This is a genomic window from Paenibacillus sp. FSL W8-0186 (assembly GCF_037969765.1).
GTDB classification, from domain to species: domain Bacteria; phylum Bacillota; class Bacilli; order Paenibacillales; family Paenibacillaceae; genus Fontibacillus; species Fontibacillus woosongensis.
This window is the reverse complement of sequence record NZ_CP150207.1, coordinates 519,045-634,387: the sequence shown is the minus strand read 5'-3', so window position 1 is coordinate 634,387 and position 115,343 is coordinate 519,045. Positions and strand designations below refer to the sequence as shown.

At 47.9% G+C, this 115,343-nt stretch carries 76 protein-coding genes and 3 pseudogenes (2 of these 79 cut by a window edge); 15 read left to right on the top strand and 64 right to left on the bottom strand.

From position 1 onward, the window contains the following. Together MKX50_RS02635 and MKX50_RS02630 are read left to right on the top strand one after the other, a co-directional pair. A protein-coding gene (locus MKX50_RS02635) for an LLM class flavin-dependent oxidoreductase (RefSeq protein WP_339158344.1) crosses the window boundary here: on the top strand, positions 1-916 show its 3' portion. 155 nt of this gene lie to the left of the window's left edge; only the last 916 of its 1,071 coding nucleotides appear in the window; its start codon lies off the left edge, out of view; its stop codon occupies positions 914-916. 56 nt (positions 917-972) lie between these two features. Next, positions 973-1,707, top strand: a complete 735-nt coding sequence (locus MKX50_RS02630) for a GTP cyclohydrolase II (RefSeq protein ID WP_155611724.1) — start codon at positions 973-975, stop codon at positions 1,705-1,707. A 220-nt stretch (positions 1,708-1,927) separates the two neighbouring features. On the opposite strand, the gene MKX50_RS02625 is transcribed toward MKX50_RS02630, so the two are convergent. The 3 genes from MKX50_RS02625 to MKX50_RS02615 all read right to left on the bottom strand — a co-directional run bounded on the left by MKX50_RS02625 (position 1,928) and on the right by MKX50_RS02615 (position 4,023). After that, the gene (locus MKX50_RS02625) at positions 1,928-2,974 is read right to left on the bottom strand and encodes a DUF1835 domain-containing protein (RefSeq protein WP_339158343.1); all 1,047 of its coding nucleotides are present in this window, start codon (positions 2,972-2,974) and stop codon (positions 1,928-1,930) included. Between the two features lies 1 nt (position 2,975). Continuing rightward, positions 2,976-3,524: an NUDIX hydrolase gene (locus MKX50_RS02620; RefSeq protein WP_339158342.1), complete on the bottom strand. Its 549-nt coding sequence runs from the start codon at positions 3,522-3,524 to the stop codon at positions 2,976-2,978. 118 nt (positions 3,525-3,642) lie between these two features. Beyond that, complete coding sequence (locus MKX50_RS02615; RefSeq protein WP_213590922.1) at positions 3,643-4,023, bottom strand: hypothetical protein; 381 nt, start codon at positions 4,021-4,023, stop codon at positions 3,643-3,645. Positions 4,024-4,232: 209 nt separating this feature from the next. Here MKX50_RS02615 and MKX50_RS02610 point away from each other — a divergent pair, with 209 nt between their 5' ends. Next, a complete protein-coding gene (locus MKX50_RS02610) occupies positions 4,233-5,831 on the top strand; it encodes a GMC family oxidoreductase (protein ID WP_339158341.1) in 1,599 nt (532 codons plus the stop codon). 26 nt (positions 5,832-5,857) lie between these two features. On the opposite strand, the gene MKX50_RS02605 is transcribed toward MKX50_RS02610, so the two are convergent. After that, positions 5,858-6,328, bottom strand: a complete 471-nt coding sequence (locus tag MKX50_RS02605) for a hypothetical protein (protein ID WP_339158339.1) — start codon at positions 6,326-6,328, stop codon at positions 5,858-5,860. Between the two features lie 25 nt (positions 6,329-6,353). Beyond that, positions 6,354-6,704: a DUF2628 domain-containing protein gene (locus MKX50_RS02600; protein WP_339159993.1), complete on the bottom strand. Its 351-nt coding sequence runs from the start codon at positions 6,702-6,704 to the stop codon at positions 6,354-6,356. Between MKX50_RS02600 and MKX50_RS02595 the strand changes: the two genes are divergently transcribed. Further along, positions 6,647-7,117 carry a hypothetical protein gene (locus MKX50_RS02595; protein ID WP_339160264.1) on the top strand — a complete coding sequence of 157 codons (471 nt, stop codon included), beginning with the start codon at positions 6,647-6,649 and terminating at the stop codon, positions 7,115-7,117. The genes MKX50_RS02600 and MKX50_RS02595 overlap by 58 nt on opposite strands. A 79-nt stretch (positions 7,118-7,196) precedes the next feature. Here the strand turns inward: MKX50_RS02595 and MKX50_RS02590 are convergent, their stop codons facing one another. Beyond that, positions 7,197-7,499 (bottom strand): hypothetical protein, encoded by a 303-nt coding sequence (locus tag MKX50_RS02590; RefSeq protein WP_213590918.1) that lies wholly within the window; start codon positions 7,497-7,499, stop codon positions 7,197-7,199. 16 nt (positions 7,500-7,515) lie between these two features. Further along, positions 7,516-7,641 carry a hypothetical protein gene (locus MKX50_RS02585; RefSeq protein WP_280530409.1) on the bottom strand — a complete coding sequence of 42 codons (126 nt, stop codon included), beginning with the start codon at positions 7,639-7,641 and terminating at the stop codon, positions 7,516-7,518. A 166-nt stretch (positions 7,642-7,807) separates the two neighbouring features. Between MKX50_RS02585 and MKX50_RS02580 the strand changes: the two genes are divergently transcribed. Continuing rightward, entirely contained in the window at positions 7,808-8,605 is a 798-nt protein-coding gene (locus MKX50_RS02580; protein WP_339158338.1) for a hypothetical protein, read from the top strand. 141 nt (positions 8,606-8,746) lie between these two features. Here the strand turns inward: MKX50_RS02580 and MKX50_RS02575 are convergent, their stop codons facing one another. The 8 genes from MKX50_RS02575 to MKX50_RS02540 all read right to left on the bottom strand — a co-directional run bounded on the left by MKX50_RS02575 (position 8,747) and on the right by MKX50_RS02540 (position 18,555). After that, positions 8,747-9,196 (bottom strand): hypothetical protein, encoded by a 450-nt coding sequence (locus tag MKX50_RS02575; protein ID WP_213590916.1) that lies wholly within the window; start codon positions 9,194-9,196, stop codon positions 8,747-8,749. Positions 9,197-9,225: 29 nt separating this feature from the next. Next, positions 9,226-9,816, bottom strand: coding sequence for a TetR/AcrR family transcriptional regulator (locus MKX50_RS02570; protein ID WP_339158337.1), 591 nt, complete (start codon positions 9,814-9,816; stop codon positions 9,226-9,228). Between the two features lie 821 nt (positions 9,817-10,637). Next, entirely contained in the window at positions 10,638-11,147 is a 510-nt protein-coding gene (locus tag MKX50_RS02565; RefSeq protein WP_339158336.1) for an NUDIX hydrolase, read from the bottom strand. Positions 11,148-11,188: 41 nt separating this feature from the next. Continuing rightward, positions 11,189-11,881, bottom strand: a complete 693-nt coding sequence (locus tag MKX50_RS02560) for a hypothetical protein (protein WP_339158335.1) — start codon at positions 11,879-11,881, stop codon at positions 11,189-11,191. A gap of 271 nt (positions 11,882-12,152) precedes the next feature. Next, positions 12,153-13,202 (bottom strand): hypothetical protein, encoded by a 1,050-nt coding sequence (locus MKX50_RS02555; RefSeq protein WP_339158334.1) that lies wholly within the window; start codon positions 13,200-13,202, stop codon positions 12,153-12,155. A gap of 174 nt (positions 13,203-13,376) precedes the next feature. Next, positions 13,377-13,730, bottom strand: coding sequence for a hypothetical protein (locus tag MKX50_RS02550; RefSeq protein WP_339158333.1), 354 nt, complete (start codon positions 13,728-13,730; stop codon positions 13,377-13,379). Positions 13,731-14,025: 295 nt separating this feature from the next. After that, positions 14,026-14,721 (bottom strand): hypothetical protein, encoded by a 696-nt coding sequence (locus MKX50_RS02545; RefSeq protein ID WP_339158332.1) that lies wholly within the window; start codon positions 14,719-14,721, stop codon positions 14,026-14,028. A gap of 711 nt (positions 14,722-15,432) precedes the next feature. Further along, a complete protein-coding gene (locus MKX50_RS02540) occupies positions 15,433-18,555 on the bottom strand; it encodes an Ig-like domain-containing protein (RefSeq protein WP_339158331.1) in 3,123 nt (1,040 codons plus the stop codon). Between the two features lie 256 nt (positions 18,556-18,811). On the opposite strand from MKX50_RS02540, the gene MKX50_RS02535 reads away from it, so the two are divergent. Both MKX50_RS02535 and MKX50_RS02530 read left to right on the top strand, forming a co-directional pair. Then, the gene (locus MKX50_RS02535; protein WP_339158330.1) at positions 18,812-19,723 is read left to right on the top strand and encodes a copper amine oxidase N-terminal domain-containing protein; all 912 of its coding nucleotides are present in this window, start codon (positions 18,812-18,814) and stop codon (positions 19,721-19,723) included. Positions 19,724-19,825: 102 nt separating this feature from the next. Beyond that, complete coding sequence (locus MKX50_RS02530; RefSeq protein WP_339158329.1) at positions 19,826-20,329, top strand: hypothetical protein; 504 nt, start codon at positions 19,826-19,828, stop codon at positions 20,327-20,329. A gap of 140 nt (positions 20,330-20,469) precedes the next feature. Here the strand turns inward: MKX50_RS02530 and MKX50_RS02525 are convergent, their stop codons facing one another. The 4 genes and pseudogenes from MKX50_RS02525 to MKX50_RS02510 form a co-directional block, all read right to left on the bottom strand. Next, positions 20,470-20,919: a DUF1569 domain-containing protein gene (locus MKX50_RS02525; protein WP_339158328.1), complete on the bottom strand. Its 450-nt coding sequence runs from the start codon at positions 20,917-20,919 to the stop codon at positions 20,470-20,472. Positions 20,920-21,148: 229 nt separating this feature from the next. Next, positions 21,149-21,339, bottom strand: a pseudogene (locus MKX50_RS02520) (hypothetical protein). Positions 21,340-21,475: 136 nt separating this feature from the next. Next, positions 21,476-21,958 carry a GNAT family N-acetyltransferase gene (locus MKX50_RS02515; RefSeq protein WP_339158327.1) on the bottom strand — a complete coding sequence of 161 codons (483 nt, stop codon included), beginning with the start codon at positions 21,956-21,958 and terminating at the stop codon, positions 21,476-21,478. Positions 21,959-22,289: 331 nt separating this feature from the next. Further along, complete coding sequence (locus MKX50_RS02510) at positions 22,290-22,385, bottom strand: putative holin-like toxin (RefSeq protein ID WP_019639195.1); 96 nt, start codon at positions 22,383-22,385, stop codon at positions 22,290-22,292. Positions 22,386-22,981: 596 nt separating this feature from the next. Between MKX50_RS02510 and MKX50_RS02505 the strand changes: the two are divergent. Then, positions 22,982-23,137 (top strand): annotated as a pseudogene (locus MKX50_RS02505) (transposase); the annotation flags it as partial. A gap of 60 nt (positions 23,138-23,197) precedes the next feature. Here the strand turns inward: MKX50_RS02505 and MKX50_RS02500 are convergent. Then, a complete protein-coding gene (locus MKX50_RS02500; protein ID WP_339158326.1) occupies positions 23,198-23,596 on the bottom strand; it encodes a MerR family transcriptional regulator in 399 nt (132 codons plus the stop codon). Between the two features lie 230 nt (positions 23,597-23,826). On the opposite strand from MKX50_RS02500, the gene MKX50_RS02495 reads away from it, so the two are divergent. Next, positions 23,827-24,582, top strand: coding sequence for an SDR family oxidoreductase (locus tag MKX50_RS02495; RefSeq protein ID WP_339158325.1), 756 nt, complete (start codon positions 23,827-23,829; stop codon positions 24,580-24,582). Between the two features lie 99 nt (positions 24,583-24,681). Further along, on the top strand, positions 24,682-25,110 hold the full coding sequence (locus MKX50_RS02490) for a tautomerase family protein (RefSeq protein WP_339158324.1): 429 nt from the start codon (positions 24,682-24,684) through the stop codon (positions 25,108-25,110). 705 nt (positions 25,111-25,815) lie between these two features. Here the strand turns inward: MKX50_RS02490 and MKX50_RS02485 are convergent. Together MKX50_RS02485 and MKX50_RS02480 are read right to left on the bottom strand one after the other, a co-directional pair. Further along, positions 25,816-26,361, bottom strand: coding sequence for a hypothetical protein (locus tag MKX50_RS02485; protein WP_339158323.1), 546 nt, complete (start codon positions 26,359-26,361; stop codon positions 25,816-25,818). Between the two features lie 527 nt (positions 26,362-26,888). Then, entirely contained in the window at positions 26,889-27,095 is a 207-nt protein-coding gene (locus MKX50_RS02480) for a helix-turn-helix transcriptional regulator (RefSeq protein WP_339158322.1), read from the bottom strand. 171 nt (positions 27,096-27,266) lie between these two features. Here MKX50_RS02480 and MKX50_RS02475 point away from each other — a divergent pair, with 171 nt between their 5' ends. Further along, complete coding sequence (locus MKX50_RS02475; RefSeq protein WP_339158321.1) at positions 27,267-27,554, top strand: hypothetical protein; 288 nt, start codon at positions 27,267-27,269, stop codon at positions 27,552-27,554. Positions 27,555-27,609: 55 nt separating this feature from the next. Here MKX50_RS02475 and MKX50_RS02470 read toward each other — a convergent pair whose 3' ends face one another. From MKX50_RS02470 to MKX50_RS02425, 10 genes and pseudogenes are all read right to left on the bottom strand, one after another. Further along, a complete protein-coding gene (locus MKX50_RS02470; RefSeq protein ID WP_339158320.1) occupies positions 27,610-28,074 on the bottom strand; it encodes a hypothetical protein in 465 nt (154 codons plus the stop codon). 165 nt (positions 28,075-28,239) lie between these two features. Beyond that, a pseudogene (locus tag MKX50_RS02465) lies at positions 28,240-28,746 on the bottom strand (DUF4303 domain-containing protein). A gap of 329 nt (positions 28,747-29,075) precedes the next feature. Then, complete coding sequence (locus tag MKX50_RS02460; RefSeq protein WP_339158319.1) at positions 29,076-29,489, bottom strand: hypothetical protein; 414 nt, start codon at positions 29,487-29,489, stop codon at positions 29,076-29,078. Between the two features lie 270 nt (positions 29,490-29,759). After that, complete coding sequence (locus tag MKX50_RS02455; RefSeq protein ID WP_339158318.1) at positions 29,760-30,035, bottom strand: hypothetical protein; 276 nt, start codon at positions 30,033-30,035, stop codon at positions 29,760-29,762. A gap of 416 nt (positions 30,036-30,451) precedes the next feature. After that, complete coding sequence (locus tag MKX50_RS02450; protein WP_339158317.1) at positions 30,452-31,522, bottom strand: DUF5677 domain-containing protein; 1,071 nt, start codon at positions 31,520-31,522, stop codon at positions 30,452-30,454. A gap of 255 nt (positions 31,523-31,777) precedes the next feature. Then, on the bottom strand, positions 31,778-32,614 hold the full coding sequence (locus MKX50_RS02445) for a DUF2971 domain-containing protein (RefSeq protein ID WP_339158316.1): 837 nt from the start codon (positions 32,612-32,614) through the stop codon (positions 31,778-31,780). A gap of 239 nt (positions 32,615-32,853) precedes the next feature. Beyond that, positions 32,854-33,270, bottom strand: a complete 417-nt coding sequence (locus MKX50_RS02440; protein WP_339158315.1) for a hypothetical protein — start codon at positions 33,268-33,270, stop codon at positions 32,854-32,856. A 292-nt stretch (positions 33,271-33,562) separates the two neighbouring features. Next, positions 33,563-34,288: an Abi-alpha family protein gene (locus tag MKX50_RS02435; RefSeq protein ID WP_339158314.1), complete on the bottom strand. Its 726-nt coding sequence runs from the start codon at positions 34,286-34,288 to the stop codon at positions 33,563-33,565. A 213-nt stretch (positions 34,289-34,501) separates the two neighbouring features. Next, the gene (locus MKX50_RS02430; RefSeq protein WP_339158313.1) at positions 34,502-35,056 is read right to left on the bottom strand and encodes a hypothetical protein; all 555 of its coding nucleotides are present in this window, start codon (positions 35,054-35,056) and stop codon (positions 34,502-34,504) included. A gap of 665 nt (positions 35,057-35,721) precedes the next feature. Further along, positions 35,722-35,940, bottom strand: coding sequence for a helix-turn-helix transcriptional regulator (locus MKX50_RS02425; protein WP_339159991.1), 219 nt, complete (start codon positions 35,938-35,940; stop codon positions 35,722-35,724). A gap of 150 nt (positions 35,941-36,090) precedes the next feature. Between MKX50_RS02425 and MKX50_RS02420 the strand changes: the two genes are divergently transcribed. Continuing rightward, the gene (locus MKX50_RS02420; RefSeq protein ID WP_339158312.1) at positions 36,091-36,363 is read left to right on the top strand and encodes a hypothetical protein; all 273 of its coding nucleotides are present in this window, start codon (positions 36,091-36,093) and stop codon (positions 36,361-36,363) included. A gap of 154 nt (positions 36,364-36,517) precedes the next feature. On the opposite strand, the gene MKX50_RS02415 is transcribed toward MKX50_RS02420, so the two are convergent. From MKX50_RS02415 to MKX50_RS02350, 14 genes are all read right to left on the bottom strand, one after another. Then, complete coding sequence (locus MKX50_RS02415; RefSeq protein ID WP_339158311.1) at positions 36,518-37,156, bottom strand: AAA family ATPase; 639 nt, start codon at positions 37,154-37,156, stop codon at positions 36,518-36,520. A 547-nt stretch (positions 37,157-37,703) separates the two neighbouring features. Then, positions 37,704-39,851: a hypothetical protein gene (locus MKX50_RS02410; protein WP_339158310.1), complete on the bottom strand. Its 2,148-nt coding sequence runs from the start codon at positions 39,849-39,851 to the stop codon at positions 37,704-37,706. Between the two features lie 249 nt (positions 39,852-40,100). Further along, positions 40,101-40,799: a hypothetical protein gene (locus tag MKX50_RS02405; protein WP_339158309.1), complete on the bottom strand. Its 699-nt coding sequence runs from the start codon at positions 40,797-40,799 to the stop codon at positions 40,101-40,103. Between the two features lie 274 nt (positions 40,800-41,073). Continuing rightward, positions 41,074-42,138, bottom strand: a complete 1,065-nt coding sequence (locus MKX50_RS02400; protein WP_339158308.1) for a DUF4062 domain-containing protein — start codon at positions 42,136-42,138, stop codon at positions 41,074-41,076. A 291-nt stretch (positions 42,139-42,429) separates the two neighbouring features. Next, complete coding sequence (locus MKX50_RS02395) at positions 42,430-43,458, bottom strand: ABC transporter substrate-binding protein (protein ID WP_339158307.1); 1,029 nt, start codon at positions 43,456-43,458, stop codon at positions 42,430-42,432. 54 nt (positions 43,459-43,512) lie between these two features. Next, on the bottom strand, positions 43,513-44,574 hold the full coding sequence (locus MKX50_RS02390; protein ID WP_339158306.1) for an ABC transporter ATP-binding protein: 1,062 nt from the start codon (positions 44,572-44,574) through the stop codon (positions 43,513-43,515). Between the two features lie 106 nt (positions 44,575-44,680). Next, positions 44,681-46,336 carry an iron ABC transporter permease gene (locus MKX50_RS02385; RefSeq protein ID WP_339158305.1) on the bottom strand — a complete coding sequence of 552 codons (1,656 nt, stop codon included), beginning with the start codon at positions 46,334-46,336 and terminating at the stop codon, positions 44,681-44,683. A gap of 35 nt (positions 46,337-46,371) precedes the next feature. Beyond that, on the bottom strand, positions 46,372-47,448 hold the full coding sequence (locus MKX50_RS02380; protein WP_339158304.1) for an ABC transporter substrate-binding protein: 1,077 nt from the start codon (positions 47,446-47,448) through the stop codon (positions 46,372-46,374). 169 nt (positions 47,449-47,617) lie between these two features. Next, positions 47,618-48,883: a PTS ascorbate transporter subunit IIC gene (locus MKX50_RS02375; RefSeq protein WP_339158303.1), complete on the bottom strand. Its 1,266-nt coding sequence runs from the start codon at positions 48,881-48,883 to the stop codon at positions 47,618-47,620. A 73-nt stretch (positions 48,884-48,956) separates the two neighbouring features. Continuing rightward, entirely contained in the window at positions 48,957-49,250 is a 294-nt protein-coding gene (locus tag MKX50_RS02370) for a PTS sugar transporter subunit IIB (protein ID WP_019637329.1), read from the bottom strand. After that, positions 49,247-51,346: a BglG family transcription antiterminator gene (locus MKX50_RS02365; protein ID WP_339158302.1), complete on the bottom strand. Its 2,100-nt coding sequence runs from the start codon at positions 51,344-51,346 to the stop codon at positions 49,247-49,249. The genes MKX50_RS02370 and MKX50_RS02365 overlap by 4 nt, the downstream gene beginning before the upstream one ends. Positions 51,347-51,519: 173 nt before the next feature. Further along, entirely contained in the window at positions 51,520-52,701 is a 1,182-nt protein-coding gene (locus tag MKX50_RS02360) for a hypothetical protein (RefSeq protein WP_213590891.1), read from the bottom strand. Between the two features lie 498 nt (positions 52,702-53,199). Further along, positions 53,200-53,514: a thioredoxin family protein gene (locus tag MKX50_RS02355; RefSeq protein ID WP_213590890.1), complete on the bottom strand. Its 315-nt coding sequence runs from the start codon at positions 53,512-53,514 to the stop codon at positions 53,200-53,202. A gap of 921 nt (positions 53,515-54,435) precedes the next feature. After that, a complete protein-coding gene (locus MKX50_RS02350) occupies positions 54,436-55,296 on the bottom strand; it encodes an AraC family transcriptional regulator (protein WP_339158301.1) in 861 nt (286 codons plus the stop codon). A 142-nt stretch (positions 55,297-55,438) separates the two neighbouring features. Here MKX50_RS02350 and MKX50_RS02345 point away from each other — a divergent pair, with 142 nt between their 5' ends. The 3 genes from MKX50_RS02345 to MKX50_RS02335 all read left to right on the top strand — a co-directional run bounded on the left by MKX50_RS02345 (position 55,439) and on the right by MKX50_RS02335 (position 58,476). Beyond that, positions 55,439-56,497, top strand: a complete 1,059-nt coding sequence (locus MKX50_RS02345; RefSeq protein ID WP_339159988.1) for a Gfo/Idh/MocA family oxidoreductase — start codon at positions 55,439-55,441, stop codon at positions 56,495-56,497. Positions 56,498-56,676: 179 nt separating this feature from the next. Continuing rightward, positions 56,677-57,555, top strand: coding sequence for a sugar phosphate isomerase/epimerase family protein (locus MKX50_RS02340; protein WP_339158300.1), 879 nt, complete (start codon positions 56,677-56,679; stop codon positions 57,553-57,555). 54 nt (positions 57,556-57,609) lie between these two features. Then, positions 57,610-58,476, top strand: coding sequence for a sugar phosphate isomerase/epimerase family protein (locus MKX50_RS02335; protein ID WP_339158299.1), 867 nt, complete (start codon positions 57,610-57,612; stop codon positions 58,474-58,476). Between the two features lie 177 nt (positions 58,477-58,653). On the opposite strand, the gene ectB is transcribed toward MKX50_RS02335, so the two are convergent. From ectB to MKX50_RS02245, 18 genes are all read right to left on the bottom strand, one after another. Beyond that, entirely contained in the window at positions 58,654-59,913 is a 1,260-nt protein-coding gene (gene ectB, locus MKX50_RS02330) for a diaminobutyrate--2-oxoglutarate transaminase (protein ID WP_339158298.1), read from the bottom strand. Positions 59,914-59,959: 46 nt separating this feature from the next. Continuing rightward, the gene (locus tag MKX50_RS02325) at positions 59,960-61,237 is read right to left on the bottom strand and encodes an MFS transporter (RefSeq protein WP_213590885.1); all 1,278 of its coding nucleotides are present in this window, start codon (positions 61,235-61,237) and stop codon (positions 59,960-59,962) included. Continuing rightward, the gene (locus tag MKX50_RS02320) at positions 61,234-72,441 is read right to left on the bottom strand and encodes an amino acid adenylation domain-containing protein (RefSeq protein ID WP_339158297.1); all 11,208 of its coding nucleotides are present in this window, start codon (positions 72,439-72,441) and stop codon (positions 61,234-61,236) included. Before MKX50_RS02320 ends, MKX50_RS02325 begins: the two co-directional genes overlap by 4 nt. A 26-nt stretch (positions 72,442-72,467) precedes the next feature. Then, positions 72,468-80,246, bottom strand: coding sequence for an amino acid adenylation domain-containing protein (locus tag MKX50_RS02315; RefSeq protein WP_339158296.1), 7,779 nt, complete (start codon positions 80,244-80,246; stop codon positions 72,468-72,470). Positions 80,247-80,319: 73 nt separating this feature from the next. Beyond that, on the bottom strand, positions 80,320-96,420 hold the full coding sequence (locus MKX50_RS02310) for an amino acid adenylation domain-containing protein (protein ID WP_339158295.1): 16,101 nt from the start codon (positions 96,418-96,420) through the stop codon (positions 80,320-80,322). 31 nt (positions 96,421-96,451) lie between these two features. Continuing rightward, entirely contained in the window at positions 96,452-97,675 is a 1,224-nt protein-coding gene (gene fabD, locus MKX50_RS02305) for an ACP S-malonyltransferase (RefSeq protein ID WP_213590881.1), read from the bottom strand. A 413-nt stretch (positions 97,676-98,088) separates the two neighbouring features. Continuing rightward, on the bottom strand, positions 98,089-100,500 hold the full coding sequence (locus MKX50_RS02300; protein WP_213590880.1) for an FtsX-like permease family protein: 2,412 nt from the start codon (positions 100,498-100,500) through the stop codon (positions 98,089-98,091). A gap of 3 nt (positions 100,501-100,503) precedes the next feature. Continuing rightward, positions 100,504-101,280, bottom strand: coding sequence for an ABC transporter ATP-binding protein (locus tag MKX50_RS02295; protein ID WP_213590879.1), 777 nt, complete (start codon positions 101,278-101,280; stop codon positions 100,504-100,506). Positions 101,281-101,446: 166 nt separating this feature from the next. Next, the gene (locus MKX50_RS02290; RefSeq protein WP_213590878.1) at positions 101,447-102,208 is read right to left on the bottom strand and encodes a DUF4097 family beta strand repeat-containing protein; all 762 of its coding nucleotides are present in this window, start codon (positions 102,206-102,208) and stop codon (positions 101,447-101,449) included. 6 nt (positions 102,209-102,214) lie between these two features. Continuing rightward, positions 102,215-102,757 (bottom strand): DUF1700 domain-containing protein, encoded by a 543-nt coding sequence (locus tag MKX50_RS02285; protein WP_213590877.1) that lies wholly within the window; start codon positions 102,755-102,757, stop codon positions 102,215-102,217. Beyond that, the gene (locus MKX50_RS02280) at positions 102,754-103,071 is read right to left on the bottom strand and encodes a PadR family transcriptional regulator (protein WP_213590876.1); all 318 of its coding nucleotides are present in this window, start codon (positions 103,069-103,071) and stop codon (positions 102,754-102,756) included. The genes MKX50_RS02285 and MKX50_RS02280 overlap by 4 nt, the downstream gene beginning before the upstream one ends. Before the next feature lie 211 nt (positions 103,072-103,282). After that, the gene (locus MKX50_RS02275; RefSeq protein ID WP_213590875.1) at positions 103,283-106,027 is read right to left on the bottom strand and encodes an alpha-mannosidase; all 2,745 of its coding nucleotides are present in this window, start codon (positions 106,025-106,027) and stop codon (positions 103,283-103,285) included. A gap of 23 nt (positions 106,028-106,050) precedes the next feature. Continuing rightward, entirely contained in the window at positions 106,051-107,037 is a 987-nt protein-coding gene (locus tag MKX50_RS02270; RefSeq protein WP_213590874.1) for a glycoside hydrolase family 130 protein, read from the bottom strand. A gap of 31 nt (positions 107,038-107,068) precedes the next feature. After that, positions 107,069-108,388, bottom strand: coding sequence for a glycoside hydrolase family 125 protein (locus MKX50_RS02265; protein WP_155611667.1), 1,320 nt, complete (start codon positions 108,386-108,388; stop codon positions 107,069-107,071). Between the two features lie 99 nt (positions 108,389-108,487). Continuing rightward, the gene (locus MKX50_RS02260) at positions 108,488-111,781 is read right to left on the bottom strand and encodes an alpha-mannosidase (protein WP_339158292.1); all 3,294 of its coding nucleotides are present in this window, start codon (positions 111,779-111,781) and stop codon (positions 108,488-108,490) included. A gap of 2 nt (positions 111,782-111,783) precedes the next feature. After that, positions 111,784-114,090 (bottom strand): glycoside hydrolase family 3 N-terminal domain-containing protein, encoded by a 2,307-nt coding sequence (locus tag MKX50_RS02255; RefSeq protein ID WP_213590872.1) that lies wholly within the window; start codon positions 114,088-114,090, stop codon positions 111,784-111,786. A gap of 31 nt (positions 114,091-114,121) precedes the next feature. Beyond that, positions 114,122-115,039, bottom strand: a complete 918-nt coding sequence (locus tag MKX50_RS02250; RefSeq protein ID WP_213590871.1) for a carbohydrate ABC transporter permease — start codon at positions 115,037-115,039, stop codon at positions 114,122-114,124. An 18-nt stretch (positions 115,040-115,057) separates the two neighbouring features. Next, positions 115,058-115,343, bottom strand: the 3' end of a protein-coding gene (locus tag MKX50_RS02245; protein ID WP_213591087.1) for an ABC transporter permease subunit. The gene runs 644 nt beyond the window's last position; 286 of the gene's 930 nt are visible here — the last part of the coding sequence; its start codon lies beyond the right edge, outside the window; it ends in the stop codon at positions 115,058-115,060.

Genomic DNA, 115,343 nt, shown 5'->3' with positions numbered 1-115,343 from the left:
ATTAGATATATTCGGAGTTGGCGAGCATCATCGTCTAGATTATGCGGCATCGTCCACCTCGGTTATTTTAGCGGCCATCGCACAAACTACAAAGCAAATTAAATTAACCAGCGCGACAACCGTTCTGACGACTACGGATCCGGTCCGGCTGTTCGAGGAGTATGCCACACTAGATTTATTATCGAATGGACGGGCTGAAATCATAGGTGGGCGCGGGGCTTTCCTGGAGTCTTTTCCTCTGTTCGGCTATGACCTGAATGATTATGATGAACTGTTTATGGAGAACTTCGAGCTGTTTCAGCAGTTAAACCAACAGGAGAAGGTTTCCTGGCAAGGCAAATTTCGCGCTCCCCTTCAAGAAGCGGAAATTGCACCACGCCCCATCCAGACGCAAATTCCCATGTGGATCGGTTCAGGAGGGTCGCTGGTCAGCGCGGAACGGGCTGGAAAGCTCGGAACCGGCATGGCTTTGGCGATCCTTGGCGGTGCTCCTAATCGATTTCAAGCTTTGGTGGAAGCATACCGTGCAGCTGGAAACGCAGCAGGCCATAAGCCATCCGACCTGAAGGTCGCTATTACAGGCCATGGTTACATTTCTGCTACAACGCAGCAGGCCAAAGACGAATATTATCCATACTACGCCAATTATCGGCAATATGTAGATCGTCAGCTTGGAAAAACCAGCGCAACCCTGTCGCGCGAGGAGTTCGAACAAATGACCAGTCCGGAAACGGCCTTATTTGTAGGAGATCCGCAATTAATCATCGACAAAATGATGTACCAATACGAGCTATTTGGCCACCAGCGGTTCATGTTACAGCTTGACGTCGGCGGCATTCCCTTTTCTAATGTTGCACGAAGCATAGAACTGCTGGCAACAAAGGTTGCCCCGGTCGTTCGCCAACATACAAGCTAAGCAGTTGCAGAGCCACGCACCTGACCTATAACATTATGCGATAAAGGAATGATTCGATGTCGGATACGAAGCTAGAACCTAAAGCACTGGATATTTTAAAAGATAAAATTCAATTAATCCAGACCGAGGAAGGCGGCATTTACCTCGTTGGACCGATCAAACTGCCCGTCGACCTGGACGGTGAGACCGTCATTTTCCAATGGTATTGCTGGCTCAGCCGCTGCCAAGTCACAGATAATTTTCAGGAAATCATCGACCAGCTGTCCTCCGCAAGCTTAGCGGAATACCAGCAATCAAGCGTACTCGTGTACGGCGACTTCAAAAATGCCGACGAAGCCTTGATTCGCATGCATTCGATCTGCCACACAGGCGACATCTTCGGCAGCCAAAAATGCGATTGCGGTTACCAGCTGAAGAAATCCATGAAGAACATTGTGGAGCACGGTACAGGCGCGCTGTTCTACCTGGCCAACCATGAGGGACGCGGCATTGGATTATTCAGCAAAGCGATGGCTTACGTGCTGCAAGAGAACGGATACGATACCGTTGAAGCTAATTTAAGCCTCGGCTTCGTCGACGATTCCAGAAACTACACCGATGCGCTAAGCGTGCTGCGAACTCTTCGCACCAAGCCTGTAACGCTTATGACCAACAATCCTAAGAAGCTCGAAGCCCTGCAAAAAGCCGGCCTCGCCTTATCTGGAAGAGAACCGATTTGGGGCGGCGAATCAGCCTTCAACGAGTTCTATTTGCAGACCAAGGTGCAGCGTTCGGGGCATTTGGAGGAATAGGATTTTTAACCCTATAAGCTCGGATATAACAAGGCCCGGCCTTAGATTGCTTATCTAGGATCGGGCCGTCTTTTTCACTTTGCCTCAGTTAGCACAAAAAGTTAATTTCTCTTAGAAATTCTTCTGTATCCAGCAGTGTTCTTTGATAGGGTTGATTATCATAGTTCCCATAGTTAAAAAAGCCATGCCCTAACCCATCAAATTGCCGATTTGGCATTCTTTATGGGTTAGCATGTTTGCGCCGGACGCTATAGAATCTCATTGCTGCAGGGAGGCCTTTAATTTCAAGGGTGCCGTTATAAATCAGCTCTCTCAACCGATATTCGAAATACGAGTCCCCTACATATTGCTCGCAATAACCTATCGCCTCTCCGATCAGGCGGGCTGCTTTCACAAAACCATGATCACCGGCGGGCGGCTTTAGCTTGTCCAGCAGATATGAATCATAGTAATCCGCAGGTACTCCGAGCACTGAACCTCCCCGCCAAATACGCAGGGTCGCGGTTTGCTCCGAGATTGCCTGCCATTCCTGCACTAATCGCATCAGATCAGCGTGGCTCAGTGGGCTGCATTCTTCGATGCGGCGGAGTGCTTCCTGAAGCTTGTCAGACGGGACTTCCCCCGAGTGCCTGTAATCCATTCTGGCATCTGGCCGGTTATAGAGCTCTTCACAAATTGCGCAAGCATTGCACACCGTTAACGTATTGCGTTTGTTCTGCAGCAGATGAATCACATGCCGCATTCCTGCCTGCTCGCAGGCGTTGCTGCTGGTCCAGACAATGATTTTCGCTGGTTCAGGAATACGCGTCAGCTTGTCTACAAGCATGCCGTACTCTTCTTCAACTTCCACATCGTCCTCAAAAGAGTCCGTTATATGATCCCGGAACCATTCACGGCGGGCCGCCCTGCCTTCCGGGGAGTCCAGCTCGCCCAAAGGACCAATGGCGTAATTCTCCCTCAAGGTAATTACCTTATGCGTCTCTGCCCAACCGAGCTCTTTCAGCGCGTATTTCATACTTCCCGCAAAAGAATCACCGATCACGATATGAACATGGGTGCAAGTCGGAACAGGATCCCAGAAGCCTCTTTGCTGCTGAAGCCCCATCAATCCATCATAAAGCTCAAGCAGCTTTGTGATCGAATCTTCACCAGGCTCGCCCTGATCCCGCAGCCGCTTGATTTCCACAAGTATAAAACCCAAATACGACCGCAGTTCTGCGTGTCCCAGGGAATCTATTGCCTTCTTAATAGATTGTAGATCTTCCATTTCAGTTCTCTCCCAAACCGGTTTTTATGCTATAAGCAAGCCTGTACAGATCAGCGATGTCGAATCGACCGATCGATTCGAACCTTCTAACCGCATCGTCTATACTAACCGCTTCCACGGAGACAACCATCTCACCGTCAGCCGGATTCAGCGGCTCCGAGACGATCCTTACTTCTCCCAGGCCCATTAATCTAATAAAATTGGGATGAGGGATATGCGGCCGATATGGCTCCTCTGCACTGGAATAGCAATAGAAGTGCCCAAACACTTCAAAATTGCTTATCTCCGCACCTAACTCCTCAAGCATTTCCCTTCTTAAACACTCGAAATAGCTCTCCCCAGGTTCCATCGTTCCGCCCGGCAGCTCCCATCGGCCATCATCCAATTGCATGACCACACACTTTGAGCCAATAAACGGAATCATGCTTATATTGCTCACCAAAGCCTCATCGAAATCCTTGCCAAGCTTGAATTGGCTAGACACTTGTTTCCAGTGGATAGGCTTTTTCAATGCAGGTACGTTATCCAAGTAATTAGCAATATCATTCATATCAGTGCAGGCACCTTTCACAAAATGACCCAGCCTTAGAAAGTTTATACTTTAAGCCGTGGCATTTTTCTTAATATATCCATTATTATACATCCAATACCCGAGTAGACACCCAACTTCATAGCCCTTTGAACACTTCTATAAACAAATAAATATGTAAAATTGGAAAACCAACTAAACATACTAAAATAAGCATCATAATTCTTTTTTCTATATATGATTCTATCGGTTCCATTTTTTTTAATCTCCCCCGAACTAATAACAAAACCAATAAAATTACTAAATTAACGAACACCAACAAAAAATTAAATGATCTATCAGAATTTAATACAAGGTATAAAGTAAGAAAAAAGCTTGTGGGTATTAAAGCATAAAACATCCTTATCGACCATGTAAATAACTTAAGCATGCTTCCACCAGCTAATGCACTTAAAATCGAGGCTACTACAATATAAACTAGGACGAAAATAATAGTAAGAAAAACCGCTTTGTAATCCATTTCTACCTCTCCTACTTGTGTTTTATGTAAAACTTCACCATTTGTTTCCTGTTTGGCAGATGTCGACATAGAATTAACCTGACCTGGATATTCCTATCCGGGATTGGGTCTTGCATGATCCAGATCTCAGGCATTTCCGGAATAGACTGGCACACAGCATCGAACAACGCAATACTCTACAGTAGTCTATTGTAAAAAGGAGTGCTCCGATGAAAGGGAAATCATCTTTTGATTATATCGTTATAGGTACAGGACCAGCAGGCGCAGTCATCGCCAAAACGCTTACAGATGATAAGAAAACTTCTGTACTCGTCATCGAAGCGGGCGAAAACCATGATAAAGACAAACCCATTATGGATTCAAGCTTTGCTCTGGAACTGGAGGAGAACTTTTTCCCCAATTACTTCTGGCAAGGAGAAGGCATCCCTCAAGAGAACCTGGATGATCGATCCTTTGAATGGACAACCGGCCGCCTCTCCGGCGGCGGATCTTCCATTAACGGGGAGCAGTATGTGCGTCCAACCACAGCGGTGCTTAGAGAGTGGGAACGGTTACTCGGCCCCATTTGGTCCCCGGATAAAGCCATTCGTCGATTTAAACGACTAGAAAATTATAATGGTGAAACCGATAACGTTGAGGCGCGCGGGTTTCACGGAAGAATAGACATCAGGCAAGCGCCTTCGGAGCCAACGCCCCTGGCGGATAAGCTCGTCCTCGCCATTGAGCAAGCCACCGGATTTCCTAGCATTCTTGACTACAATGATCCTGATACTCCACTCGGTCCATTCACCCGCTGGCAATTGTATCAAAAGCCAAATGGAGATCGGGAAAGCTCGTCAACCGCTTTTCTGTCCTCCGATATCGTGACATCCTCTGGCCGAGGCAAGAATGGACGTAAACTAACCGTTTACTACAAGACAACAGCCCTTCGCGTGCTTTTTGACCGCAAACGGGCTATAGGCGTAGAGTTATTAAAAGAAGGGAAGTTCATTAAAGTATTTTCGCGAAAAAAAGTGATCATTTCAGCAGGAATCAATAGTGCCCAATTGTTAATGCTATCGGGAATAGGACCAGCCAAATCGCTAAAGGCAGCGGGAATACCTGTCATTGTTCATAATCCGAACGTTGGCCAAAGACTAAAAAATCACACATTAAACTCCGCGGTATTTACAACGAACTCCGATGATGCTGCACTGCCTTCCAATGATCCGGATGCGCTATACACAGGAGGAGCCTTTTTGCCTGACCCCACTGGAACAAAACCTGACCGTAGAGCCGTACAACTGATTGGAATCGGTTCGGAGGGCATGTTAACCATCGCTATTCTATATTTGCGGCCTAAGAGCCGGGGATCGATTACCATTCAAAATAATGATCCGCTAAACATTGTTTTGGCCGATGAAGGATTTCTATCAGATCCAAGAGACATGGAAGCAGTTAAAAATATATATAAAATATATATCAAAAAAATCGCGGCCGAACTGGCAAGCATAGATCCTTCTATCCGTCTCGTAACACCGAGTTTGGATGTTATAGATGATGATTTGCAGCTAGAACAATTTATTAAGGAAAACTTCGATCATAATCATCACCAGCAGAGCTTCCTTCGGATGGCCCCAAGGCACAAGGGCGGAGTCGTTGATCCTCTAGGAAATGTACACGGGGTAAAAGATCTAATCGTCGCCGACGCCTCCCTCATTCCATTTACGGTGGACGGTAATACTTCTGCCGCTGCGTTCCTTATCGGATATACGATTGCTAATCAATTACGTAATCGTTCTAAAATTGCGGAACGGAACGAAGAGTAGTTATAAGCTAGGTATTTTGTTATACATTATTCCTTCCAAATTGAAATGACTGAAAGTTTTTCATTTGGATCAAGATCATCACATTGGCTTAATTCAATTGTAAATAACTCCTCTGTTTCATTCTTATCGATAGCTTTGCAAGTATACTTTCTTATGCCTCTTCCGTCTCCACTCATACCATCCCTAGTATTATCAATGGTCCACTTAATTTCACGGCCGTTTGAATACACATCATGGATCCAGTATCCGCCATCAACAATTGGCGGAATTAACATCAAATAATTACCTTTGCCTTCCTTGAATCTGCTTACCAAATCTTCCAGTTGTTCAAAATCATTCTCATCAAAGTTTATCAATATCGAATGGTTTCGACTAACCTCATGTTTGTCTGCATCTTTGCCCTTATCCATTGAATTTATGATTACCCAAATCATAGACACTGACATAATCAAAATCACGAGCAGCAGCAAAAAGGTGAATTTATTTATATTTCTCATAAAATCTACCTTCCATCACGAGATCCTACAATAATGCGTCCTCAATAATGAATTCAATAGCAGCCGATACAATAAAAATTACAATGGCATACACAATGCCCCATCCTGAGGTTCCACCTTTTTGGATAGCTAGATTACGACGCACTTCAGGGTCACTATGATATTGCATGATCTTATCAATCGTTTTTTTAGATTTTTTATAATACATTTGATTAGCCAAAATCGCCATCCCAATACCCATTCCTGCAAATCCACCACTCGACTCTGAACCCAGCAGCATTAAAAAAATGGACATCAGGGATAATACTCCAATATAAATTGCACATTCCGCATACATTTTTCGATAACCCAACCAAATGGGACCGAACAGGAACATGGGCCAGTTCCATTTCGATTTCCTCATCACTTTTTCAAAGTATTTATCTTTTTTTATATGTAATCGTAAAAGATGAGTCAGCTCATCCTCGCTGGATTGCTGGTATGTACCATATGGTGGCGGCGGTGGCATGTAGGATCGTGTTGATGACGGTACGGGAGGTGGCTCTGGCATTCGTGGTGCTGGCGGTGGCCCTGATGCTGGCACTCGTGGCGGCGGCGGTGGTACCTGCCCTACAGCCTGCGGAACAAGCTTCATACCACAGTGCTCACAAAATTGAGCTGATGCATTTAGCCGCCTCCCGCATGATGAACAAAATTTGTAATTCAATCCGTTCAGTCCTTTCTTTATGTATTAATGAAGATAACATCAAACCTACTATGTATATAGTAAAATCATACCAAATTGGCTGAGAGGATGGAACCGGCACAAGACAAATAAGGATGTCTGAAGCTTCTGCTTCAAGACATCCTTAAGAAGGATTATCCCGCACTAAAGCGCTTGATAAGGACGAACTACCCACACACTGGCTCTGTACGTCAATCCATTATAAGCTGCTGTGATATAGGTTATTCCTGGACTTATTCCGCGGATATTTCCAGCCTCATCCAAGGAGACGATATTGGGGTCATCCACGGTAAATACGGTTTCCTTTGTAACCAGGGAAGTTAGTCCCGATTCATCCGTAAAATAGGCGGCCACGTCAAGCTCAGTTCCTATCGACAAGGAATACTCGTCCGAATCTAGGAAAAAGTAACCGGGGCCTGGCTGCTCACCCGTCACTTCAACGGACATGCTTGCCTGCATCCCCTCATAGGCAGCCGTAATCCTTCTTCCACAGCAGCTCGCCGTCGGGACTGAACTTGGCAACAAAAGGATCATATATCGGCCTCGCGTAATCAATATCGCGAACCCCCACCGACCAGAATGCTTCCATCGAAAGCCTCCAGAACGGAAAGCCCGCTATTGCTGGCATAAAATCCTGTCTTTTCGTGAAGAAAGTTGATTTCTTCTTTCCACACTAAAATTATTTATATATATATGGTTAACTACCGATAATAATTATAAAGATATAATTACCATAATATAGAGGGAGTGTTCAAATGGCACAAATCTCAAGCCTTTCAAGCAGCTCGCAATCTGCAGCGCCTGCAAAGTCTAGAACGAACATAATGTCACCCATTGACCGGGAAATTGAGCAGCTAATGAAGCAAAAAGGAATTATTAACGAAAAAATTGCTAGTATTAGATCAGATGAAAAATTAGACTCTAAACAAAAAGATGAAAGAATCAAACTATTAAACATGGATTTGCAGCTGCTCGAATCTCAAATTATGCAGAAACGAATGGAGAAAGCTGAGAACAATAAAAACGACAAAAATGCTTCCTCCCAAAAAGAGAATTCCAGTAAAAAAAGCGAAGCAGACATAAGTAACCAAGAAATATCAGGCCCATCGATGGAAAAGCTTTTACAGGCTAGCAATCTACATGACCAATTAACCAAAATGGCAAGTGTACGCAGATCACTGAAAGTAGAAGCGGACGATCTTAGACTTGAAGTAAAAAAGAATAGAGCTATTCTTGAAACCGACAATGAAGCCGGCGACGAAGGTAAATCAGAAATGAGAAAAAATCTCGAGATCACAGTGAATAAATCAAAAAACGAACAAGCACTGGACATAGATAAGAAAATCTATGAATTGGATCGAAAAATAAGTGAAAAGATCGAAGACACTATAGAGGGTATTCAGAACGATGACAAGCAAGTGAAAGTTGTTACCGAAGAGGTGAGTGGTCAGAAGGATGCGTCTGTATCTGCCCAACCTGTCAGTGCTGCTGATACGCTAAGGCCAAATCAAGATACGGGCAAGAACAATATTGGAATTGATATTCGCGTGTAAAGAGAATCTTGCTTCAAGAATATACATATTATTTATCATAGCTCTAGAATCCGTCGGGACAAAGTTTGGCATTAATATGAATAGCACCGTCAGAACAGTTATTTTGACTGTCTCCAACGGTGCTATTTTACGGTGAACGTTTCACTGCCCGAACAACGGGGACGCCAACAGGATTGCCGTGATAAATACAATCTGAAGCAGTACTCGGACAAACAGTTTTGGAACAGGCTTGCCGCCAATCGTCAATTGTTCTCGAGCCGCATATACATTGGCAGGGAACATCGCAATTAAGAGCACAACCAAACATATTGAAGCGGCTAGTGAGAATTTGGGCAGCAAAATACCGATAGCTCCTGCGATTTCAAGCCACCCGGTTACTGAGACAATCCATTCTTTCCTTGGAAAAGCAGGAGGGACCATCCTGATCAGGTCAGGCCGCCTTTTTCCCCAGTGAGCGGAAGCCGTAAGCAGCAGCATAATAGCCACGGCTATTTTCAACGAGGCATGCCAATCGTCGAAATAGGACCAACCAAACAAGCCGATGATCCGGAACAACAAAAAAGATACAACAAGGGCAATAAATGGAGCCATAATAATCCCTCCTTAGATAATAATGAGGACTAGTTTTTCAAAGTGGCGGCCATAAATGATGATAAATCTTGAGCAGTGTAAGAAACCGGAACCTTTAGGAATGAAGAACGGACGCGTAGGCCAAACGATAACAGAACAAACATTTCAGCCGTTCTCTCCGAATCAACCGATTCTTGAATTACCCCGTGCTGCTGGCCGATTACAATCCATTGTTTCGCTAAATGAACAGACCTCTGATAAAAATGGTGGAGTACTTCCGCCACAGCAGGTTCATCTTCCCTGCCAAGCAAATACATCAGAACTTTATTGGTTACTTCATTTGCATTCTCCAATGCTGCTAGATTACTCGATATTGTCAGCATCGGTCCGTCAAATGTTTTCTCTCCTTGCTCCACTTCCTTCATGAATTGTTCGTTGATTTCTTCTAGCCGATCCTGCAATACCCAAGCAAAAATTTCATCTTTGTTCTTCACATAATGGAAAATAGCGCCCTTGGATAATTCCGATTTCTCCATAATATCCTTCATCGTAATCGTGTGGCAGTTTTTCTCCCGTAGCAACTCTTTGGTTGCATCAAGGATTTGCCGGATGGTTTGTTTTCTTCGATCCTCATTTTTCATGGTAAATCCTCCAGGTTATTTATTATCCACCTTTTACCAAAGTGCTTATTGCCATTATACAAACCGACCGTTGGTTTGTAAATATGAATTTCAAGATCATTATTGCATAAAATAAGCCCCTGCTACAGGCAAGGGCTCGTTCGTCTACAGATCGCTAGACGCCTGAGCAAGCAAAGCAGCCAAGAGGGATGAATCTACCGTATTTCCCTTTTTCAGCTTTACAGTCTTTCTTTCAAGGGGACCATCGAACATTCCATCCCCAGTATTGGACTCGACCTAGTAATTGTGGTACGACGAGAAACCCGGCATTCAAGCGGTTAGTAATACGACCGATGATCTGTCCTTCGGTCTCGGGGAACATCCTACCATCGTAGGGGACTCCGAATATAGACGGTATAGAACACTTAGTGACCAACATGTTAGCCCTCGTACGAGCGACCTGTTTGGAAGAGGCTATGCTAACGGTTGTCATTGCGCTTAATCTTCCCTAAAAAGGGGGGGTCTGTTCTAACGGTTGTATGAGCGCTTATTTGGACGAAATGGCCCCTCTGCCTAGGAAAAAACGAAAATAGGCTCGCTGGCAACCGTTACATTTTGTTAAACCCCACTTTTGCCAAAATAACGTCGCTCACAACCGTTAGAATTTGTCGCTCACAACCAACAGGATTTACGCTCACTTCCACCTACAACCTCCTGGGCAGTAACCAGCTGATTTTCCTTCATGAAAGCCCGCAGTTGCTCTTTTGACCAAAGTCCCATGTGTTCTCCCAACCTTTCTATTACTTCCACTTTAATGGGCTTAGGAGTTTACACAAACTATTTTACAGACTCTGGATTAGACCTTTAAGAATTCCTTGCAGAATTGCATAAGTTACTTCCGAATCATTAATCTTGCTATCTTTAATCATATTCAATGTCTCTTCAACACTTATTTCTAGAACCTTAATATTCTCATATTCCTCAAGTTGCTGGTCAGCGATTTCTATAATTTCATCCGTATAGAACACATGTGTCGTTACATTGCTTATCCAACTAGCCGGAGTCAGGCTGCCCAGATATTGTATCGCCCCGCATTGACCGCCAACCTCCTCCAGAAACTCCCTGCGAACCGCTGCTTCCAGATCTTCACCTGACTCGACCATCCCTCCGGGAAGTTGAATTACAAAATCATTTACTGCTCTTCTAAATTGCTGCACAAATATAAAAGAATCCGACTGTCTCGCTAACATCACAACAGCTTGGTTATTTTCGCTAAGGGTATAAATCTTTCCGAATTCATCTTCTACTATCATGTTTCCATTCTTGCGTGATAAAACAGTTAAGCCTTTCATAACTAACTCCTTTGTCACGAACTTTACTATTGGGGCCGACCCTAAAATTCATCTGTCATAGTATCCAACTTCTTTACCCATTCACTATCGTTCCAAATATCAGGGTCGTCAATTGTTAGATTTTCCCCACGCACCATGAAATCATAACTATCTTTTGCCCCCGTGTACCAATCAACAATGACTAACTTCCCGTTTACATTACGTACGAGAAACTCAGTAACTTCACCATAACCACCTACAGTCATATTAATTTGTACCGGTAAGTGTAAATAGAGATAACCTCCATCCACATCATCCCTGTACTCCACTTCCCAAGCGCCAATATCAATATTCTGCACCGGATTATCAGAAAGATTGTGCTTTACATGCACATCATATTGGGATTGAATTTTTTGTTGTGTATACTGTTTAAGGTGATCGTTTTCAATAAATGTATCCAATTCGATATCCGAGCCGTTCCAGACCGCTTTATAATAGTCAGACAGCGCCTTCACACACATTTCATAAGCCGTTTCAAAATCCTGATCAGATAGTCCACTTCTGTTTTTAGCCGCATATTCGGGTAATAGCTTCTGTTCAGTGCTGCGCGCTACTTCCGTATTTAAAGCATGATCTGCGCTGCTGTCTCCCGAGACTACAGGAGCCTCTTTTGGGTTATTCCCATTGGTTTGATCTTGACTACAACCAACCAAAACAAGTCCAATTGCGATAAACAACATCATAAATCTTGTCATAACATGACCTTCTTTCCCTAGAAGTTATGAATCAACGAGGCCTACAATTCCTTATCCAAAATCTATGCCTGAACACTACCGATTTCCGATAAAAACACCAAGCCATCGCGATGAAGAGAGATTGAATTAAACTTCCCATGACCTTAAATTACTGTACTTTTCTTAACTCCATTCTTTTACCCATGATTATAGCCCATTTGTAAAATAGAGGAAACGACAAAAAGAGATTCCATCGAAGTATCGTCTCCCCCAATAGTTCGTCAACAACTTCTTACTGGATACTAACCAGCTCAACCCCATGGTCTTTAGAAGATACTAATAGATAAAGCCGGTTACCATCGTAACCTACTGTTCTATAATTAAAGTTCTCAATAGTTCTTGGGAACTCTTTGAGCGTCTCTCCATACTGGTTTATAAGGAACATTTTATTATCCTCTGATTCCGTTAACACAAGCTTACGATTAAAATACTCGGATTTCCAATTTGAATCCCATGCGGGGAAGCTGCGAATAACCTTGTTGTTAATTTCCCCTGTCTTTAGGTCATATTTGGCGTAAATGGTATAATCAGAATCTACATTAATTCCAAGTGGATGGCCGATTTGACTTGTAGAATTTACAATCAATTCATTTCCTTCAACCGAAAAACTAGTGTTCACATTCCACTCAGCAGGGATAGTAATCGCCTTTTTGGTAGTTATATTTAATATTCGGTATAAATCCTGTGATTGAGTTGAATTATCTCCATTCAATTTAATAACTACATATGGTGTTTGCAGTTGAACGTCTTTTGTAATAGTATATTCATATTTCTTATCCTCAGCCGAACTGTAAGGAAGAGTCGTTATTGGCTTTTTCCAAGGATATTCATAAAAAAGTACCTGGTTGCCATTCACAACAGCCAGCTTTTCCTTTTCTTTATTTATTGCAGGCGCCCAGCTAATCTTTATGTTTTCCGTTAACTTTATACTAGGAAATACTTGCTCCGAAAGAATAGTTCCGTCAGCGGAAATTGTCACTTTTTTTAACTTATTATTATCTGATGTAATAACGATAATTTTTAGTGGATTGGTTAACACTTGACTGTCGTACACTATGGGGAATTTCTTGCTCCACATTATTGTTTGAGTACTCAAATTTATAACTTGAAGCTGGTTATTAACATGATCGACGAGTAAGGTTTGTGTTGAGGTTAACGCGTAAGCTTTCGTGGACTCAGCAAGCAAAGTTTCTGAATATTTAGCAGCTGCTTCCGTAGTCTGGTCCGTAGAGAGAAATGCAAAAAGAAGCATGATTAAAACCAGCAGGCTCATTTTCTTCACGGGGAGAACCTCCATTTTTAAATTGATTTACCTAATTTTAGCATAAATGAAGCCTGGATGTTATAGAGCCTCCTTGCTTTCTCGCTCCCAGATGATGCTGCCTTCAAGCCTCAGCCCCAGACAGGGCTGAGGCTTTTGTTGTTTGCCAGGCTTTCTCTCAGATACGATGTGAAGCTAATGAAGATTAGCGTTCTTCATTAAGTTTTGAAGTTTTTGTACTGGTATTGCTTTATTGCTTTTGGCTTCTTCGCCATAGAAACTCCAACCATCAATAACCCCAATTAAATCCCCTTCTTCATCAAGAATCACGCCGCCTGACCAGGAATCAGTTTCGGCACTATGATTGAATGAACCATCCGAATCAACGGAAAGTATGACTCCTTCTCTAATCTTTAGGCCATTCATCTCGTTCCAAATGGAATAAACTCTATCCCCTATTTGTGGTTTCTTTGTACTTATGGATAGAGAATTATCTGTTTCGTAAGGAAAACCAATAAGGTTCACTCTAGGGTCACTAAAGGCGACCATCTCATCGAGACTCCCATATTCCATATTCTCCCCGGTGTTATTTACATAAACTTTAAAGGATCCTGCTGCAGATAAAAAATCATAATTTTTGATTACAAACCCGTTCGTAAAAAAAACCGTACCTTCCGTATATGCTTTCCCTAATTTATTGAAGCTTTTCGACGTATCATTCCGTTGTTCCTAGCCCGTGGAATCCCCTAGATAACTCTTGTCTCAGGCCGGGCATTTGTTGTCTAGCTTATTCCATGCCGCTAAGTCCCGAAGCATGAATATGATGTTACTCGGAAGCTGCTAACTATTTTGACATATTGCCAATAGTATTCTTTATAAAATCATAGGCTCCAGAAGTTATCATTCCTACCATGACTGTAGCAACAATATATCTCAGGTTATATTTCAATTTATTTTCATCTACTATGTAGGTATACGGCATTAGCCATCTGAAAAATTTAGTAAAAACATAAAATGGCATGACCATAATGAGCAAATAAATCATAGCTTGGGGAATTTCAATATACTTGTTTAAAAAATAGATGAACCCCCCCGTCAGAGCCAAGGATACGAACACGGCATATTTATGAAAAATAAAATGCAAATTTTTGGTTTTTTTAATATATATTTCAATGAAATCTCTGACTTTAGCAAGCAATTCTTCATTATTACTACTTATCCTGTAAACCGATCTAAATCCCCCTAACCCTTCTCCCTTTTCATATGTACTTAAATAAATTTCAACATCAATTATTCTTTGTATGTTGTATTCAATTATTATTGCCTTTATCGGCTCCTTGATTTTGAAAAAATCTATATTGTGAGGATCAGAAAACGAGTTTCTTGTAGAGTTTGTGATTATAGAGTATTTTACTCTGGGCTTATATGCGCGAAATATGGTTATCATTTCATCGTGAAGTTTTAATATATCCTCTTTTTTCATGGTTAGCGAGGTAATTCCAGAAATAAATTCATTATTATACTTGAACTCTTCAATCATTAAATACCCTCCAAATTAAATAAGAATGCTTTTTAAACTCTTAGCAAATAACGGCGGTCCTGTCGCCTCTTGCAGACCAAGAGCCAAACGGCTCGCAGCGTTGATACAGTGTTGGCAGAAGTTAATGCCTTACCAATTAAGCTTCCAATAGTTCTTCCCGCGCCTTTATTAACCATGGATGTACAAGCTTTAAAATATCCCGCTGATCCCAAATATGGTCAAGATATAGCCATATATCTGGATAGTTTCTGATGGACACTTCTATCGTATTTGTACTCTTCCTCGAGCACTTCAATAGATAACTGTTCTGCTACCTCGAGCATTCTAGAGATTGGAACTACATTGCTTATATAGCTTCGTTAGCCACCTCCAATGTATGATTTAATGTCCTGAGATCCTTATTCTGACTAAAGAAGGCATGAATATCCTCCCTTATATTACCGGTCAGTATGAGATTCTCTGTATAACAGCTGAAAATATCATTCATGTTTCACCATTCCTTCGCATTAATTTCTGTTCACGTAGTATCGTGTTCACTCTTTAAGCCTTCAACCTTTATTTCTTCTATCTATTACCAAAGATTATAGTTCATTTGTAAAATAGAGGAAACGACAAAAAGAGACTCCACCTAAGTGTCGTCTCCAATCTAAATTCCGTACTCAAATTTGTTCTTTCATATTTTTACCGCGTGGTGAATGAGCCTCTAGGGTGTTATTTGGGAACAGAGGCGCGAACAACCTGCACGAACGCTCTATAGGTCTTGCCCTGATACTCAGCGGTGATATAGGTTATACCTGCACGAACGCCGTTAATGTTCCCATCTTGATCATAATCGACGATCGCCGGGTTGTCGCTCTTGAAGGTGGACATCTTGGTGACATTATGAATGTTCCCGTCTTTATCCTTGACGAAAGCAACGGTGTCAATCGAAGTTCCCTCTGTTAAGGAGTATTCCTCGGAATCCAGATAGAAAATGCCTTCAACGGGTTCAGGATTCTCGCTGCCAGGCATCGTGACTTCAACTTGAAGCTGTGCTGATTGATTTTGATAGACGGCATGGATGACGGTGCTGCCCGGATTAACGCCGGTAATCAAACCCTTAGAGTCCACAGTAGCCGTATTCTCATCTTCCGAGGTAAAAGATATGGAATCCGTGTCCGTGAGTACTTGTTCCGTTCCATCGAGGTAATGTGCCTGAACAAGAACTGCTTTTTTCTCACCGGCAGCTATCTTAACGCTCGAATCTTTGAACGAGATTCCGTCTAAGACCGGATCTACCGAAGGTTTTTCTGATCCAGCGGTTTTGGTGACTTGCAGGAAGGACTTCCCGTTTACTTCAACGGTACCAGTAAGTACAAATTTGCCATCCGGTGATAAGGTTCCATGATATAGTCCTGTCAAATTCGGTTCATTGAAATTGTGTATGCCTATAATTTGACCGTCTCTGCCAAGCTTTAGCGCTACGAACTGGGATTCATTATTAGCGTATCCGCCTAACAATGCATATCCTTGACTATCCTGAACGATTTTATTGAATTCTTGATCCTTTTGAGCCTCGTAAGTTCTTTCCCATATCACTTCACCACGATCATTAATTCTCGTCAGGTAGTTAACACCATCTTTCGTATTGCTGGCAATCAGATAATCGCCTTCATCCGTTGAAATGATCGAATATGCGCTGCGTCCAATCGGGAGTAATTTCTTGTTCCACACTACATCTCCGTTAGGACTCAATTTTGTCACTATAGCCTCGACATTATTGCCTTCGTAGGTATCGACGACACCGACAGCAATGGAACCGCCATCCGGTGTAGCAAAAATATCATTATAGTTCTGATAGTAGCCAAAGCTGTACGTTCTATTCCACATGACTTGTCCCTGGGAATCTGTCTTCAGTACATAGGCCGGGCCATCTTCAGGATTAGCACCTGTCACAACGAATCCACCATCATCCGTTTCGTCTACAGCGTTCCCCGCACGATCGACCCCGGGAAACTCCTTCTCCCATTCTAGAATACCTTGAGCATTGAGCTTGGCCATGAAGACGACATCACGTGTATTGCGACTGTAGTCATGGTTACTAGTGGTTCCGCTGATGAGAATTCCGCCATCCTTCGTCTCAATAGCCTTATGAGCCTCAGCATGACCAGACAAGCCATGTCTAATCACTTGCTGCCATTCGATTATGCCTGAAGCATTCAGCTTTAGAACATACGCGTCACTAATCCCGTACATTTCATACCGCATGTCACCAGTTATAATATATCCTCCGTCAGACGCAGGGACTATGCTTCGTACATAAATGTAGGAATGATCTATTCCATATTGGTAGGACCAATGCTCAGAATCTCCAAGATTCGGAACTTCAAATACCTCGACTTCTAACTGCGCCTGATGATTTTGGTAGAACGCATGAATGGTGGTTCTGCCGGCCTTGATTCCTTTAATAATTCCTTTGAAATCAACGTTGGCGATCTCCTCATCATCAGAGGAAAAGGATAAGGAGTCATTGAGTGTTTCTTTGGAGCCATCCGAATAATGCGCAATTACTGCAGTAGGTGTATGTTCCCCGACAGCCATCTTTTTCCCGTTATCCGTAAAGCTGATTCTCTCCAACGTACGTTCTCCAGGTTGGCTGTTAGGTCCTGCCAGCTTAGTCACCTGCATGCAGTAACTTTTTATGTCTGATACTTGACCGAGCAACGCGTAACCACCATCCGACGATGCGGTGAAACCCGTCATCTCGCTAAAATCTTTGACTGTAAATTCGTTCTGGTTCAAGAGCTCTCCATGGTTATCAAATTTCGATAATTCATATCTTCTTTCCTTATCATTATGGGAATTTTTATCAATTTCCGCTAAGAGGGTATATCCTTCGTTAGTACGTACGACTTTCTTGAAATATCTCCGGTCGATTGGTAGTTTGAATTTCTTTTCCCATAGTACTTTGCCATTCGTGTCTATTTTAGTTAAAAAATAGGCATCTTCCCAATCCGAATCTACACCGAAGATCACGTACCCATCATCGGAGGGAGCGATTGAATATGCTGTCCTTAATTTGGGGGCTGCGGACAGTTTTCGGGTCCAAACTTCCTCCCCGTCCGCATTTAATTTGCTGATCACAGCTCCTCTATTCGGATCGTTGAAAAATCGGTCAACCTGGCTGCCTACCGCGATCGAGCCGCCATCCGGAGTTGCAATGATATCCTCAAAGTCCTGATCATAGCTAAATTTTAGCTTTTTCAGCCAAAGTTCCTGTCCCTGAGCATTTATTTTTAATACATAAGCGTAGTAAATATCTGACCCTCCAAAGCTTCTACCCGTAATCACAAAGCCATTATCCTTGGTTTCTGCCACGGACAACGAATACATAGTAAAGCCATAGTTGTATTCCTCCATCCATTCCACAGTGCCCTGAGCATTTAGTTTGATGAGTAAGATGTCATATTTTCCGTTTTCTTTTAGAATGCTTCCACAGGAAAGATATCCGCCGTCTTTCGTTTCAATGGTCACATCAACTTCAGTTCTGCTAGTGTTATTATGCTGAATTTTTTGTTCCCATTGTAGTGTCCCGGAAGAATCGAGCTTCAAAATGTTTGCCTTTCTAATTCCTGACTCCTTTTCAATGACAGTGCCTGTAACAACATAGCCTCCATCCGAGGTAGAGGTAATATTTTGCCCGGTTACCTTTTCATCCACGCCGTACTGGCGGGACCATTCAATTACAGGTTTCCCGGCTTCAGAAGATGCATACCCGTGACTAGACGCGATTCCCGATACTAGGGTCAGGCTGAGAAGAGCAAAACTGGTTTTACGAATAATGGAACGTAACAAGCTTGGACACTCCCTCCAATGTTTAGGTGATGAGGATGTCTGGATAGTAAGCTCTACCCTGATTATTTATTAAGTTGAAGGGATAAGATATCCAACGAATTGCATAAATTTTACAGTTACAAATTAGGGGAAAAGGACTATCACTATTAGACAAGTCCCTCTCGCTATTTATTTTAAACACCTAGAACACTTCACTTCTACAAATATATACAATAATTTATACTCAAAAAGAGACTTACAGGGAGGGGACCTTTTAATGAAAAAAATGTTATCAGGATTCATATTAGCTCTAGGCTTGGGGCTGCTGAATCAATCATTCGCCTTCGCAGCTCCTATAGAAATGGCAGAAAAGGAGGCTAGACCCATTGAAGTCGTCGTGAATGGAGAGTTTATCAAAATGGACGTACATCCTCTTATGGATAAGAGTCACCTATTCGTTCCCATCCGAGCACTTGCATCCCTTGGCCTTTCCTACAGCTTCAACCCCTCAACTAAAATTACAACAGTACAGAATAAAGATGGGGATTACTTGAAGATAAGTGTGAACAGCAAAACTGCCTATAAAAATGAAAAACCGATCCAAATGAATATGCCTGCCCAAAATAAAAATGGCCGTGTTCTTGTTCCATTACGCTTTATCACCGAATCCTTAGGATACACGGTACAATTTGAATCCATCCGCAAATTCGTTTTTGTTAACTCCAAAGACTATTCATTTGATCCAAAATTATTGTATCAAGAAGACCTTCAAGCAGCGCGTAAAGCCGCTATCGCATTGCCGATCCACGCAGATTTTAAAACACTTGGTACACTAGATGGTTACCGTTTACACCAATATTCCTTCCCCGTAGGAAGAGCAGATACCTACTATTTTAATGATGGAATTTTTACTTTTGTGCAAATTATAGATGGCAAAGCCATTGCCATTGGACAGTTGTTTCGGGAACGAAGAGAGCCTTCTCAAGCAGCAGGGAATGTTTCACCCGAAATGAGTTTAGATACTGATCCGATCATGGAGCCTTATAACCATGGCAACGTCATCTTTTATGATTACACTGATGGCACAGCTAGAGCAGGTTACACCGACGATAATAAGAAACGAGTGGATATTGATACAATAATGAACATCTATTCTGATATCATACAGAAGCTTCCTGATCATCGATAAGGCAGATATAAATTAAATTAGGCAGGGTCCGAATGGACTCTGCCTACATACTTATGCATTAAAACCTGCTAGCTTTAAGAATTTAATACGAGGTGTTGTTCAATGTGGAAACAAAAGAAGGCTAAAATATGGTCCTTTTCTTTTATCATTTTATTATGCATTACTACGCTCTTCTTTTATATGTATGTATGGATATCTGATCCGTTAAAGGCAGATGGTTGGTCCAATTATGATAATGAACAAAAACGAATATATCTTTCACTTATAAATGATGGATTTATTAAAATGGAGATAGAAAAAGTAACTGTAAACAACGGAAAACAACCAGAACAACTTAATTTGGTCATGAGTTATACTGGACAAATCGTTTCTGCTGGAATTGAACATAGTCCGCAAGCACGAATCATCGGCCTTGACGAGGGATTTATTCGTCCCAAATTATCTGAAAATGAACTAAGAGAATTATTAAATAATAATACAAAACAACTACCACTGCATTACGGGGTTATGATCATAAACAAGGAAGACATTGAAAGCATTCGTATCAAATATAAATACTTTGGTATTTCTAAAACTTTGAATGTGAATTTAGAACAAGCGAATTGAGACTTTACTGTCGATGTTCAGGAAACATTGGTTAGCTAGCAAATTCCTTTATGGAATCAAGTTTATGATCAAGATTGAAATCATCTGCAATCTTAAGCAGCTTTCTTTATCTTGGTAACCCTTAATACTTCAGTTAATGACTAAACACCAAACTGATTTAAATGATGGTTTAGATGCTTATATAATCCTATTCCCCATTGCTCAGGAGTCAGTTTTCCAAAAAAGGGATGTGGGTGAGACGTACATTTTTCCGGGCCATTGTTCTGGGATGTAATAATTTTTTGTTTTAGTTTTACTTTCTCTGTTTCAAATTCTTTTTCTTCTACAATTATAATTGTAGGAATAGTGGACATGTTGCGGGCAGGTGGCTTGTCATTAAAAAAAAATGGTTTCACAAACTTTCCAATTAATATGCCTAACCAACCTCTTGGAGGAAAGGTTTCTCCCATTGCAATGTCATGAAACGCTGAGCAATGAGCTAGCATTTGGGCAACGTCCATCTTACCCCATTGAGGGCGTGAACTTGGACTCAATTTGTCTATTCGGTTCAAAATCTCCATTGTGTCCGCTTGATTAAAGATGTTTTTCATAACAGACTCCTTTAATTTAATGACTTCGTGCTTGCTATTCCTATAGATAAAATCCCTCCGAGCCATGTCTTATGAATCCCGTTGCTTTTCTAGGTTTGCGAGGTTTGACTCTTACCTATATTTTACCTTATTTACATCCTCATACAAGAGTTCTCAATTCGTTTATATAATCATGGAGACCATCTTCTATTCTTAATGTCCGTCATAGTTAATTTTCATTGCTATTACGTCACACTCTTATTAGTGGATTACGTCGGAGATGAATTACAAAGTCTTGATTTGAAGTATGGTACACTACATTCCCTGGCTTTACTTGAAAAAACTCTTTATTAGCATCTTCATCTGTTACTGTTCGAATCGGTGCAACTTCATCTACTATTTTTTTGTTGCCTTCCTCGTATAATTAAGTATGGAAACCAGAACAAATTAATCAGGAAACAGTTCTCTTACCTCTTGCCATTTCATTCGTTCTACCTCCTACAAATTTGCTCTACTTCTTCGTAAGGCTCGGTGCGTGGATATGATGTTATGCGATGCCGTCTCTTCTTGGAATACTTCAAATCAACTTTTTAATCATATGGATTGTTATAAATCTCTCTGATCCTAAGTTAATAATCTTTATATCGAATGGTTTGAAACCATATTTTGAATAAAAAGCTAGTCCTCTTGAATTCGTATTATGACAGGCTAATCTTAATGTCTCCATTTTCAATTTATTTTTGGCTTTTTCGAGCATGACATTTATTAAATATTCAGATGCTCCTTTACCTCTATATTCTGGTGAAACTATTACATTTCCCAGCCAGAAACTATCTTCTTCAGACTCATCCGCATAAATGTTAGCATATGCAACTACCTTATCCTTTTCTTTATCTATGATGACAGTCGGTTCAAATCGATCCTTAGCCAAATTCATAATTTGGTCTGGTGTTAGTGGAAAAACAAATCTTGGACTAATATAAAATAATTCTTCTTCTGACTGAGGAAATAAACAAATTAATTCCAAATCTCTTATTTCAAGACTTCTATGAAGATACATAACAACAACTCCCTTAAGGCAATGCCATTTGATAGACCATCTTGTATCTACAAACCCGAGAGGCTAAAGCCGCTTCGCGCCGGGTTAGGCGGCTTAGCATCAAGGGTTGTGAGCTGATTCTACTTACCTATTCTTGGGAACCAAGGGCGCAGCCTGCAGCACTTCATTTTGATTTCACGTTTTGATACATTTTTTTCTTTGTGTTATTATATATGTAATAAAGACCAAGTGCTGCGAACACTTGGTCAGTACAATTGGCTTAGATGGTTTATTCCCTTCTAAGTCGTATAGGAACAAAACCCACCTTCGGCCTCAACCTTTGGGTGGGTTTTTACTTTCTCTTGTTGTTATTATTGATGTATGTTAAAAGAGCAAGAATGAACGTTCCAAACAGGAACATGATCGTTAATGCATCCTTTACTTCCATGGCTTCACCTCCTCCAAAGCTTCCGAAGGAAACTTACTTCGAAAGCATCTGCTCGAAGGGAAACCACGCCCACCCAAGATTCAATTGTAGTTATATTTTACCTTTATTTACATCTACGTACAAGCGTTCTCAATTTGTTGTTATGAGTTATCTACAGCATCCTTCTATGTCTTTCCCTCTTCTCAGAACCTCTTGTAATAATAGTTCTTTAGCTATTCCTTTTCCCCGATAATCCGGAACTACATATACTCCCCAGATCATTCCTTTATGTTTAAATTTCATCCCCTTCCCCACGTTTAAAGCCTACCATCCCTACAATTTGTCCGTCTTCCTTAACGCTTCAAGTCTTAATCTCCAAAAATCTTCAGCTTGTTCTTGCTTTATATCTTTTATTTGAACCATCTTCGATATATCCTCTCATTTCGATTATTTTGCAGGTGTTTCCGTTAACGTCCTCTGAATCAAAAGCCTTAAGCCTCAACAGGGGCAGCCGCGACGCGGTCCAATATTATTTATTGATCATAAAGGTTCCTTTGAACTTTGGATATTTCGTTTGTATTGGGATCATATTTAAAAAGACAACAACTAGCCCGGTACTTGAGATCGATAACAATCGCAGCGAGAGGTCGATCAAGCCGTTTGTCATTGGGAGAAAAACTGGCTGTTTGCTAACACGCCAAGAGATGCGAAGGCCAGATGCAGCAATCTACAGTATCATCGAGACGGCGAAGGAAAATGGACTGCATCCGTTTAAGGCCTGGGGCTATTGACGTTTACGCTGATACCGTATGCATTTCGGAAACAGGCTTAAGTCAAATTTTTATGTTAGTCCGTGCAATCTGTGATTCTAATACATCATATAGAGCAAGTTTATAGTTTATTTTGTCCAAATTAAAATATAGTTCCCTTATACTCTTCTCAATTTCTTTTTTATGATGAAGCATCATCCCTTTTCGTTCCGAAATCGTCGAATCCCCTTCTTTATACAAGTATACATACTTCTGAATTTGGGCAATCGGCATTCCTGTTGCCCGAAGTGCAGTAACAAAGTGTATCCAGCTTAAATCTTCTTCGTCATATAACCGCTTCCCATTTTCATTTCTCTTCACATGTGGAAGCAGCCCCTCCTTTTCGTAATATCGAAGTGTGGGAGCCGCTATTCCTGTCAATTCAGTTACTTCACTTATTGTCAACATAAAATAAACCTTCAACCCCTTCTGTTAAAGTATACTTTAAGCAATTCCTTGGCTTTTCTAACTTAATACGCCGTATTTTTGCTGTAAATAACGATGTAAATATGATTAAAACAAAGAATTTCTAAGAATTTCTCTGCTCAATTATATACTTATTATTTTACCAAAAAATTCTTGACTTCAAGTGAACTTTATATTTTATGATAACGGTGTATTTAATAACGTTTATTGAGAGGATGAAGTTGACAATGACAAATATCTCAATCGTCACTGGCGGCAGCCGCGGACTTGGTCGCAATACTGCCATCAGTATTGCGCGTCATGGCGGTGATGTCATCCTGACCTATCGCAGCCAAGCAGAAGAAGCAAAGTCTGTTGTTGCTGAAATCGAAGCTCTGGGGCGTAAAGCAGTCGCTCTACAACTCGATGTTGGAAACATCGCCAGCTTTGCGGCCTTTGCTGAGACAGTCCGTTCGACCTTGCATTCTACTTGGGATAGCCCCACTTTCAATCATCTGGTAAACAATGCCGGCCACGGAGAAATGATAGACTTCGCCGAAACAACAGAAGCTCAGTTCGACGGCCTGTTCAATGTGCACGTCAAAGGCGTGTTTTTCTTAACTCAGACCCTTCTGCCGCTTCTTGCAGATGGTGGCCGTATTGTAAATTTCTCATCAGGTCTCACTCGTGTATCTTATCCCGGATTCTCCGCCTACTCTGCGGCGAAGGGAGCGGTCGAGATTCTAACCATCTATATGGCCAAAGAACTCGGTCATCGCGGTATCACCGCTAATACCATTGCACCTGGTGCAATCGAAACCGATTTTCTAGGCGGTGCTGTACGCGACACGCCTGCTTACAATGACACATTTGCCGCGATGGTTGCCCTTGGTCGTGTCGGCGTACCCGACGACATTGGTCCCGCAGTCGCCAGCTTACTCGGTTCCGACAATCGCTGGGTTAATGCGCAGAGAATCGAGGTCTCGGGTGGCCAAAACATCTGATCGCTAGTAATGGCCGCAAAGCACCTTCCTTCTATTTGGCGGAAGCCGCTGAGTAGAGACGCGGCGGCCTCATAATATGTCTAAGGAAAGGATATTACAATGCCAATGATTATTGTTCACGCACCTGAAGCTGCGTTCGATTTGAAGGCACGGCAATCAATTGTCGGAGAACTTACAGATTTTGCGCTTGAATGCGAATCCTTGCCAAAATCACCCTTCGTCAAAAGTACGGTTTGGACCTATTTTAATCTTTACGATCAGGATACCGTTTTTATGGGAGAAGAAGAAGCGACAACGAATGTTGTCAGCGTGCAGATCTTTGTCATTGAGGGCGGTTTAGACAGCGACGCCAAAATGAGGCTGGTCGAAGGAGCTAGCACAATTTTCGGACGGCAACTCGGCACTTCTGATCTCATCCCCGTCTATATCATCATTCACGAAGTCCCCGAAGAAAATTGGGGGATCTTTGGCCGGAAAGCGGATTTAGCAGCTTTCCGAACATCACCAATTGACGCGGCTGCTCTGTAATTATTTGAGCAGCCGCGTCAATTGCGGCCCCACTAACAATGCACCAGGTTGTGAAGATAAATGTCCAATTTTCTGATTGTTCATTCCGCAGCATGAATACGGTGTTATAGGATGTCAGCGCCTTCGTAGATATGCATACTAAATTACTCCTTATTATACTTGTCACATAATGAATAGTTTTCATAATTAACATGACATTTCGTAGGCTCTTTACTCTGATCAAAAATATTGTTAATGATGATATCCTTCTCTCATACTCTGGTCTATACTTTCCGAATGTAATAGAAACTCTATATCCTTTATTATTAAGTGGTAAACTGAACAATAGTTTATCAATTTCATCTAATGCCTGATCTATTTCTCTGATATCCACTTCGGGCAGAACACGTAAAATTCTAGATAGTGTTGTAAAGGATGTTTTGTATGTACGTTTGATCTCCATAACGAATCTCTTTGGATACCCGGATAAGGAAGGAGAAGTGAAGGAATACACGTTTGTAGCAATCCTCCATATTTATAACGGAATCAGAACAACGGTTTGTAAGGACCAGGCGGCTATAGACGCAAAATCGGCAGAAGAGGCGGAAAAACGGTTGAGACGGATTCGGACCGATCGAGGGCGCAAGAGCAAAGGCATATAAGGCCAAAACTATATATATGTAGAAATCTCTTCTTTTAAATAAAAAACCACCTAATAAAAGGTGATTAAACAGGACTAGCTTTAAGTTCTCTAATAATTAAAAAAGTACCAATACCATACACAATAGCTATTGCTAAAGGTACAAGAGTGAATGCTTGATCGACAAGGAATCCACCTAAGATTAGGGAAGAAAAACAGGTACCTAAAGTAACAAATAAATAAGCTTTGCTTTTATAAATCCACATGTAAGGAAGAAAATGAGAGCCTGCAAGTAAACCGATGGTGAAGGGAAGGTATTCAGGTATGTTCATATACACAATTATAAATACAGGTATGTAAAAAGCTTGCGGAGCTGCAACTATTCCTCCTAGAGTACCTACAGGGTTACCGGTAGCAAGTAAATTAACACCAAGAATTTTACTAATTAGAATTCCAAAAGGAAAAATGGCACCTAAGCCAAATATCCAAATTAAACGCACAGCTTCTATTGGAAAAACTAAAGGCATAAAGGTGAAAATCAAAAAGACAATTACGCCAGACAGCAAAATTGGGAACCCTTTTCTTGTTTCAAAAATGATTTCTTTTTGTAATTCATCAAGTGTTCTACTCATATGGACTCCTTTATAAGTTTAGTAGTCTATAACATAGCAAAATCCGACTCAATTTACTACAATTAAGCGTAACACAATGCAAGAGTTCACTGAGTACTACGAATTTAACAACGCAGAATACTATGCCTTAATCAAAGTGACATCTAAATATAACCTTATGTTTAACGCTATGAAAATATATAAAACTCGTTGGTGGATACGATAATCTCGACCATATGCGGATAGAAAAAGCACATCCAACAAAGATCGACGATGATCAAGCACTTTTCAAGTTCCTCAAATGCAAGGATGACGTTCAGCTTCTCCAGCGGGATGGATCTCTCGGGCACGACGGCGTCGTGGTTGATAAGCTGCTGGTAGTTGTTCGATCCATTCTTAGTTTGGGATTATCAAGATCTTAAAATAACCTTCCTAGAATCTACGACACGCCCCATCCTTAGATGCTCTTATCTTAGGCCGGGGCGTGTTTGTATGAATATTTTTTAACAACTCTTATTGCAAAATCATTCCACGCTCTATTCCATTCTTCATTTATGTTCAGGAATATGCTCCAATAAATCACCAGGCTGACATTCCAACGCTGCACAAATTTTATCAATGACTTCTAGAGAAACATATTCGTTTGTATTCAATTTAGCCATCGTTGCTGATGAGATCCCTGTCATTTTTAATAACTCCTGTTTCTTTATATCCCGATCTATCAGCAATTTTTGTAATGGTTTATAACTTATCATTGCCAGTTCCCTCTCAGATTAGTTGAAGTTTTCTTCAATTATATTAAACAATCTTCGCCTAATCAAAAATATATTTATGTTCTCTTGACACATAAATTCAATATGTTAAAATAATATTTAATAAGTTAAACTTTAATTCGTAAGTATAAATGGAATTTAGGAGGTGTTATATTGGGAGATTCTTTAGAGATATTAATTGACCCGCTTATTCGTAAGCGATTGGAATCATTATACAGTGAACTTACAAAACATAATTCTTATTTCAAAGAAATATCAAATGAATCTAAGCAATACTTACAGACCCTTCAAGCGTCTCTCCCTGACAACCTCCAGCATACCCTATTCCTTTATGAAGACGCTCAATTTTCAATACGAACAATTCTAGATAGTAAAATATATCTACAAGGATTTAAAGATGCACTATATCTTTTTAATGAATTACATATGTCAAAGACTTAAGAGCCTTTAGGCTCTATTTTTTCCTGTATTTTTATTACTGATGGGGGTGAATATTTTAGATAGTGTTGTAAAGGATGTTTTTTATGTACGTTTGATCTCCATAACGAATCTCTTTGGGATAATCAAATATTTCCTGTTTCAATAAATTACTACTCTCGTTTATTTTACTTTTAATTTCTGCTCTTGAGTAAATACTATATATTGCGTCCTTTATTTCCTCAAAACTTTTAATAGAACTGCGTACTCCTAATTTCACCATATTGTACTGATCAGTAAAATCATGAAACAAATCTATTAATATAAAACTTTCCTTATCGTCTCTCTTAAAAAATACAAGAACATCCCCCTTACCTACACTATCAGCCCCTTCGCCATATGATTTATATTTATTATATAATTCCGTTAAATCAAGATTGATATTAAATTGTCTAAATAACTTTTCAATACTAGATGCCTCATCTGTATCATCTATTAAATCAAAAAATGGTAAATAAAAAGATATTTCAGTATATGCCTCCATAGTTATACTTCCGTCTCTTCCTAAGATTGATTGATTATTACCGATATTTCATGTAACGCTTATAGACTCGCATCTCTAAACTCTATTTGCAAACCAAGAGCTAACCCCAGGCTTTGTATTGCATTACAGGAAGTACGCTCTTCCTCAAATTACTTATATTCATCCTTAAGCAAATTCTGAAGCATATTCTTCGTATACCTTTAATGTATTAAGCTCTCGAACTGATTCAATCATGATTTCGTTCGATGAATCACTTACCAAATGACAATAAATCGATTATCATTTCTGTCTCCAAACAATCCCTCAGATTCAAGTTTGATTACACATTTAACGATTCTTTTAACAGTGTTTTTACCCGCATGTTAAAGTCATCTTCGACGGTTTCATGATATTTCTTAATAATTTTGTTCACTTTATTAAACATTCCGAAATCGTCCCATTCGCTCCACTCAACAGCGCCGTATCTATAGTAATTGTATAAAGGGTCTGATTTATTAGCTTTAATCAGTCTTGCTTTATTACCACAGGTCCAATGCCACTGACACAATCGTCTGTAAATATGGAATACCCATATATTGTGTCATTGCCGCACCTAGTTATAAGTTCGTTATAATGACAACAAATTGCATTTTTCAGCTCGACATGTAAACTTTCTTGAAGCTGCATTTTCACCGTAACTCCTCCGTTCTTTTGTAATGACATGTTGTTACACTCTTCATTCTTCATAACTATGCCATCACTTACAATGCTTATCCGACTATGAAAAAAAAGGTACTTTTTGTTCATATTTTTCTTTTAGAGTAAATTTCCTGTAACGTTCTTGTACTACTTTAAGGCTCAAAGGGCCTGCCGCTATACGGTTAGATAATAAAAGGTTGTTGCCTAACCACACTTCCTCGAAAATCCCTTTTAAAACCGAGGAACTCGTGAGAGACCCGATGCGTGAAAACAATGTTATTTAATGTCTATGCCTCCCTTGAGGCTCCACCAAATTCCCCCCATTAATCTTTTACTTCTTCTTTTTGCTTCACTTGTATTTTATAATCCTTGGCCAGTACCCATCCATTTAATCCGTAAGCAGACATAATTACTATGTATTTGTACTCAGCTTGTCTCAACTTTTCTTTGAATTGATCAATGTTATCATAAATCAATGGCCACCCGTAATCCTTGTTTTTATCAAGTAGTTTTATGTTTTCTTTGTTTTTAAAGAAGAGTTCCAGTTCATAGTCATTAATATCAAGTATGATACTGCCTTGTAGTTGATGTTCAAACATATGACATAGGACACCATCAAAGTTAACATCTGTATACTCAATCAATCCTCTACTATCATACAATGTATGAAGTATGATCTTCTCTCTTCTCAAGTCTACTTCATAGGATAGTACTTCATTATCATGTACCAACGACACTCGAATCTCTCCTTTATGCTTTGGGGATTTCAATTGTTGTATCTAGAACCCGAGAGGCTTAAGGGAGCGCAAGCCACCGGATCCGACGGACTAAGCCTCTGTACAAGTTATTGTCGTACTTGTAGTTTCAAATTTAATCAGAATCTCTTGTGCATTAATAATCCAATCTTCATCCTCTGTGGCTCCAGTCAGCTCACCACTATCATATTTATCGCAAAGAAACAAACTAGACCGACAGACGGAGTTCCTCCGCCTCTCGAATATGCTTTTTTAAGATAACTCTCTTAATAGGTATCTTGCCTTATCAATCGATTCTTGTTCAATACGTGAATTGACTATAATTTTTAGTGCTTCTTTTTCTAATCCATATTCAAATATTCTATTTGCACAGGTGATCATAGTACGAGAGCCTGTAATCTTACGCTCCTTCGGCAATTTCAATATCTTTTCTTCATTACTCATACTTTTATTTGAAAACACTTCGTAGTACTCTACAAATACACTTTTTCCTATTGAATTTAACAATCTTATCAAATCGGCTGACATAATGGACCACCCACCCCTTCTATTGTTTTTTAATCATTTGAAGTATTTCTAATGAAGTATTTCTAATAACGATTATGAATACATGACGTCGATTTTTCATAAATATATTAATCTTAATGAAATTGATTTGTTGCATCTCAGAATTTTCCTCTGAACTAAGAGCGTCAGCTCTTAGCATCGGTTTTAGGATTCTGAATTCTCAGTCTTTATTTTTACGAACTCGAAAATCTTAAGGCTCTGGGGCCGGCCACGACGCGGTTAGGCTCACTGAGTTTTCTGCCTGAATGTTGTCGACAGAGCTCATGAATATACATCTGTTAACGGTAATAGCCCTGTATCGTGAATACCATATTGGCTGATGTCTACAACTTCTTGAATTACAAAATTTAAATACTTACAATAGAATATATATTAATCTATTCATATACATTTTCTTCAATATCCGATTCCTCCTCTTTTTCAATTTGTTTTTGTACCTCAACAAATAACTCACTTGCTTCTTCGAGATATGCATCCATAACTCTACAAGTTAATAATCGTTCATACGAAGGATATAATGTTAATAAACATGTCGTAATCTGCGTTAATGAAAGGCAAGTATTCTGTCCAGGATCTGCTAAGCCATAGTTCGATGAACCTGTTAACAATACGTTTCTACCTTCGATTATACTTAATGAATGTGAACTAGCTTTGGGTCCAAGATGTATGTAATTACATGCTAATTTATAATATGGCCTTAAGTAATCTAAGTTAATACTTTCTTCTACACCCTTGAAGTTTCTATTCTTTTTATCTAATACTTTCATTGTCCATCCGTAGGATTTTTCAAAATCACTACCATATTTATTTATAAGTTCTTCTCTTATTTCTACTAAATTATCGATATCTTCTTGATTAAGCTCATCATGGCCAAGCCTAGACGCATATTTTACATATTCTTTCATTTCATAGTATCTTTCAATATATTCATATTCTAAATACATTAGAGCAATCTCATCCCCATGCTGGCAAATGAAGAATGAAAGAACTGATAGTTCATGTAATGTCCGCCATCTGGACAAAGCTCCATCAGCAAAACCACTTCGTAATAGAGCCAATATTTCACATGATATTTGACAGGCTCTTGCATGAATTTTAATAAGGACTTCAAATACTAAATTAGATTCGGTCGTTGCAATAGAATTACATTCATGGTAAAAAGCCTCACCACTTTCAAGTGAGATAATAATTAGTGACTCTAATAGTGCAAGTGGCTTAGACCACCTTCGGTTTAATCTAGCTTCAAATTCACTTCGAAGTAACCTATGATCCTCTAACATTTCCCCTTGTGATTTCTTAAGGGACTCAGTGATAATTGGTGTAGCTTTTGTTAAAAATTCTTCTATTAATTTCTGTACATTCTCATGATTCTTTTCATCTTCAAGATCTACTAAAACCTGCTTAAGTGCGTCATTATAATATTCCTTGTAAGATCCTGTTATATTCATATATTGTCTCTCCTTACTTAATATTTTTTTAAGGGATTTTATTCTATATTATTTCCCTTATGTTAATTTCAGCTAACGTTCAGGTGCTCACGCAACGACCCAGCCTTAGATAGCTTTTATCTTAGGCTGGGTCGTTTGTTGTCTGGGCTTCTTCCACGATTATACATCCGACAGCCACAAGGCGATAGCAATGCAGCGTGAATACAGTGTTAGAAGAAATTACATAGAGGTGCTTACAAGTATATGTATACAATCTTATAAAGTCCTTCTAACAAAATGATACCCTGTCTCTCCATATACATCTTTCGAATATAACTTGGATTTTTGCGGGTTAATTTTGAAACCTGCTCTTTTAGAATACATCATTATCGTATTTACAAGCCACTCTTCAGCTCTTGGGTCAATGGTAATTCCCTCAATAAAATCGATTGGATTAAATGAGGAATATACATAGTCAGGATATTCATCTGGTTGAGACAAATCTAATGTGGGATCATTTTCTAGTTTTTCTGCAAGTTTAGCAATAGGGTTATCATAGTATAGAAATCTCACCTCATTTTCATGAGAAAATGCTTCTCTTTTTATCAATCCCAAACTATATGGGCGCCTGAAATCGCGATCTGACAATGTCTTTCCTAATCCATCTAAAAGGTCATTATAGTAGTAAACAGTAGATATATATCCATTTGAAAGCTGTTCTAAGGTTTCAAATTTTTTTACTGTGGTTTTAATCATAATGCCATCTCTTTGTGGGGCATATATTCTCCACATCGCATCAGATTCACCTAATCTAGTCCAGCAAGAACCATACAAATATTTTTCACCCATTTTGCTATCGTATGTGATTTCTCCAGTTTCTATCTTGGTAGGAATCGAAAAGCTCGGTAATTCCCAAGTGTCCTCCCAATTTTGAATTCTAGTCAGGTAGAATTTCCTTTGTTCAACTAAAGAAACAAACTGGTTAAAAGTCATATATCTATATAGTTGTGTTGTCTCCACGAGTGGAGATCGAATATGAAAATTCATTAAACCACCCTTAACTAAATAAATTAGATGTCTTTGAGCTTTGCCTTCAGGAATTTCGTCTAACATTTCCGGTGTTCGCGACGTCCGACGGAGTCGGGGGTGTCCGGCTACTCGATGCCTTCCAACGTCCTTCTGCCGGAGGAGAGCCGAATGCCAGGTGCTTGAGTATAATGTTATTTGATGTATCCGGACTCTTCGAATTAAACACTCAAAATGCGGCCTTCCCCTCTTCTATTCCACTTGCGACTTTTTTTGATACCCTCTCTGTTTTATCTTTTCTCGTTTACTACGCTATTTCAGCTACTCTATTCAACATTATCTTCAAGTTCTATTTCTTTAAAAATCCTTGGAATGATTCCAATTTTATTTTTCAAGTGACTTGTAATCCATGTCCTTCCTTGTTTAGATGTATAATAATCATTGTTGTTCATCTCACTTACATAGGCTTGAACCCATTTAATAGCAATGCCTGGATCTTCAATTCCAAGATAATATAATGGTTTCAATGCAATCTTCATTAATGGGATTTCAAGATCGGGCCTGTAGTAACAGAGATGTGAAATAATAGAGAAATATCCTGTAGCAGCTCCTTGACAGTTGTAGCTTGGCAGGAATTTATCTACACACTGAATTATTTCTTCGTCAGAGTAAAATGTGGGTTCTGCTTCTATTATGCTTAATATACTTTGAAGTTTTTGGCTTTTTGAGAATTGATTAATCATTCCCAAACTCCTCTACAGAATGTTTTGGATATTTCATATAACATTCTTGTATTCACGAAATGCCCCAGTCTTAGATAGCTCTTTTCTTAGACTGAGGCGTTTGTTATCTGAGTTTCTTCATGATTAAACATCTGATAACGAGGGGCGATAGCCCCGATGCGTGAATACAGTGTTAGATGATATTAATGCCCTTTTCGAAATACCCTTCAAAAAGTCTGTTTTTTTCTTCAATAATGGTAAGGAGGAGAGCTGGACCCCTACAGCAAGATACCGTGCTATGTGAAGTTCTCCACTACAAAGCACATGCTTCCAATAACGCTTTACCCAAGTATGTAAAGTTGAGATTAGTTCCATTAATATTAAATTCCTTACTAACTACATCAAACGTTCTAAAGTACTCTTCTCTAGTTTCTTCTACATATATTTTATTATTTCTCAAGAAATCGCGAAGTTCTCTATCAAGGATGTTTTCTACGATTGCAAGTCTGATAAAATTATCCAGATAAACTTTGAAGTTCTCAAAATCAATACCAAACTCAGATTCAATAAGATAGCCTGATTCAAACACATCGAAGCTATTTTCTCCATAGTTTTTATACAAGTAATCAAGAATTTGTGCTTCTTTTGGAGTAAGTTCATTTAATATATTCACAAATGATAAATGAGGATCATTAGCTTTACTTTCATCAAGAACATTCCTAAGCAGTGATGACCATTTATCCTTCAAACCCTCATCATCTTCTAATGAACTATTCTCAAGTAATGGTAAAATAACTTTTAGACTAGGTTCATTTAGTGAAACGCCTTTCTTGCCCAACTTATCTTTTGCTCTAGCAATAATATCAATCATATTAGAGTATCTTTTTGCTTTAATCTTATCTTGTAATAAATGCCCAACCTCAATTAATGGTTCTTTTAATAAAATTCCTAGTACAGAAACAGCACCAGCCAAACTTTTCTCTTTAATATCATCAGGTACTTGCTCTATTAATTCATTAATAATATTTTTTTCATCCATTATATATACCTCATTAATTCTTTTGGACAATTTACATAGAATCCTTATATTAACAACATCCCACCGACTTAAGTGACCAACGGGAGGGCCACGATCGATGCGGATACGTCCGCTGAAGCTGCTTCTCTGCTTCTCACGGACAGTGAGCCGTTAAGCTCTGATGAGTGAATATAATATTAGGTGAAATTGTCTAATCCATATAAATACATCAAATTATTTAAATCTACCTACTAGTGCTTTAGCAAAGTTACGTGTTGAATTTTGGATGTTTCCGTCATAATCCATTTCAATCACTATTTCGACTATTTCATTGTCCAATATCTTATACAACAGTTGAATGTCAATTAAATTTAACGTTTCCTCTTCAATAAAATGACGTATCACTTCATTTTGTTTGGAAGTAAATAAATACTTCCAGATTTCATTGCACTTAATTTCAGCCCTATCAAGTAAAACTCTTAAAGCATCTTCTGCCTTATTTATAGCTAATATTGCATTATCAATATCTTCATCGTTTGTTGTACCACTTTGAGAGATACCAAACCAATTCGCTGGATAAAAATGTTCAATGCTTTCATCAAAGCTTGAGTTCAAATCACTAATTTTCCCCCAATATTGAACCATATCTACAAATTCAGCGGTTACTAACTCTACTGCTTCAATTAGATCTTCAGTATTATTAAAATCAAATGGTTTACTTCGATGGTTCATCCCTAACAAACTATTTAGTAATTTAATTTTTTCTCTTTGTTCTTTAGATATAAACATCTATGAACCTCCATAAAAATAGATATTAGGCAATTTTTCGGCCCTTCACCAACACGCTATTATCAAGTACATTCATGAATTTCATATTCCCTTTCATTTTGCGAAATTCGTGTCCCTAATCCCTATCATCTTTCCTCGCTATACCTCTCTCCCACACCACCCATTATTACCCATGATTATAGCTCATTTGTAAAATCAAGGAAACGACAAAAAGAGCCTAGCTACAACATTGTAGTTAGGCCCTCTCTAATGTCTTCAATTCTCCCTCCATCACCTAAAAACTCCCTCAATCCTTCCCCTTGCCTAAACCTAGCACCTCGGTCATCCATTATTGTTCAGGCGCTCGGTCGGCCCAGTCGAGGTCGTAGGGGATGACATTAGCTTCTCCAAAGGGATGGCTTCCTCGGGCACCCCGGCATCACGGTTGGTGAGAGCAGATGGTAGTTGTTCGATCCATTCTTAGTTTGAGTTTTATCAAGATCTTTAATGTTCCTAGAAACTACGACACGCCCCGTCCTTAGAGGCTCTTATCTTAGGTCCGGGCGTGTATTGTTTGGATATTTTACTATGCTTTCGCATCTGACTAACAAGGGGCGAATGTCCCGTAGCGTAAGATGATTGTTACGACGTGGTCTTCTATGAGTATACCACATCATTTAATGATTTTACTGATCAGGTGTATATTCAATTAAATCTGATAGTTTGCACTCAAATGTATCGCACAGCTTTAATAGTGTTTCTAATTTTGTCGTTTCAATATTTATTTCTTTATATAGTTTGTTAATCGAATTTCGACTCAGTCCTGATTTTTCCATCAACTCTGTTATATCATCAATTCGGTGCTCAGCCATTAGAACTCTAATATTACATTTTATCAAACAGATCCCCTCCTATGATCAATATATTATCTCTCAAAATCATTTTTATCAATTAGAAGTCATCATTTCACCTTACAGAGTCAAAATTCACCTTTACAACTAACCTTAAAGAGGTATATAATAACCTTATAGAGTTAACGAAGGGAGGGAAGATCATTGATAGAATCCTTAGATGTTTTAGCTGATCCTTTAATTCGTAATCGTATAAAGACACTATATTCCAACTCGGATCTTAAACAGTTTTCTTCTGAATGTGAGCAGTATCTAAAAATAATTCGAGACACGCTTCCCGATAACCTTCAACACACCCTATTTCTTTATGAAGATGCCCTAACTTCATTACAAACTGTTTTGGAAAGTAAAATATATCTACAAGGTTTTAAAGATGCACTATATCTTTTTAACGAATTACATATTCAAATGAAATAAGGGCCTGTGGCCCTCTTCTTTTTATCTTCACCCTATCGTATAACATTTTCGCCTGGCAAATACCAGGTGTGATCCGGCTGCTTCTGCTTCCCGAAATCCTTCTAATGTGTTATATGAAGTCTTGCCTTCCTTGACTATATTTTCAAATGCTCTTTTAGATTCTTATTTGTTTTATTTGGGTCATAAATCTATCTATTTTCTTTTTTATGATTCCTCTATTATCTGGTTGTAACTCGATATTACTCTCTCTTGCAATTCGCTCAATAATTTCTTCTAGTGTTAAGCTATCCGTATTTATATGTATCCTAAACATGTCCCGAGATAAGCTGGAAATGCACCTTTCAATTTGTATTGCAGGCCAAGAGTTCTTGTTATCCCCCCTGCTTCTCAGTCGTTTAAGTAGTATTTCACGGTTTGCAAGTAAAGTGAAATGCTTAACCTCGAATCCATTCGATCTTAAATTATTTATTATTTCATTAAAATATTGAGGATTAACAATTGTCATAGGAACTATTATTATGCCAGGGAATTCAGTATTTATTGTCTGTAGAATTGAATGGTTAATCTCTCTCCATATAACATGATCTTGAAAATCGTCTTTCAAAATTTCTTTAGGGATATTCTTTCTAATAAAATATCCTACATTCTCGGGATCATATACAAACGAATTAGGAATTCTTCTATTCAATTCGTAAGCTATAGTTGTCTTTCCAGATCCAAATGCTCCGTTAATCCAAATGATCAATTGTTCCATCCCTTTCTTATGCAGCATTGCAATGACTTCAGCTGACATTTCCGTTCACAACGTCCCACCGGCTTAAGCGAGCAACAGTAGGGCACAATGTCGGCGCGAATATCCTCTGAACCTGCCTGCTTCACCTGCCAGTCACTTTCTCTCGGACCGAGGAGCCGTTAAGCTCCGATGCGTGAATATAACGTTAGGTGAAATTGTCTCATTTATATAAATACATTCAAATTTCCCTCGCTATACCTCTCTCCCACACCGATTATCCCCCATGATTATAGCCCACTTGTAATAGAGGTCTTTTCATTTCCTCACCATATCCTCACTCAGTCTTTTCCCTTACCCACAATCTAATTCCACTTGTTAACGCTCGTGGTTATGACCAGCCCAGTCGAGGTTACAGGGGATAACATCAGCTTCTCCAGTGGGATTCGCTTCCTCGGGAGCGAGGACTTAGATTCTCTTATCATAGATCGTCCTGTGTTTGTTTTTATTGGCCACTTACAATTACATAGAATAAATAAAGAACATAAAAGTTCAAAATCACTATTCAAATAATAAAGCCCTCTTTAAAGGGCCAATAAGAAAATAATATCTATTCTTTAAAATATATATCTCTTGCTTTCTTAGTTATCCTATACTTATAAGGTTTAGTGTCTTTTTTACGTTCAATTAATTTTTCTTTTTCATCGAGTATTTTACCTCTTCTTGCAACTAAATTAGAATGATAATCTAACTCTTCTGCAATATCTCTTGCTAATCTAAATTCATCAGATTTTGATAATTCAAACAAAATTTTCATCTCTTGAGGAGGAAGAAGTTTGGTTGAATCAATATCCTTAATTTCCTCCAAGATACTGTCAGAAATTGATTCAACAATAACAGGGGAGCTACACACATTGCATTTATTATTATTAAATTCTATAAAAGGTAAGTCTGACATGTTAAATGATTTATTACACTCGGGATTAACACAATGAATTTTCTTTGAATTTTTTAAAAATTCTTCTATATATCTATTAAAATTAAAGGGTCTTTCAATAAAATACTTTCTATAGGCTGAGCCTCTTGGCTTCCCCCACAGTAAGTTACTATCCATTGCTAATCCATAATTAATACAATATACAGAAGATTGTTTACCATCTTTGTCACTCTGCTCAGAATATTTACTAATAAAATAATTTAATTCTAATGTACTCAAGAACTTTTCCATTCTTGGGTCAAAATAAAAATGACTTGAATACGGGTAATTCTGTAAGTAAATTGATCCTTTAAGTTCCTTTATTTGTATCCTTTTTTTAACATCACTTAGCTTCTGTACAAGTATTTCTACTAGTTCTTTTAATTGAAGAATAGATATTTTCTCATCAATTGACATCAAAGAATATGTTGTTGTAAAGAAAAATGGCTTGATTTTATCTAAATAATATTTTTGCGCCGCTACTTCAATATCATTCTTGGTAATTGTTTTATCAAATATTAATCTGTTTTGGTGGCAATATGATAAAATATATCCTATGATTCGAGGTACATTCATTGATACTTGAAAAAGCAACTCATAATACTCGGTAATCTCGGCTTTAGATGTATCGAAGTAGTAATCTGGATTTTTTCCAGTATAATGTTTAATTCTCTTTTCAATCAATCTCCTGGTGAAGTCTATAGCACTCTCTTCCATCTTATTTCTATCAAATTCAGAATATAAATTATAGAAATCAAGGTTTATTGTATCAATTTTTCCTGGATCAATTTTTCCATAATGAATCCGATTTGGATAAACTGCAACTTTAAATTTAATAAATTCTTCTGACCAATTGTTAAGTGGTGCAATAATAGTATCAACAAATGTTTTAATAGAATCATCATCAATTTCTGATAAGTCATCTAATAACACGAATAAATGTTTAATTTCGATTACTTTAAGTATATCTTTAATTTCAGTTATGACCTCTTTTACTTGAAATACCTTTAACAATATATCAGAGAATCCATTTTCAACATCTAATGAATTAACACTATTTCTTGATAGTTCAATTCCAGAATCTGATTTTATTCTTGTTTCTGCTGTTCCAATTGTTTTACTCTTACTAAACTCTAAGGAACCAATCTTTAATGTTTTTTGTGTTGTATCCTGATCTCTTTTCCTTTGTATAACATCTCTTTGTTGAAATATTGGAATCTCAATCTCTTTTAAAAATTCATTATCCTCTATTCTTTGCTTTAAATTTAATAAATTTTGCTTTACTCCCTCTGATTTACTTATTGACAATTTAGTTGCGATCTTCTCAAAGAAAGAAGTGGACCTTTTACTTATTTCATTAGTGATTTCTAAAAGTATATTTTGTATAAATGTTCTCTCAATCAAGTATTTTGACAATGCTTCTGGATTAAGTTGATCCTTTAAATAATCCAAATTAATTAATTGTGTTTGAGAAGATTCAAAAACGGTTTTTACATCTATGTAACACGGTAGGAAACTTCTTTTTTTTCTTAATTCTCTTTCCATTTTCAAAAAAATTGTTGATTTCCCCGTACCTTTTCTCCCTATTAAAAAAGTAGTATTGTCTCTTAGGGATTTTTTAAGAATATGATCGTTAGGAAGTAAGTCTGTATAGAGGACATCTAATAAATTTCTCCCCCTATCATCAATCAAGTCTGCTCTTCTATATTTCTTTAATGATTCTACCGCATCTAAAAAGCTATCTTTATCAAATTCTGAAAATTTTTGAACTGTATCATTCATCTTTATACCCCTCTCGGTATCAAAAAATACGGTGTGTCTATTATTCCTTTGTTTTATACCTCAGCACTTTTCCTTTTCATACTTCCTTAAAACATCTCAAATACTTTAGCAGGGCCGGTCCACAGTGTAAATACAATGTTAGGTTTGAATCGAATTCATTGAGTCCTCCCTGCCAACCGCCTCCTGCCGGCCGACATTAGGCTCGATGCGTGAATATAGTGTTGCATGGAGTCACTCATTGTAATGCCTTCAATAAATATCAATTACTTCATCTTGAAAAACTGGTTTGTTAATATTATATTTCAATAATAATTCTTCAACATTTCTTTTATAATCCTTTGACGCAAATGGAGTGATGTGAACTTCATCAATCAACAAATTAATATCAACAGGGTATCCAATACCATTTTCATGATTAATTCTTAAAGCTTCTCTATTAAAATTAGTTGTTGGAATAAGCCCTTCCATTAATATTGCTCTAAATTCCTTTTCGTGCCGATAATCCTTAGACTTATTAATAAATTGATAGATTAACAAATCATTTGCACTAGCATCCTTATTAAAATCAACGTAAAATACCTTGGCTATATGAACCGGCAACCCTATTTCAGCTCTAAATTTAAATAGACCTCCATGCAAACGCTTAGTTGTTGATTTAATTGCAATACCATCAATTCCTTTCGTGTATGCATCCCACATATGATAAGATGTTTTATCATCTGCTCTCCAACAACTTATATATGTGGTTTCACTGAGACTTTTATAATTCTCAGTTTGATTCTCGATTATAATATCTCTTAAAAACTGGGGAAGATGCATATGTGCTCTTTCCCACGATTGCCTTGTCTTCATAGGATACTTTCCTTCAAGAAGATCACTCATTTTATTTACTTTTGTTAAAAATAATGAACCTGATTCTATAATCGACAAAAATTTACTAAAGTCCATATAGCGCCATATGGTTATATCATGATGTTGTTGATTTAAATACTTATAATATTTATGATTCAATTATATCCCCTTCTTTTAATATGATTCTTGATGTTTCACCTTACTTTCTTATAATCTCGACTTCCTTCCCCATCAGGAGTTTTTATCTTAAGGGGATGAATGTGTCCTGCTGATTCTCCCCAGTCTTCTACGTCGATTCGTACCGTGGCTCATGCCGAAGCGTGTATATGGTGTTAGGCGAAGCTCTTGTTTTAAATGATTTAAAATGGTATTAAAAGACCTCAATATCCTCTGATGCAAATTCTCTTAAAAGCGTTAATCTCTGTTCTTTATTCAACTTCAAATATGCATCAAATAGCCCCTCAATTTTTTTAATCTTCTCTTTCCTTTTGTTTGAAAATGATGGGCCTCCTATTCCTATTCCAACACCACCATTAATAAATAACACGTCTTCACAAATTTCATTTCCATTGGAATCTTCTCCGACAAGACCTGGCTCGTAGATAAAGGTTCCAGTAGACTCTAAAAATTCGAACCAGGAAATTGTATTTGGAACCTCCGCCAAGGATTCAATATCTATTGTCTTAATTTTAGTTATATTAAATTCACGTAATATTCGTTCAAAAAATTGCTTAGCTTCAACTTGGTAATTAATCACTTGAATTGGCATCAATTCTTTATCATATTGCATATAAATGTTTTTGATCATTTCTTCTGTTTTTTGACTTGCAAGTGTTAGTTGATCAAGTAATTTCGTAGTAGTTTCTAATTCTCTCTGATATTTTCTACTTGTCAGAAAATCATAAAACATGCCCGACCATTGTTTTCTCAAACTTTCTTGAATATCTCTGGCAAATTCAAATGGAAATATTCCATTATTTATCGATACATGTCTAACTTCGTCAATAAATTCAAATATTTTCATTGCATGCTTCTGGTTCTCTATAGATGGGTATACTATTTTTTCTGCAATATTTTTATTTCCTTTGTTCTTTACATAGACCCGATGATCTTCGTAAACTTCTCTTTTGATGAAACAAAAAACTGGCTTATCGCATTCTCTTGCGGAAATATATTCAGCATTTACAATTGAACGGGAGGTATCCGCAATGTAATTCCCCCCGAAGCGACCACCAATAATTAACACAAAAATTTGACAATTCTCGATTTCTTTTATACAGCTATCATGTGTATGTAATTCCGGATGGTAAAAGACATCCCCTCTTTCACTTAATACCGGGTCAAAATTATACGATTTAATAAATGAGTAAAGACTATCTCGCACTTCCCCTAAATCATAACAGGTTGAGCTTACAAAAACTCTGGGGTTTGCCATACTACTTGCTCCTTAAACTGTTTTTATGGTTTACGAGAGTTTCGCCTAACTCCTTTTTCGAGAACTTCGCATACCTTTCAATTTCAGCGGGATTCGAATCCCTATTATAATCATCAATCATCCTCATCTCGCTATCTATCCCCCTCCCCCAAAACCCTCCATCATTACCCAAGATTATAGCCCATTTGTAAAATCAAGGAAACAACAAATAGAGCCTAACTACAACATTGTAGTTAGGCCCTCTCTTCAGCCTCTCATTCCCTCACCATATTCCCATTCCCAGAAACTCCCTCAATCCTTCCCCTTACCCACTCCCAGCACCTCGGTCGTCCATTTGTTGATCAGACGCTCGCGGTTTTGGCCGGCCCAGTCGAGGTCGTAGGGGATGACGTTTAGCTTCTCCAGCGGGATCGCTTCCTCGGGCGCGATAGCGTCGCGGTTGGTGAGCTGCTGGTAGTTGCCGACCTGCTTGCCGAGCTCCTGGGCTTGCTTGGTCAGCGCCCAGTCGACGAATTGGCGGGCTTCCTCTTGATGCGGGCCGCCCTTGATGATGCCGACGGCGCCGATCTCGTAGCCCGTGCCTTCGGTCGGGAAGCCGATGATGAGGTTTTGAAAGCCCTCTTTGTAGAACTTCAGCGCATCATGGGAGAACATGACGGCCGTACCGACTTCTCCCATGCCTACGGTACGTCCAGGAACGCTGCCGGAGGTGGTGTAGATGACATTCTGCTGATGCAGCTGGCGCAAGTAGTCAAAAGCCTGGTCTTCGCCAAACAGCTGCACCAGCGTAGCCAACGTGGTGTAAGCCGTCCCCGAGGATCGGGGATCAGCCATGGAGATCATGCCCCGGTATTCCGGCTTCAGCAGATCCTGCCACGACTGTGGAGCCTGCAGCCCGACCTCCTGCAGCCATGTCTTGTTAGAGACAAAGGCGATCGAGCCCACGTAAATGCCCGTCCAATACCCTTCCGGATCGCGATATTCCTGAGGGATGGCTTCGACATTTTTAGAAACATACGGCTCCAGCAGACCTTCGGTCTTGGCCTGGATAAACGTATCTGCCGGCCCGCCAAACCAGATGCTGGCCTTAGGTGAATTTCGCTCTGCCCGAATTCTCGACAAAATCTCTCCGTTCGACATCCTGACGTAATTCACCTTGATCCCGGTTTGCTTCTGAAAGGTCTCGATCGCTTTAATGGCATGGTCTTCGTACAGTCCGGCATACACGGTCAGCGTTCCCGAATTCTCCTTGCCGCAGGCGGACAGAAATAGTGACATCAGCAGGGAGAGCAGCAAACCGCCTATGGCTATTTTTTTCATGCAATCCCCTTCTTTCTGTGGCATGATGTCAACGATTCTGGATGCAGGCTGAAGTTAAATTACATGAAGGGCGTCCTCCGCAAACTGCAGCGATACGGAGGTACCGACCGAGTAGACTTTCTCCTGGATCGGGTTGTGCTCGGTAATCTGGAACAACTGGCCATCGAGCAGCACTTCGTATTCCTGCGTTTGCCCCATGAACACGCTTTTCTTCACGACGCCCTGGTGCTGGGTGCCTTTAGCCAAAGATACGGCTTCGGGACGAATCACCACAGTCACCTTGTCACCCGTTTTGTATCCATCGCGGCGAATCCGCAGCACACCCGAAGATGTCTCCACGAGCAGTCTGCCGTCTTCCGTGCCTTTGACCGTGCCTTCCATAAAGTTGGCGGTTCCGATGAAATCGGCGACGAACTTCGTCTTCGGACGCTGGTAAATCTCCATAGGCGTGCCGACCTGCTCGATCATTCCTTTATTCATGACGATGACCTTATCGCTCATGCTCATCGCTTCGCTCTGGTCATGCGTTACGTACACGGCGGTGATGCCGATCTGCTGCTGAATGCGGCGGATTTCATCCCGCATCACGAGGCGCAGCTTCGCGTCGAGGTTGGACAGCGGCTCATCGAACAGCAGCACGCCGGGCTCCATGACGAGCGCCCGGGCCAGCGCTACCCGCTGCTGCTGACCGCCCGACAGCTGATTTGGCATCCGATCCCGATAATCCTGTAGATTCATTATATCCAAGACGGATTCAACTTTCGAGCTAATTTCTGACTTGGCCATTTTCTTGATCTTAAGACCGTATGCAATGTTGTCGAATACGTTCAGATGCGGGAACAAAGCATAGGATTGGAACACCATGGTGCAGTCCCTTTTATTCGGCGGAATCTGATCCACTGCTTCGTCTCCGAAGTAAATATGCCCCTCGGTGATGTCCTCGAATCCGGCGATCATGCGCAGCGTGGTCGTTTTGCCGCAGCCGGACGGGCCGAGGAGAGTTACGAACTCTCCCTGCCCGATCTCCAGGTTGACCCCGGTGACCGCGTAGGATTTCTCGCCTTTATCGTTCGTGAAGGCTTTGGATATATTTTTAAGTGTGACTGATTTAGCCATATTAACATACCTCCTTAAGGATGAACCCAACCGGCAATGGCGAGCATAGCCGCGAAGCAAGGAGTAAGGGGCCGAGTGATCAACCCTACCCCTAACCCTCCACTCATCAAGCAGACCGCTCTTTTCCGCCCATCCATTTCACAAGCAAGTTTAACAAGATGAGCGCCACGATCATGATCAGGATCAGGATCGTACAATAGGCGCTGGCGACGCCGATCCGGCCGGCCTCCACCTGCGCCAGAATCGACGCGGTAATGAGGTTGTACTTGGCCGAGATGAGGAAAATAACGGCGCTCATCGCGGTCATGCTCTTGACGAAGCTGTTGACGAGACCGCTGAAGAAAGCGGATTTGATCAGCGGCAGCACAACGCTCGTGAACACTTTGGAGCCGCTCGCCCCCAGATTCGTCGCTGCCTCCTCGATGCTCGGATCGATCTGCTGCAGAGCCGCCACCCCGGAGCGAATGCCCACCGGCATGGAGCGCACAACGAACGCAGCAACGATGATGATCCCTGTGCCGGTCAGCGCTAATGGCGCTTTGTTGAAAGCGAGAATATACCCGATCCCGATGACCGTACCCGGCACTGCGATCGACAGCATGCTGATGATTTCCAAAGCTTTTTTACCAAAGAAACGTTTGCGGACAATCAGGAAAGCGATGATCATGCCCAGCAATCCCGCGATCGGCGTCGCGACAATGGCGAGCGTCAGCGTATCCTTGATCGCCTTCTGTCCTATAGAGAATACATATTTGTAGTGATCCAGCGTCAGGCTGTTGTTAATGCCCCACAGCTTGATGAACGAACCGATCGGTACGAGAGCATAGAATGCGATAACAGCAATCGACATGATCATACAAAATGTGAATAGTCCATGTTTAACAGCCCCGGACTCAATCATTCTCCGCTGTCCGGTAGGCTTGCCCGTTACAGTAACATAGCTTTTCTTGCCAACCCAGAAGTTTTGCAGAATATAGACGATAATCGTGACCGTCAGCAATACCATCGCCAAGGCGGCACCGGCCTGCAAGTTATAGCTTCCGACAGCCTGCAAGTAGATCTCTCTGGCAACGGTGGAGTAGTTCCCCCCGATCGTCATCGGGTTCCCGAAGTCAGCCAGCGATTGAACGAACACGAGCAGGAACGCGTTGGCGATGCCCGGCACGGACAGCGGCAGCGTGACGCTAAGGAACGTCTTCAGCCGGCTGGCCCCCATGTTCTGACTGGCCTCTTCCAGAGAAGGGCTAATGGAACGCAGCAGCCCGGACAGCGTCAGGAAGGCAATCGGGAAAAAAGATAGCGTCTGAACAAGCACCAGGCCATGCAGCCCGTAAATATTCGCATTTTCAAGTCCGAGCAAATTCTTGGTGATCAGCCCCTGCTTCCCGAGAAGCAGCATGGCGGATAGGGCAATGACAAACGGCGGTGAAATGACCGGCAGAATGGCAATGCCGTTAAACAGCTTTTTGAACGGTACCTTTACATAAGCAAACGTATAGGCAAAAACATACGCAATCGCAGTGGACAACGTCGCCGTCAGGACGGCCAGCACCAGGGAGTTGACCAGGGCGTGGAACAACCCGCCCCCGGACAGCACTCTCTGATACCCCTCTAAGCCAACTTCGCCGGTGGACCCGACGAAGCTGGATTTTGCAATTTGGAATAAGGGATAGACGATAAATACGAGTAAGCAGAGCATGACCAACACGATGAGAATCGGCAGGAGCGGCTCGCGCTTGAATCTCTTGAACATGGCGCTCATTCAAGCTCTCTCCTCTCTGAATATCAAACTGATAGTTATTTCTTAACCTCGACACTCCATTTGTCGATCAGGCGTTGACGCTCTTTACCCGCTTCCACGACGTCGTAGTCGATCGTGTTGATATCGGACAGCTTCACAGCCTTCTCTGGGCCTACCGCATCTGGATTCGTCAGGTTCTGGTAGCTGCCTACAGTTTTGCCGACCTCTTGGCCTGCCGGAGACAATGCCCAGTCCACGAACTTCTGTGCAAGCTCTTCGTTTTTCGTATTTTTGATAATGCCGATCGCACCTGTCTCGTAGCCTGTTCCGTCCTCAGGAATCGTCAGCTCCAGACTGTCGAAGCCTTCCTCCTGATACTTGATCACGTCATGTGCGAACAGAACTCCTACGCCAGCCTCACCCATACCAACCATCCGTCCTGGAGCGGAGCCGCTGGTCGTATACTGCTGGATTTGCGGATGCAGCTTGCTGAGATACTCGAAGCCCTTCTCTTCGCTGCCCATCACCTTCAGCACGGTATACATCGCCGTATAAGCCGTACCGGAGGAAGCTGGGTCCGCCATGACGATTTCGCCTTTAAACGCCGGGTTAAGCAGGTCTTCCCATGTCTTTGGAGCTTCCAGGCCTTTTTTCGCCAAAAACTCCTTATTGGAAGCAAAACCAAGCGCCCCTACATAGATGCCCGTCCAGTTGCCGTCCGGATCCTTATACTTCGCGTCGACCTTCTCGGCGATCGGCGATGTATACGGCTGCAGCAGCCCTTCCGCTGTCGCTTGCACGAACGTGTCCGCTGGCCCGCCGTACCACACGTCAGCTTGCGGGTTGCCTTGCTCCGCCCGAACCTTCGCGAGAATTTCGCCTCCGGACATCCGGATCATGCTGGCCTCGATGCCTGTATCTTCCGTGAACTTCTTGATCGCGGCTACCGCGTGGTCTTCCTGGAATCCGACATATACCGTCAGCTTGCCTTGCGGCTTCGCTGGAGCGGCGTCCCCGCCTCCGTTATTCGCAGGTGCGGCATTGTTGCCGCCTGCAGATCCGCAGCCCGTGAAGAGCATAGCAGCCATCGTCAGCGCGGTGATCGAGCTCATCCATTTTTTCATACCCATCATGTATATCCCCCTTTGTTCTTTATGCCTTAATTATATTGGATGCGCTTACAACACTGTGAGTCCAAGTCTCTGCCACTTCTTCCGGCAAAAAAATAGACACCAAAAAAGCCCGACTCCACTCCGCTTGGAAATGGAATCAGGCTTCCTGATAACCGGCCTTAATCTGCAGTCACTTAAACCAGCTGAACAACTCATGCACGAGCACCCCGATCACCGAAAAATCACTGTCGGCAAAAGTCGCGCGCAAATAGCCAAGATTCGACAGCAATGGAATCAGTACAGTCGGCAGGAGAGTAATCGCAAACCCGTGGATTAACGACGATACGATCAGCCCCTTGCGCCCGCCGATTTTATAAGCGATAACGCCAGCGGCCCCGCCTGAGAAGAAATGCGGGATCACCCCGGGAATAATAACGGTATACTGCACCTGCAGCAGCACGACCATCGCCGCCAGCCCTCCGGTGAAGCTGAGCAGGAATCCGATCATCGCCGCAAACGGCGAGAACTTGAACAGCACCGGACAATCCAGCGCAGGAATCGCGCCCGGCACGATCCGGTCGGCAATCCCTTTGAAGGCGGGCACGATTTCCGACAGCAGCATGCGAACCCCCGCCAGAATCACGTAGCAGCCCCCCGCGAACCAGGTCGCCTGGATCAAGGACACGACCAGAATATGCCGTCCCGAGAACATTTCCTCAATCCCGCCAGGCGAGATGAATAATCCCGAGAAGAGGAACAGCACGAACGTAAACACCGTAATGACGACCATATGATCCTGGAAAAAAGAGCGCAGCTTCTGCAGCCCCTTCGACTCCGGCGGCTCCGGCCCTTTTTTGAACCAGGAAGCGACGAACCCGCTCAGCACATAGCCGACACTGTTGAAATGCCCCATCGCAAAATCGTCGTTCCCCGTAACCCGCCGAACATACGGCTGCGTAATCAGCGGAGCAAACGACATGCTGAAGGCCAGCACGATCCCCCCGGCGACCATTACCTGCCATAGCGGCATCGACATCGACACCAGCACCCCCGCCAGCAGCGAAGCCATAAACAGCATATGGTGCCCGGTCAGAAAAATATATTTAATCCGCGTAAAACGGGCAATCATCAGGTGGACGATCATGCCGACCAGCATGATGAGCGCAATTTCCTCGCCGTAATTGATTTGCGCCAGCGCGGTAATCGTCTCATTATGAGGAATGATGCCGATAATTTGGAAGCCCTTCTGGATGACCGCCGATAAATTGGAAAGGGAAGACCCGGCGGCGTTCGCCCCGATTTGCAGTAGCGTGTATCCGAGCATCGTCTTGATCGTGCCGTGGATCAACCTTTGGAACGGCTGCTTCTGCAGCAGCAATCCGACAAACGCGATTAACCCGAGCAGCAGGGCAGGTTCCCCGAGCAGCCCCTTGCTGATCATTTGCGTTGCGTTCATGGGCAACCCCCGCTTTTGTCATAATATTTGTCTTTGTCTATAACCATAACTATCTCTATAAAAATATAAATGCCTACACGGCCAGCCACTGCTTAAACGTCTCGCTGTCCAGCAGCCTCGATTTCAAATACTGGCGGTCCGTAATATCGTCCAGCCCGATCACCTCGACGTCCTTGGCGAGCTGCAGCGATTCCATCACATAATTGGAGCCGATGATCAGATCGGCATCGAAGGTGTCGACCGACGAAACGTCCGTATGCTCGACCCAGGCCTTCAGCCCCCATTCCTTCAGGAGCGCCTCCACATTCAGCCGGATCATCAGGCTGGTGCCGAGCCCGCTGTTGCAAGCTACAATGATTTTTTTCATAAGCCCTCCTTCTCCCGCAGTCTTTGCCATATCGCCCGTGCATCCTGCGCCTGCCGCAATTCCGCCATGAACGCTTCATCGTTCAGCGCGTCCAGCAGCGTTCCCAGCGCGGCGACATGCCGCTCCTTATCCACCGCCGCCAGCGTAATCATCAGCCAGACCGGCTGCCCGGACGGCCCGAACGCCAGCCCCTCGCGAAAGGTCATCACGCTGAAGCCCGTGCGCTTCACGCACTCCGGTATATACACATGGGGAAAAGCCACGCCCGCGCCGATAATGAACGGATGCTTGTTGGATTGAATGATTTCGATCAGCTTATCCGCATACCTGGCGTCCGAAATGCCGCGATCCATCAGCAGCCGGTTCCCCTCGCGCACCGCAGCCTCCCACGGCATCGCCCCAGCTCCGAGCATGATCGACTCCGGCGGCAGCAGCGCGGTTAAGCTGTGATCATTCTCCTGCTGCTCACCCCCCGGGCGGCTCCCGCCCTGGAACAGATGCAGCAGTTCCTCCAGCAGGCGGTTCCGGTCGTGGATATGCGCATTCCGCTCCACCACCTGAAAAATATCATTCACCGCCTGCACCGCCGCCGCAGCCGCAGCCGACTCGCCCGAAGGCGTCACGCCAAGGAAGCTTGTGATCTGCTTCTGATCCTGCTGATCGAGCAGCGGCGACACTTTGATCCACGGCACCTGCAGGGTATGGCTGATCTCCATCGTGCTGAGAACCGCATCCGCCGTCTGCAACGTAATCTCCGCCGATTCCTTATACGAGTAAGTACCCACAATATCGACCTGCGGAAAAATCGCCGCCACCCGCCGCTTCAGCATCGCCGAAGTGCCGAGCCCCGAGCCGCAGACGATCGCTACGCGCTTGCGCACCGGGGCCTTCGGCGGAATCAGCCCGCTGCCGATATGAAACATGATGTAGCCGACCTCATCCCGGTCGAATACGACCGACCACGGCTCCATCACTTCGTTGACGATCCGCTCCAGCAAATTGAGCAGTGATCCGTACTGCGCCTCCAGCTGCTCCATCAGCGGATTCTTGGACTGCAGCCCGAACTTCGCCCGGTAAATGGCCGGCTTCAAATGAATAACCAGGCCCTGCACGATCTGGTCGATCATTTGGAGCGGGCGGCCGAGCTCCTGCTCGGTGCGCAGGATGATCTGCTTGGCGAGATCGGCGATAATCAGCTCCTCGGCTGGCAGGCTTTGCTTCTGTGCGCCGAGAATATGCTGCGTGATATAGCCGATCTCCGATGCGGGCAGCTTCACGCCAAAATGCTGCTCAATCTGCGGCACCACCTCAGCTGCGACGAGCTCATACACCTCATGGCCCTGCAGCTCGGACAGCGACTCCTGATCCATCTCGATCGCATGTGTGCCCTTCAGCCGCTCCATCGCCATCAGCAGATGCAAAATCAGCGTGGAGTAGCCCGCATCCGTGAACTGCACACCCATCTTCTCCTCAAGACGCTGGATTGTGTCGAACAGCATCGCCGCATCCTCCGTCTCGAACCAGTCCTTCCACGGTGTCATCGGCGAATACGAATCGCCCCGCTGATCAAGGATATACCGCAGCAGCTTGTCGTCCGTAATCTCGGAGCGAAGCAGGCTCAAATACGCCCTGCGCCTGCGCTTCTCCGATCCCTCGATATGCAGCTGGCCGCGATCCCGCACAAGAGTCAACTCCCAGCCCAGGAGCCGCTGCTTGATTTCGGTCAAATCCTGCAGCAGCGTATTTTTGCTGATGCCGAGCTCCTCCATGACCGCCTTCACGGATAGCTGCGTCTCCTGGAGCAGCTGCTTCTGCAGCAGGCTGACCCGCTGCTCGGCGTCCATATAATCCGGCCGCTGGCCCATCTGCACCGCAAGCTGCTCCGACTGTCCGGTCTCCAGCCGCAGACGGACGCCGGCCGAGCGGTCGCGATCCAGGCGCATGCCCCGCGCGCGGAGCCAGTCCTCCAGCTGCAGCAAATCGCCGCGCACCGTCCGCAGGGATATCCCGTATTCATCAGCCAACTGCTGCAAAGGGATATATTGGTCGCTCTCCATCAACTGCTTGACCATTCGCTGTTGTCTGCTAGATATCATAATGTCACCCGAATCGTTCATAGTTTTGTATGCGTTATCATAACTAGATTATTACACATTTAAAAAGCTAGATATAGAGCATTCATGGAAAAAAAGACGCACACCCCTGCAGGCGCCCGTCTATCTTCACATGTATCCCCAACATGTATCCCAGCCGTTCGGCTCTCGTATGCTTATTTCGCCACCCGCGCTTCAATTTCCTCCGCCAGCAGCCGCTCTTGCCGGGAAATAGCCTCCTCGTCCGCAGCGCTGCGGTAAATCGCGCTTAAGCGGTCCTGATTCTGCTTCACCTCGGCCAAATAAGAAATGGCGATTTGCATCGAAGTAGTATAGCGGGATCTCACCTCGGCGATTTCATCGGCATGCTTCTCATCCGTGTGCGGAGCGATAGCCAGCTCGTAAATATCAAGAATGCTGTCCCCGTCGCGCAGCGGGAAATGCTCATGCGGCGCCGTGCTGTCGAAGATCGCTACGCCCAGCGAGCGGAATACAAGCATATCGAGGCTGTTCGGATCGAAGCCGCAGTGGTACACCTCGGTATCGATCCCGCGCTCCGCTGCGGTAGCTGCGATCTTTTTGAACAAGGTCGATTTCCCTGATCCCGGACGTCCCTTCACGAAGATTCGCGTCGGCACATCCTCCGTCAAATTGAGAACAAAATCAACCGCTCCTCGCCAGGTCGCTGCACCCAGAAAGCGCCGGGTCACTGCGCCGGTCTTTTGACCGCCATCTGCATCCCCTGTATCTCCCGCACCCCTTGCATCCACTGCATCTCCCGCGTCTCCTGCTTCCCCTGAAGCCTGCCCAGAACCTGCTGCTTCTGCCGCAACGAGGTACTGATCCGCCCAATCGACAGCTAGCTGATTCATGAAATCACGGTCCAGGGCATCAATGTAGATTTTCTCCCAATCGTCGTGGATTCGCAGCGTTCGCTGAAAGGTCTCGTAAGCCTTCGTATAGCCTTCCGCGATATTGTGCTCCAGCGCAGCAATATGCTCCTGATGGTCCGCCAATCGTTCCCCGCCAGGATCGCTGCTGAAATCAAAGCGGCGCACCTCTATGCCTGCTGGACCTCCCTCCTGCGGCCACGCTTGGTCAGCGATCAGTCCGATCCGGGCATCCTCGATAATGATCCCTTCCAGCAAATCGCTTTGCAGCGGCTGGTGGATCAAATGCAGATTCCAGCCTCTGCGGCCCCATCCATTCGCCAGCCGGGCCAGAATCGTGCCGATCTCCTGCGAATCGCCCTCCAGCACATATACCGCATCCAATGGACTATAGATAGAATCCACCAGACTGACCAAGCCTTCCGCCGTATTGCCCCGCGCAAAATAGTGACGTTCTCTTCCTGCCATTTCGTTATACTCCCTTCCCTAACCTTCGAGATTAAAGTGATGCTACACCCTATGCGGAGGAGTTCCGCCGTGTGTTTAGCCTATGCCCGAATAGGGAAGTTCATCCATGTATTGGTCAAAATAGTCCATGAGACGAGCGGCTGTTGCTGAGGGTTAGATGGGGAATGCCTTGGAATTTGGGGGGTCTTCGGGTCTTCGGGTCTTCGGGTCTTCGGGTCTTCGGGTCTTCGGGTCTTCGGGTCTTCGGGTCTTGCGGAGCTTGGGAGCTTGGGAGCTTGGGGGTCTGGGGATACTGAGGATATCGAGGGCCTTGGCACTTTGGGGAGCTTGAGGCCTTGAGGGCCTAGCGGACTTTGGTGGCCTTGGGGGCCAACGTGGACTTTGGGGCGCTTGCGGGCTTTACGGATTTACAGATTTACAAATTTGCAGTTTACAGATTTGCTGATGTGGATTTGCGGATTTTGCGGACCTAGCCTTCCCTCAGCCTCATAGCCAACGCTAAATTTGCAGCCACTGATGCAGATCCACGACCGAACGCAGGGCGTACTCCTTTGCCACCGGCTTGCCATGCTCCAGCAGAACCAGACACGGCACGCTCGTAATTTGCCAGTCATTCCGCAGCCGGGGAGCAAAGTTGATATTCAGCTTCGATACCGGCATCATGCTGCCGCCCGATTGCAGAACGATGTCCAGCATCGTCTCGCCCAGCTTGCACGTTCCGCACAAAGGCGTATATAGATATAAAGCTTCCTTGCCGATTCTGGCAATCGAAGCGTCCACGAATTCTTGTTCTACAGCTTCTCGGATCGTCATGCTGACGCCCACTCCCATCTTTGCCAACTCATTTTATTCATAAGGTACAGTTATCGCTGTTCCAAAGCTGCCCGTTCTAACGAACAACTTAATTACTATAGCATATTTCATGCCTTGTTCGTTCAATGGCTATACCGCGGGGGATCGCCGCCCAAACTTTCAGCCCTTCTCAGTCCTTCCCTATCCTTCTCTGCCGCTAGAATGCTGCAAAAGTACATCATTTAGCGCAACCATCTCTCCTAGAGCACGGATTGCTGCAATTGTGCATTATTTTTTCGAAAATACGTCCATTCTCAGCGAGTTGTTGAATTATCCCTGTACTTTTGCAGCAATGTGCTTTAAAGCGCCCATACCTAGAGAAATTTCCTGTATTTTTGCAGCAATCCTCTAAACGAAACTCAGCATATAGAACATAACAACCGCCACCAGCACAGCAACCCATCCAATAGCCCAAATAACCAAGTAACCCTTAGTAACAATTCATAGACCATTTAAAACGGAATGTATTTTATACATCTAGTTAAGCTATTTTACCAAAAAACCATGCGCTAAATGTAATACATGCAGTTAGTTTGCCAGAATAGAGCTCATTCGTCGAAATAGCTTAAAACTAAATGTAGGTTTTGCAGTTAGTCCCCTCTAACACGGCCAAAAACGTTGAACTAACTGCATGAAATACATCTAGTTACCTAACGAACGTCCCCTTACCCACCTTACCTTCTCCTAAGCTACCTAGGAACAATATAAACCAGGGGCTTCATTAACTACCAAATCACATCACAGCTCATATACCAGACAACACAAGCAATTGCCGTCCAATTGCCGCCCGAATCAACCCTCCGCTCTAAAACACCCACCTGCAAAACATCGCACGCTAACAGTATAAATACCCAGCCCCCTTCCCCCAAATGCCACCCTGCGCTACTGTCCGCCCCGGTTGCGGTAGCTTCTTGGCGAGAGGCCGGTAATTCTTTTGAATACCCGCGAAAAATAAAACGTATCCTTATACCCTAAAGCCTCGCCGACTTCCTTCACCGTAAGCTCCGTATTCAGCAAAATATTCCTCGCCTCCGCGACCCTCAGCCGGTGAAGAAACTCATTCAGCGGATAGCCGGTGTAATCATGAACGATGCGCCGGAGCGTGGATACGGAAATGTGGTGCCGCGCAGCCATTTGTGCAGGCTCCAAAGGGGTGTGCAGCGACTGCGACAGATCTTCGATGACCTTCAGCACGAACCTCTCCCGGTTGCCCGCCTCCCGGCGGTCCGGTTGCGAAGCCAGGTCATAGAGAAAGGATTCCAGCATCAGCGCGGCCCGGTCCAGATTGGTCGGCGCCCCGCTGTCGATCAGCATGAACATCATCTCCATCCGGTGGATGAGGGAGTCATCGAAGGCGGCTTTTTTCACCTGACATGGATTGGGCAGCCACTGCTCCAGCCACTCCGCGATCCGTCCGCCATCGACGGTATAGTAATATTCATCCCAGTAACCGTCTGCATGAGGGCCATAGTTGAACACGGCATCAGGAAAAAGACAAAACCAGCTCCCCGCTTCGACCTGCTGCATTTCCCCGCCCTCCACCTGGTAATAACCGCTGCCGCCGGTAATCATCACAAAAGCCCAGTTGTTGAACTTCGCCCGGCTTCGCTGCAGCGTTCTTCCCGGCAAATGCCCGGCATTGACCAGACGCAGGGACTTGACCTTCTGCCTGCTGGAATCCACCATCGGGTTGAAGATGCGGATCGGATGCGAACTGATCATATAATCCATGTATTTTGTCATCCTATGCATTCTCCCTTTAAAACAACTATGTTAAATTAGTTGTGCCTAAACAAATATGAATAAATATAACATATCTGTGTTGAAGCGTCCTCTCCAATCCACATCAGTCTGCACAGATACCAGAAAGGGTGTAAACGTACTTATGAGTGAGCTGAAAATCGGCCTTATCGGCACTGGATCAATCTCTGAATCCCATCTGCAGGCTTATCAAGCCAATACGAAAGTGCAGCTGGTCGCTGTCTGTGATTTGAATGAGGACAGAGCGCGCGATACCGCCAATAAATACCACATCCCTAACGTATATACCGACTATCGCGAGCTGCTGGCCAGTCCGGAGGTGGATGCAGTCAGCATCTGTACATGGAACAATTCCCATGCTGAAATCAGCATCGCCGCGCTGCAGGCGGGCAAGCATGTGCTTTGCGAGAAGCCCCTCTGCAAAACCGTCGACGAGGCGCTGCAAATCGAGCAGGCCGCCCGCGAGAGCGGCAAGCTGCTCCAAGTCGGCTACGTCCGCCGCCACGCTTCAAACATCGCCGTGCTGAAGAAGTTTATCGACGCCGGCGATCTTGGCGAGATCTACTATGCCAAAGCGAGCCTCCTCCGGCGCCTCGGCAATCCGGGCGGATGGTTCGCAGACCGCGCACGCTCCGGAGGCGGACCGCTCATCGACATCGGCGTGCATGCCATTGACCTGTGCTGGTACCTCATGGGCAAGCCAAAGGTCAAATCCGTGAGCGGCAACACCTACCACAAGCTCGGCAACCGCTCGAACATTCAGAACTACGATTTCTACCAAGCCGCCGATTACGATGCGGCGCATAACACGGTCGAGGACATGGCCAACGCCCTGATTCGTTTTGAGAACGGTGCATCCCTCATGGTCGATGTCAGCTTTGCCCTCCATGCGAAGGAGAACTCGGCGCTGATCAACATTTACGGCGACAAGGGCGGCGCGGAGATCGAACCCGTATTATCGATCGTCACGGAGCGCCATGACACAATCATTAACATCGATCCGCAAATCAGCGCGCCGGGCTTTGATTTCCAGGCCGCCTTCGACCGTGAAATCAGCCATTTTGTGGACAGCTGCCTCGGATTGACCGAAACGAACAGCCCGGTCGAGGACGGCGTGGAGATGATGAAAATTTTGAATGCGATTTATCAGTCCGCCGCAGAAGGCCGCGAAATCCATTTCTAGGTCGACATTTTATCACGAAGCAGCCCGAAGGCAGTCCGACATCGAATCTTGCGTTCACCCTCGAAGTCCGGTGCTCATGTAGGCTTCTCCTACACTCCGCTCCTCCTTCTTCGGGTTCTCACAACCTTCTCGGTGCTAAAAAGTCGACTTACAAGCAATATAAAGGAGGCAACCAAAAGATGAAATTGACCAATAAAATTGGCGTCATTGTAGACAGCTTTGGCGTGGGCGTGATGGAAGGGCTGAAGAAAGCAAAGGAAGTCGGCGCGGAGGGCGTGCAAATTTACGCCGTATCTGGCGAGATGGATCCTGCCGCCCTGACACCGGCCAAGCGCAAGGAGCTGCGCAGCTACATCGATGGACTGGGGCTTGAAATCTCCGCCCTGTGCGGCGATTTGGCCGGACACGGCTTCCAGGATGCAGACGCCAATCCCGCGAAAATCGAGAAGTCGAAGCGCATCCTCGACCTGGCCGTGGAGCTGGGAACCTCCGTCGTAACGACGCATATCGGCATCGTCCCGGACGACAGAAACGGGCGGATTTACCACGCGATGCAGGAGGCATGTGAAGAGCTGGGCATATACGCGAAGAGCATGAACGCTTATTTCGCCATTGAGACCGGACCGGAGCCGGCGGCGCATTTAAAAAGCTTCCTGGATACGCTCAGCACCAATGGCGTCTCGGTCAACTTTGACCCGGCGAACATGGTCATGGTGACGGGCGATGATCCTGTAGAAGGCGTGAAGCTGCTCAAAGACTACCTCGTGCATACCCACGTCAAAGACGGACGCAGGCTCCGCCCCGTCGATCCGAAAGAGGTGTACGGCTATCTGGGTTACGACGAAATGACTCATGAAAAAATCGCCGAGATGGCCTCCTCTGGAGCCGCCTTTGAGGAATTGCCTCTAGGCGCAGGAGCTGTCGATTTCCCGGCTTATTTCGCCGCATTGCAGGAAATCGGCTACAAGGGCTATTTGACGATCGAGCGTGAAGTCGGCGACAATCCGGCGGAAGACATCCGCAAGGCCGTAGAGTTCATCCGCGCTTACCGGGACTAATGAGCATACTCAAGGAATCTTAACTACTTAACCTAGCGAAAAGGAGTCATCCTTATGAAATTGGGAATTAGCTCTTACAGCTTGTATCAAGCGATGCGCGACGGCAGCATGACCATTGCGGAGGTGATCGAATGGGTTGCCGGCATTGGCGCCAGCCATATCGAAATCGTGCCGGCACTCGGCTTTGATTTTGCGGCCAATCCGGAATTGGAGGAGCAAATCAGAGAGAAAGCGGCGGCTGTAGGCATCGGCATATCCAACTATGCGATTGGAGCCAACTTCCTCACGGAGACCGAGGAGCAGTACGAAGCGGAAATCGCCCGCGTCATGAGCGAGGTGGACCGGGTCCATCGGCTCGGCGCAAAACTGATGCGCCATGACGTGGCGTCCCGACCGGATACCTCCATCGCCCGCTTTCAGGAAGACTTGGACAGAATAGCCGCAGCCTGCCAGCGCATTGCCGACCATGCCAAGCAGTACGATATCACAACGAGCGTGGAGAATCACGGCTACTATGTCCAGGCCAGCGATCGGGTGCAGGCGCTCATCCATGCCGTGGACCGCCCGAACTTCAAGACAACGCTGGATGTCGGCAACTTCGTCTGCGTGGACGAAAATCCGGTTGCCGCCGTAAAAAACAACCTGCCCTACGCCTCCATGATTCATATCAAGGACTTCTACATCCGTCCATCCTACCGCAACCCGGGCGAAGGCTGGTTCACCAGCGCCAGCGGCGATTACCTGCGCGGCGCCATTGCCGGACACGGCGACCTCGACCTATACGAGATTCTGCGCCTGATCAAAGCTTCTGGATACGATGGCTATATGTCTATCGAATATGAAGGCATGGAGGATTGCCGACAAGGTACCAAAATCGCCTTCGACAACGTAACACGCATTTGGAGCGAGATTCACACTTAATGTAATTAACTTCCACATCCACACCACGTAAACAGCAGCGAGACAACATATCTGTAACCGCATCTAAACTGATTACAGACATGTATCCGCTGCTGTTATAGTGGCTTTTATTCGTAGCTAGACAGGAAATTCCTCCATTGGACTTGGCCGGTGTTTTTTACTTCAGAGCATAAATGATTAATGACTAAAAGTATGGCCAACCCGGCTGAAGCTCTCGGCAATAATTTCGCAGCCCCGCTTCAGGTTCTCTATGCTGATTGTCAGCGGAGGCATGATCTTGATTACCGTATCATTCCGGCCGGCCCGCTCTAGAATCAGGCCGTTCTTAAAGCAATTCGCCGTAATTTCTCTGGCGACTTCCTCGCCCAGATGAGAGACATCGATGCCCCAAATCATGCCAATGCCCCGGAACTTCAGATTCGCATCTAAAGGCGCTATCTCATTTTGCAAATAATACTTGATAAAAGCTTCCTTTTCCCGCACCTGCTCGCCCAGCCTCTCCGCCGTCCTGAATTCCAATGCAGCCTTGGCGGTAACGAAGGCAAGCTGATTCCCCCGGAACGTTCCGTTATGCTCCCCTGGACTCCAGATGTCCAGTTCGGGTCTGATTAAGAGCAGGGACATCGGCAGGCCGTATCCGCTGATCGATTTGGATAAAATGACGATGTCCGGCACAATCCCCGCGCGTTCGAATGAGAAGAACGGCCCCGTTCTGCCGCAGCCTACCTGGATATCATCGATGATCAGCAGAATATCATGCTCATCGCACAGCTGACGCAGGCTTTGCAGCCACTCGATCTCGGCTACATGAATTCCGCCCTCCGCTTGCACGGTCTCTAATATCATCGCAGCCGGCTTGCCGACCCCGGAGTGCGTATCGGACAGAATATGCTCCATATAACGGATCGTATCCAGCCCCTCGAACGACTGCCCATAAGGAATGAATGTCACGTTATTCAGCGGCATTCCCGCGCTTTCGCGCATCGAATTGCTGCTCGTAATCGACAGGCTCCCCAGGGACATTCCATGAAATCCGCCCATAAAAGCAAAGACGCCTGTTCTGCCCTTAACCTTCCGGGCCAGCTTCAATGCGGCCTCCACCGCATTCGTTCCCGTCGGTCCGCAAAATTGCAGCTTATAGTCCAGAGACTGAGGCTTCAGAATATGCTCGGAGAACGAAACGATGAAGTCTTCCTTCGCCTTCGTATACATATCAAGCCCATGCATAATCCGGTCCTGGGACACATATTCCATGATTTTCGACTTCATAAACTCATTGTTATGCCCGTAGTTGAGCGCCCCGGCGCCAGCAAAAAAGTCGATGTAGGCTTCTCCGGTGTCGGCATATAACTGGTCGCCCTTCGCTTTATCGAATACAACCGGGAAACTTCTGCAATACGACCTAACATTGGATTCCAGCATTTCGAACGTCTTCATCTTTCATTCATCCTCCTCATCGAATATCGTTTTCTCATCATCCATGTCAGGCTTCATGCACTTCCACCGCTCTCACCGGCTCCGGCTCGGCATCCTGGGTGAAGAACTCTCTTAGCTCGCGGTTGCGATAGGCTATAAAACCAACAACGAATAGACCTGCACCAGAAATTACAGCGATATAAGACCAATCCATACCTTCCAGAGCAGCACCGTATACCCACATGCCAACAGGCACGGCAATAGTAGTCACCGTATTGACCACCCCAAGAATACTGGCTCTGATCCGCTCGGGAATATAAATTTGCACATAGGAGAGCATAGGAATATTGCCCATCGTATTAAGCGCACCCGTCAGCGCCAAGACAATCATATAACCGGCCATCAGCGTAATCTTTGCGCTCATATCGAAGATCGGCCATTTCGGAAACATCCACATGGCAATAACGAAGCCTTGCAGCTGAATCAGAATGAAAATTTTATTGGTAATAAAACGATTAATCTTGGGCACCGAAACAATGATAGCTCCAATAATCACGCCTACCGCTAATGCCGCTTCAATGAACGACAGCTGCTGAGGCGTCATATCCAGCGCTTGATAGACAATAAAGGGCAGGATTAGCGAAACCGCCGGCGCGATGACAAAGTTAACCACGACGAAGATCGACAACAAGTACTTAATCGCAGCACGCTGCCTGATGTACTGGTACACCTCCTTCAAGCTTTCCACATAAGGCTTGATCTCCCCCAAATGCTCCTTGCGGGATGAGAATTTCAGCGCCATATTGAGAAATCCGGAAAGGATGAACGCAACCCCTTCAATCAAGAAAATTTTCTCCAGGCCGAACTTACTATAGGCGACAGCCCCGAGCACGGGCCCCAAAATACTGATCAGGGCCCCTATGCTCTGGTTGCTGGAATTCACCGTAGCTACCCGTTCGGGAGCAACGATGTTGGGCACAGACGAATTGATCGTCAGTGTAAAGAACGCCTGGAGCGTGCTCATTATCATCGCATACACGATAAAGAGCAGGATGCTGTCGTGGTAAAATTGAAACAGCAGCATTAACAGTAAAATCGATGTGCCGCTAAGGAAGTCGGTCGTGACCATAATTCGCTTTTTATTGCTGCGATCCACGAACACCCCGGCGAAAATATTGACAAAGATGCCCGGAATATAAGTAAAACTCAATACAAGGGCGAACATGCTCGCTGAACCGGTCAGATCGAGAATATACAGACTGAGCGCAAAGCGGAAAATGGACGTTCCCAACTCCGTAATTAAGCGGCTTAAACTGAAGATCGCAATATTTCTTGTGTCTCTCATAGTTTTACACCTTTCAGTTGTGCAGAGGCATCCCCCTTAACCTGTTCCCGGGCAGCCTCATCCAGCATGCTCCGGATGGATTCGCAGCTCTCTTCCACGGGAAGCGCCAGCGTAATATGAATATGGTTGCCCTGATGCCAGGTCATATAGAGAATCCGGTTTGGATCGTCGCAATTCACGCCTTCTGCATCCAAATATTCTAAATCTGCTTCTCCGCTCAGCTCACCCAGATAATTGAAATTGACAGGCATCTCCTCGAAGGCGGCGAGCAGAGCATTTCTCGCTTCCGCAAAATCCGGATCTATCGATTCGTTATATAGCAGATTCGCAAAATGAATGTTGTAGTCCGAGGCGGTTTGCAGCTTCTTGCTGACCAGCTTGCTCTGCATATCCATATCCTGCTTAAGGTCCAGCAGCAGGGGAATGTAATCAATACATTCGCCAACGATATCAAAATATGCGGCCTCCCCGTACTGTCTTCCGAAATGAGTCATCCACATCGGAATCTGCTCCACGCCCAGATATGCGCTAAAAAATGCAGCAAAAATGCCCATCGCCAGCTTCCACTTGCTCTCTGCATCCTTATGCCCTTCCGCTAGCAGCTCTAGATTGATGCTGTGATTGATGACCGTTATCTGCGCCGGTCCGTCCCCGCTTCGCGTTTGCATGGCCGCGGCGATCTGCCTTGCCACCGTCCCGAAATTCCGAAGGTCATAGAGCTCATAAAGCTCCTTGGCCGATATTCCTTCCGGGCCTCGGCTAATTTGCGCTATGAAGTCCGTAAATGTCGCACCCTGTTTCGGCTTGACTGCCTTCCCTTGGCGGAGAAGCTCATAGCCTTCGATCACTTGGCTGCGGAGGACTTCATTGCTCATATAATCGAAAATGGTGTGGGAGAACGGAAGCAGCAGCAAATATTCCTTCACACTCTGCTTAACCAGCAGCACACGGTACATGAGTGGATCCTTGTCCGAGTACGGCTTAATAAAGAACCTGTTCATGAGCGACTTCAAAATATCCGTCTGCGTACCCTGCTCGAATGGGGAAATATCGATCATGGGCAATTCAAGCTGTTGCGGGCGCTCATGCAGCCGCCAGTATCCTTCCTCATTTCCATCTCTTTGAACCAGCACACTGCGCATCACCTCTTCAGCGGATACAATTTGCTGAAGCGCCTGGCGCAGCAGATCCGGCTGAATCGCCTGATTCCATTTCACCATCGTTCCCGACACGTCTTTGTGCTTGAAATGATACATTTGTGAAGGTGAAATTCCGTATTCCTTTACGACCTGTTCGCCCGTAACTCCCTGCGCATAGAGCTCCTGCATGTGCCAAATCTGCTCAAGCATGCCATCGACCCAGGCCGCCGCTTCTGTCTGCAGCAATTGCAGCCGAGCATTCAGCTCCTCCCGGCTCATGCTTGGATGCCTTGTATCCTCATTCAGTTCCCTGGCATCGAGCAAATAATGCGGGTGCAGACGCTCATCCAAATGCTCGGCGATCAACGTCTCCGCTTCCTGCTTCAGCGCATCATCCAGACCAACGATATGAACGATGGAATATTCCTCGTCCTCAACGAAGTAGGTCTTCCACTCGCAGGATCGCTGGAGACGGCCGCTGAGCCACTGCTCCGCCTGCCGGACATCCGTAATCCGCTGCTTCTCGTCTGGAGCCAGACGCTGCGCATAAGCCGACAACTCGGCTGGAGTCTGATGAGCAAAAACCTGGTTAATGCTGATGTTCCAACCACGCTCGGCCAGCTTCGATACCATTTGCATCGCTTTTAACGAATGGCCCCCAATGGCAAAGAAATTATCGTGGACGCTGATCCGCTCTATGCCCAGAATTTCCGACCAGACCTGAACGGCCATCTCCTCGTGCTCATTTCTTGGAGCGGTGTACTCCACATCGCCTCCCTGGTATTCCGGTTCAGGGAGCGCTTTGCGATCAACCTTGCCGTTGACGTTCAGCGGCAGCACCTCCATGAATACGAATGCGGACGGAATCATATAGTCGGGCAGCTGCTGGGCCATATATTCCTTAACAGCTGGAACGGTCAACTCTTCATCGGCTACTACGTAAGCACAGAGGAACTTGTTCGTTTCTTCATATTCCTTAACGAGAATGACGACTTCCTTGACCGCCGGATGGTTAAGCAGAACACTTTCGATCTCGCCAATTTCAACTCGAAACCCTCTGATCTTAACCTGATTGTCCATTCTGCCAATAAACTCGATGGAGCCGTCAGGAAGCCATCTTGCCGCATCCCCCGTCCGATATACCCGATCCCCTGGAACAAAAGGATTGGGAATGAATTTCTGCCTGGTCAGCTCTTCATTGTTCATGTATCCGCGGGCAACACCGTCCCCGCCGACCCAGAGCTCGCCAGGCACGCCGACCGGATTCAGGTTTCCGTATTTATCGACGATATATGCCATTGAATTGCTGATCGGCGGACCAATCGGCACGCTTTTCTCATACGCTTCTTCGATGATGAAGCAGCAGGAGAACGAGGTGTTCTCCGTAGGACCGTACCCATTTACCACGGTCAACTGTCCGCAATGCTCCCTCACAAGCTGGATATGCTTCGGGGAGAGAATATCTCCGCCGACGATCAAGTAGCTAACCGTACGGAACATATCCGGCTTCTGCTGGGCGAACTGGGTAAATAGCGGCGATGTCAGCCATAGCATCGTGATGCGATGCTGCTGAAGCACGGATTCGACCCGGATCGGATCCAGCAGTGTAAATTTATCGACCAGGTACAGGCGTGCGCCATTCAGCAATGCTCCCCAAATATCAAACACGCTGACGTCGAATACCGGAGCCGCTGTCTGCAGCACGCGATCCTCTTTTGTGAAGCGCACATAATTCGTATTCCTGACCAGCCGGGCGACGCCGAGATGCTCGACCATAACCCCTTTAGGCAGTCCCGTCGATCCCGAAGTATACATCACATAAGCGAGATGACCGGGGTTCGTCTCATGGGGGAGATTAGGCGCATCAAGATTGTCCAGCTGCTCGTGTTCCAATACGACGGCTTCCACGCCATCTATCGCTCTGTCTGCGTAACAACTGCGGGCAAGCAGCACTTTGGCCTCGCTATTCTTAAGGAAATATTCGACCCGGTCCATCGGATAATCCGGATCTATCGGAAGATAAGCGCCCCCTGCTTTCAGAATCGCCAGCATGCCGATGATCATTTCCAGCGTGCGATCTCCGATAATCGCCACAATCCGGTCAGGGCCAACTCCCTTGTCCCGCAATATTGCGGCAAGCTGGTTCGCCTTGGCATTAAGCTCGCGGTAAGTCAGCTCCGTATCGCCATGGACCACTGCAATGCGGTCTGCCTGCTGTTCCGCCTGCTCCTCGAACAGCTCATGGATCGTTTGGCGCGGATAGTAAGTTGCCGTATCATTAAAGTCTGCGATAATTTGCCGCCGCTCCTTCTCCAGCAGCAGACCGATGTCACACAATTTAATATCCATGTCTGCCGTAACGGCCCGCAAAATTTGAACATAGTGCGCAATCAAGCGCTCAATCGTATCTTTGCGGAATAGCTTGACGGCATATTCGATATCCAGACGGATCTCCGCTCCCTCTTCTGCCGCCGTAACCATCAAATCGAATTTGGACGTGCCGTTGTCGAACGGGTATGGCTTCATACGCAAGCCATCCAGCTGAATCTCCTCGACCCCGACATTATCCACGGCAAACATCGTGTCAAATAGCGGATTGCGGCTTACGTCCCGCGCGACCTCCAGCTTCTCCAGCAGATCCTCGTACTGGATCAGTTGATTCTCGAACGCCTGCAGTGAATGCTCCTTCACTTCCTCCAGGAAATCCCCGAAGTGCTTATGCCCTTCAGGCTGAGTACGGATGGCTAGGGTGTTAACAAACATCCCTATGATGCCCTCCAGTTCCTTCCGCTCCCTGCCTGCGGTCGGCGTACCGACGATAATATCCTCTTGGTTCGCATATTTGGATAAGAGGATGTTATACGCGGCAAGCAGGAACATATACAAGGTAGTTCCCGTCCGCGCAGCCGCTTCAAGTATGCGAGAGCTTAAATCACTATCCAGCCTAACCGTCAAGCTATCCCCCTCGAAGCTCTGCATTTGCGGACGCGCATAATCGGTAGGTAGCGTGAGCACCGGCAATTCTCCCGCGAAGCGCTCCAGCCAGTATTGCTCCTGCTGGCGATAGGCTTCCGATTGAAGCATTTTATTTTGCCATACCGCATAATCCTTATATTCCACCCGCGCTGCAGTACTGCTCTGCTCTTCGCCGCCGTACAGCTCGCTTAGCTCCTCAACCAGCAGGCGAACCGATTCTCCGTCCGAGATGATATGATGCATGTCGATCATCAGAATATGCTTGTCCGCACGAAGGCTTGCCAGCCCCACGCGAATTAACGGCGCCTGCTGCAGATCGAAAGGCTGAACAAATTGCCGGATGGCCTCCTTGATGCGAGCAGGCTCATCCATAATGGCCATTTCCCGGATCTGAAATACGACCTCTGGATGGATGACTTGCACCAGCTCGCCCTCTTTAAGCGCAAAGGAGGTCCGGAAGGCTGCATGCCTGCGGATCAAGGCATCGAATGACTGCTGCAGCCTGGAGCGATCCAGACTTCCAGACAGCTGCAGGACAAAAGGCATATTATACGCTGTTCCTGCCCCCTCCAGCTCGTTCAAAATCAGCAGACGCTTTTGCGCTGAGGATACCGGGTAATCCTCCTGATCGGGGATGCGTTCAATTTCCGTGTATCCCTGCCGCTCCAGCGCATCGATCCCCGCAGCCATCTGCTCCAGAATAGGGTGGCGGAAGACGCCGCTTAGCGGCAGGTCAACTTGAAAAGCTTCCTTAATGCCGGCGGTCAGCGCCGCCGCCTTCAAAGAATGCCCGCCAAGCTCGAAGAAATGGCTATGCGCCCCGACTTGCTCCACCCCGAGCACATCAGACCAAATCTCAGCCAGTCTCTGCTCCGTTTTACTGCGCGGCGGAACATGGTTATCCGCTGCAGCGGAATGGAAGTCGGGCTGCGGCAGCGCATGGCGGTTCACTTTGCCGTTCGCGGTTAATGGCAGTTCATCCAGGAACACATAATGGACTGGAAGCATGTATTCCGGCAATTCCCGGGCCAGGTGCTCTCTCAGCTCCCGTACCGGCCATTCCCGGGAAGCGGCAATATAGGCGCATAACTCTGTTTCTTGCCGCAGGTTCTCTATCGCCAGGACAACAGCCTCCTTGATCCCCGCCTGCTTCAGGAGAACATTCTCTACCTCGCCCAGCTCGATGCGGTAACCGCGGATTTTAACCTGTTCATCCATCCGGCCTAAATACTCGAGGTCGCCTTCCGGCAGCCATCTGGCCAAATCTCCGGTTCGGTACATTCTTTCGCCGGGATAGAATGGGTCACTCGTAAACTTCTCCGCCGTCAAATCAGGCCGGTTCATATAACCCCGGGCCAAGCTGTCCCCGGCAACGCAGAGTTCGCCAGGCACCCCAACCGGGAGCAGCTTGTCATTGGCATCCAGGATATAGACCCGCACATTGTCGATCGGCTTGCCGATCGGAATATTATCGTACTCTCCCTTGACCTTGAATGCCGACGTCACGATGGTGTTCTCCGTTGGCCCATAGTTATTGACCAGCTCATAAGGCGTCGGACGATATACTCTGAGTTTATCTCCCCCCGTAATCAGCATGCGCAGCGAGTCGTTGTCGAGCTGGATGAACTGCTCGCAAACCGCCGTCGGTAAGAAGCTGATGGAAATACGGCTGTTGTTGTAATATTCCGCTAATAACCGTACATCGTATCGAATTTCCTCCGGAATGATGTGCAGCTCGCTGCCTGACAGGAGGGCCGGGAAAATCTCCCACACCGAAGCATCGAAGCCGAATCCGGCATATTTCGTACATTTGTCCGCGGCCGTCAGCTGGTAGTACGTCTGGTACCAGCTGGTCATATTCAGCAAGGAACGATGCTCGATCATAACGCCCTTCGGTTTCCCCGTCGAACCGGAGGTGTAGATGACATAGGCCAGGTCGGATGGCGAGGCCTCGACAGATGCCAGCGGTGGCGTTGATGTAGATGGCGATGAGGACGTCGTTGGTGTTGGCGTTGATGATGTTAATGTAGATGAAGGCAGCGGCCCCGCTTCCCTGGACGTAACAAGCACATCCTCCAGATCAATCGCTTGAATATGCCTTCCAGTGATATGAACCTTCATATCTGGAGCAAGCATATCTTTCGCTTGCAGCAGCCGGCTCTTAGTCAAGAGCAGGCCAGCATTGCTATCCTCCAAAATATAAGCGATGCGGTCGGCCGGATATTCATGGTCGATCGGCAGATAAGCTCCGCCTGCCTTTAGCACGGCTAGCACGGCAACGATCATTTCGATCGAATGCTCAGCCATAATGGCCGTAATTTCGCCCGGCTTGACGCCAAGCTCCCGCAGCATTTGAGCAAACCTGCCCGCCATCTCGTCCAATTGCCGATAAGTGAACCGCTCCTCCTTAAATACGAGGGCGATCTGTTCCGGCGTCCGCCCGGCCTGTTCCGCAAACAGTTCATATACCGTCCGGTTGCGCGGGTATTCGGTACGGGAACCATTAAAATCAACCATCATTTGCTGCCGCTCCTCTGGCGACAGCAATTCGATATCGGCAAGCTTCATCTCTTTATCTGCAGCAATGACTCGCAGCACCTGGACAAAATGCTTCAGCAGCCGTTCAATCGTAGCAGCCTTAAACAATTTGACAGCATACTCTGCGTCGATGAACATGCCTTGCTCCCGCTCGACCACCGTCAAGGTCAAATCGAACTTGGACATTCGGCCATCCCAAGAGCAGGATTGCACGGCCAGTCCAGTTAACTCAGCCTCCTGAATATCGATGTTCTGCAAGGTGAATACCGTATCGAACAGCGGATTGCGGCTCATATCCCGCCGTAAGCCGAGCTGCTCGATGAGATCTTCGTATTGGTAGTCCTGATGCTCGAAAGCCTGGAAGGCCGTTTGCTTCACCTCATTCAGGAAATCCCCGAATGTCTTCTGCGCTCCCGGCTTCAGGCGCAAAGCCAGCGTATTGACGAACATGCCGACCGTATGAAGCACGTCTGCATGGGTTCTGCCCGCCGTCGGAGAGCCGATCACGATATCCTCCTGAGCCGAATACTTAGACAGCAGCACACTGTAAGCGGCAAGCAAAACCATATATAAGGTGGCTCCCGTTTCATTAGCAAGCTGCTTGAGCCGGGACGACAGTTCCTGGTCGATTTCTGCGGAGGCAACCGCTCCCTCGAAGCTTTGAATTTGCGGACGCGGGTAATCGGTCAGCAAATTCAGTACCGGAGGCTCCTCGGCGAACTGTTCCAGCCAGTAGCGCTCATGCTGCTGCAAGCCCCCGGAGCCGAGCTGCTTATTTTGCCAGACGGCAAAATCTTTATATTGAATGCGCTGAACACCTAAACGCTCCAAGCCTTGACCGTTGTACAGATCGCTGAATTCCTTCACGATGACGCTGATGGAAGAGCCGTCAGCGACAATATGATGGATATCAATGACGAGCACATATCGCTCCTCCTGGCGTTTGGCGAGAGCGGCCCGCAGCAATGGAGCCTGGCCAAGATCGAACGGCGTGACCAGTTGATCGACGATATCCTCCATATTCTGATCAGGATGAACGTCCAGCAGCTCCATCGTAAAATCAACGCGGTCATGAATTCGCTGAACAGGCTCGCCCTGAAGGAGGGTAAAGGAAGTCCGCAAGGGCTCATGACGCGCAATCAACGCTTGAAACGCCTCTTCCAGCCGCTTCACATCAAGCCTGCCCTCGATTTGCATCACAAACGGCATGTTGTATGCGGTATCCATGCCTGTCATTCCATTTAGAATAAACAGCCGTTTTTGCGCCGAGGACACGGGATAGTATTCAGCCGCCGGGGCAGGCTCGATAACTAGTGCGGGATCAGAACCCGCTTCCTGATTCCCGCCAATGCGGGCCGCCATGTCTGCAAGTACAGGGGTCTGGAACACATCCGCCAGCGGCAGCTGAACCTGAAATTGCTTCTTCACTTCCGAAACCAGCTTCAGGGCCGTCAAGGAGTGGCCGCCCAGCTCAAAGAAATGATCATTCACGCCGACAGCAGGCACGCCTAGCACATCGCTCCATATGTCAGCGAGCTTCTGCTCCGCCTCATTGCGCGGGGCAACATAGATCCCTTCATATGCTGCGCTCTCCTCCGGCACGGGCAGAGCTTGGCGGTGAACCTTGCCGTTCGGGGTCAGCGGCAGCTGATCCATGAATACCCAATGGGAAGGAATCATGTAATCAGGAAGATAGCCCGCCAAATATTGCCTGATTTCCGCTGCACCCAGTTCACCCTCGCAGACGAGATAAGCACATAGGGCCTTGCTGCCTTCGCCTTTGTCCCATACCGTGACGATCGCTTCCTTCACGGCCTTGTGCAGCTGGATCCGGCTTTCAATCTCCCCGATTTCAATGCGGAATCCCCTGATTTTCACCTGATGATCCAGCCGGCCGATGAACTCGATCGTACCGTCCGGGAGCCAGCTTGCTGCATCTCCCGTGCGGTAAACACGCTCACCTTCCGTAAACGGACTGGCCATGAATTTCTCCGAGGTCAGCGCCTCGTTATTGATGTAGCCCCGAGCCACACCGTCGCCCCCGACCCATAGCTCGCCCGGCACACCGACGGGGCATAAGTGCCCGTATAAATCGACGACATAAGCCGTAGAATGAGCAATCGGCCCGCCAATCGGAATGCTCTTCTCCTCCTGCGAAGTAATCGTATAGCAGCAGGAGAAGGTCGTATTCTCGGTCGGTCCATACCCATTGATCAGCGTCGTGCCCTTGCACTGCTCCGCCACCTGTTGAATATGCTTGGGCGAGAGGGCATCTCCGCCGACAATCAGATAGCGAAGCGGCTGGAACAACTCCGGCTGCTGCTGGGCCAGCTGATTAAACAGCGGGGAGGTGAGCCACATCGTCGTAATGCTGTATTCGCGAAGCGCTTGGCCCAGCTTCTCTGGATCCAAGATCGATGTTTTGTCGATAATATACAGCTCCAGCCCGTTTAGCAGCGCGCCCCATATTTCAAACGTGCAGGCATCAAACACAGGAGCCCCCGTTTGCAGGATGCGATCCCCCGGCCGAAACGGAATGTAGTTCGTATTCTGGACAAGACGAACCACATTCTGGTGCTCGATCATAACCCCTTTGGGCCGCCCCGTTGAACCTGACGTGTACATGACGTAGGCCAAATTTGCAGGCTTCACAGGGTTCTGCCTCACCTGGAGCGGCGGCTCATCAAGCTGCTGGTCCAGATTGGAGGCAGGCTCCCTTTCCGGCTCGTTCTCATCAAGAATGATCACCTCAGCTTCACTCGCCAGGCGTTCCGCGTAGCATCGCGGAGTAACAACCCATTTCGCCTGGCTGTCGAGAAGCATATATTCAATGCGGTCGGCAGGGTATTCCGGATCGATGGGCAAATAAGCGCCCCCTGCCTTCAAAATCCCCAGCATGCCGATCACCGTGTCCGCGGAGCGCTCCCCGACCAGGCCGACGATCTGATCGGGGCCGACTCCTCTGCTGATGAGCCTGGCTGCAAGCTGATTGGCTTTATCGTTCAATGCTTTATATGTCAGATTTTTACCGTGATGAACGATGGCAAGATTTCCGGGAACTCGCTCGGCCTGACGCTCGAACAATTGCACGATGGTCTGGTCCCGCGGATACTCGCCTGCCGTGTCGTTAAACCTGTGTAAGATTAACTCTCGTTCCTCGGCCGTAATTACTGAAATATCCCGCAGAAGCACATTCGCATTTTGGCTGACCGTATTCAGCACTTGCTCATAATGCTGGAACAAGCGATCCATCGCCGCCTGTTCATAGCGGGCCGCATTATATTTGAATTTGACCTCAAGGCCTTCATTCGGCATCAAAATAAGATTGAAATCATAATGCGTCTGTTCAAAATCCTCCAGTTCGCTAATAGCGAATGGCTCTTTCGCCTCTGCTTCGTCCAGCGGATCCGCACTCACCGGATAGTTCTGAAAGGCGTAAATATGATCGATTAGGTGCTGTTTCTTGGTTGATAGGGACTGAATTTCTGCAAGTGGATAAAAATCGTAGTTTTGCGTCTCTAAGGAGGTGAGTTGCACTTGTTGAATGAGAGAAGAGAAGGTTTGGTCGCCATGGAAGGTAATCCTGATGGGAACGGTGTTGATGAACAGCCCGATCATTTGCTCAACCCCGTCCACTTCCGCCGGCCGGCCGGAGGTGACGGAACCGAAGACTACATCCTCGGTTCCGTTGTAACGGCCTAACAGCAGCGCCCAAGCGGACTGGAGCACCGTATTCAGCGTCACTTGATGGGCTTTGGCCACCTGCTCCAGCCGCTGAGCCGTCTCCTCGCTGATTTGATAGCTGCGATCGATTTGATCATTCGCCTTCTGGCGCATCATGCCTTGGTCGTGATGCGCCTTACCGTCCTGGCGCCGAAGCCCGAAAGAAGGCAGTTTAATCGCCGAATCATAGCCTTTCACATAATCGGCCCAATAACGGCGGGCCTCCTCGCGATCCTGGCGATCCAGCCACTGGATGTAGCTAGCGAAGGGAGGCGCCTCATCCAACTCCAGAGCTGCGCCCTGGCTCAGCGCTTTATATACATCGAACAGTTCCTGCACGATCGTTTTCAAGCACCAGCCATCCATAATGATATGATGATAGCTCCAAATCAGCTTATAACGACGCCCCGCTTGCTGATCTATTTCCTGATCCGTTTGCAGCACAGCCGCCCGCAGCAGCATATCCTTCGCCAGGTCGAAGCCCTTCTTCTGATCAGCCTCGATGAAGCGTTGTATATATAGCTCCTGCTCTGCCTTGTCCATTTGGGATATATCCTCGTAAAGAACGGACATGCTGCGCTTCTTGAATATAATCTGCTTCGGATTTTTCATATTTTCATGAAGGAAGTTCAGCCTTAGCACATCGTACTTGTCGATCAGAGCGTTAAAACTTCTCTCCAGCAGCCCGACGTCCAGCTGCCCTGTGACGGTACAGGCAAACTGTTCGAAATAAGCCGTGGACTCCGGATTCAAATAGGAATGAAAGAGCATTCCCTCTTGCATCGGCGTCAGGTTGCATACCCCGGCGATTGACAGCTTTTCGTTCATGACCATCCCTCCTCTAAATCTATTTTTTAACTATTGTAAAAATCCATAATAGCTTCCAGCTCTTCGATCGATAGATCGTCCCCAGCCACATCGGAAGGCGTCAGCTCCTGCGTCTCTTTGTCCGCGCAGTGCTTAATAATCTCGGTCAGCTGCGATTTGAAATGATTTCCGAAGACCCGAATATCTGCCTCCGCATATTCCTGCAGGTTATACTCGATAGACATCGTCAGCTGCCCATTCTCCACAAGTCCGCCGATGTTCAGGGCAATTTCCCTCTCGGCCTCCGGACTGACGGTTTGACCGTAAGGAAGATCGGAAACCTGGAACACGCCCGTGTTCACATCATTATCAAATTGTCCTAAATAGTTGAACTTGATTTCAGGCTCCAGCCGGAATCGGATGCTGTCATTCCCTTGTTCAGCAGCAAGATATTTGAGCAGCCCGTAGCCGATTCCTTTATTCGGAATGCGCCGGATGCTCTCCTTGACCGACTTGATCTGATAGGACAGCTCCGCCGTGCCGGGTACGTCCAGCACCACCGGATATACCGATGTAAACCAGCCGACGGTTCGGCTGACGTTCACATTTTTTAAAATTTCTTCGCGGCCGTGTCCTTCCAGGCAAATCAGCACCTTCTCCTCGCCTGTCCACTGCCGGACGGCCCGTCCCAAAGCGGTGAGAAGTATATCGTTAATTTCCGTGTTGTACGCTCCGTGAACCTTGCCGAGCAATTGCTCTGTCTCAAGCTTGGACAACTGGAAGGAATACGTCATGTTATCTAGCACCTTCAACGGCCCTACCCGGCGGCCCGATTTAGGCAATGCCTTGACCTCCGCAGATTCAATTTGCTGCCAGTAGTCCAGCTCCTTCCGCATGGCTTTGCTTCCAGCATGCTCCTTCAGTTGTTTCGCCCATGTCTGGAAGGAATCCGTTTTGGCGGGAAGCTGGATCGGCTTGCCGCTCGCAGCCTGCTCATAGGCCAGTGTTAAATCTTCAAATAAAATACGCCAGGAAATGCCGTCAATCACCAGATGGTGAATAATGATCGCCAGATGATCACCGGTGCTCGTCTTGAACAGGCCGGCCTTAACTAAAGGTCCCCGTTCCAGGTCGATACTCCCGTGCAGCAGGTCGATCTGTCGGGATATCTCCAGCCTGCCCTCATCCCCATCAGGTACCGTCATAACAGCTAGATCGAACCAGGCGCGTTCCGCCTGCCCGTCCAGCCCCTCGTTATACTGTATCCATGCTCCATCCTCCCGCTTGAATACCATCCTTAACGCGTCATGATGGCGGGTCAGCTCCGTGAGGACCTGGGACAACAGGTCAATCTGGAACCCGTCCCGTTTGTACAGAACAACCGCCTGGTTCCAATGATTGGCCGGTGAGAATCCGCATTCGAAGAACCACTTCTGAATCGGCGTAAGCTCAACCTCTCCCTCTACAGGGCCCTGGTCAATTTCACGCTGATCCTGCTGGACGTACTTGGACAGCTTGCGGATCTCGGGGTTCTGGAACAAATCCTTCATCTTCAGCGTATAGCCGCAGCTGCTTAGTTTGGAGGAAATTTGGATGGCCCGGATGGAGTCCCCGCCAAGCTCAAAGAAATTATGGTCAATCCCGATCTGCTGTACGCCAAGCACCTCTTCCCAAATCGCTGCCAGCACTTGTTCCAGATCATTACGCGGCGCGGCATAATCTCCGGCCATTGCTGCGCTTCGATCCGGGGCAGGCAGTGCCGCCCGGTCAATTTTGCCGCTGATTAGCAGCGGCATCTGCTCCAGCGTGACGAAATAAGCGGGGATCATATAGTTCGGCAGCGCCTTTTCCAGACGATCCTTAAGCTCGCGGAGGCAGGTCTCTTGCTGATTCGGCGCAAGTACGTCCAGCACCAGATAAGCGCATAAATATTTACTTCCGCTCTCATCCTCTCTAGCCAGCACAACCGCCTGCTTGATATGCGGAGCCTGCAAAATACGAACCTCGATCTCCTCCAGCTCAATGCGGAAGCCTCTGATTTTCACCTGAAAGTCCTTGCGCCCGAGGAATTCCAGGTTTCCGTCAGGAAGCCAGCGCCCTAAATCCCCGGTTCGATATAGTCGCAAGCTGGCGTCTGGCTTCTGTATGAAGGGATCCTGCATGAAAGCCTGGCCCGTTCGTTCCGGATCATGAATATATCCCCGGCCTACCCCGATGCCGGACACACAAATCTCTCCATACACACCAACAGGACATAATTCCAGCTGTTCGTCCACTACATAGAGGTTAAAATTCGCCAGCGGTTTGCCGATCGGGACCGTCTCCATCCCTTCCGGCAGCTGCCCGGTTACATATTGGCTAATATCATCAGCAGCCTCCGCGGGACCATAGGCGTTGACGATTTGAATTCCCGGGTACAGCTCCAGCCATCTCCGGGCCAAATCGGGCTTAATCGTTTCGCCCGTGATTAACAGATGACGGAGCGAAGGGAGCTCTGCCCTAGTCTGTACCAGAACATCCAGCATCACCGCCAAGTACGATGGAACAACCTCCAGGAGCGTTACCCCGTCCTCGATGACCTCCTCAAGGAACCGCTCCACCTCCAGTACAAGCTCCTGCGGATAAATCGCCGTTGTTCCTCCCAGGGCCAGCGCGCCAAAACATTGCCAAACCGAAATATCAAAACAGATATTAGCGTTCTGAGCGAATACGAGACGTTGATCCAAGCCCAGTTCATCGGCCTCCGCTAAAATGTGATTCAGCAGGCCTTTGTGCTCGATCATCACGCCTTTAGGCTTGCCCGTTGATCCGGAGGTAAACAAAATATAAGCCAAACTGCCGGCTGCCGGCGCAATGCCGATATTCTCCGGACTTTCTTCCATGACATCCGCCGCGATTCGGTCAAGACACACAATTACGCCTGTATATCTATCCTCCAGACCGTCCTGCAAATATTCAGAGCGGGTAATGAGCACCCGCGCGGCGGAATCCTCCAATATGCCCGCTTTGCGCTCAACGCCGTATTCTATGTCGATCGGAACGTAAGCCCCGCCGGCCTTCCAAATGGCAAGCACACTTTGAATGAAATCGGGCGATCGCTCCAGCATCACCGCCGCTACCGTGTCTGCCGGAATCCCGCCTAATCGTCTTTGCAAGTAACGCCCCAGTCGGTTCGCCCGGGCATTCAGCTCCGCATAGGTTAACACCTCTCCGGCGCAACGCACTGCCGGCTCCTCCGGCTGCTCCAAGGCGAACTGTTCAAATCGCAATGGCACGGTACAGGCAAAATCATAATCGGCCGCCCTGCCTTGACCCATCACCAGAAGCTGCTCACGCTCCTCCGCCGCAAGCATCCCCAGATTCATTAGAGGCACATCCGGATCAGCGGTGATATTATGCAGGAGCTCCATATAATGCTGACCAAGCTGCTCTGCGGTAAAGGCCGTAAATAAATCCGTATTGTATTGCAAGTCGAAATGAATCTCCGAAGCATCCGTGTACACGTCCAGCATAAGGTCGAATTTGGAAATATCGTTCTGCAGCGCGTAAGGAGTGAGCAGCATTTCGCCGATATGAATTTCCTGCCGCTCCCGATCCGTCAAGTTGAACATCGTGTCAAAGAGAGGGTTGCGGCTCGTATCCCGCTCCACATCCAGAAGCTCCACTAATCGTTCGAACGGTAAATCCTGATGGTCAATTGCCGATAAGGTATGATCCTTCACCTCATGAACAAACTGGCGGAATGTCTTATGCCGCTCCGGATAGCTGCGAAGCGCGACCGTATTGATGAACATGCCCAGCATTTGCTGCACATCCTGGTGCGTCCGTCCGGCTACTGGCGAACCGACGACAATGTCCTCCTGCCCCGAATATTTCGACAGCAGAATATTGTAGGCGGCCAGCAGCACCGCATATAATGTGGAGCCCGTGTCATGGGCCAGCGCCCGCAGCGCCCTGGACAGCTCATGCGGAAGCACAAATTGCAGCGTACAGCCGTTAAAGGTCTGCATCGGCGGTCTTCTATAATCCAGAGGCATGTTCAGCACAGGCAGCTCGCCGCGATAATGCTCCAGCCAATAAGCTTCATGCTCCTTCATTTCTTCGCCGGCCAGCCGTTCGTTCAGCCAGATCGCATAATCCTTATACTGAATCTCTAGCGGCGGCAGCGTGTCACCGCGATACAGCTGCTCCAGCTCACGCAGCATGATGCCGCCAGACAAGCCGTCCGATATAATATGATGCATGTCAATAAGCAGGACATGCTCCTCCTGAGCAAGCTGAAGCAGCTCCATCCGCATTAGCGGTGCCGCTTCTAAATCGAAAGGCTGGATAAACGATGAGATCCGCTGATTTACTTCCTCCGTGTCGGCTCCCCTTAGCTCCACCATTTCCAGCCTGCATTCCGCCTCGGGATGCACGACTTGCACAAGCTCCCCATCCACCACGCGGAAGGACGTTCTAAAACACTCGTGGCGTTCGGTCAGCCGGTTTACCACCTGCCGGAATTGAGCGGTGTCCAGTCGTCCTTGAATACGATAAGCAAACGGCATGTTATAAGCCGTCGAGCCCGATTCTTCCAGCGTATGCAGCACATACATCCTTCTTTGCGCCGGACTCACCGGGTAGTATTCTTGCACCGGGGCTGGCGTGATGGCGGACGAGGCGCACGGTCTGGCGCCAAGCTGCTGAATATGCTCGGCCAGCTGCGCTACGGTTGGATATTGGAAAATATCCTTCACCTTCACATCCGCGCCAAGCTCCCCATGGATTCTGGAGATGATGACCGTTGCTTTCAGAGAATGGCCGCCCAAGGTGAAGAAATCATCCTGAACGCTTACCCGCCTTACGTCCAGAACCTCCGTCCAAATCGACACCAGCGCCTCTTCCACAGCGTTCCGGGCAGGTACAAACGGGGCATCCAGACGATGATGGACGGGGTCTGGAAGCTGGCTGCGGTTAATCTTCCCGTTGGCATTATGCGGCATTTCCTCCAGCTGCATAAAAACGGAGGGAATCATATATTCCGGCACACAACTGCTTAAATACTCCTTTATTTCGGATATGCCGAGATCGATGTTCGCGGTGAAATAAGCGCATAAATACTTCTCCGCTTCTCCGCTTCCCTTCACGAGCACCGCGGCCTCCCGAACCTGTTCATGCTCGGCCAGCCGATGCTCGATTTCCCCGAGCTCAATGCGGAATCCTCTTATTTTGACCTGATGATCCTTACGGCCGACGAATTCGATGTTGCCGTCCGGAAGCCATCTGCCCAAATCGCCCGTTTTATACAATCTGACGCCCGGCTGCGGTGCAAACGGATCCTCCGTGAAAGCCTCCCCGGTCCGCAGCGGATCGTTGAGATATCCTCTCCCGACCGCGATGCCGGCCACGCATATTTCACCGATAATCCCTACAGGACATAAATGCATTTGCCGGTTCACGATATATATCCGGATGTTGGACAGCGGCTTGCCCACCGGAATATACTCCCTGTTCTCCGGTGGCTGCTCCATCACATATTGGCATATGTCGTCGGAGGCTTCCGCCGGTCCGTATGCATTCACCATCTTGATCCCGGGACATAGCGCAAACCAGCGTGCAACCAATGCCGGAGTGGCTGCTTCCCCGGTAATCAGCAAATGCTGCAAGTGTTCAAAGCGAAGTGAACGCTCCTCCACCAAATCCAGTAAAACCGCCAAATATGAAGGCACAACCTCGAGCAGGGTCACTTGATCGCGAATCACCTGATTAATGAACTGCCCGGGCGCAAGAATCAGCTCATCTGGGTAAATCGCCGTCGTTCCCCCAAGCACCAGAGCGCCGAAGAACTGCCATACCGAAATATCGAAGCAATGATTCGCCGTTTGGGCAAATACGATGTCCTCGGACAAGCCAAGATCGTCGGCTTCAGCCCAAATATGGTTCAGCATCCCCAGATGCTCAATCATGACTCCCTTCGGCTTGCCCGTCGATCCCGAGGTAAACAGCGTATAAGCCAGGTCGGTAATCGCCACCGGGAGATTAAGATCTTGGCTGTCCGCTTCCTCCGCCGGAACGACGGCTTTGTCCATCTCCACAAATCGGCCCGGGTAATCGGCACGCAGCCCGTCCTCCACGTACTCCGATAACGTGACGACGATTCGGGCGTCCGAGTCGGCGATGATCCCAGCCTTTCTATCCTCGGGATAATGGGCATCTACCGGTATGTAAGCTGCTCCCAATTTCCATATAGCCAGTATGCTTTCAACCATGAGCGGCGAGCGATCCAGCATCACCGCCGCAAAATCACCATGTCCCAGCCCTCGTTCCTGAAATACCCGGGCGAGCCGGTTCGCATTGTGGTTTAACTGCCCGTAGGTGATTTGCTCCCCTTGATAGAGAAGGGCAATTTTAGAGGGGTGAAGGCGCGCCCGTTCTTCAAACAGCTGATGCGCAGGCTTGTCGAACCGATAATCCTTATCCGTCCGGTTAAACTCGAATAATAGCTTTTGCTTCTCCCCTGCCGTAATCATTTCGATATCCCGGACAAGGATTTGCTCATTGCCTAATACCGCCGCCGTAATTTGCTTCAAATGTCCTTCCAGTCTTCGCAGAAACTCCTCGTCGTACATGGTTCCGTTATAGGTAAGCAGTACTTCCAGCTCGTCCTCGGGAAACACTGTAACGTCCAAATCATAATTCGTATGCTCCAGCATCTCACTGTCGGTAATAGCAAGATGCTGTTCCCCATCGCCGTCGGCTGCCGTCTCCAGCGGATAATTCTCGAACACAACGATATGGTTGATAAGATGCTGTTTCAGCACCGTTCCCGACTGAATATCGGCCAGCGAAACATAGTTATACCGGTTGGCCTCCAGAATCGAATCATGCACCTTGCGCAGCAGCTCCTGGAAGGAGGTATGTTCATCGCTTTTGACCCGTAAAGGAACCGTATTAATGAACAGGCCCACCATGCTCTCGATCCCGGGCAGCTCCGGAGGCCTTCCCGATACAACGGAACCGAATACGACATCCTCGCTATGGTTGTATTGCTGCAGCAAAATTCCCCATAACGCATGGAACACTGTACTGAGCGTCACCTGATTGTCTACTGCCAGCTTGTGCAATCTGCGTGTCGTCTCGGCATCCCATTTAAATGAGTATTTGCGGTGGTCGAAGCCCCCCGTCTCTCCAGCCCCCCTGGAGGAAGGGACCGCGGCCTGTAATTCATAACCGTCCAAATAGTCTCGCCAGTACTGCAGGGCCTCGTCCTGATCCTGCTCGCCCAGCCACTGGATATAATCACTATAAGGATACGGCGGGGACAGTTGAATTGGAGCATTGGCCGCGAGAGCCTCATAAATATGGAATAAATCCTGGGCAAGAATGCCGAGGCACCAGCCGTCCATAATAATATGATGAAATCTCCAAATGATTTGATGGGTGCGTTCATCGATTCTGAAGATGGCCATCCGAATCAACGGCCCCGTCTCCAGGTCGAATTTCTGCTGCTGATCCCGGGCTTTATACTCTTCGATCGATCGCTGCCGTTCAGCGGTGGAATAAGCAGATAAATCCCTATAATCCATGCGCGGCTCGCGTTGGCTGAGCACGATTTGCAGCGGCTGTTCAGTCTCTGTATAGATAAATACCGTTCTTAAAACGTCATAGCGTTCGACCAGCTTCGCAAAGCTCTGTTCCATCGTTCGGGAACACAGCTTCCCTCTGATCGTGAAGGACACATGTTCAAAGTACGCTTCAGAATCAGGATCAACCAGGGAATGGAACAAAATTCCCTCTTGCGTTGGCGTCAGCGGATATATTTTTTCGATTTCATGGCTGCTCAAATTTGATTCACTCCCCCTCTACTTTGGCGACCGAACCGTGCTGCCGGTTCGGTCGCTTCCACTGTCGGCCGTTCTAAAGCTTCTTCTTCAGCCGCTGGGATATTGCATCCAATTGTTTCTGCGACAGCTTGTTGTATTGGTAGTCTGTAGGCGTGATTTCCTTGACTTGCTTGGTGCAGCAATGCCGGATGATCTGGGCCAGATGCTCTTGATAACGATTGGCCAGCCCTTGTATCGTTTCCGGACGGTACTGGTATTTGTTGTAGTGAATATCCATGGTGAATTGATCACCGACCACCATTCCATTCAGTTCGAGCTTATGATCTCTCACGATATGCGCCCCCACTTCGGGCCCTGCAGGGATATCGCTTAGCTCAAACAGCCCGGTCTGAGCGCCAGCAGCGCCAAATTGCCCCAAATAGTTGAACACAATTTCCGGCTTAAGCTGGAAATGCAGCGGGAGCTCCATGTCCGGATTGCTGGCCGTTAAATATTTCAGAATTTCGTAGCCGAGCCCTTTGCCTGGAACCCGCCGTAAAGCATCCTTGGTTTGTTTAATGACCTCGTCTAGATCACTCGTTCCTTCCGCGCCAAGCACGAATGGGAATATCGATGTAAACCACCCCACGGTTCTGGATATATCCAGCCCTTTCACAATGGCTTCCCGGCCATGTCCCTCCAGCTGAATCAGCACAGAGGCAGCGCCTGCCCATTCCTGGAGCGTACAGCTTAAGGCCGCTAGCAGAATATCATTGATTTCCGTGCTGTAAGCATGGTGGACATCCGTTAACAGGCTTCTGGTTAGCTCGGCATCTAACGCCAGCTTCACCGTGGCATGATCCCCAGCTTGATTGGAGTTGATCTTATGATCGACAGGCAGTTCAACCGTTGAAGCCTGTTCGACGGTTTCCCAATATTTCGCTTCCTTCAATAGTCCTTTGCTGAAGGCATATTGCGCCAGCCCCTGTGACCACTCCTGAAAGGAGTGAGTCTTCTCTGGGAGAATAACCGCTGACTGATTCAGCAATTGTCCATATACGGTTGCCAAATCCTCCAGAATAAAACGCCAGGATACTCCGTCAACAACCAAATGATGAATAATGATCAGCAAATAATCGCCCAGTGCGGTATGATAGACGGCCAATTGAATCAGCGGCCCCTTCTCAATATCCAGCTCTGCCTGCAGTTTGGCCGATTGCCGCTCGATCTCCGCGCGAGGATCGCTGCTTGCCGTCACATCGAAGACATTTAATCGATGGAAGGCTTGCCCTTCAATGCCTTGATTGAACTGGACGACACCGCGATCTCCCAAGCTGAAGCTCATGCGGAGCGCATCGTGATGCTCTGCCATGCGATCGAAGGCCTCTGCAACCAGCTCCGCCTCAAACCCTTCCCGCCTGTACAGCATGACGGAATGATTGTAATGGTGGACGTGCTCCCATTTCTGTTCGAACAGACGGCTCTGAATCGGGGTAAGCCCCACTTCCCCTGTCACCGGCTCTTGGCTGATTTTGCGGGCGGAAGTTTGTACATACCTGCTTAGCTCGCGAATCGTCGGATATTTGAACAGATCCCTCATTTCCATCTTCAGGCCCTGCGTCATGAGCCGGGATGATACCTGCAGCGCCTTAATCGAATCTCCGCCGCATTCAAAGAAATGATGATCCGTCCCAATGCCTTTGACACCCAGGATTTCCTCCCATACCCGTATCATCGCTTCCTCGGTCTCATTCGCCGGAGCCGAATACGCTTCTGCAGGTTCAATATCGATAAGCGGCTCAGGCAGCGCTTTATAGTCCAGCTTGCCGTTCTCATTCAAAGGCATTTGATCAAGGAACACATAGGCTGCAGGGAGCATATAAGAAGGCAGCCGATGGGCCAAATGACCTCGCATATCGGATGCGGTCAACCCTTGCTGCGTCACAATATACGCGCATAAATATTTCGTATCCTCAGCACTCTCCTTCACGGTAAGCGCCACTTCCTGCACATCGGAATGCTCCATGAGCTGTGCTTCGATCTCAGCCAACTCCACCCGATAGCCTCTGATCTTGAGCTGATGATCCATTCTGCCGATGAACTCAATATCACCGTTTGGCAATCTTCTGGCCCGGTCTCCTGTCTTATACAGCCTCTGTTCATCATCAAGCGGATGAGGAACGAACTTCTGCTCTGTCAGCTCCGGGTCATTCAAATAGCCGCGCCCCAGGCCGCTGCCCGCAACAGCAAGCTCTCCCGGAACCCCGTCTGGCAGCAAATTGCCATATGCATCGATAATATAAGCCTCCGCGTTAAAGATCGGCCTGCCGATGACCGGCTGCTTGCAGAATGCATGGAAGTCAGCAAGCTTCATAGGGTGAGCGATACAACCGATGGTCGCTTCCGTAGGACCATAATGATTCACGAACCTGACATCCGGATACTGCTCGTAATATCGCTCGATGTCCTGCACCTTCATTTTTTCTCCGCCAAGCACGATCAGCTTCAATGAACTGAGCAGCGCTCTCGTCTTGAATCGTTCATGGCTGACCATGATATGGAATAAGGACGGCGTTGCCTTGATGAAGGTAATGCCGTTCGCCGCAATATAGTCCAGCACATATTCAGGATCGGCATAATCATGGCGGTCGAGCAAATGCAGCTCGCAGCCGCTGACCAGCGCTGGATACAGCGCGGTATAGCACAGGTCAAAGCTGGCCGAGGAGAGGAGCACCGTCCTGTCGCTTCCCTCAATCCGCTGAGATGTCGTAAACCAGTGCACATAGTTCGCAAGATTGCGATGTTCAAGCATGACGCCTTTGGGCCTTCCGGTCGTGCCAGAGGTATAAATGACGTAAGCCAGGTCGTGCCCGCTGACTTGGATATTTAAGTTATGGCCCTGTCCTTCGTACGTTTTAAGATGATCCAGCAAAAATACCTCGGTCACGCTCTCCGTTCCATGCAAGTGGCCGGCATAAGTTAGCAAATACTGAGCGCCGCTGTTGGTTAACATATAATCCACCCGGCCAGCCGGGAATTCGGGATCGATCGGCAGATAAGCTCCTCCTGCCTTTAGCACGGCCATCAGCGCTGCAATGGTCTCCGGCCGGTTCTCCATGACAATTCCAGCAATGCCGCCGCCAGCCGCAAAGCCGCTCTCCAGCATCCTCCTCGCCAACCGGTTAGCTCTGGCATTCAGTTCGGAGTAGCTCCATCTTTCACTACCGAAGACGAGAGCGGTTTGATCCGGCGTGCGCTCCGCCTGAGCTTCGAACCATTCAACAATGGTGCGGAATTCAGGCTGCTCCCCGGCATTTGCAGCACGTTGCGTTTGAACGTGACTATCGCCTTGGCCTTGTGTAGGGCTATGACCATTGCCTAGATTTGAACTTCCTCGGCTAATCAACTGCTCCAGCTTCTCCTCAGCGGTTAGAAGAGATAGCTTTGCCAGTTCCAGCTCCGGCTGCTCCACGCCCGTCCGCAGAATATGAACAAGGTGCCGGGCAAAACGCTGCATTGTGTCATCCGTAAACAGCGCTGTGCAGTAAACGAACTCCAGAATGATGTCATCGTCTGTCGCTTCCGCAAGCAGCGAAATATCAAATTTGGTCGAATGCTGCTCGAGCAGATAGGGCCTGACCGTCAAGCCCTCCATTTGAAAATCACTCTCGCTTGCATTCTGCATCGTCAGCATGACGTCAAACAGCGGGCTGCGGCTTAAATCCCGCGGAATCGCCAACGCCTCCACCAGGCTCTCAAATGGATACTGCTGGTGCTCATACGCGTTCAGGCAGATATCTTTTACTTCCTCCAGGTAGGACCGGAAGCTCTTCTGCCCCTCCGGCTTGCTCCGCATAGCCAGCGTATTGACGAAAATTCCCATCACCTGCTGTACATCAGCATGATCCCGGCCTGCTATCGCAGAGCCAACAATGACATCCTCCTGTCCCGCATATTTCGACAGCAGGATACTGTAGCCCGCCAGCAGAATCATGTACAGCGTCGTTCCTGTCTCCATGGCCAATTGCTGTAATTGGGCCGTCAGTTTCCGGCCGATGGCATGCTCCAGCTTGGCTCCCTCATAGCTGTGCTGCTGCGGCCGCGGAAAATCGGTTGGCAGGTCCAGCACCGGCAGCTCTCCCGCAAACTGTTCGAGCCAATATTGCTTATGGCTGTCGTATGCCCCCTTCGCCAGCTGACCGTTATGCCAAGCGGCATAGTCCTTATACTGAATGCGCAGCTTCGGCAGTGCTGCTCCGCTGTATAACGCATTAAATTCTTCCATAAATACGCCGACAGACGTGCCGTCGGAAATAATGTGATGCATGTCGATCAGCAGTACATGACCGCCCTCATCCCTTTGAGCGAGGCCTGCCCGGAATAAAGGAGCTCTGCTTAAATCAAATGGAGCGACAAATTGCGCGGCCAGCAGCTCCAATTCGGCATCGCTTACCTTCCCGTACTGTTCAAGCTTGAACTCGGCTTTCGGATGGATAACCTGTACCGGCTCCCCCGCTGCCATTTCAAAGGAAGTCCGGAAAGCCTCGTGCCGCTGTATCATAGCTTGGAAGGCAGCCTCCAGTTTCTCCATGTCCAGTTCCCCTTGAATTTCAAAGGCAGCTGTCATGTTATACGACGTATTTGGCCCGTTCATCTGATCCAGAATAAACAGGCGTCTCTGTGCTGCCGACACGGCATAACAGCTCTCCGGCTCTATGACGGGAATCTCAGTGAATGACTTATGAGCCGATTCCTGAATAAGCCCTGCTAAGCCCTGAATCGTAGGGTATTGAAAAATGCCCCGTACAGGGATGTCCACGCCGAATTCTTTATTTATCCTCGCGATTAAAATCGTCGCCTTTAAGGAATGGCCTCCCCGTTCAAAAAAGTTGTCATGGACACCGATTTGCTCCAGGCCGAGCTCCTCTTCCCATATATGAACCAGCCGTTCTTCTGCCTCGCTGCTCGGCGGTACATAGGAAGCCATTGCGGAATGGCTGGTTTCCGGATTGGGCAGGGCTTTCTTATCAATTTTGCCATTGGGCGTTAGCGGCATTTGCTCCAGCGCAATAAAATAGGATGGCACCATATATTCGGGCAGCGTGTTAAGCAGCTTCTCCCGAAGAGCTCCAAGCTCTGGCCCGCTATCCTGCGGCACGAAATAAGCGCATAAATAATAGTTTCCGCCTTCATCCTCTTTGGCTACGACAACGGCTTCCGCCACCGGCAATTGTGAAATCATCGTCTTCTCGATTTCCTCGAGTTCAATCCGGTATCCGCGAATTTTGACCTGGAAATCGGTTCTGCCGATATATTCAAGACAGCCGTCTTCTCTCCATTTCGCCAAATCGCCCGTGCGGTACATTTTGTGGCCTGGGACATGCGGATTGTCGACGAATTTCTGTTCCGTCAAATCCTCCCGCTGCCAATAGCCCGCCGCCAAGCCGTCCCCCGCAATGCACAGCTCCCCAGGCACTCCGGCCGGGACAAGCATGTCATCCTCATCCACGATATAAACCTGTGTATTGGCGATAGGCCGGCCGATATCCACGTTATTTCTGCGCGTCAGATCGCTTACACAGGACCAGACCGTCGTCTCCGTCGGGCCGTACATATTGTAGATCCTTAAATGGGCATAACCTTGCAGCTGATGCAATAGATGAATCGGCAAGGGCTCCCCGCCGAGCATGATGTCGGTCACTTTTTCCAGAAAGGTCATTTTTGGATCGCCGGACATCAGCATTTTCAAACGGGACGGAGTAATTTGCAGCATTTGTACGTTGTGAGCCGTAATAAGCTGGTGCAGAGCTTTAGGGTCAAGCTGCTCGTTTTCGTTCGCAATGACGATCGTTAGTCCCTTCGTTAAAGGCACCCATGTTTCCAGAACAAAAATATCAAAGGAAATTGTCGTCAGGCCCAGTATGCTTTTTCCAGGGGTAAAATCTATGGCTTGAGCCATCGCTTCAATGAAGTTGTGGACGGCTTGATGCGTAATCATGACGCCCTTGGGATTGCCGGTAGATCCGGATGTGTAAATGACATAGGCATTATGAGCGGCTGTATGGCTGCGAAATTCCCGCTCGTCGTTCTCCTCCAGGTAGAGATTCTCATCATGAACGAAAATTGTCGCCGCATCGCAATTGACGTGGTTCGCCAAATGCGCCTCGGTCAGCAAAATTTGCGCACCGCTGTCTGTCAGCATATATTCAATGCGCTTCGCCGGATAATCGGGATCAATCGGCAGGTAGGCCGCTCCCGCCTTCAAAACCCCTAACAAAGCGATGATCATATCGATCGAACGTGTGACCATCACGCCGGCAATTGTCCCTGGCAGTACCCCCTTCTTGCGGAGAGCGGCTGCAAGCCGACTGGATTTCACGTCGAGTTCTTTATAGGTATAGGATCTGTTATCCCATATCGCAGCAATGTCCTCCGGGGTGCGCTCGGCCTGACGCTGGAACAGCTCGTCAATCGTCAGCTGCTTGTCATAGCGCAAATCTGTTGCATTGAATTCAACGATCAGCCGCTGCCGCTCCTCTGCGGTTAACAGATCAATCTGGGACAAACGAACATCTGTGTTCTCTGTGATGATATTCAAAATATTTATATAGTGGTCCAGCATCCGCTCGGCTTTGTCCCGCTTAAACAGCTTCGTGCTGTAATCGAGATTGACCGCAATGGATTCCTCGCTCCAGTCTTCTGCGCTCAAAGTCAAATCATACGGCGACACTCCGGGATTACGCTCCTCCGGGCTGAAAGTAACGCCAGCTGCGGATGCCGTCTCCATATCCATGTTCTGCAAAATAAACATCGTATCGAACAACGGGTTGCGGCTGAGATCCCGCTGGATATTCAGCCGGTCGACGAGCATCTCGAACGGGTAATCCTGATGGTCGAATGCTGCGATGCTGCTGCGCCGTACTTCCTCCAAATACTCACGGTACGCCTTATCCTTGGCAGGATAACTGCGAATAGCGACTGTATTGATAAACACGCCAATCAGCGGCTCAATATCGGGATGATTGCGCCCTGATACCGGCGTACCGACCACCAAATCGTCCTGCCCGGTATATTTATGAAGCAAAATTTTGTAAGCGGACAGCATAACCATGAATAAGGTCGCATCGGTCTCGCTTGCCAACCGGCGGAGCCGCTCTGTCAACTGCTTGTCCAGGCGGGCAGTCAGCCGCTGTCCTTCCATGCTTAGCTGACCGGGTCTCGGATAATCGGCCGGTAAATTCAAAACAGGCAAATCTCCTTCAAATTGGTGCAGCCAATATGCTTCCTGCTCGCTTATTGTCAGATCATTCACCGTCTGATTCTGCCAGACGGAAAAATCGGTATACTGTATTTTCAACTCGGGCAGCGCCTGCCCTTCGTACAACTCCACAAGCTCCCTCATGAACACGGCCATCGAATATCCGTCGGAAATCAGATGATGCATATCTATAAACAGAATGTGCTCAGCTGCGGACAGCTTCACAAGCTCAGCCCGGAATAACGGCGCTTGGGTTAGATCGAACGGCTGCACAAAGTGCTGGAACCTCTGTTCCGCTTCCTCCGGACTAGACAGCTCGATGTACGGTACATTCAATACGGCCGCATCGCCTATGCGCTGCACGATTTCATGCCCATCGATTTCAAATGTCGTTCTGAACACCTGATGTCTGCTGACGATATGTCTAAGAGCTGCGACCAGCCGCTCGGCGTCAAGCATGCCCCGAAGCGTAATTTGTCCAGGGATATTGTGGACCAGCGTACCTGAGTCCAGCTGCTCCAGAATATAAATGCGCTTCTGCGCCGCCGAGATTTCGTAAGTATCCCGCGGCTCTTGCACCGGAATCGGCTGGAAAGGTTCGGCCGCCCCGCCATCAATAAGTCCGGCTAGCTTGCGGATCGTCGGGTATTGGAACCACTGCCCGATTGGAATTTGAATGCCGAATTCCTTGTAGATTCGTGACAGCATCACCGTCGCTTTCAGCGAGTTGCCTCCTAGCGAGGTGAAATGGTCATGCACGCCGATATTCGCTTCTCCCAGCAGCTCGCTCCAGAGACGGACAAGCCCAGCCTCCGTCTCATTTAAAGGCTCCTGCCCTCGCCGCGTCATGTCCGGTGCCGGGAGCAAGCTCTCGTCGATCGACCCGTCCTCCAGCAGCGTAAACGACTCCAGTACAATAAGATGAGTTGGCATCGCATAATCCGGGAGGCGTTCAGCCATCTCAGCCCGGACCAGCGGCTCATCGATCGTCTTGGCTGGCGCAGCAATATAAACTGCGAGCTCCGGGGCATGATGTCCGGCAACCATCCGGACAACGGCTTGGGCATGCCTTAGGCTCGGAAGCCCCAGCAGAGCTTCCTCCAGCTGCACTAAATTAATGCGGTACCCCCGATTTTCAGCAATGCGGGCTGCCTCCCCGCAAATTTTCAATTCCCCGGACGGCATGAACATCGCCAGCTGTCCCGTAGGGGTCATCCCGCCTGTCTCGAAGTCCAGTATTTGCAGTTCGCCTGTTACGCCAAGGGGGGCTGGCTCCCCGTAACTATCCAGAATACATTTCCCTCCATGGCTATTTTCGAGCTTTGCCAAGAAACGAGCCTGCTCATCTGTAAGGAGCGAAAGCCGGGATACCTTCATGGAGGAGTCCTGAACGATGGAGAGCAATAAGCGGCGATATCCTTCCGCCCAGAGCTGCATAACCTCCGGGTCGATCAAATCCATGCTGTAATCAAAATCAAGCCACAGCTCCTGATGGACCTCCGTGATGTTCAGGAATAAATCATAATGCAGATGCTGAACAGGGTACGGAACAAGCTCCGTGTCCAACCCGCTGAAATTCAACTTCCGAACAGGCCGATCCATATTGAACAGAATGTTCATAGTCGGCACAACTGCTCCGGGTATCTGTTCGGCCAAGCTCGCTAGAGAATAGCTCTGGTATCGGTCCAATTGCTGCATCGCCGTTTTCACGGCAGAAAGATAGTCCTCCGCCGAGGCGCTGCCATGAATTTCTGTATATACCGGAAGCATGTTCACGCAATTTCCGATGAGATGGGTCTCGCCCATATGAGACTGCCCGGCCGTAGGAATGCCAACGACAATTTGCCGCTGTCCGGCAAGCCGATGCAGGAACAGGCCATAGGCAGCGAGCATTGTAATGAACAGGCTGTTCTTGCTCCTTATGCTTAAGGCTCGCAATTCCTTCGTGAGCGCGCGATCCAGCTTCAATGTCTGCCTGCCCCCGCTGAACGTCTTTCTCGCCATATGCCCATCCGGCGAAGGCAGCTGCAGGGTCGGGACAGGCTCGGAGAAGCGCTCCGCCCAGAATGCCGCGGCCTCACCAGCCTCGGGCTCATGCTGCAGCCGCTCCTGCCATTGCAAATATTGACGAAATGGAACCGGCTGGGGCAGCCCGGGGGTGCGCCTCCCGCAAATCGCCGAGTACACCTCCTCCAGCTCACCTACAAATACCGCGATCGACCAGCCGTCCACGACGATATGATGGAAGGCAAGCGCCAGAATATACGCATCATCGGCCATGTGGAGCACCGTTATACGAAACAATGGCTGCTCTTCACGCAGATCGAATGCTCTGGAAGCATCCATGGCCAGCCAGGCATCTAGCTTGGCCTTGCTCTCGCCCGGCGTGTGAGCGCGAAGATCCTCCACGGCGACCGGAGCGGGAAGCTCCGGCAAAATCGTTTGAAACTCGCCGCTGGGATCAATAACTGTCCGCAAAGCCTCATGCCGCCGCATCAATAGGCTTACCGCTTGCCGCAATGCCTGTACGTCCAGCGCCCCTTCCATTTTGAGCAGAACGGATTCGTTTAATGATGCGGAAGCCGGGCCGCCAGAGACGGAGGAAATCCACAGCTGCTTCTGCTCATTGGACAAGCTTGCCGTCCTCTTCCCGCCGTTATCGTCCGGCGGCTGCGGCGTACCCGGCAGGAACCCGCCGCGCTGCAAATCGCCGACGCTCTCTTTGACAATACGAATGATCGTGTCTATGTCCTCCAGGGTATGTGCTGTAGACAGGAAACAATTGCGGCCTTCCCAGACATACAGCCCTTTGTAGTTCAAATGATAGAAGAACAATTCGATGTCGCCAAAGGAGACGAAGCGGAACAGCGAGCCGTAATTGACCATATAAATCGGAATGCTTCTTTCCTTGAAGAAAGAGTTCAGCTCCTGTACCAAATAATCCGTATTGCGATTCAGCTCCTCGTATAGGGCTGGACCTTGCGATTCCAGATAATCAATCGTCTTCAGAGCTACCCGCATGGTCAGCGGATGCGTGCAGAAGGTGCCGCCAACAAACGTCTTTTGCGCGGCCTTCGTCGGATAGGAAGCATCGCCGAAATTCCACTTCCCGCCGTCAATCGGATCCATAAACTGCTCTTTACCCGCAACGATGCCGATCGGCAGGCCGCCTCCCACCACCTTACCGTAAACGACCAGATCCGCCTGCACGCCGAACCAAGCCTGAGCTCCGCCTAGACCGATGCGAAAACCAGTAATTACTTCGTCAAAAATAAGCGCGGTGCCTGATTGAGAGGTAATTTCCCTAAGCTGCTGCAAAAACTTGCGCGGCTGCAAATCCGGCCTGCGGCTCTGCACAGGCTCTACGATCACCGCGGCTAGCTCATGGGCATGCTTGCGGATAATCTCCAGGGATTCTGGCTTATTGTAATTCAGCATTAAGGCGTCGCGAACGTAATTCTCCTGAATGCCAGGCGCCATGGGAAGCGCTGATGCCTCATCAGACTCTGGGTTGGCTACTCCTAATACTCCATCAAAAGTGCCGTGATATGAACCGGAGAAAATCACGACCTTCGAACGTCCCGTAGCTGCCCTCGCCGTACGCAAGGCTACCATAACGGCCTCCGTACCCGAATTATAGAAGGCTACCCGTTCAACCCCCGTGATCCGGCTAATGCGTTCCGCCACTTCGCCGGCCAGATCGGACATCGGGCCTAAAGGCGGCAGCGATGATGACGACTGGGCTTTCATCTCCTCTACGATGAAATCGGGATTATGGCCCAATAGATTAACACCGAATCCCATCGTCAAGTCGATATATTCATTGCCGTCCACATCCCACATCTTCGACCCGGAGGATCGCTCTGCCACGATCGGATAAATCGCTTCCTTCCAGTAAGAGCGGAATCCCGAAACGTTGCGGTTATTGGCATGTACATAACGAGTCTGCTGGGTATAAGCTTTGGAGCCCTGGGTACGGCTCATGTACTCGGTAAAGAAACGGTCTAAATATGCCTGCTGCTGCGCGGTAAAATGACCGTCTTCGCCGATAATCATCGGCTGATAAGGAATGAACGGCTTCGGCTCGTCTTGGGAAGTCTTATTGACTTTAACCGCTTGGGCCGCTTGGGCAGATTGCACTCCTGGAGCGGGCTGCACGGCAGCTTGCACGCTTGCCGCTGCTTGAACGCCTGCTATAGCATGAATACCCTCGCCAGCATCCTGCGTACCAAACGCCGTTGACCTTCCGGCCGCACGGCTTCCATGAGTCTGCCCGGTTCTGAACCCCTGCTCCGGGTATGGCTCCTGCAAACCTTGCTGAACCAGGCTGTTCTGCGCGGCTCGGCCGCTTAGCAAATCAAGCTGCCGGCCAAGAATATCGGATACGCTTTGCTGCTGAAGGCTCATCAGCTCGATCTGGCGGGCCATAATCCGTTCCATCGCCGAGCTGCCGGCGAGCGGAGATATGATTTCCCCCATTTCCGATGATCCCATCTCCTCCACCTCTACAGCTGCCGTTGCCGCTGCTTGCTGGTGCTGCTCCTCCGCCCCTTGCAGCGCCGAATGCTGCTGTGGCGCCTCCTCGCGGCTCTTGGCCTCAGCTGCTGCCGTCACAGCCGCCGGCTGGCGGACATCGGCATTTGCAAGAATATATTGAGTCAAGCTATGCACATTCGTAATCGAGTCAAAAAAGCGCTCTATCACAATATCGAGGCCATAAATTTCTTCGATCTCCTTACGGATTCGCACAAGCATGATTGAATCCAGCCCCATCTCCAGGAAGTGGGCATGCTCGTCAATTTCCGCTGCATCCAAACCAGAAGCCTCGCTTACCATTTTCGTAACCGTATGTTGTACCTCGGCCGACAGATCAGAGGCTTCAACAGCCCTCACCAGCATTTCGCCTGGATTAGACATCGAATTCCCCTCCAGTTCTTGATTATGGATACGTTCAATTTCTATCCAGCAGCGTTTCCGTTCAAAAGGATATAGCGGCAAGGGTACTCTGCGGACGGATTGCTGCAGGTACAGCTCGTCCCAATTCACATGGGCACCCTGAACATACAGCTCACAAATGCGCTCCAAGCCTTCCTGGTCTGCGAGTCCGGCAGCAGCAGCCTGCACCTTCTCAGCCGCTTCTTCGCTGATCGCATTCAGTTCTTCCTCCGTGATCTCACCCCGCACGCGCTGCTGGCCCGCCTCCGGAACGATACGGTATACGCCCCTGAATATTCCGCCCTGCATGCCGTCTGCTGCGATATTCTCCAGCTTGCGGGACAATTCTTCCCGCGTTGCGCATATGAAGGCAATGCGATGCTCCAAATGAGCCCGCCCTGCTGCGGCCGTATAGCAAATATCCGCGATGTTCTGATGCGGTGCCATGGCTAAGTGGCTAACATACCTGTGAACCAGCTCCTGAAGCGAGGCTTCATTCTTGGCTGACACCGCAAAAATGTAAGATTGATCATTATTGCGAGCCGTTGTCTGCAGCAGCGGATCCACATACTCTTCCATGACAACGTGGCAATTCGTGCCGCTAAAGCCAAAGGAGCTAACGCCGCAGCGCAGCGGCCGCTGAGTATCATCAAAAGCTGCTAGCTCCGTATTGATATAAAAAGGGGATTGCTCCAATTTGATGTTGCTGTTCGGCTGACGGAAGTGAACCAGCGGCGGGTTTTGCCGATGCTTCAGCATCAATGCCGATTTAATCAGGCTGGCAATACCGGACGCCTCAAAGGTATGTCCGATGTTCGCTTTTACCGATCCGAGCGCACAATATTGCTTCTTATCCGTATAGCTGGCGAACGCCCTCTCCAAAGCGGAAAATTCGACAGGATCGCCAAGCTTCGTCCCCGTTCCATGCGCTTCGATAAAAGCGAGCGTATTGGGATCGAGTCCGGCATCCTTCCAGGCAGCTTGGATGACCTCCGTCTGCGAGGCAGGATTTGGAGCGGTAATGCCTACCGTCGTGCCATCCTGATTCATCGCACTGCCCTTGATAACTGCGTAGACATGATCCCCGTCCTGAATCGCCTGGTTCAGCGGCTTTAACAGCACCGAAGCTACACCTTCGCTGACTCCTGTTCCATCGGAAGCCGCATCAAAGGCGCGGGTATATCCATCTGCGGATTCCATATCGAGCCCCAGTGACAACGGCAGCAGCGATGTTCTAACACCGCCGGCGAGCGCCATTTCGCATTCACCGCTTCGTATGGCTTGGCATGCCATATGGACGGCGACCAAGGAGGAGGAGCAGGCTGTATCGATCGTGACTGCCGGCCCTTTCAAATCGAGAAAGTACGCGATCCGGCTCGCTAGAACTGACGGTAAATTCCCAACGACATAATTCGAAATCCGCTCCGGTTCATGCTTGGAAATCAAACGCTCATAATCATAGCCTACCTTGGAAAACCCGGCATACACCCCTACACTGCGGCCGCGCAGCTTATTCCCCGCGTACCCCGCATCCTCCAGCGTATGCCATGCCTGCTGTGTAAATAGCCGCTGGTTTGGATCCATGAGCTTAGCCTCATTCGGAGTCAGCTTAAAGAAGGCATAGTCAAACTTATCGATCTCCTCCAAATAGCCGCCAACCCGAAAATCAGATTCGCTCTTATTCCAGCCGATCACCGACAAATAATCCTTGGCGTCCTCCTGTCTATTCGCCTGGTATTCCCCGATATGATCTCGTCCCGCAGTCAAATTGCTCCAATAGTCCTGAAGGGTCGCTGCGCCCGGCAGATACACAGACATTCCGATAATGGCGATGTCTTTCCCGCTAACGGCAATATCTTTCCCGCATTGCGCTGCTTCGCCTTCTACCTGGTCTCTGCTGCGCTGCACACTCACTTCCGCTTTAATAAACCTGGCGAGTTCAACAATCGAAGGATATGCGAATAAGTCGGCAACCTCCAGTTGAATCGCAAACTGCTTCTCGATCCGGTCGGCAATTTGCACAAGATGAAGAGAACTGGCTCCCATATCGAAATAACTGTCCCGAATGCTGATTCCGTCCTTCTCCATCACTTCCCGGCAAATCTGCTGAATTTGCCGCTCGATCTCGCTTTGCGTAAACCGCATATTGCCAGGCACAGCTTGAGACGCCGGCCGCGGCACATCCTGCTTGTTCAGATTCTCGGGATTCCCCGGGTTCTCCGTTCTCTGTTTCTCCTCCAGCTTTTCCGTCTTTTCCGCCATCTCCAGCTTTGCCGCTTCAATGGTGCGGGCTGCTTCCCTTAATTCCTGCCTTACATCATCGTACTCGCCATCTCTATATTGCTGGGCCAGCTTGTAACGCTGCACCTTGCCGCTGGTTGTTTTGGGCATCCGCTTAATAGGGACGATGTCGGCGATTTCCCAACCGCCCCGCTGATTTAGCAGCCGCTTTAGCTCCAGCATGGTGGGGTAGAACTTCTCTATTTTTTTCTTGGATACGACAAATAGAACGATCTCTTCCTTCTTCAGCTCCGCATTGTAGACCCCGCATGCAGCCACCCTGCCGAGCTCTACCCCCTCCACTTCCTCAGCGATCCGCTCCACGTCATGGGGATATACATTCTGCCCGTTCACGAAAATAATGTCCTTCGCCCGCCCTGTGATGACCAATTGGCCATTTCTCAGAAACCCTAGGTCTCCTGTCCGCACCCAGCCATCATCCGTCAATATATTCCGCGTCGCCTCAGGGTTGTTGTAATACCCCTGGGTCACGTTGTGCCCATGAATATGAATATGGCCAACGATACCATCGCCTAGCTCCTGATCCGCCTCATCGCAAATCCGGAACTGGCAGTAATCAAGGGGATAGCCAACCACGACGAAGGACAACCCTCCAGCAAAGTCCTTGTCCACTTCAACGACCTTACTGCCGATCCTTAGCTGCTCGCGGTCCACGTAAAGGGTGACAAATTCATCCTCCACCTGAGGAATAGCCACCCCCACAGAAGCTTCAGCCAGCCCATAAACGGTGCACATCGCAGTTCGCTTCAATCCATAAGGCGCGAGCGTATCCAAGAAGGCGTCGCATAACTCGGTCGAAATCGGCTCTGCCCCGTTATAAATGATGCGAATTCGCGATAAATCCCAGCTGCTGGCCTTCTCCGTTTTGAAAAACTGCAGGAAATATTTATAGCCAAAATTCGGCGACGAAATGATGCTGACGCGATGCTCGCTAGCCTTTTTGATCCACAAGACAGGCTGGCGAATAAATAGGGACGTAGGCATAATATACTGCTCCAGCCCAGCCACCAGCGGAGCCATATGGTTGCAGATCAGCCCCATATCATGGGTCAAAGGCATCCATTGCAAATAGGAGTCCTCTGCGGTGATTTTCGAACCGTTGATAATGCCGCTAGTGTTATAAATCAGGTTTTTGTGCGTCAGCATGACTCCTTTCGGATCGCCCGTGGAGCCCGAGGAGAACTGAATAAACGCAATATCCTCAGCCTTGGCACTATGTATTTGCGGATGATGCTGCCGCATGAATACCTCGCTATTGTCAGCGAGTGTAACGTTGTTGCGAATCAAGTCATACAAATGGGCTTGCCCGCTCTTTGCTGTATATTTCTCTAAATCTAGCAATATTTTTGATTCCGTTATGAGATAAGGGCGATGCAGCACCTCCCAGATTCGGAACACCTTAATCTTGTGCTCATCGTTGTTCCCCGTACTGACAGGTACCGGGATCATCCCCCCAAGGATACAGGCCCAGAAAGCAATGACAAAACGCCGGTTGTCCTCAATTTGAAACACAACTTCCTGCCCTTGACCTACGCCCTGCGCCTGGAGATAACCTAAAAAGCCGCAAGCTTCCTCATACAGCTCCCTATAGGTCAATCGAACCTCCTGCTCATCTCCCTCAATAAAGGTAATGCCTCTGCTTTCGGATTTGCCCCGCTCCTGAATTACGTCGATAAGTGTTGTAAATTGCTTCGTAAACACATTCTTCCCCCCAGAAAAAAAGTATTAGCGATTAATTTACGGCCCCAGACGGTATTTTTCTAATGATTCTCGACTGCTCATCCGGTGATAGCTGCTTGGTGGTCAGGATGAATTGCAGCTGCTCCTTGATCTGGTGTACCGCCTGATCCATATTCAAACCGCGGTCGCGTTCAATCTGTTCTATGATTTGTCTTATTTGCTGGATTGGCAGGACAACGCCTGTCCTATGCTGGTCATTATTGTCACTGCGGCTTCGGGCAATTACTGCTGCTGTAAAAGCTTCCCGAATATTGGCGATAGCTGCTGCGCGGTTATACTCTGCGTTAAATGCGGAGCGTAAGTGCTCTAATTCTAGCGGATTGTCAAAATGGTAGGTTTCTATGGCGGGATAGGTGTCATTCATAAGCTGAGTCAGAACCTGCCGCGGCCCGACTTCCACCGTCCGGTCGACTCCATTGCGGAACATATACTCCATCGTCTCCAGCCAGCGAACTGGATGAGTCATCTGGCGGTAAAGAAGCTCATTCAGCTCCTGCCGCTGGTAGGGCCGGGCAGTAACGTTGGAAATAATAGGCCATTGCCCATCCTGGGTCTCATACTGCTCCAGTTCTACGATGAGCTGATCGGCTGCGGTTTGCATTAGCGGGCTGTGGAACGGAGCGCTGACATTCAAATACTTCACAACCGCGCCCGGCACGGCTTCCAGCCTCTCAACGACGGTTTGGACTGCCTCCTGGTGCCCAGCAATCACATGCTGGCTCCGTGAATTGCAGCAGGCAACAACTACCTGTTTCGTGGCCGTAGAAGCCTGACGGCACCACATCTCCAATGCTTCCCTGGGTACATGAATCACGGCTACCATTGCTCCAAGGCTGGAGGCAACTGCCGCTTGCATCAGCATTCCCCGCTTCCTGACGATGCGAAGCCCGTCCGAAAACGACAAGAGGCCGCTGCACACTAAGGCCGAATATTCACCCAGACTATGTCCAGCCAGCAAATAGGGCTCCCAGCCCAGTTCTTCCTTGCCGATTTCAAAGGCAGCGACGCTTACGGCCAAAATAGCCGGCTGCGTATTCATCGTCTGCATGAGTTCCGAGGAACTTCCTTCGAAACACAGCTTGGCAAGATCGAAGCCCAATGTATCATTCGCTTCCTCGAACAGATGTCTTGCCCTGGCGAATTGATCCCGCAGCTTTTTCCCCATTCCGACATATTGGGAACCTTGCCCCGGAAACAAAAAGGCCGTTTTTGTCATAAGCAGACCTCAATTCCCTATGGTTTTTTTGACATTCTTCCAAATTTTGTGAGTTTATTAAATTGTGAGTTAGAGAGTTACTTGCATTTCGAGTAGGATGTTATAGCGATTAATGTGGAGTCGTGGATGTTTCAAAGTGGGTTTAGAAAAAAGAGCTCTAAAGATGAGGTTTTTAATGTCATTTAATCTTGTAAATTACATAAATACATAATAGAGTTTGCTTCCCATAAAATAACATTACCTATGTTCTTTTTCAAAGTCAATCCAAATAATGTAAGAATTGTGTAAGTTTCATGTTAAAAATGTTGTATTATGTTTTTTTTCAGAAACAGCAAAAAGGCCGCTGGACAGACCAGCAAGCCGTTTTTTGCAAACATTTATTTTCAAGAATTTTAGACTAGTAAAAAATTTATTTATTCCACCGTCAGAATTCGCGGCGATGTCGTTTGAACAGATCTGGAGGCGAACCAAGATCCCAGACATGCAGCCACGATACTCAGGGGAATCATCGCGGCAATCCCTCCCCCATTCAAAATTAATGGTACCTCAACTATTCCATAATCGGCCAGAATGAAGTTCAGCAGAGGAGGGAGACCTATTAATCCGAGGGGAACTCCCACTAAAGCCCCAATCGCCGACACCACTAGAATTCCAGCAGTTACCGCCATGCGAATTTGCCTGGAAGTCATGCCAATCGATTTGTAAATGCCATAGGTCCGGCTTTCCTTCTTCATGTTGATCCGGCAGATGCTGTAGATAATAACGAACGTAATGACGATGAACAACAGGGCCATCACCGACATGGGCAAAATCAATATAGTAACCGCTTGGGAGAACACCTCATCCACTAGCGTAGCTTGGCTTGCCGTCCAGATTGAACTGCCGTATTTATGATGCAATTCGCTTACGAATTGATCAATAGAGACGCCATCCTGCAAATTGATAAAAGTCGTGTTCATCACAGCGCCATAGTCGGGGTTAACCTTTCGAACAACATCAGCTGTTATGCGTCCCGTGTAGGACATGTTTGCGATGGCCTGATAGATCCCCGTCACGGTAAGCGTATGCTTCTCTCCTTCGATGTAAATGTCGAGCGGATCGCCTACATCGATGTTCAAGCTTCTAGCAATATTAACGCCGATGGAAATTTCTTGGCCGTTCAACGGATTGCGCCCTTTGACGTTCTCATAACCAATCTCATCATAGTTCCCCTCAGCCACCGTCAGCAAAATTCCCATCGTATCCTGCTCCATTTCGGCTGCCAAATCTTTGTCGATCGGCAATACGGCATTGGCGTCTCCATATCGGCTATAGTTCTTGACCCTTTGATCTGATAGCACTTCTTCGTGAAGCTGCTCATAGGTCAATTTGGCCGGATTATCAATCCTTACCGATAGGTCGGCCGAATCATATCCCCATTTCGCAATAGTTCCATGAATGGAGGAAATGCTGTACACGAACAAAAATCCAAAAACGAGCACTGAAGTAGACAACGCCGTAATCAAAATGATCAATGCAGAACCCCGTATATTTTTCGTTACGCCCCTTAGTCCGATGATCATCTCCGTTGGAAGGGAACCCAGCTTCAGCAGCTTCTTCTTCCATGTGCTTCCCCGGCCCGATTGTTTGGAGCTGTCCTTCTCCGACATGCCATAACGAATCGCCTGTGCGGGCTCAATACCGCGAGCTTTGTAGGAGAACAGCAGGGCAGACAGGAATATGACCGCGACCACCGCTGCACCCACCCAGATTGCAATAGCCGAAAATTGAACATTCATATCCGCTGTGCCTGTATTGAGATAGGCCATCGAGCTGCTAACGATATTGTTCGAGAACACATAACTTAACAAAATGCCCGGAATAACCGAGACGAACGCCAGCAGCGTATATTGCGTCACATAAGCCGCAACTACCTTGCGAGAAGATAAGCCAACCGATTTGATAATGCCGATCGTCTTGTAGCTCGACAGAATCGCATCGGAAATTGTAAATCCAAGCGTATATAGAGCAACGGATATCATGACGACTGCCAGGAAGACCATAATAAAGCTGATGACTTGATTGGCAATCATATAGTAGGAGGAAATGCTTTCGAAATCTTTCACTGACTCCAAGTAAGGTGTGCCCAGGAACTTCTCGAAGCTCTCCCAGTAAGCACGGTTTTGGCTATAATCATCAAAACGGAGCCCTGTCATATACATATCGCTGCCTTGCAGCGAGGCCATATGGGTGTTGTAATCCTGGCCATTCATCCATATTCTCCCGCTGGTCGCAAACGGCGAGCAGTAGGAGATGTCCACGACCACCGCAGCGACCTGCAGACGGAAGGTTTCCTTGTCCGTCTTGAACTCGATTGGATCGCCTACCTGTATATCATTGGAATAAGCGAGAGATGTCGGAATCCAGGCTGTCCCAGGCTTGGGAGCCTGTGTCTCCCCCCCTTGTACAAACAAGAGCTTATCGACGGGAAAAGGGCCTTTCGGCGTATCCATCATGAACAAGTCGACATTAGGAATTTCTGCACCGGCATGCGACATGCTGGACAGATAGCGGTACCGCATCATCTCCGAGGCCGTAACCCCCTGCTGTCCGGCCCACCACTGATGAACCTGATTAGGATCATGAATACCGTTCTCCAGCCGCAGAATTTGATGGGCCCCATGAACCTTGGCATGCATATTCTCATATACCCGGTTCGTGTTGTTGATGACCAATATCGCCGTGGAGAGAAGCAGGGCAGATAACATGATGATGATCGCCATGAAGCTGTTTTGTACTTTTTTATTTTTTAGATTCGACCAGCATAGCTTCCATATCGCATACATCCGTTACCGCCCCTTTCCCGACATAAACATAAAGATTTGGTTTTCTCTGTCCTTCAATTGATCCGGGGAATACTTGCCGAGTTCCAGGATCCCGTCTATGTTTCCATCCTTCACTAGAATCAGGCGATCCGCTCTGCAGGCTGCCTTAATATCATGTGTAACCATAACTATGGATTGAGACTTTTGGTTCATTTCCGTCAAAATATCCAAAATGATTGTGCCTTGCTCCTGACTAAGCGCCCCTGTCGGCTCATCGGCAAAAATAACTTCAGGAGAGTTGATCAGCGCCCGGGCAATGGCTGCCCGCTGCTGCTGTCCGCCGGATACCTGGGACGGCAGACGGTCTGCCTGCTCAGCAATGCCCATCATTTGCAGCAGGGTCATAGCCTGTATATTAATTTCACTCTTACCGCGACCAGCCACATACCCCGGAAAAGCGACATTTTCCAATAAGGTGAAATCCGGGATTAAGTTGATCGACTGATAAACATAGCCGATTTTGTTGGATCGAAAATCCGTGATCTCCTTCTCCGAATATTGGTCGATTCGCTGGCCCTTAAAATATACTTCTCCGGAAGTTATCGTATCCAGACCGCTCAGCAGATACAGCAGCGTGGATTTGCCCGAGCCCGAGCTGCCCATAATGACCGTGAAATCCCCCTCGTACAACTGAAGATTTACACCTTTGGCCGCATGGAACTGTTCAGTTCCCATAGAATAAGATTTGCACAAATTAACCGCCTCGATGATAACAACCTTCTTGGCATTGGCCGTAATCATAAATATTCCTCCTTGTAAATTACATTTTATATTTTTAATTTCATTTTTTTACATTCGTAGCGCGCAATTGGCCATCGGGTTCATCTGTTGCTGCAAATTAGTTGTTATGATCATGGTAAGTGGTTATTTAGCATATCTAGTAGGTAGGCATAAACGAGAGGGCTGCTTATTTATGTTCAATAATGAGGTTGCCGGTGTCGGAGACAAGATGCAATAGCGGTCCTCCAGCGCCGATATGATCATCTTCGTAGTGGGGTAGTGTGACATGGATCTGTCCGGAATCTGTTTCAAGTTTGGTGCGAAGCGCTTCAGGCGCCTTGGCGGTCTGTATCGTAATGTCGCCCGTATCCGTCACCGCCTTGATGTCGTAGTTAATTCGTTCAAGGGCTATCTCGATTGCTCCAGTGTCCGACTTTACGTTCAAGAGACCCTCGGCTGCGTTCACTTCTATATTGCCTGTGTCGCTAGTCAGCTCATATTCATTCGCCTGGACCGATTCTATATAAATACTTGCCGTATCCGTGACGACCTGCAGTTGATCCAGCTCGGCCGCAGGAATGCCTACCGTTAACTGAAGCTTAGTATAGAGGTCAAAAAAGCGCATCCTGCTGTCCTGCACAATCTCAATCTGAACTCGTCCGCTTTCCTTATCCATGACTAAGTGGTAGTCCTTCAGCCATTTCTTGGTCGTCCTTCCCTCCAATATCGCTTCGATTTCATTTCCTTCAATCGGAATGATCTTCACCGTCCCAGTCTCGGCTCGAATATACAGTTCTTTGACTTGCTCAGTACTAGCGGATCTTTGAATGTCAAAATTCTCTACGTTGAATGGGGAATTCCCCATTAGATACATCACTACATTACCTATTACCGCAACAGCAATCAGAACAATCGCCAGTCTTAATATATTTCGCATGTTTTTTGTCAAAATAAATCATATCCTCCCTATAGCTTTCAAATTATACCGTAAATACCGGATTACCAGCTTGTAATATAGACCAGTCACCTTTAACGCTCCAACCATAAGTAATAATCCTGCACCGACTAGGCCAAGCATAAGGAAGAAATCATGGATGAGAATGGAGACCGATTGATGCTGAATAATAAGCAGGATGGGAGATATGATTAAGAAGAGGGAAAATCCATACAATCCGGCAAGCACGAGTAACGAAGCAACGAACGGCAGAAATACAATGATTAGATTGAACAAACCCAGGCTTACCGTTGCCATGACGGCTTTAGTCACGTTGGGGAGCGAAGGAGACTGTCCCGCCTTCTGGATTTGGGACTGGGCCAGCACCTCGCGGGCGACCAGTTTCGGCTCCCCTAGCTTAAGGATCACTTCTTCTTCGCTTCGTCCGCTGAGCTCAGCTTGCTCAAAGTGCTCCATGTAGTCAGCCAGGATATCCTTTCTTTCGGCAGGAGAAAGCTGCTTTAAATATTGAAGCAGTTCGTTTAGATACGCCTCCTTATTCACCCCAAGCCCTCCTCAATCATCTCTTGTACTCCTACAGCAAATTTGCTCCATTCCGATACCAGCTCATTCATGACTTCCCTTCCTTGTTCCGTAATCTTATAGTACTTTCTTGGAGGGCCCTCCATTGATTCATGAAGATAGGTTGAAAATAAACCTTCTGCGGCGAGCCTTCTCAGCAATGGATAAATCGTTCCTTCCGCAATTTCGAACCTTTGTGAAATCTGCTCCACAAGCTCATAACCGTAACGATCCTTCTTAGCCGTCAAGACGAGAACACAAAGCTCCAAAACCCCTTTCTTGAATTGGATATTCATCGCTTCTCACCACCGCTTTACTCAGTACTATTCAATGCACAGTAGTTAGGATATACATATATTAACATTCAGTACTATATATTGCAAGATACCTGTTATTATATTTTTTCCCATTTATAAGCCCAAATCTAAAGGTACCAGGTCTTAAAAAAGACTGCCCCCTCAGCCCTGCGGCCTTGAAGACAGTCTTATCGCATAAATTTTGCTTCACTTATCGGCGTACGCCCACTGTTACAATTTCGCTCGGGAGCACCTGCATGGACAATCCTTCACGGCTGTTCCCGGAGGATAGTGGCTCCCGCGGTTCTTCCAGAATCGTCGTCTTATAGAAATACTGATGGGGAATTTCAGATTTCAGCATAAGCTCAGCATGCTGATCACTCATATTGTACCAGCGCATCAGCAGATCTCCTGTCTCCTCATTCATTTTCAACGAAGAGAACGCCAGCTCTGGGCTTTCCCATTGGAACGGCGCATAAGCCGGCGCAATCGCCCCATCATGCACCCCGGTCTGGCACACCGTCCATGGGATCTGGAACTGGTAGGCTTCCACATAAGCGCCAGTCGTCATGCCGTCCCCGGAATGCGGGATCAGTTCCATCCGTACTGTATGCTTCCCAAGGCACTGGGCCTCCGGCGTCGGGAACAGTCCCCAGTCTCCAAGCTCGCCGACGCTGCGCAACAGCGTGACCGCAATGGTGTTGCGTCCATCGCGCAGCACCTCGTATTCATTTAAGCCGAGGTTCGCTACGGTCAGTCCTGCCCCAGCCTCTGAGTCACTTACGTCCACGAACGCCTGCTGATGCTGGGTGTTGCTCGGATTGGCCCATTCCGGCGCCGGGACGTTATCCCGTACCGGGATTTCGAACATGGAATCGACATGATGTACGGAAGAGGACAGATCCGTCGGGAACAATGCCCGTACCCGATGATCTTTGGCCTGGTTATCGATCGTGGTCTCGATATGAACTCCCCTGCCGCCGCGCTCCAAGGAGATGATCGTCCGCAGCTTCAGGATTACAGTCTCTCGACTGCGCTGCGCCTTGCGCTCCGGGTAATAGACAAGCTCACGCTGCTCCTCATCCAGCTTGGCATCCGCCGAAGCCGGAATTTCCCAATCATGCGCAATCTGAATAGATGCGCGATACGGCGTATCCTCCAATACAGAAATGCGGGCTGAAAGTCCTTTCGTCGTCAGCGCCGCTTCTCCCTCAGGCTGCTTGTACATATACTCGTTCCCGATATCCCCGGTGTTCTCGTACACGCCCAGTTCGCGGTAGACACGGCCTGTCGCCTTGTCGGTGATCGAGAACGAGCCATTGTCGGCAATTTCGACATGGAGCAGCTCGTTCTCCATTACGCGCTCGCCGTGCAGCAGGGAGGAGCCGACAGGGGATGCTGCGGCCTCAGCACGTCGTACCCAGGCGTACGCACGCAGCCCAAGCGCAGGTACTTGCTCCGCCCGGAATGTCAGCTTCACCCGGCGGCACATATAAGGCTGACGGAACTTGTCATCCGGCAAATCATAGCCGAACAACTGACCGAGATCCTCTACCGTCACATCAAGCGTATTCCCTTGATCATCTACCAGCACGCGGCCGGCGAGGTCCACCTCTTTCATCTGGCGAGCCGTCTCTTCCAGCGTGAAGCCTTCCCGCAAATACAGGCGCGCTGCATCCAGCTCTACGCTGATCGTACCGCTGCGAGTCCACCCCGTCGTATTCATCGCTACCAGCGGCAGCGCATCTTCGCCAAAGGATGCGAACACCGAAGTATCCACCTTAGACGCAATCAACTGCTTGCTATCGTCGATAATCGCCTCGGCCACATGGCGGCTCTTATCGAAGCGTGTCACCATTTCCCGGTGCACCTCGTCTACGCTGCAGCCGCAAATGCTGTCATGCGGATGGTTCTGCATCAGTGTCTTCCAGGCGTAGGTAAACAAGTGATGCGGATACTCTTTGCCCAGTACATGAGCAAACGAAGCTAGCGGTTCTGCGACCTTTTCCAGCAGCGCCTGTCCTTCCTGGTTCATCTGCTTCAAGTAAATTCGGGCCGACGCCGTATTGACCAGTGTGCCCCATCCGTCCGTCCGCTGGCTGCGCAGCTCGCCTTTGACGGTCGATAGACTGTCGTTATCTAGAACCTGCTCCACCGCCTGCAAATAATCCGGGAAATTCGAATGAACGAACTCCGTATCCGGGTACAGCTTCCGCGCCGTTTCGATTGCCTCCGGCAGATCCAATTGTACCGGCTGATGATCGCAGCCGTTCATGAACAGCAGCTCGCTTGTCGAGGCGTATTTCTCGGCGTCCGCCAGCTTGCGATCCCAGAACGCCCTTGCTTCCGCTTCGTCCACCGGCACTTCATTCCCGTTCGAGTACCAATTCGCAAATAGAATGCCGAGCACCTTGGAGCCGTCCGGCCCTTCCCAGATCAGCTCCGAGAAGGAGGATTCATAACCATCGTCCGACACCGTATTGTTGAACCCGGTCGGCTTCACGCCGCGGCCGAAGAATACATTCGTGATTCCGGACTGCTGCATCAGCTGCGGCGTCTGGCCCACCAGCCCGAACGTATCCGGGAAGTAGCCGATTTTGGCTACCTCTCCGTAACGCTTGGCATCCTGGTGTCCAATCTGCATGTTCCGCACATTGGCTTCCCCGCTCGTCAGAAACGCATCCTGCAAAATATACCAAGGCCCAATCAGCAGGCGTCCGGCGGTAATATGCCGCTGCAGCCGCTCCTGATTTTCCGGGCGGACCTGGAGGTAATCCTCCAGAATAATCGTCTGTCCATCGAGATAGAAGCTGCGGAATTCGCTATCCCCGTCCAGCTTGTCCAACAAGGCATCGATAAGCTGCACCAGCCTTACATGATGCTTCTCATAAGGCATATACCATTCCCGATCCCAGTGGGTGTGGGAAATGATGTGTGCTGTTTTCTTTTTATTCATCTCTCGATTACCTGCCTTCCATCTTATAATGGGTACTCCTCCATATAGTTCAACAGCTCATCTACCGTCGTGAAGGCCAGCCCTGTCACCGTATCGGCACAGCCGTAATAGATGGCAATGCGGCCGGTATCGGCATCGGTCAAGGCGGCGCAAGGGAAAGTTACATTCGGCACGTCGCCTACGCATTCGTACATTGTTTCAGGGCCGAGAATATAGTTGCGCGATCTAGAGATCACCTTCCAAGGCTCATCCAGGTCCAGCAGGGCACAGCCCATACGGTACACGAACCCATTGCATGTATTGATAACCCCATGGTAAATCAACAGCCAGCCTTTGTCGGTCTCGATCGGAACCGGACCAGGGCCGATTTTTTTGGACTGCCAAGCGGATTCGTCGCCGTTGACGGTACCCATCACATACCGGTGTTTCCCCCAGAACGTAAGATCCGGGCTTACGCTGTAAAAGATATCCCCAAAAGGCGTATGCCCCGTATCGCTAGGACGGCTGACCATGGCATAATAATCGCCGATTTTGCGCGGGAACAGCACTCCGTTGCGGTTATATGGCAAAAAGGCGTTTTCCAGCTGATGGAACGTTTTGAAGTCGGTCGTATAGCCGACTCCGATGGTTGGGCCATGGTAGCCGTTACACCAGGTAATATAATAGCGTTTTCCAATTTTAATCACCCGAGGGTCGTAACGGTATTCCCGTTTGGTGATTTCAGGGTCGCCCTCAAACACGATCGGCTCATGATTGATCGTCCAGTTCACACCATCATCGCTAAACCCGGCGAAAATATCCATGCTCACCGATCTGGAATCACAGCGGAACACGCCAGCAAACTTGCCCTCAAAGGGAACAACGGCGGAGTTGAATACACTGTTGGAATTCGGGATCGCATTTCTCTCGATAATCGGGTTTGCCGAGTAACGCCAGACTGGCGCATTCAGACCGGCGGGCTTATCCTGCCAAGGGATATTTTTCAAGGACTCTCCAATAATTTTGCTCATGGTTGATGTCTCCTTTATATCGTAATTAAATTTACAAAATACCTTCCTTCATCGCACGGTACACGAGCTGAGAGAACAAGCTGTTCGACCAGGCGAACCAGCTCCGCGTAAAGATGGCAGGGTCATCCGCATGGAAGCCTTCATGCATGAACCCGGTATCCGCGTCCGTCGCCTCCAGCATGGCGATCATCTCCAGCTTCTCTTCCTTTGTCCGGGCGGTAATGCCCTGCATGGACAGCGCCATATGCCAGATATAATTCTCAGGCGTATGCGGGCTGCCGATGCCCCGCGCCGCCTTCCCCTCGAAGTAGAACGGATTCTCCTTGCTCAATGCGAAACGGCGTGTATTTTGATAGATTTCATCGTCGGCCGTCACATAACCAAGATACGGAATCGACATCAGCCCCGGCGTTCCCGCATCATCCATCAGGCAGTAGTTGCCATAGCCGTCGGTTTCGTAAGCGTAAATCGGCCCGAATTCCGGATGACGGTAGATGCCGTACAGCTTGATTCCATGATCCACCTCGAACTCCAGCTCCTTCAGCTCCGCCAGGAAGTCCATGTCCCGGAACACCCATTCCGCGAACTCCTGCATCTGGCGCAACGCGACGACCGCGAACATATTGCCGGGAATGTTGTAGTGGAAATCACAGGCATCATCGCTGGAACGGAAGCCGGACCAGATCATCCCAGTATAGTTGACCGGCATTCCCAGCCCGTTATTGCGAAGGGAATCCTCCGGTATCCCGTTATTGCGTGTAAACCGGTATGGGGACTGCTCGAAATGGCGCTGCTCTGTTTTGAATACATCGACGATCTTGCGCATCGCCGCCTTGAACCCGGCATCAAAAATATCGGTGCGCTCCGTCTCCTTCCAATACATATAAGCGAGCCGTACTACGAAACATAACGAGTCAATTTCGAACTTCCGCTCCCACACCCATGGCGACATTTCCGTCTCATCCGTCGTGTTCCAGTGCCAGTCATTGGCGGTCTCGTTAAACGCGTTGGCATACGGATCAATATGGACATACTGAATGTGGCGCTTGATCAGCCCGCCGATAATCCGCTGCAAATCAGCGTCGTCCTTGGCCAGCGGCACGTAATGAATGACCTGCTCCACGGAGTCGCGCAGCCACAAAGCCGGGATATCGCCCGTAATTACGAAGGTCGTGCCGTCGTCCATCAGTTTCGTTGTCGTCTCCAGCGTATTCGGAAAAGTATTCTTGAACAGCTTCAGCAGCTTAGGCCGGTGTGCCAGCTTCTCCTCGGCTTCCTGCAATACCTCCAGCACAGCCCTTGGCAGCTCCAGCTTCGGCATTGGAATTTTCGGTAATCTGAATTGTTCCATGTCGTTTCTCTCCTTAATATGTCGAGTAGTATAGGCTTATGAGTGTGAGTAGAACTATTGGCTGAATGAAGCCGTGAATGCTTAATGGTGACTGCTAACTCATATGTTGTTGCTGATGCTTAACAATGAATGCTTGATCTTGATGGTCCTGATTTCATATGGCGCAAAAGACAGAGCAATGACCCCGTTGTCATCGTTCAGCCGCTCCGTTTCCTCTTCCAGCGCATTAGACAGCCACACATCCTGCACAGGCTGCGCCCAGCGGAGTTCCACATCCTCCCGGCCTCCGGAAGATTCGTAGAAACGCAGGACCGTCCCGCTTCCATCCTCCGCCGGCTTGACGGTATCGACAATGACATGCCGTCCCGTAAACGAGATGAAAGAATGCTCCGCAGGAAGCTTCCCTTGTTTCGGCTCTGCGGCCGCAACGACGGAAGCATGATTCAGTTCGGACGCCTGCCTTACCGTGTGCGCAGACTGCCAGTCCCCTTGGTGAGGGAAGAGCGAGTATGTAAACTCATGCTCGCCAAGATCCGCGCTAATATCCGGCCATTTTGGCGCCCGCAGCAGGGACAAGCGAATCGTGCTGCCCTGAACGTCGTAGCCGTATTTGCAATCGTTCAGCAGGCTTACACCGTAGCCCCGCTCGGACACATCGGCGAAACGGTGGCCGCACACCTCGTACTGGGCCTGCTCCCAGCTCGTATTGCGATGGGTTGTGCGCTCCAGTGCCCCGAAAGGAATTTCATAGGTCGCTTTGTCCGTAACAACATCGATCGGGAATCCGACCTTGAGGAGCTTGTGTGCTTCATTCCAGTCGACATGCGTCTTGAAGTCGATGCGCGGGTTATCGTGATAGAAAATCACATCCTGCGTAATGAACGACTGGCTGATGCTCCAGCGGAATCGAAGCACGTCCTTGGTGGCCCCCGTCCAGAGAATGCGCTTCTCCAGCAGCTCGGCTTCTCCCGCCGGCTGTTGTTCATAACGCTCATCGATATCCCATGCGTCCCATAATGTCGGACGGTCATGGAAGAAATGGAACCGGTTGGCCGCTTCCCCTGGCTTCACAATCTCTCGGCTGGCCAGTTTGTCGAACAAGCTGACGATTTCTCCCCGATCATTGAAGCGGACAAGGTAATACTCCGTCTCCCAGACCGCTAGATCTTGCTGCTTATCTTGGCCTGGTGCAGCCTCATCAGCGACCGAATCCCTGTCCAGATCGGCCGTCACGCGATCAGTCTCAAGCCAAATCGTCGTGTAACCGAAGGCGGGAATGTTCTTCACCAAAACCCATACCGTTCGCTTGCCCTGGTCATCGCTGCTGACGTCAACTGCAAGGCGATGCCCTTGCGCATCATAAGCAGCCACCCCTGCAGAGATAGGAGTCTCCTCTGCATCGCTCTCCTCTAATTCAATGGCAACGACTTCAGTGCGGCTCCAGCCCAGGCTGTTAAATATGATGTAAGGCTTGCCATTGCTTGCCATTGCCCCTGTGCCCGGATTTATGTCATAACCGCCATTGCCGTCCCCCGGCAGGGTTGTAATCATTTCCGCCAGCGCTTGGATGCCGAACCCCAGCACAGTCTCGCCGTGCTCGAAGACCTCGGCGTACTCCTTCATGGAGGTAACGTAGCTCTCGGTAATCGCCGAGCCCGGAATAATGTCGTGGAACTGATTCAGCAGGATGAGCTTCCAGCCGTCATGGAGGCGCTGATCCGCCTCCTGCCGCAGCTCCGGCTGCATGGCCTGTGCCCCGAGCGCATTCCACAATTCCGCCTCGCGGTATAATATCTCCGCCTTGCGATTGTTCAGCTTGTTTCGGCCATGGGTCGTATACGTTCCGCGGTGCAGCTCCAAATACAAGTCGCCATGCCATTCCGGCAGTTTCGGCTGAGTTTCCGATATTCCGGCGAAGAATTCCTTCGCCGTGCTGTAGCGGCTGCCTGGCTGGCCAACCATCAGCTCTGCGCGGTCGATATATTCCAGCATTTCGCGAGTCACTCCGCCCCCGCCGTCCCCATGTCCGTAGGGCAGCATCTGCTCATTATGCTTGGCCTTCTCCCGGTAGGACTGCCAGTGATCATGGACATCCTTCGGCAGCGTATTCTCGTTCACGCCATGGTTCAGATAGGAGAGCATCGCCGTACCGTCTATGCCAACCCAGTGGAACAGATCATACGGGAACACATTCGTATCGTTCCAGCCGAGCTTCGTAGTCATGAAGTAACGTACACCGCCGTGCTGCAAAATTTGCGGCAGGGAGGCGCAGTAACCGAACGTATCCGGCAGCCATTCGATATCCGAGGTCATGCCGAACTCCTCCTGATAGAACCGCTGGCCATACAGCATTTGCCGCATCAGCGATTCGCCGCTCGGAATGTTCAAATCCGGCTCGACCCACATGCCGCCAACCAGCTCCCAGCGCCCTTCCCGGATTCTAGCCTTGACTCGTTCGTATAGCTCCGGGTCATTGTCCTTCAAATAAGCAAATAATAGCGGCTGGCTCTGTGCATATTGATACTGCGGATATTCGTCCATCAAGGCGTCTACAGTAGAGAACGTGCGGCTCACCTTGCGAACCGTTTCTCGTGCCGGCCACAGCCAGGCAATATCGATATGCGATTGCCCGACCATATGCAGCGTACCTTCCGCATTGCCGCCGATCTCCCGGATTCTTTCCCTTAATTCTTGCTCTAAATGCTCTATAGCTCCTCCGTCGCGAATCTCCGCCACGCTGAGAGCAACGAACTGATCCATCGCCTGGTACAGCGCCTCCATCAGCCGGGTGCGGCGAAAATCCTGCTCCGGCAGCAGTTGCATGGAATCACGGGCGATCACAGCCGTATACATCAGGCTTTGTACCGCGCGGTTTACCAGCACCAGACTACTGCGGATTGACGTAATCGGCGGTTGGATGACCGCCTGCTGATTCAACGGATCTACCGGTTCAGGGATCGGATCAAAGAGCTCAATTTCCAGGTCGAGGACGCTTCCATCCCGCTCTGGCCGCAATGTAACGAATGTGTGGTTTCGATCCAGCCCCTGATAAGAGGCTCCGTTCACCCGCAGCAATCCCTCCCCGCCCGATTCGAAGATAAGGCCGATATGCGCGCCATGCCTGTTATGTCCATTACGCCCGTCATGCACGTTATGCCCATTACGCCCGTTAAGCCAGGCCGCGGGAATTTCAAGCTGCTGCCTGAAAAAATACGTCGTCCCCTGCGTACTTGGAAACCGCTGCAAATCGCGTCCATCGGCATACGTTCCGAAATGCTCGTACTGGCCAGGCAAGTGGTACGTCGCATAGGAAATATCCCAATTAGCCAGCTCGCAAGATTCCAGCCACTGACGCTCAGACAGCTCGCGAATGAATCTCCTGATCCGTTCCATCGCTATTCCTCCTCCCGTACTCTCAGATCGACGCTCTCCCCGTCGTTTACGTGCTTGCCGACATAAATTTTGAATTGCCCCGGCTCTACGACCGGTTTATGATCAAGCCCGATGTATTCCAGCTGCTCCCGGCCCACCTTGAAGCTCACTTCCCGGCTTTCGCCCGGCGCAAGCTGGAGCTTCGCAAAGCCCTTCAGCTCCTTGGCCGGTCTCGTCACTTTGCTGGCCACATCGGATACATACATCTGCACAACTTCTGCTCCCGCAAGCTGGCCGGCATTCGTCACGGTGACGCTGACGACCGCCTCTTCATCCTCCGAAATGACCGCCGGCTCTACGCGCAGATTGGAATACGCAAATTCCGTATAGCTCAATCCGTAGCCGAACGGATACCGCGGCTGGGCGTCCTCCTCCAAATAACGCTTGCCCCGCGAGCGTTTGCCGTTGTAGTAGACCGGAAGCTGACCGACATGCTTGGGAATCGAGATCGTCAGACGACCTGACGGGTTCACGTCGCCGAACAACACGTCCGCGACTGCATGGCCGCCCTCCTGTCCCGGATACCAAGCCTCTACCACCGCATGGGCATGATCCTCGATCCACGGCTCGGCAATCGGCCGCCCGTTAATGTAGACGACGATGACTGGTTTGCCCAGCTTGTGAACCTCTTGCACAAGCTCCAGCTGCACACCGGACAATTGCAAGGAGATGCGGTCAATCCCTTCGCCGCAGTCCATGTCGCTCCAGGAATTTTCCGTCACCTTGGATGCTCCCGTCCGCAGATCGATCGTGCCTTCGCCGAAATCACGGGCACTGGAGCCCCCAACGACCATGATGATCGTGTCGGCCTGCTCCGCACAGGACAAGGCGTACTCGAAGCCTTCCCTGGAATCGCCTTTAATCCGGCAGCCCGGCGCATACAGCACCCGCTCCGGCTGGCCGGCAAGCTTGCTGCGAATGCCGTCCAGCACAGTGACCACCTTATCCTTTGGCTGAGGGGACGTGTAATCCCCAAGCTGGTTATAGCCCACGTCTGCATTCGGCCCGATGACCGCGACCTTTCCTGCCGTTTTCGACAGCGGCAGAATGCCGTCCTCGTTCTTCAGCAGCACGATGCCTTCGCCAGCGATCCGGCGAGCCAGCTCCTTGTGCTTATCGCTGCCAATCACCTCCGCCGCCCGCTCCGGGTCAGCATACGGACGCTCGAACAGGCCCAGCTTGAATTTCAGCGTCAGCACCCGGCGTACGGCCGTATCAACCACTTCCATATCCAGCTTGCCTTGACGTACGGCTTCAACCAAATACTTGCCGAACATTTCACCCGACATTTCCATATCGATGCCTGCGGTAATGGCTTGAATTGCGGCATCCATCCCGTCTTCAGCCACATCATGACCCGCAGCAAGCATATCGATCGCTCCGCAGTCGGTAATGACCATGCCATCGAAGCCCCACTCCCCACGAAGCACATCGTCCAGCAGCTCGCGATTCGTCGTGCACGGCACCCCATCGATTTCGTTGTAAGCCGGCATAATGGACTTCGCGCCTGCTTCAACCGCTTTTCTAAACGGCAGCATATCCACTTCCAGCAGCTCCCGCATGCCCATATGCACAGGTCCAGCATTTCTGCCCCCTTCGGAGCTGCCGTACCCGACAAAATGCTTGAGGGTAGCTGCAACGGTATCATCCCGATCTAACGAATCTCCTTGCAATCCTTCCACCGAAGCGACCGCCATTTCGCCGATCAGATAGGGATCTTCCCCGAAGCATTCCTCGGTCCGGCCCCAACGCGGATCGCGAACGACATCCAGCACGGGCGAATAAGTGACCGCGCCGCCTTGGCTTCTCGTCTCCAAAGCGACCGCACGGCACATCTCGCGGTACAGTTCCACATTCCAGGTACTGCCCAGCGACAGCGGCACAGGGAACACCGTCGCGCCAATCGCCATATGTCCGTGAGAGCACTCCTCCCCGATCAGAATCGGGATGCCGAGCCGGGAATTCTCGATGGCGTAGCGCTGAATTTCGTTCACCGCCTCAGCCCCTTCCCGGGGAGACAGCCCCGTTTCCAGCGTAACCCCTGTCCATGGGTCAGCCCGAAGCGTGCCGTAAAGAGAACCAATGCCTCCGTTTTTCACTTGTTCCTTGAAGGATTCCGTAAGACTGATTTTTCCATCTATATGCTCATAGGCTTGCCAGCCGAAAGTTTGAATCAGCTGTCCCGCCTTCTCTTCCAAAGTCATAAGCCCGAGCAGATGCTCTACCCGTTCTTCCGTTGGTCTATGCCTATCTTTATAGATCTTGGTCATCGTCTCCACTCTCTCCTCTACCTCGATGATCTTATTCTTTAACAGCGCCGATCGTCAGACCTTGAATGAAATAGCGCTGGAAGAAGGGATAAGCGAAAATAATCGGCCCCGTCGCGAGAACAACCATCGCCATACGGGATGTATCCTGCGGCATCGAACGCAGCGCCTCCAGGCTAAGTGAGCTATTCTGTGAGTTTTGCATAATGAATTGCATGCTTGTCTCGATCCGCATCAGCATGGATTGCAGCGGAACCAGATTAGGATCGTCGATATAGAGCAGGGCATTGAACCAGTCATTCCAGTAGCCCAGCGTGCTGAACAGCCCGATCGTAGCGAGGCCCGGCAGAGACAGCGGCAATACAAGCTTCAGAAAAATACGGAATTCGCCCGCGCCGTCGATTTTACCCGATTCTAGAATCGCATCCGGAACACTCGTGCTATAGAAGGTCCGCAGAATCATAATATAGAACGCGTTAACGGCCAGCGGCAGAATCAATGCCCAAATCGTATCCTTCAGGCCGAGCAGCTGCGTCGTAACGATATACGTCGGAACGAGTCCGCCGTTGAACAGCATCGTAAAGAAAGCAAAGAAGGAGAAAAAGTTGCGATATTTAAAGCTTTTGCGCGAAATGGCATAAGCATAAAATGCGATAAACAATAAACTGATTATCGTCCCTACAACGGTTATGAATATCGTTACTCCGTACGAACGGAGCAGCGTATCCCCCGTCTGAAACACGTATTTGTAGGCTTCAAAGCTCCATTTGGCAGGCAGCAGACGATAGCCGTCACGCGCCAATACTCCTTCATCCGTGAAGGAAATGATGACTACGAATAGAAAAGGAAATACGCACACAAAAGAAAAAATGCCGGCAATCAGGTTGAATATCATATTCCAAGGCTTGGATAAATGGTGGAAATCCCTTGTTTTTATAGCACTTTGCGCCATGTTGCTTCTCACTCCCTTCTAGAACAACGCATTGTCCTTATCGAACTTGCGCACGATGTAGTTTGACGTCATAACGAGCGTAAAGCCGACGATGGATTGATACAGGCCAGCTGCGGTACTCATGCCGATTTCTCCTGTCGTCTTAAGGCCACGGTACACATACGTATCGATGACGTTCGTAACGGCATACAGGCTTCCGGAGTTTCTCGGCACCTGATAGAAGAGACCGAAGTCTGCGTAGAATATTTTCCCGACCGCAAGCAGCGTCATAATCGTAATGATCGGGGCAAGCATCGGCACCGTG

Bases quoted from the DNA above. Each gene is read 5' to 3' on its own strand.
- MKX50_RS02320 (WP_339158297.1), bottom strand. From the start codon at position 72,441: ATGAACGAAAAGCTGTCAATCGCCGGGGTATGCAACCTGACGCCGATG.
- MKX50_RS02480 (WP_339158322.1), bottom strand. From the start codon at position 27,095: ATGATAAGTTATAAACCATTACAAAAATTGCTGATAGATCGGGATATA.
- MKX50_RS02295 (WP_213590879.1), bottom strand. From the start codon at position 101,280: ATGATTACGGCCAATGCCAAGAAGGTTGTTATCATCGAGGCGGTTAAT.
- MKX50_RS02570 (WP_339158337.1), bottom strand. From the start codon at position 9,816: ATGAAAAATGAGGATCGAAGAAAACAAACCATCCGGCAAATCCTTGAT.
- MKX50_RS02250 (WP_213590871.1), bottom strand. From the start codon at position 115,039: ATGGCGCAAAGTGCTATAAAAACAAGGGATTTCCACCATTTATCCAAG.
- MKX50_RS02385 (WP_339158305.1), bottom strand. From the start codon at position 46,336: ATGAGCGCCATGTTCAAGAGATTCAAGCGCGAGCCGCTCCTGCCGATT.
- MKX50_RS02535 (WP_339158330.1), top strand. From the start codon at position 18,812: ATGAAAAAAATGTTATCAGGATTCATATTAGCTCTAGGCTTGGGGCTG.
- MKX50_RS02355 (WP_213590890.1), bottom strand. From the start codon at position 53,514: ATGACGATCCGAGAAGCTGTAGAACAAGAATTCGTGGACGCTTCGATT.
- MKX50_RS02440 (WP_339158315.1), bottom strand. From the start codon at position 33,270: ATGATTAATCAATTCTCAAAAAGCCAAAAACTTCAAAGTATATTAAGC.
- MKX50_RS02265 (WP_155611667.1), bottom strand. From the start codon at position 108,388: ATGGAACAATTCAGATTACCGAAAATTCCAATGCCGAAGCTGGAGCTG.
- MKX50_RS02455 (WP_339158318.1), bottom strand. From the start codon at position 30,035: ATGTCAGCCGATTTGATAAGATTGTTAAATTCAATAGGAAAAAGTGTA.
- MKX50_RS02260 (WP_339158292.1), bottom strand. From the start codon at position 111,781: ATGGAACGGATCAGGAGATTCATTCGCGAGCTGTCTGAGCGTCAGTGG.
- MKX50_RS02335 (WP_339158299.1), top strand. From the start codon at position 57,610: ATGAAATTGGGAATTAGCTCTTACAGCTTGTATCAAGCGATGCGCGAC.
- MKX50_RS02585 (WP_280530409.1), bottom strand. From the start codon at position 7,641: ATGGAAGCATTCTGGTCGGTGGGGGTTCGCGATATTGATTACGCGAGG.
- MKX50_RS02615 (WP_213590922.1), bottom strand. From the start codon at position 4,023: ATGGATTACAAAGCGGTTTTTCTTACTATTATTTTCGTCCTAGTTTAT.
- MKX50_RS02370 (WP_019637329.1), bottom strand. From the start codon at position 49,250: ATGAAAAAAATCATTGTAGCTTGCAACAGCGGGCTCGGCACCAGCCTG.
- MKX50_RS02450 (WP_339158317.1), bottom strand. From the start codon at position 31,522: ATGAATATAACAGGATCTTACAAGGAATATTATAATGACGCACTTAAG.
- MKX50_RS02575 (WP_213590916.1), bottom strand. From the start codon at position 9,196: ATGGCTCCATTTATTGCCCTTGTTGTATCTTTTTTGTTGTTCCGGATC.
- MKX50_RS02530 (WP_339158329.1), top strand. From the start codon at position 19,826: ATGTGGAAACAAAAGAAGGCTAAAATATGGTCCTTTTCTTTTATCATT.
- MKX50_RS02630 (WP_155611724.1), top strand. From the start codon at position 973: ATGTCGGATACGAAGCTAGAACCTAAAGCACTGGATATTTTAAAAGAT.
- MKX50_RS02390 (WP_339158306.1), bottom strand. From the start codon at position 44,574: ATGGCTAAATCAGTCACACTTAAAAATATATCCAAAGCCTTCACGAAC.
- MKX50_RS02365 (WP_339158302.1), bottom strand. From the start codon at position 51,346: ATGATATCTAGCAGACAACAGCGAATGGTCAAGCAGTTGATGGAGAGC.
- MKX50_RS02325 (WP_213590885.1), bottom strand. From the start codon at position 61,237: ATGAGAGACACAAGAAATATTGCGATCTTCAGTTTAAGCCGCTTAATT.
- MKX50_RS02525 (WP_339158328.1), bottom strand. From the start codon at position 20,919: ATGAAAAACATCTTTAATCAAGCGGACACAATGGAGATTTTGAACCGA.
- MKX50_RS02495 (WP_339158325.1), top strand. From the start codon at position 23,827: ATGACAAATATCTCAATCGTCACTGGCGGCAGCCGCGGACTTGGTCGC.
- MKX50_RS02545 (WP_339158332.1), bottom strand. From the start codon at position 14,721: ATGATTGAAGAGTTCAAGTATAATAATGAATTTATTTCTGGAATTACC.
- MKX50_RS02300 (WP_213590880.1), bottom strand. From the start codon at position 100,500: ATGTATGCGATATGGAAGCTATGCTGGTCGAATCTAAAAAATAAAAAA.
- MKX50_RS02435 (WP_339158314.1), bottom strand. From the start codon at position 34,288: ATGGATGAAAAAAATATTATTAATGAATTAATAGAGCAAGTACCTGAT.
- MKX50_RS02515 (WP_339158327.1), bottom strand. From the start codon at position 21,958: ATGTATCTTCATAGAAGTCTTGAAATAAGAGATTTGGAATTAATTTGT.
- MKX50_RS02430 (WP_339158313.1), bottom strand. From the start codon at position 35,056: ATGTTTATATCTAAAGAACAAAGAGAAAAAATTAAATTACTAAATAGT.
- MKX50_RS02445 (WP_339158316.1), bottom strand. From the start codon at position 32,614: ATGTTAGACGAAATTCCTGAAGGCAAAGCTCAAAGACATCTAATTTAT.
- MKX50_RS02350 (WP_339158301.1), bottom strand. From the start codon at position 55,296: ATGACAAAATACATGGATTATATGATCAGTTCGCATCCGATCCGCATC.
- MKX50_RS02280 (WP_213590876.1), bottom strand. From the start codon at position 103,071: ATGAATATCCAATTCAAGAAAGGGGTTTTGGAGCTTTGTGTTCTCGTC.
- fabD (WP_213590881.1), bottom strand. From the start codon at position 97,675: ATGACAAAAACGGCCTTTTTGTTTCCGGGGCAAGGTTCCCAATATGTC.
- MKX50_RS02415 (WP_339158311.1), bottom strand. From the start codon at position 37,156: ATGTCAGCTGAAGTCATTGCAATGCTGCATAAGAAAGGGATGGAACAA.
- MKX50_RS02620 (WP_339158342.1), bottom strand. From the start codon at position 3,524: ATGAATGATATTGCTAATTACTTGGATAACGTACCTGCATTGAAAAAG.
- MKX50_RS02405 (WP_339158309.1), bottom strand. From the start codon at position 40,799: ATGGACTTTAGTAAATTTTTGTCGATTATAGAATCAGGTTCATTATTT.
- MKX50_RS02510 (WP_019639195.1), bottom strand. From the start codon at position 22,385: ATGGAAGTAAAGGATGCATTAACGATCATGTTCCTGTTTGGAACGTTC.
- MKX50_RS02625 (WP_339158343.1), bottom strand. From the start codon at position 2,974: ATGGAAGATCTACAATCTATTAAGAAGGCAATAGATTCCCTGGGACAC.
- MKX50_RS02340 (WP_339158300.1), top strand. From the start codon at position 56,677: ATGAAATTGACCAATAAAATTGGCGTCATTGTAGACAGCTTTGGCGTG.
- MKX50_RS02565 (WP_339158336.1), bottom strand. From the start codon at position 11,147: ATGAAAGGCTTAACTGTTTTATCACGCAAGAATGGAAACATGATAGTA.
- MKX50_RS02410 (WP_339158310.1), bottom strand. From the start codon at position 39,851: ATGAATGATACAGTTCAAAAATTTTCAGAATTTGATAAAGATAGCTTT.
- MKX50_RS02380 (WP_339158304.1), bottom strand. From the start codon at position 47,448: ATGATGGGTATGAAAAAATGGATGAGCTCGATCACCGCGCTGACGATG.
- MKX50_RS02600 (WP_339159993.1), bottom strand. From the start codon at position 6,704: ATGTTCCTGTTCGGTCCCATTTGGTTGGGTTATCGAAAAATGTATGCG.
- MKX50_RS02490 (WP_339158324.1), top strand. From the start codon at position 24,682: ATGCCAATGATTATTGTTCACGCACCTGAAGCTGCGTTCGATTTGAAG.
- MKX50_RS02360 (WP_213590891.1), bottom strand. From the start codon at position 52,701: ATGGCAGGAAGAGAACGTCACTATTTTGCGCGGGGCAATACGGCGGAA.
- MKX50_RS02590 (WP_213590918.1), bottom strand. From the start codon at position 7,499: ATGTCCGTTGAAGTGACGGGTGAGCAGCCAGGCCCCGGTTACTTTTTC.
- MKX50_RS02605 (WP_339158339.1), bottom strand. From the start codon at position 6,328: ATGAGAAATATAAATAAATTCACCTTTTTGCTGCTGCTCGTGATTTTG.
- MKX50_RS02270 (WP_213590874.1), bottom strand. From the start codon at position 107,037: ATGAGCAAAATTATTGGAGAGTCCTTGAAAAATATCCCTTGGCAGGAT.
- MKX50_RS02400 (WP_339158308.1), bottom strand. From the start codon at position 42,138: ATGGCAAACCCCAGAGTTTTTGTAAGCTCAACCTGTTATGATTTAGGG.
- MKX50_RS02485 (WP_339158323.1), bottom strand. From the start codon at position 26,361: ATGAGTAGAACACTTGATGAATTACAAAAAGAAATCATTTTTGAAACA.
- MKX50_RS02610 (WP_339158341.1), top strand. From the start codon at position 4,233: ATGAAAGGGAAATCATCTTTTGATTATATCGTTATAGGTACAGGACCA.
- ectB (WP_339158298.1), bottom strand. From the start codon at position 59,913: ATGAAGACGTTCGAAATGCTGGAATCCAATGTTAGGTCGTATTGCAGA.
- MKX50_RS02550 (WP_339158333.1), bottom strand. From the start codon at position 13,730: ATGGTCGCCTTTAGTGACCCTAGAGTGAACCTTATTGGTTTTCCTTAC.
- MKX50_RS02470 (WP_339158320.1), bottom strand. From the start codon at position 28,074: ATGGAGGCATATACTGAAATATCTTTTTATTTACCATTTTTTGATTTA.
- MKX50_RS02375 (WP_339158303.1), bottom strand. From the start codon at position 48,883: ATGAACGCAACGCAAATGATCAGCAAGGGGCTGCTCGGGGAACCTGCC.
- MKX50_RS02395 (WP_339158307.1), bottom strand. From the start codon at position 43,458: ATGAAAAAAATAGCCATAGGCGGTTTGCTGCTCTCCCTGCTGATGTCA.
- MKX50_RS02345 (WP_339159988.1), top strand. From the start codon at position 55,439: ATGAGTGAGCTGAAAATCGGCCTTATCGGCACTGGATCAATCTCTGAA.
- MKX50_RS02255 (WP_213590872.1), bottom strand. From the start codon at position 114,090: ATGACCAAGATCTATAAAGATAGGCATAGACCAACGGAAGAACGGGTA.
- MKX50_RS02560 (WP_339158335.1), bottom strand. From the start codon at position 11,881: ATGACAAGATTTATGATGTTGTTTATCGCAATTGGACTTGTTTTGGTT.
- MKX50_RS02580 (WP_339158338.1), top strand. From the start codon at position 7,808: ATGGCACAAATCTCAAGCCTTTCAAGCAGCTCGCAATCTGCAGCGCCT.
- MKX50_RS02275 (WP_213590875.1), bottom strand. From the start codon at position 106,027: ATGAATAAAAAGAAAACAGCACACATCATTTCCCACACCCACTGGGAT.